A 115,343-nucleotide genomic window follows, 5' to 3' on the forward strand; every position below is an offset into this window, starting at 1 on the left:
TCGTTTACAAAGTTAAAGAGACATAGTTTACACTTTTTAGGTTGTAATTTGAGAAATAAAATCAAATTATTATGCCTTGGAAAGAAACAACAACTATGGAACAAAAAATTGAATTTATTTGTGAATGGAGAACTGGAAAATATACCATCACAGAATTATGTAAAAACTTTGAAATCTCAAGACCCACCGCCTATAAGTTAATAAATAGGTTTGAAAAACAAGGTTTTGAAGGCTTAAAAGAGCAATCAAGAACTCCAAAGGAACATCCAAATGCGACAAAGGAAAATATTGTTGATGGGATACTTAAATTAAAGAAAAAACACCCACGCTGGGGAGCTAAAAAAATCAATAAACTATTGTTTAACGATTTTACAGAAAATGAGATCCCCTCGGTGGTTACTGTTCACAACATACTCAAAAGACACGGTTTAGTATGCCCTCAAAAAAGGTTAAGAAGAGTCAAACCTGTATATCCTATTTTTGATCCAAAAGTGTGTAATGAAGTATGGAGTGCAGATTACAAAGGAAAGTTTTTAATGGGTAATAAAGTGTATTGTCACCCACTGACCATTGCTGATTCTAAAAGTAGATTTTTATTCACAGCTAAAGGACATTATAAAGAAACTTTAAAGTACGCAAAGGCTGAATTTACAAAGGTTTTTAGGAAATATGGAATCCCTAAACAACTCCACACAGACAACGGAAGTCCCTTTGGGTCTGTTCGTGCTATTCAACGATTTACACAACTCTCCTATTGGTTTATTGAACTTGGAATTATACCCGTTTTTTCTGACCCAGCACACCCAGAACAAAACGGAAGACACGAACGTATGCATCGCGATTTAAAAGCGGCTTGTGCCAAACCTTCAGCCTATGACTTAAAAGCACAACAAAGACGTTTAAATCACTTTGTAAAAGAATATAATCACATAAGACCTCACGAAGCCTTAGGGATGGAAACACCTGCTTCAATGCATAACTTTTCCACCAGACCTTTTCCTGAAAAAATACCTAACTTTGACTATAATTCAAATCTCAAAATTTTAAAAGTAACTCAAAATGGAGCAATCAGATGGAAGTCGTATTATTGGGTATATTTAACAGCAGCTTTAAAAGGAAAATACGTAGGTATTGAAGATTTAGGTAATGGAATTTGGAAAGTCTTTTATAGAGACGTATTTTTAGGTTTCTTTAATGAAACACAATTAAGAAATAAAGAAAAGTCAATAAGGTTAGAAACTAATTTAGTGTAAAGTCTAATCTTTAACTTGTGTAAACTATGTATCTTAACGAACATTAAATGAAAATGAAAAAGTTATTAATATTTCTAACTCTTGGAATTGGAATACAAAGTTATTCTCAAATTATATCAGGAAGATTATTTATTATCAATTCTTCAAATGAAAGGGAAATTAATAAGACTAATTTCGAAAATACCGTTATTTATATTGAAAATAAAGTGTCTGAAAAAGAATCGGAATCATTTGAAATTATTCAAGTCAATAGCAATGGAACATTTAGCTTTGATACTTCTAAACTAAGACGTGAAAATTTAAACCTAATTTTTATTGATAAATCATGTTTTGCTACAGTTCTAAAAAATATTCCAAAATCGAAAGTTAACGACTTTTTGAAAGTTGTTCCCATAGCCAATGAGTTCGTCGATAAAGAATTTCTATACGCAACTATCTATGAAAATGTAATTGAATACAAACGAAAAAAATACAAACGAATAAAAAAGAAAAATGAACCGTTATTAAATTTAATCAATACGGAATTTTATTATGAATATGAATATCGAATCAACTAAGTGCAACACTGGGTATAATTCATTGCTACCGATGAACATTTTACGACAAAAATTAACTATATTTAAAATCGATTTCTCTACCGACAAATCCTGCGGATTTATCGCAACGAAATCATAACCCAAACCCGTTGCCAAATATGGCGGATTATGCTCGGATTTTATAAAAGTTCTTTAAAATAAAAATTTAGAAAGCCGACAAATTTCAGATTATTTTTCTAAAGTAATGATTAGAGAAATGAAACGGTCTGATTGATTTTCAGAACGCACAGATTTGAGAAATGAAACGCAAAACTGTTGAATTGCACAGATTTTAGAAATGAATAGCACAAAATGAGAAATGACACAAACAGAGAAATGAATCCGATTTTATGTTCATTGCGGAGAAAACTATGATTGAAAAATGGTAACTAAACCGATAAAATTGTTGGACTTCACTCCTATTTCGCACAAACGGAGAAAAAAATTGACAAAAAAGTATAGAATATAAATAGAAACATATTGATATGATTAAAAACCACATTAGGCAACAAATCATAAAATTTATGCTTAAATTTGGATTTAGTACGAAATGACAAACATTTTAACAAACCGATTTGCTACAACCGAAAAATCTCCGATTTCTCAGTCGCACAAATCTTATAAAAGCCGTTGTAAGCTATATAAAAAAAGAAATGAAACGATTGATTATACTATTTATTGGAATTCAATTGACTTCTTGTGGAATGAGTAAAATCTCGACTTCTAAAAGAGTTGATTTGATAAATATTGAATCAAATATTGAGATTGAAAATTTTTTAGAATATTCAGCAAATGAGATTTATGAAATTGAGGATTTATCAAACTACAAAAAGACAAACCCTATAAAAACTCAACATTGTTCGAGTATTCAAACATTTAAGAAAAATGGTATTGATTTTGTATTGGTGCCTAAAATAGCATTTCGTGAAGATATAAAACGAGAAAAAAGTAATAGTCTCATAATTTTAGAATATAGAGGTTTTCTTAATTTTTCAAACGGAGGTGATGATGTTTTAGATTATTACTTGAATAATTCAAATAATCAAATAAATATCTCGAATACTTTTGACAAAACAGAAACAATATTTACAATTGACAAATTTGGAAAAATTGAAATAGTCGATAAAAAAGTTAAAAAGATAAATGATAGTACTTTTGAGAAAATACATATTCTTGACAATATTAAAGTTGGAGAAAATGGAGATTCGATAAAGTTCATTGAAACATTTAAGATAAATTTAAAAAAAAATATAAAGGTAAAAAGAACTGTAAAGGAAAAATGGATTTGTGACTAATACAGCTTACAACAACACCTAAAAATTATTACGGTTTTTAGGCTTAATTCAAGGGTAAGTGCCTATTTATAAAATAATTGAATGGCGGAAAAATGGTTTTGTGTTTAATCCGTAACAATTCTTAGCCAAAACGTTGTGGTTTATATTTAATCCGAACTCCAACTGAAAAAAATGTAATAAAAATAGAGTGAAATTTCAAGCTTGATAATAATGAGGTTTTACCTTTTCAATTTTACGGTTTTCCCGTAACAAATGGTGAAATATAATTTGTAAACTTGAAAACATAAATATTAATCATTAAATTTAAACACTATGAAAAAAATGAAAAATTATTTTAAAATTGGAATTCTATTATTTGGAATTCTATTTGTTTTGACTAATTGTGAAAAAGAAGATTTATCTGACTCTTCAACTCTTCAGCAAGTAAATCAAAAGCAAAACCCTTTAATTATTTCTTTTAAAAAGAATTTCTATCACGACAATTTTAAAGATAATTTTATGGTAAAAAATTTAGAAGTTGATTGGAATTCGTATTCTATGATTTCTAATAATGATTTATCACAAACATTTGAATTTAAAACAAATATTAATTCAACAATAAGTTCTAATAATAAAAATAGGATTTTTTCCAAATTTAATCTTATAGCTATAAAAGACAATAAAAATAGGATTTCTATTGAATTGATTAAATACTTGTCAAATGATAAAAATTCTTTAAAAAAATAAATTTAAATTATTTAGATAATTTTAATGGCATTCTTACATACTTCAAAACAGATGGTAATTTAATAAGGATTTGCGCTTATGAAAATGGCGTGTTAGTTAAAGAAATTACAGGAAGTCAAATTACTAATAATATTTCGGCAAAAGAAGCTCCTATTGGGCAGGTATTAATACCAATTTTTGTTGAACATTATACAGATTGGTATCAAAATTTAAATGGTGGCAATACATATTTCTATTTGGTATCTACGAAATATAGTGGCACAACGGTAGAATATGTCTATGTAAACACTGGATTTCAACTATATGGTACTTATCATGAACATTTTGATGACCCTCACGGTCCTCCTAATCATCCTGATAATCACCCTGATGAAATTATTTTGGATCCTAGTTCAATTACAGTTGTTGAAACTTTAAAACCAATATTGGACTTAAATGATTTTCTAAAATGTATTAATAAAAATATCGGAGCTACAATAACTATTTATGTTGACCAACCATTTGCAAACTCAGATGTAATAGCTTCACCTCTCGATAAAGCAGGTCATTCATTTATTTCTATAAATCAAAATGGGAATGTTAGTACTTTTGGATTTTACCCTAATGGTCATGCGACACCTTATTCACCAACACAATCTTCTGCTATAGGTGATGATAGCGGTCATTCATATGATGTAAGTATTTCTTTTAATGTTGCCCCTTCCGTTTTACAGAATATTATGGAATATTCTTATAATTATAATCCTATATATGACCTAAACAGTTATAACTGTACTGATTTTGCTATTGAAATTGGTAATATGGCTGGATTAAGTCTTCCTGACTGTTATCAACCATGGATAAATGATGGTGGAGGTTCAAATCCCGCAACTTTTGGGCAATATATAAGAAATAATCTAAATAATAATTCTATAGTAAAAAACATTACTGGTGGTACTTCCCCTATAAATATTAAAAATTGTTTATAATGAAAAATTTAATTAGCTATAGTTCTAGTGTAATAATCATTTTTATAATATTAACATCTTGTAAATCTCTTAATAGAAAGGCTACTATAAATGGGTTTGTAAATAACTATTTTGTAGTTAAAAATGAAGAAATAAAAATTGAGGATTTGCAAAAATACATAAATTATGATAAATTAACTTTCAACAGTCTTACCATATATGAGAGAAAAAAATTAAACGAGTACTTTAATTTTATGATAGATATTGGATATAAAAATCTGAAAATGAATGATTTCCAATTTAAAATTTATTCATCTTATGAAATCAATCCAAATTTAATTTTACACTATAATATATTATATCATGATAAAAAGAGTATATATTATATGGTTTCAAGAGATAAATTATTTTGTTTTTTTATACTTGACAAGAATAATAAAATTATCTCTTTTTTTTCAAGAGATTTTATGTCACAAGGGAAAGATATAGAACCATTTATTTTAACTTCTAAAAACAATTTAGAATCTCTTTTAAAAAATTAGAAAATACAAACCACAACACCTCATAAAATTTATGCTTAAATTTGAACTAGTACAAAACGACAAACATTTTAACAAACCGATTTGCTACAACCGAAAAATCTAACGATTTTTATGTCGCACAAATCTTATAAAAACTCGTTGGCTGTAATACGATAAAAACAAAAAAATGACTATAAAAGAGGCTATTTTACAAAGTTTAAGCGATATAAAAGGATTGACAAATTCAAATGAAGTTTGCAAACACATAATTGAGAATAACTACTATGATTTTGGAGATGCTAAAACTCCGCCAGCAACCGTATCTGCATTATTAGGTGATTTTATAAGAAACGGTGACTCAAGAGTAAAAAGAGTAAAAGGAAAAAGTGGAACATATTCTTATTATTTAGCGAAAAACGAACCTGAAATCGGAGTTGAAATTCTTATACAGACTGAACCTGAAACAAAAAGAAAAAACAATCATAAAACCTACTTAGAAAGAGATTTACATCAATTACTTAGCTCCTATTTGAAAAATGATGATGTTTATTCAAAAACTATATTTCACGAACAATCGAAAAATAGCAAAGACAATTATCAAAAATGGGTTCACCCTGATATGGTTGGAATTAACTTTTTGAATTTACAGACAAAAGCAAGTCAAACATTTTTAAAGGCAGTGAATAGAGCTGACACTTTTAAAATAACCTCATATGAGGTGAAAAAGGAAATAAACACTGATTATGAATTAAAAAAATGTTTTTTTCAAGCAGTTTCAAATTCAAGTTGGGCTAATTATGGATATTTAGTAGCTTTTGAAATATCGGATAGTTTAGAGGAAGAAATGGAAAGATTAAATCAATCATTTGGAATTGGAATTATTGAATTAAAGCCAAACCCTTATGAAAGTAAAATACTTTATCCTTCTAAACTTAAAGAATTAGATTTTAAGACAATTGACAAACTCTGCAAAATAAATCCAGATTTTGAGAAATTTATTGAACAAACTGAGAAATTGCTAACTGTCAGTGAGAAATATTTTAAGTCCACAGAAAAAGAACTCAACGGATTTTGTGATGATTATTTTAAGAACGATTCGGAAATAGAAAAATATTGCACAGATAAGAACATTCCGAATGAATAAAAAACTACAGCCAACACCTCATAAAATTTATGCTTAAATTTGGATTTAGTACGAAATGACAAACATTTTAACAAACCGATTTGCTACAACCGAAAAATCTAACGATTTTTATGTCGCACAAATCTTATAAAAACACGTTGGCAATAATTAAAGAAAAAATGATAATTGAATGAAAATAACAAAAGAAGATCTCATAAACAATTTTGCTAATTCTTTAGTTCAAGATCAAGAATTAAAAACGACAATATCAAAAAAAAGAAAACTCAATATAGAGAAATCAATTCAACAAGAATTAAAAGAAAAATATTTTGATGAGGGTTGGGAATTGATTAGAGATAATAAATCAACTTCAAGAATTAAAAAACCTAAATCTCATAATGTCTTATTTGAAGATAAAGTTTGGGTAGTTTTAGCGAAAATGGGGTTTAAGCAAATGAATGCTGATGCAAATCTTAAACTCCCATATTCAAAAGATTTCAGTATTCCTGGTAGACAAATTGATGTATTTGCAGCAGATGAAGAAACTATATTAATTGTAGAATGTAAAAGTTCGAACGAATTGCAAAAAAAATCTCTTCAAACAATTATAAATGACTTTGCTACAATTCAAAGAGGAAGCATTCCTTTTCTTAAGGAGTTTTATAATGAGCAAAGAAAAGTTAAATTTATTCTTGCAACTAATAATATCATCCTAAATGACAATGACCGTAAAAGATTAAATGACCTAAAAATCATTCACTTTAATCAAGATGATATATCTTATTATGAACAATTAACATCTTATTTGGGTCACGCAGCAAAATATCAATTATTAGGCAGATTATTTAAAACACAAGAAATTCCAGAGTTAAAGAACAAAGTTCCTGCAATAAAAGGGAAGATGGGTTCGCATACATATTATTCATTTTCAATCGAACCTGATACTCTTCTAAAACTTTCTTATATCTTACATAGTACTATAACCACAGAGGATTCAGAAGGAGCTTACCAAAGAATGGTGTCAAAGAGTAGATTAAATGAAATTGATAAATTTTTGTCTAATGGTGGTTATTTCCCTAATTCAATAATAATTAATATAAACACTCCTAAAGAAAAGCCATTATATTCAGATAATATTCAAGGAAATCACGATAGTTCAATTTCTGATTTATGCGTTTTACACCTACCTAAAAGTTATCAATCAGCATTTATTATTGATGGTCAGCACAGATTATATGGTTATGCAAATAATGAATGGAAATATAAAAACAGTATTCCCGTTGTTGCCTTTGAAAATCTCCCAATAGAAGAACAAGTAAAAATGTTTGTTGATATCAATCATAAGCAAAAAAGTGTTTCCAAGAATCTTTTAACCACTATTATTGCTGATCTAAAATGGGAATCTCCTATTTATAAAGATGCAATTTTTGCAATGCAATCTAAATTACTACAACGTTTAGGTGAAAGAGATGATAGTCCTTTATATAGACGTATTATAGTTGGAGAAAATAAAAAAAGCGAAACTACTTGTATTACATTAGATTACCCAATTTCGTATGGCTTTAATAAAACAAATTTATTTGCTAGAATAGTTAAAAATAAATTAATTAGTACTGGACCTTTATGGGTTGATAATTATTCTGAAATGCTTGATAAGAATTTCATCTATTTCCAAGCGGTTTACAGTTTTATAAAAGAAGAAACATTAACGAGTTGGAAAAGAGGTAGTGCAGAAGGAGGCTTTATTGCAATGAATATTGGAATTTTGTCAATTATTAGACTATGTGATAGTATTCTAACTCATTTAATTGAAAATGAACATTTAGAACCTCAATTAACAAATGGTAAAGATCTTGCTGATCTGACAATAAAATATTTAAATCCTGTAACTGATTACATTAACAAACTAACCAGTCAAAAAACAAAAGATTTTAGAAGTGCTGGTACTGGTGGTCAAGGACGAGAAAATGTTATAAGAGAATTTCAAAGAGTAATAAGAGAAAGGTTTAAAGATTTCGAACCAAATGGTTTAGAGAAATGGATAAAAGATAATTCAGGAAAGTACAACACTCAATCAAAAGATATTGTTGATCAAATTCAACTGGCTATAAGAGAAAACTTATTTAATTCACTAAAGGAAGAATTTGATGATAGGTGGTGGTTTGATGGAGTACCTAAAGAGACACAAAAAAGAGCAGCAGCAGAAGCAATTGAAAGAGGAAGTAATGAGCCACACTGGAATTTTGTTTTCTTATTGGATTATTTGAAAATAATAAATACTAATTGGGCATTATTTAAAGACAATTATTCTGATCCAGATAAAGATGCTTATCAAGGTAAAGGTAGCCAAAAAGAAAAAGCAACTAAATGGTTTTCAAAATTAAATGACATAAGAATCAAAGTCAGCCATCCTGAACGGGCATCTGTTACTGAAAGTGAATTTAAGTTTTTAACTCGATTACAAGATTGGTTGTTACCTAATATTTTTATAGATGAAATAAATAATACAGAAACAGAAATTGAAGAATAACTATTGCCAACAAAGTATAAAAATAATAGCCTAAATAGTAGTAAATATGAACATTGTAGTCCGCATAAAATTTAGTAGTAAATTGAAAAATTCTACTTCCGCAATCGGCTACTATTCTTATACTAAACGTTGCAATTAATTGGGAAATTTCGTTTTTTAGGATATAAAGTTCATTAAAATTATAATATTAACTATCGGAAAAATCTCTGATTAAGGAATGAATTGTTCAGATTGATTTTCTAAGTGAACAGATTGATTTTCAGAACGCACAGATTTGAGAAATGAAACGTAAAAAACTGTTGAATTGCACAGATTTTAGAAATGAATCGCACAAAATGAGAAATGACACGAATAGAGAAATGAATCCGATTTTATGTTCATTTCGGAGAAAAATATGATTGAAAAATGGTAACTAAACCGATAAAATAGCAAGATTTTATTCTCATTTCGCACAAACGGAGAAAGATAAAATTAAATAAAATACAAAAAATCAGATAATACCGAAATTGAAAAATGATTGAAAACAACTAATTGCAACAAATCATAAAATTTATGCTTAAATTTGGATTTAGTACGAAATGACAAACATTTTAACAAACCGATTTGCTACAACCGAAAAATCTCCGATTTCTCAGTCGCACAAATCTTATAAAAGCCGTTGCAATTAATTGGGAAATTTCGTTTTTTAGGATATAAAGTTCATTAAAATTATAATATTAACTATCGGAAAAATCTCTGATTAAGGAATGAATTGTTCAGATTGATTTTCTAAGTGAACAGATTGATTTTCAGAACGCACAGATTTGAGAAATGAAACGTAAAAAACTGTTGAATTGCACAGATTTTAGAAATGAATCGCACAAAATGAGAAATGACACGAATAGAGAAATGAATCCGATTTTATGTTCATTTCGGAGAAAAATATGATTGAAAAATGGTAACTAAACCGATAAAATAGCAAGATTTTATTCTCATTTCGCACAAACGGAGAAAGATAAAATTAAATAAAATACAAAAAATCAGATAATACCGAAATTGAAAAATGATTGAAAACAACTAATTGCAACAAATCATAAAATTTATGCTTAAATTTGGATTTAGTACGAAATGACAAACATTTTAACAAACCGATTTGCTACAACCGAAAAATCTCCGATTTCTCAGTCGCACAAATCTTATAAAAGCCGTTGCCAAATATGGCGGATTATGCTCAGATTTTATAAAAGTTCTTTAAAATAAAAATTTAGAAAGCCGACAATTTTCAGATTATTTTTCTAAAGTAATAATATGAGAAATGAAACGGTCAGATTGATTTTCAGAACGCACAGATTTGAGAATTGAAACGTAAAACTGTTGAATTGAACAGATTTTAGAAATGAATAGCACAAAATGAGAAATGAATCCGATTTTATGTTCTTTGCGGAGAAAACTATGATTGAAAAATGGTAACTAAACCGATAAAATTGTTGGACTTCACTCCTATTTCGCACAAACGGAGAAAAAAATTGACAAAAAAGTATAGAATATAAATAGAGACATATTGATATGATTAAAAACCACATTAGGCAACAAATCATAAAATTTATGCTTAAATTTGAACTAGTACAAAACGACAAACATTTTAACAAACCGATTTGCTACAACCGAAAAATCTCCGATTTCTCAGTCGCACAAATCTTATAAAAGCCGTTGGCATACATTAGGAATGAAGTACAAATTTAGAACAATATCAATTTTTTATTTTATTATAATATTCGGAATATGTTTAATTACAATTGGATATTTAGGAATTAGAATATTTGGAATAATGAATTCATTTATGGCTATCTTATTTTCCATTTTTGCATTTATTATCTCATATTTAATTTCATACAAATTGACTTTAGGAAAAGTACAAGTTACATTGACTACTAAAAAAATCGATTATTTATGGATACAAAAACCACTTTTTACATTCCAAAATAATGAATCTATTGATATTGAAAGTATTAAAAGTTGGAAATATCAAACTGAATTCCAATACAGTTTTTTTAAAATTTATAACCCTGCTGATATTATTACTATTATGAGACTTCCTAATTGGAGTCCCGAAAAAGATGATTTTGATAATTTTTTATTTGCATTTAAAAAGAGAATTGAAAGAATTAATAACAAAAGAGATATTAAGACTAATAAGAACAATATTAATCAGAACAAAAAAAATAAAATAAATGATAAAGAGGTCGATTTTTACAAATCAAAAGGAGCAAAATTATTATTGTATATATATTTCTTGACAATAATAATGGCTTTGTTTTACGTATATCAAAACTGGAATAATAATGAGTCAAATACCATATTTATGATTTATGGAATATCAGGCTGTATATTTCTTATCCAAAAACATTTTAGATTTATAAAAGATAAATAACGTATGCCAACACCTCATAAAATTTATGCTTACATTTAAACTAAATATTAACGACAAAAATTCTAACAAACCGATTTGCTACAACCGAAAAATCTCCGATTTTCCAGTCGCACAAATCTTATAAAAACTCGGTTAGCATAAATGGCTCGACTGATTTTTTCGCCCGACAAATTACAGTAGAAAAAGTAATTTAAAATACTAAGATTTTGAGTATTAAAAATGAGTAAATAAGACAAATTAAACTAGTCCGATAAATTTTAAATGGAAAATGAGTAAATAAGACAATTTGAACAATTATGACAAATTTTAGATTATCCTCTACTCTACCGAATTGAGAATTGAAACGTAAAAACTTATCGAATAGCGCAGATTTAAGAGCTGAAACGAAAAATAAGCAGAACCAATACAAGTAAAATTAAAAATTGTAACAAAACCGATTAAAAACAATAGATTTCGCTAAATGAATGTAATAATTGAAATGCTGGATTTAAAAGTTGTTATGGATAATACTACAACAGACAAAACTCAGATAATAGAAAAATTCAATTATTCCCATAACGTTTCGCCAAATATGCTAACAACTCATAAAATTTATGCTTAAATTTGGATTTAGTACGAAATGACAAACATTTTAACAAACCGATTTGCTACAACCGAAAAATCTCCGATTTCTCAGTCGCACAAATCTTATAAAAGCCGTTAGCACACATAAGATGAAAAAGATTATTCTGCTAATATTGATAATAATTTCGAGTCTAACTTACGGACAAGAAGTTGGAGTTCAAAATCTATCTGATGCTGCAATAGAACTTACAAGACAAAAAGTAACTTACGACCCAAGTTATTTCTCAATCAATTACCCAAACGGAGATATTCCGAGTGATAAAGGAGTTTGTACAGATGTCATAATAAGAGCTTTCCGAAAAACTGGAATTGATTTGCAAAAAGAAGTTCACGAGGATATGAAATCTAACTTTAATCTCTATCCGAAAAATTGGGGATTAAAAACAACTGATAAAAATATTGACCATCGGAGAGTTCCTAATTTGATGAAATTCTTTGAGAGAAAAGGAACTGTAAAAGTTAAATCGACAAACCCGAGTGATTATAAACCGGGAGATATAATTTGTTGGAATTTATCGGGAGGAATTACTCACATTGGAATTGTTGTAAAAAGAAAATCATCAGATAATAAAAGATATTTGATTGTTCACAATATCGGAGCAGGACAAGTTTTAGAGGACTGTATGTTTGATTTTAGGATTATTGGACATTATAGATACGATTGATAAAACGTGTGCTAACACCTCATAAAATTTATGCTTACATTTAAACAAAATAACGAACAGACAAACATTCAACTAACGATTTGCTACAACCGAAAAATCTCCGATTTTCCAGTCGCACAAATCTTATAAAAGCCGTTGTAATTAACGGCGGATTTCAGGTCTGAAATCCTTATTGAGCATTATAAGTTTGAATTGTAAGATTGTCTAGCTCACGAGCCGAAAAAATAGTATTGAAACGTAAAAAAAATGATTTTAAAAACGGATTTGATTATTGAAACGTAAAAAAAATGAGAATTGAAACGCACAGATTTGAGAATTGAAATGGTCAGATAAAAAAAGGATTTGAGAGTTGAAACGTAAAAACTTATTGAAACGGTCAGATTTGAATATCACACCGAAAATAACGAAAAAAGTAAAACAGAAAAATTGTAACTAAAATGAAAATATACTCGATTTTTATAATCACAACCGATTTGAGAATTGACTCGTAAAACTAATTGACACGTATGAAATTTGAACAAAATAGAATAATTCGAACTAAAGCCGCTAAATTACAACACCGCATATAGCAAATTGCTTAATTGTAATAAAATAAATAGGAAAATTTTAGTACTTTTAAACAAATTAACAAACAGTGGAAAAGTACGGTTTCAAACCCGCAACTAGCCATATTCAAACCCGTTGCCAACAATTAAAAAATTCTGTTCTAGATGAATAATAGGATAATAAAAGATATTCGATATTTTGAGACTAAACCTGATAACTATCACGGAAAATTTGACGGAATTATTGGGAATATTTATCAGAATTCACCTGACACAAATTACATCGGACAAAGAATTGCAAGAAAGTTAAACGAATTTGGATTTATATCTGGAGAATTTGACCACATTTATATAAATCTTTCCCCTAAACTCAATGACAACGAAATTAAAGAAAGCAGTGTTTTTTTGGATAAACAAATAAGGTATTTTGATTACGGCTTTACAATTAATGTATTCAATAACCTAACTGAACACGAAAAAGATACAAAAATCAAAGAGATAACATTTAAGGTTTTAAATTGGATTTATAAAAAAGATAATTTAAAAACACAATTAATTAGTGACGTTCAAAACTTGATGGATAAGTACAACAAGAGTTTAACAATTAATTATAAAACTAAAGAGACCAATCATTATCGGATTGACCTAAATTTCCAAATACGACCAGATAATGCTACGTCTAAATTGATTATAGAGTTCACAGATAAAAAGGAAAATAAAACTCAATACGCAATTTCGGACATACTAGATTATGAAGATTTATATTCATTAATTGACAAGGTAACATTGAAAGATGGATTTGTAGTTTTTCAACCAAAGAAAAGTTATCACGCTGAACTTGTAGCTGGAAAATATAAAAAGCCACTTTTGAGTATTGATATAAAAAGTATGACAGAAAATAAATAACTGTTGGCAACACCGTATAAAATTAATTGCTAATGCAAGCCTACTTACGAAAATCCTTGCGGATTTTCTATTCGGTTTGTATTTGCTAAATTAGGTGCTTAATCAACGCAACTAATCTTATACCAAACGTTGTGGTTTATATTGGTATGATAAAGGGACATCGTTTACAAAGTTAAAGAGACATAGTTTACACTTTTTAGGTTGTAATTTGAGAAATAAAATCAAATTATTATGCCTTGGAAAGAAACAACAACTATGGAACAAAAAATTGAATTTATTTGTGAATGGAGAACTGGAAAATATACCATCACAGAATTATGTAAAAACTTTGAAATCTCAAGACCCACCGCCTATAAGTTAATAAATAGGTTTGAAAAACAAGGTTTTGAAGGCTTAAAAGAGCAATCAAGAACTCCAAAGGAACATCCAAATGCGACAAAGGAAAATATTGTTGATGGGATACTTAAATTAAAGAAAAAACACCCACGCTGGGGAGCTAAAAAATCAATAAACTATTGTTTAACGATTTTACAGAAAATGAGATCCCCTCGGTGGTTACTGTTCACAACATACTCAAAAGACACGGTTTAGTATGCCCTCAAAAAAGGTTAAGAAGAGTCAAACCTGTATATCCTATTTTTGATCCAAAAGTGTGTAATGAAGTATGGAGTGCAGATTACAAAGGAAAGTTTTTAATGGGTAATAAAGTGTATTGTCACCCACTGACCATTGCTGATTCCAAAAGTAGATTTTTATTCACAGCTAAAGGACATTATAAAGAAACTTTAAAGTACGCAAAGGCTGAATTTACAAAGGTTTTTAGGAAATATGGAATCCCTAAACAACTCCACACAGACAACGGAAGTCCCTTTGGGTCTGTTCGTGCTATTCAACGATTTACACAACTCTCCTATTGGTTTATTGAACTTGGAATTACACCCGTTTTTTCTGACCCAGCACACCCAGAACAAAACGGAAGACACGAACGTATGCATCGCGATTTAAAAGCGGCTTGTGCCAAACCTTCAGCCTATGACTTAAAAGCACAACAAAGACGTTTAAATCACTTTGTAAAAGAATATAATCACATAAGACCTCACGAAGCTTTAGGGATGGAAACACCTGCTTCAATGCATAACTTTTCCACCAGACCTTTTCCTGAAAAAATACCTAACTTTGACTATAATTCAAATCTCAAAATTTTAAAAGTAACTCAAAATGGAGCAATCAGATGGAAGTCGTATTATTGGGTATATTTAACAGCAGCTTTAAAAGGAAAATACGTAGGTATTGAAGATTTAGGTAATGGAATTTGGAAAGTCTTTTATAGAGACGTATTTTTAGGTTTCTTTAATGAAACACAATTAAGAAATAAAGAAAAGTCAATAAGGTTAGAAACTAATTTAGTGTAAAGTCTAATCTTTAACTTGTGTAAACTATGTATCTTAACGAACATATTACAACAGAAACAAAAACAGAAAAATTGCATTGCAACACAAAGAAATTAATACTGACAAATAGTAAGTATTTACCTTACTTATTTTACGGTTTTACCTTACAACTAAATGAAATATTCTCAGTATTCTTGAAAAGAAAAAATTAATACTTAAATTTAAACATTATGAAAAAGAAACAAATCAAAACTTACTTAAAAAATGGGATTCTATTACTTGGAATTTCATTATTGCTATGGAATTGTGAAAAATCTGATTTAACCGTAACTGTTGATTCTGAAGTTACTAAAAGTTTATTAACTCAAAAATCTGTTAAACTTTCTGACATACCTGATGTTAAAGATTTTTTAAACTTAAAAGTAAAAAATAAACTTTCTTCTAAAACAGGTACACTAAATGATGCTATTTTTGATATAGATAATATTTTAGAAGTTATTGATACACTAGGTAATATAAACTATACTTTTCGATTTACTTTACCAAATTCTTCTTTAGATACGTTTTACAATTTAGTGGTTGGTAAAACGCCTCCAGGAGAACTAAAAACTCCTTTTGTCTTAAAGTACACTTGTGATGAAACATCGCTTGACTTATACATTGACAACAATTATAATTTTAGTTTTTTCAAAGGAACAATCTCCTTACATAAATATACAGATTTTTTTGAACAAGGCTACTTCTCTAAAACAGAAGCAACAAATTGCCCTCCAGAGTTAGACCAAAATGGAGACCCAATACCTTGTGAAATACAACCTATTGATGGAAGTGGAAGTAGCTCAGGAGAAGGAGTTGATGGAACAGGTGATAATACCACATCCGGTGGTAGTGGGCCTATTACTTCTGGAGGTAGCAGCTGTCAGTATGTTGGTGTTTATGTTATGGGATGTGGAGGAACTAATTCTCATAGATTACACACATTAGGTTCCTGTGGTGGTGATAAATCCATTGCTAGTTACTTTTCTGTGTGGAATTGTGCCATGCAAAAAGCAAGTAAAACCCAAGTTGATTGCCCTCCTTGCTCTAATTTAATTGAAGGAGGGGTAGGTATTAATACTATATCTCTTAAATCCATGAGGACAACACTTAAAAATAAACTTACTCTTAATTCATCACAAATTAATTGGGTTAATAACTCTAAAAATGATAAGGAAGTAACTAATATTTACAACTTTTTACAAACTCAAAATATTGATGGAAATTATGCTGCTGGAGTAACTAACTTTTCGAAACTTGCTATTGACACTTATATTGATAAAAGTGATTTTGATTTAAATACTTTCAATAATTTTAACCAGTTTATTCCAGACTATAAAGCACGGATGACTCAACAAGAGTTATCAATCTTTAATTCAATGTCAATAAAACTCCAAACAAGGTATTTATATAATGCTAATGAAGCTCAAAACAAAGCCTTTGAATTATTCCCAGGGGTTCAAAGAAATACAAAAGCTGATGCATTTAGGCATTCATATTTTCACAGTCTAAACACATATTTCATTGGTGAAAATTTATCAATACAACTAGGAGATGCACATGAAAACGAGACACCTAATTCATTAATTCTAGAAAAAGTGATGGATTTGTTTAATAATCAAGTCGGTCGTGAAAAATCTAAAACACCAGCAATATATTTTAATGCTTACGGTACTATAGTTGTTAGAATCTATAATGCAATCCAAAATGGTGAATTAAAATATTTAAATCCATTAAATAGTGATGGAACAATAAATTCTACAACCCAATTAATTCCTACAAATCAATAATTTATGAAAAATTTAATTTCAATAATTGTATTAGCTTCTTTAATTGGTTGTATAAGAGACAACCCAAAAATTAAAATTCAAAATAAAAGTTCTGTAAAATTGGATAGTGTAATTGTATATGCTACGTCTCAGGATAAAACGGTATTTAAAAACATTGAAATTCGCGAAAAAAAACAAGGTATAATTTCATTTAAAAATGTACCAAAAACAGATGGTGGGTATTTAATTCAAGTTTTCAAAGATGGAAATTTGATAAAAGAAAATGGTTTTGGTTATTACACAAATGGAGGGAGTTTAAATTATGGATTTAATATAATGATTAAAAATGACACAATATTAATTGATTATAAATAATACAAACCACAACAATGGCTATAGCAAATGTGAGGTTTTAAGATGAAAATAAATTTTAAAGTTAAATACAACTTTGTATTAACTGAAAAATTCAATAATAAATCTCACACTTGTCATAGCCTAAACGTTTTGGCATTAATAGTTCCGATGAAAATTTTAGTTTTACTGAAAACGACTCACAAGCCATTTAATTTCGATTTTTAAAGATACATTTAGTTGAAATTCCTTTTTGGGGATTTAAACGCGTCGAAAACTGTCTTGTACTTTTAACTTAGGATTGATTTGCCCGAAAAATGGTGGTCTATTTGGAAACAGAATGATAAACCTCAACGGAATGTTTTTAATCTACCAAGTTCTGATTCATCTTGTACTTATAACTTGGTCTTGTAAGCGTTCTGATTCAATCTATTTCCCAAAAAGGTGTAAGTGTAAAATAATTATTTTTTTGCCATCTAAACGCAAGAAAATGTGCTGTTTATTTACAAATTGATTTGCTGTTTAATTGTTAAGTGATTATTTATAAACACCTGCGCTGGCGTTCTGATTCGATTGGCAAAAAAACACGTAGGGTGATTTTTTTTATGGTGTTTTAATAGCCAAATGTTTAATGTGTCTCTACTAAAGCCAACAATGTATAACCAAAATTGCTTAATTCTAACTAAATTGAAAATTATTACAAATAAAAAACTATATTTATAAATCCGAAAATTGCGCTTTCAAAATAGCAACTTTCGTTATACTAAACCGTTAGCATAAATGGCTCGACTGATTTTTTCGCCCGACAAATTACAGTAGAAAAAGTAATTTAAAATACTAAGATTTTGAGTATTAAAAATGAGTAAATAAGACAAATTAAACTAGTCCGATAAATTTTAAATGGAAAATGAGTAAATAAGACAATTTGAACAATTATGACAAATTTTAGATTATCCTCTACTCTACCGAATTGAGAATTGAAACGTAAAAACTTATCGAATAGCGCAGATTTAAGAGCTGAAACGAAAAATAAGCAGAACCAATACAAGTAAAATTAAAAATTGTAACAAAACCGATTAAAAACAATAGATTTCGCTAAATGAATGTAATAATTGAAATGCTGGATTTAAAAGTTGTTATGGATAATACTACAACAGACAAAACTCAGATAATAGAAAAATTCAATTATTCCCATAACGTTTCGCCAAATATGCTAACAACTCATAAAATTTATGCTTAAATTTGGATTTAGTACGAAATGACAAACATTTTAACAAACCGATTTGCTACAACCGAAAAATCTCCGATTTCTCAGTCGCACAAATCTTATAAAAGCCGTTAGCAACAATAACCACGAAAATCAAAATATGAGTAATAACAGAATAATATTAGATGGTTGTATATCAATTTTCAAAGATAATAACGAGTTAGATAATAATGATAGTGAAATTTTTGAACTTTTTTCATTAACTCAAATTCATAAAGATAAAAGTTTAACCTACGAAAACATCGAAAGTTCTATTGTTGACGGTGGAAATGATGGTGGAATTGATGCTTTGATGGTATTAATTGATGAAGAGTATGTTGAAAACATTGATGATCTTGAGAATTTCAAGTTTAGTAATACAACGAAAAGTCGTTTTATAATTTCACAATGTAAAAAAGAAAAATCTTTTAAAGAAAGTGCAATTGATAAATTAATTACTACCATTCCAGTATTATTTGATCTTGAAAAATCTGAAAGAAATCTTTTAACAAGATTTAATTCAGATTTAGTCAACCAAGTTTTATTACTTGTTGATGTTTGGAAAAAAACTATAATAGGTGGTGGTTCAATTTTTATAGAATATATTTACGCAACAAATGCCACTGAAATAGAAGTTAATGATGTGTTTAATCAAAAAGTAAGTCAACTTATTGAACAAACAAAAAATATTTTTTCAACCGATCAAATATTTTTTAATAAATATAGTAGTGCTGAATTATTAAGCCTATACCAAAAACAAAAATCAAACAGACTTGCTTTAGAATTTAAAGATAGACCGCTATCAACTGACTATGATGAAAATGGTATTGGCTACATTGGAACAGTAAAACTTGCAAATTATAAAGAATTTTTAACTTCTGAAACAGGCGATATTAGAGATGATTTATTTGAAAGCAATATTCGTCACTTTCAAGGTTTGGTAGATGTAAACAAAAAGATAAAAAAAACTATTGAAAATGCGTCAAATGAAGATTTTTGGTGGTTAAATAATGGAATTACAATAATTGCTGAAGATCCAAAAGAAGTTGGTAAAAAATTAACAATTGAAAATATACAAATTGTTAATGGCCTTCAAACTTCTTACTCAATATTTAACACTCATAATGGTTCACAAGATGATAATAGGTCTGTATTAGTAAAGGTCATTATCAATAATAATAAAGAAACTACAGATAATATTATTGCTTCAACAAATAGTCAAAATCCAGTTTCTGCAACATTATTAAGAGCAACCGAACCAATTCAACGTAATTTAGAACTCTTTTTTCTTAATGAAGGTTATTATTATGACAGACGTAAAAATTACTATAAAAATCAAGGAAAACCTTCTACTAAAATTTTTAGTATACAATATACTGCTCAGACAATTCAATCCATCGTTTTTGATGATCCACATACTGCCAGAGCGAGACCTACATCATTATTAAAATCACAAACAACTTATAATAATATATTTGATGATAATAAAAACTTTAAAGGTTATCTTAATTGTTGTTTAATAAACAAAAAAACTCATAATTTTTGGCTAAAACATAATGCATTAGATATTAAATTAAAAACTTCTAATTTTAAATTACATTTAAGTTGTGTTGTTATTAAAGAACTTTTTAATAAAAAATCGGTTTCATTTGATGAAATAGTAGAAGTTGATTTGGAAAGTATTGATCAAAATTTATTTGATCGTTCAATAAACTTATTGAATGAAAAAATTGATGCTTATTTAGCAGAAAATGAAAATAGAAATCTAATAAATATCGCAAAATCGAAAGAATTCACAAATTATGTGTTTGATAAATATGAATAATAAAGTTGCTAACAAAGTATATAAATCATTGGGCAATAAGTGATTAAACCAAAGTTAGTGCATATAAATAAAAATAGTAATAAGCCGAAAATGAAGTGCTTTTAAACGCCCAACGCTTCATATACAAATCGTTGGCAAATATGGGGTATGATAAAGGGACATCGTTTACAAAGTTAAAGAGACATAGTTTACACTTTTTAGGTTGTAATTTGAGAAATAAAATCAAATTATTATGCCTTGGAAAGAAACAACAACTATGGAACAAAAAATTGAATTTATTTGTGAATGGAGAACTGGAAAATATACCATCACAGAATTATGTAAAAACTTTGAAATCTCAAGACCCACCGCCTATAAGTTAATAAATAGGTTTGAAAAACAAGGTTTTGAAGGCTTAAAAGAGCAATCAAGAACTCCAAAGGAACATCCAAATGCGACAAAGGAAAATATTGTTGATGGGATACTTAAATTAAAGAAAAAACACCCACGCTGGGGAGCTAAAAAAATCAATAAACTATTGTTTAACGATTTTACAGAAAATGAGATCCCCTCGGTGGTTACTGTTCACAACATACTCAAAAGACACGGTTTAGTATGCCCTCAAAAAAGGTTAAGAAGAGTCAAACCTGTATATCCTATTTTTGATCCAAAAGTGTGTAATGAAGTATGGAGTGCAGATTACAAAGGAAAGTTTTTAATGGGTAATAAAGTGTATTGTCACCCACTGACCATTGCTGATTCCAAAAGTAGATTTTTATTCACAGCTAAAGGACATTATAAAGAAACTTTAAAGTACGCAAAGGCTGAATTTACAAAGGTTTTTAGGAAATATGGAATCCCTAAACAACTCCACACAGACAACGGAAGTCCCTTTGGGTCTGTTCGTGCTATTCAACGATTTACACAACTCTCCTATTGGTTTATTGAACTTGGAATTACACCCGTTTTTTCTGACCCAGCACACCCAGAACAAAACGGAAGACACGAACGTATGCATCGCGATTTAAAAGCGGCTTGTGCCAAACCTTCAGCCTATGACTTAAAAGCACAACAAAGACGTTTAAATCACTTTGTAAAAGAATATAATCACATAAGACCTCACGAAGCCTTAGGGATGGAAACACCTGCTTCAATGCATAACTTTTCCACCAGACCTTTTCCTGAAAAAATACCTAACTTTGACTATAATTCAAATCTCAAAATTTTAAAAGTAACTCAAAATGGAGCAATCAGATGGAAGTCGTATTATTGGGTATATTTAACAGCAGCTTTAAAAGGAAAATACGTAGGTATTGAAGATTTAGGTAATGGAATTTGGAAAGTCTTTTATAGAGACGTATTTTTAGGTTTCTTTAATGAAACACAATTAAGAAATAAAGAAAAGTCAATAAGGTTAGAAACTAATTTAGTGTAAAGTCTAATCTTTAACTTGTGTAAACTATGTCTCTTAACGAACATGGTGAAACCAAGTTCATACGAGAAAAGTTCTTTAAAATAAAAATTTAGAAAACCGACAAGTTACAGATTGATTCCTACTCGATTCCGATAAAAATTGAAATGAATAGATTTTGAGAAATGAAACGGTCAGATTTAGTAATGAAACGTAAAAATTTATGAATCGCACAGATTTTATTATAATTATGGATTTGAGAAATGAAACGGTCAGATTTGAGAATTGAAACGTAAAATTTATGAATCGCACAGGTTTTGAGTAATAAACAGAACGAAAAACTAAATAAGAAAAATTACAACAAACCGAAAAATATTTCCGACTTTTATAATCATTAACGATTTGAGAAATGAAATGAAAAATTATTGAAATGTAAAAAACCACATTAGCCAACAATGTATAAAATTTATGCTTTCATTTAAACTAAAAACTAAACGACAAACATCTAACAAACGATTTGCTACAACCGAAAAATCTCCGATTTTCCAATCGCACAAATCTTAAATACTAAACCGTTACCACCAATTAGAACAAACTATGAACATAGATATTATTGGAGCAGGAATAGGAGGATTAACTACTGCAATTGCACTTGAACAAAAAGGAATTAAAACAAGAATATTTGAACAAGCTGAACGAATAAAATCAGTTGGGGCAGGAATTATTTTAGCTAATAATGCAATGCAAGTTTATGAAAAGTTAGGCTTACGAAAAGTAATTGAGGAGAATGGAAACCCAATATCTTCAATGAATATTACTAAACCCAACCTAAATCCACTTTCCAAAATTGACTTGACATATTTTGAACAAAAACATAATATCAAAAACATTGCAATTCATAGAGGAACATTACAACAGATATTACTTGATAAATTAAACTCAACCGAAATTAAACTTAACCATAAACTTACTTCAATTGTTGAAAACACAAATGGATATTATTTGGAATTTGAAAACGGAGAACAAATTCAATCCTCAACTGTTTTGGGAGCTGATGGACTAAACTCTATTGTTCGACAAAATATATTCCCGAATAATAGTATAAGAAATGCAAATCAAATATGCTGGAGAGGAATTACGGAATTCGAATTACCGATAAAATTTAAAAACGAATTAAACGAAGCTTGGGGAAAATCTGAACGATTTGGCTTTGTTCAAATTGCTGAAAATAAAGTTTATTGGTATGCTTTAAAATCGTTCAAAAAAAATAAGAATGAATTCTCTATCAACGATTTAGAGCAATATTTTAGCGATTATAATTCAGTAATTAAAGACATTATAAAATCAACTAAGAAGGAGCAAATAAATGCTGCCGAAATTTCAGATTTAAAACCAACAAACATTTGGTTTAAAGATAATGTATGTTTAATCGGAGATTCTGCACACGCAACAACCCCAAATATGGGTCAAGGTGCTTGTCAAGCTATCGAAGATGCTTTTGTGCTTTCAGAATGTTTATATAAATATGGGATTACTAAAGCATTTTTGGAATATCAAAAATTACGATTACCAAAAGCACATCAAGTAGTTAAAGCAAGTTGGCTCGTTGGGAAAATGGCACATCTTAAAAATCCAATATTAATTGGTTTACGCAATCAAATGTTAAGATTAATGCCTTCTTCAATTAATAGAAAACAGAATGAACAAATTTTTCAATTGGCAGAAATATGATGACAACAATATTATCTATTAGCTTATTAGCCATTTTTACGTTACTAGGATTTATACATTTTTATTGGCTTTTTGGTGGGAAATGGGGCATTGAACAAGCTTTACCTACAAAAGAAATTGGAAAAAAAGTAATTGAACCACCAAAGATTGCTACTGCAATTGTTGGTATTGGTTTAATTTCATTTGGTTTATTTTATTTGATAAAAACAGGTTTAATTAATTTTCAAGTTCCGAATTGGATAATTACCTATGGTAGTTGGATAATACCAAGTATTTTCATTATTAGGGCAATAGGAGATTTTAAATATGTTGGTTTTTTCAAGAAAATAAAGAATACTGAATTTGCAAAAGCTGATTCAAAATGGTTTGCACCTTTATGTTTGACAATTGGAATATTTGGAATACTGATACAACTTATGAATAAATAACTGGTGGTAACAATGTATATAAAAAATAGGCTAAATAGCAATAAAATCAAGGGTTTGGGTTCGTATCAAACTTTGTGCTTAACCGAAAGTTTAGTGCTTCGAAATCGCCTACTTTTCATATACTAAGCGTTGGCAACAAGCAAAAAAACGAAGTGAGAAACATTGAACATTTACTAAAAGAATTAATTCCACCATCTGATTATCAACATCGGAATGGATTTAGTAATGAGCATATTGTTTTAAGTTTGAGTGAAAATGAAAAAACTGAAGTCGAGCGGAATTTAATCGAAATGCTCGAAAAAAAGGAAGATGATTTAATCGGAGAAACATTAACGATAATGAAATCGACTGACTCTTTGCCGACCTTGAGAAAAAGATTGGATTTATCCCAAAGTCCAACTATGAAAATTATTTGGGCGAGTTACATAAACGAAATAAAAAGCGGAGATGGAGAAATGAAAAAAATCGCTTTGAATGAATTCTACAAAGTATCGGAAAAATATTCTCAAATCGGAATTTTTCATCATTTGGCTAAATTCTGCGATTCTCGAATAAATGATGAAATTCGGAATTATATAAATGACAAAGATTATTTAACTGCATATAATGCGAGAACATCTTTAGGTATTGACACAACGGAAATTATAAACCGAGAACAAATAAAAAATGGAATCGGAACAAAAAAATGGTGGGAAATATGGAAATAAAGCCAGTTGCCAACACCGTATAAAATTAATGCTTAAGGTCGGTGTTTAACCTAAATTTTGGCATATTTACAAAGTCCGCAAAATTTTTCAAATTTTGCATTCAGCGGAAAAATAGATAAAATTTAAAAAATTTCGCTAAGTGCTAAACTCGAAAATTATTGTATTTTTAACCAGCACTAATCTTATACCAAACGTTGCAAGTAATAGCTCGGATGAATCCAAGAATTACAACAAAAAAGAAAAAGATTAGATCAAAATGACAAATAAAGATTTTTTTAAAAGAGAACATTGGAGTTTGAAAATTTTATATATTCTCGGAATAATTGCATTCATAATTCATTTATCTGATATGGGATTGGGAAATAAAGATTATAAAATATTACCAGTGATAGCTTACAGTTCAATGACAATTTTTTTCTTCAGATTAGCTTTGGCACAAAGAAGAGAAAAATCAAAATAATTTAATGACACATTAAATTAAAATGATAAATTTGAGTTCACTTCTACTCTACCGATTTTGAGAGTTGAAATGCAAAAAACTCAATGAAACGGAGAAATTTAAAATTAGAACGTATTTGAGCATTGAAACGGAGAAAAATTGCAGAACGTAAAAACAAGAAAAAAGATAAATTAAAACAAAAAAAACGATTTAAATAAGATTTATAAGAATGACAAATCTCGGAAAGTACTAAATTCAATTATCAGCATAGCGTGTCGCTAAAACTTGCAACAACTCATAAAATTTATGCTTAAATTTGGATTTAGTACGAAATGACAAACATTTTAACAAACCGATTTGCTACAACCGAAAAATCTAACGATTTTTATGTCGCACAAATCTTATAAAAGCCGTTGTAAAATATTAGATGAATAAAAAAGTAATCATAGGAAAATGGATTTTTAAAGAGAATAAAATGATTGCTGATTCAAATTGTGGAATTATAGAATCAATGATTAAAAATGAGTTTGTTAAACTTAAATCAAGTGAAGATGGTTGGACAACTAGATATAAAAGAAACGATGGTGAAATTTGGGAATTGAGTTATCCCGAGAATCATTTACAAGGAGGTGGTCCACCAAAACTTATTCAAATCAAATAAAAATATTGCTAGAAAAGATGAAACTCGAATCAAAATGCAAAAATTGTGGAAAATATATTGAGTTCACTGAAAATGTTTCTGACCGAGCAGAATTGAGTCTTGAAAAAGGAGAAAATATAGAATTATTCTGTAAAAAATGTTCAACTAAAAGTTGTCATCATCCGAATGATATAAATGCAAAGAAAAATAGAGTTATCTCGATAATTGGATTTTTAATTTTCGTAATTGGAACAATTCTGATTTATCATTTTATTGGAGAATTTTACTTGGAACATAAAGAACAATTTGAAGTAAAAAGAACTTTTCTAGTTTTGGAAAATTACTCGGAGCATTTGCAATTCCATTTATAATTTTTCAATTAATAGAAAACATACAAATGAGAAAAGTTAGACGATTTAATTCGTACAAGATTAAAGATTAGAATTAAAAAACATTTTACAACACCTCATAAAATTTATGCTTACATTTAAACTAAATAACAAACCGACAAACATTCAACTAACGATTTGCTACAACCGAAAAATCTCCGATTTCTCAGTCGCACAAATCTTATAAAAGCCGTTGCCACACATTTAAGAAAAAACCATCGTAAATGATTGAAAAATACCGAAATCGATTAAAAGAAATTATTAAAATGTCATTTCGGACATTGGAAATGAAACTAGCGAATGGTGGAATAATCTCAAAGAACGAGGCTTCTTTTCAACTTGAATTAGGTTACATACTCAAAGTTTTTGGTCAACTTTACGAATTTCATCCCAACGAGAAATTCAATCTCGAAATGGAAAATTATGTTAAGCTAAAAACGAATAGCATCAAAAGCAAAAGTAAAAATGCAAGAGTAGATATTCTTATGAATTTCGGAACGGAACACGAATTTGCAACAGGCGCAATCGAATTAAAGTTCTTTAAAAAGAAAAATCACAGAGAGCCAAACAACAGATATGACATTTTTAAAGATATATCAAATTTGGAGCAGTACAAAGAAAATGGAATTGACTTAAATTACCTTTTCCTTTCAACTGACCACAGCCATTATGTAAATCAATCGAGTTATTCAGCCGACACAAAGGATTTTGATATACGGAAAGGTTCAAGGTATATGTCAGGGCAGATTTTGGAATATAGGACAGTAAAACCTTATGGACCACCAATAATTTTGAAAGGAAATTATGAATTTGATTGGAGCGAACCGACTGATAATATTTATTTTACAAAAATTGAGATTTAACTTATGGACGAACTTATAAAACAAGCTCTAAATGAATATTTTTCAGATTATAAAAAGTATCATTTAATAATTCTCATCTCTTTTGTAATTATAATTGCATTAATACAAATTATCCAATCAGTTTGGGTTTCGAATAAAATTGAAAGGTTCAAAACTGACTTGAAAAAGTCAGAGATTAAATTCTCACGATACAATGAACTTCAAATCAATTCATTGAGAGAGATTTACCATAAACTTGTAGCTTTTCAACTTGCCAACAATCTGATTTTTAAGTCCAAACCTAAAAGTGTCGGACATTCGAAGTATAAAAATAGAATTAACGAGTGGATTAAAAGTTATATTGAATGCGCAAACGAATTTGCTCGTGAAAAAATACTGCTGACGGACGAATTAAAATCTTTATTTACAAGAACTCTAAAAGATTTCGAAGAAGTCAAGGATATCTTAATGACGGAAAAGGAAAATCTCGATTATTGGGAAATGGTTAACGCTGGAAACTGGAACGCTATGTATGACTTTGAGGACAATGAACTTGATACAATTTCAAGTCAAATCGAGAAGTTAAAAGATAAGTCATCGATTAAAAATTCAGAAAAGCATATTCGTGAATTAAGAAATAAAATAGAAATAGAATTTACAAGAATGGCGGACTAAAAACGTGTGGCAACAAAGTATATAATTTATTGCTATTTCTAGCCTACTTACGAAAATCCTCGCGGATTTTCTATTCGGTTTTTATTTGCTAAATTAGGTGCTTAACCACGCAACAAACCATATACCAAACGTTGCCATTCATTGGGTATGATAAAGGGACATCGTTTACAAAGTTAAAGAGACATAGTTTACACTTTTTAGGTTGTAATTTGAGAAATAAAATCAAATTATTATGCCTTGGAAAGAAACAACAACTATGGAACAAAAAATTGAATTTATTTGTGAATGGAGAACTGGAAAATATACCATCACAGAATTATGTAAAAACTTTGAAATCTCAAGACCCACCGCCTATAAGTTAATAAATAGGTTTGAAAAACAAGGTTTTGAAGGCTTAAAAGAGCAATCAAGAACTCCAAAGGAACATCCAAATGCGACAAAGGAAAATATTGTTGATGGGATACTTAAATTAAAGAAAAAACACCCACGCTGGGGAGCTAAAAAAATCAATAAACTATTGTTTAACGATTTTACAGAAAATGAGATCCCCTCGGTGGTTACTGTTCACAACATACTCAAAAGACACGGTTTAGTATGCCCTCAAAAAAGGTTAAGAAGAGTCAAACCTGTATATCCTATTTTTGATCCAAAAGTGTGTAATGAAGTATGGAGTGCAGATTACAAAGGAAAGTTTTTAATGGGTAATAAAGTGTATTGTCACCCACTGACCATTGCTGATTCCAAAAGTAGATTTTTATTCACAGCTAAAGGACATTATAAAGAAACTTTAAAGTACGCAAAGGCTGAATTTACAAAGGTTTTTAGGAAATATGGAATCCCTAAACAACTCCACACAGACAACGGAAGTCCCTTTGGGTCTGTTCGTGCTATTCAACGATTTACACAACTCTCCTATTGGTTTATTGAACTTGGAATTATACCCGTTTTTTCTGACCCAGCACACCCAGAACAAAACGGAAGACACGAACGTATGCATCGCGATTTAAAAGCGGCTTGTGCCAAACCTTCAGCCTATGACTTAAAAGCACAACAAAGACGTTTAAATCACTTTGTAAAAGAATATAATCACATAAGACCTCACGAAGCCTTAGGGATGGAAACACCTGCTTCAATGCATAACTTTTCCACCAGACCTTTTCCTGAAAAAATACCTAACTTTGACTATAATTCAAATCTCAAAATTTTAAAAGTAACTCAAAATGGAGCAATCAGATGGAAGTCGTATTATTGGGTATATTTAACAGCAGCTTTAAAAGGAAAATACGTAGGTATTGAAGATTTAGGTAATGGAATTTGGAAAGTCTTTTATAGAGACGTATTTTTAGGTTTCTTTAATGAAACACAATTAAGAAATAAAGAAAAGTCAATAAGGTTAGAAACTAATTTAGTGTAAAGTCTAATCTTTAACTTGTGTAAACTATGTATCTTAACGAACATTGCGGAAGGAACTTAAAACAACATTTAAAGAATATGAAAAAACGAACATTTGATATAATTTTTATAATTATTTCGACCATAATTCTAATAGCACTATCTGAATATGGACTGTTAGAAAAGTATATGGCATTTTCATTAATACCAATTTTGATTGCTTATCAACTTGGACAATATTCTGAACGAAAATTTAAAAAATAAAGCCATAACCAAAAACAGGAGCAATTATGACTAAAATTAACAGCGGAATTTTTCTCACTCAAACGGAATAGATCAACTTTATGAAAACTGAAATAAACGCAGAAAAGGAAATTACAAAATTTATAACTCAAATCCTGAATGGAAAGCACATCGGAATTTGAGCAATATTGAGGAAATAAAACTGAACGAAAAAAAACAAGAATATGAAAAATATTTTTATTTATTATTTGACAATTATAGCACCAATTGGAATAATTGTATGGCTGAATAAAACTGACTCGTTAAACTCGACACAATTTGTTGGACTATTATTTTTCTATCTTTTAATATTCAGAACTTACGTTGACGGAAAAAGACTTTACGACAAAAATATAATTCCAAAAAAAATATTTGGAAAATGATAGTTCCAGGAAAACACTTTAAATTTTTTAAGGAATTATATCTGAAATAAATGATTCGTAAACGGAAAACAGCAGCGGAATAAAACAACGAAATGGCAACAACGTGTATAATTAATGGCTAGTTCTCGTTTACTTACGAAAATCCTCGCGGATTTTCTATTCGGTTTTTATTTGCTAAATTAGGTGCTTAAACACGCCACTAATCATACACAAAACGTTGGCATTAATACTGAACGAATTTTGATAACTGAAATAAAAGTAATAACTTTGTAGCCACACAGAAAAAAGAAAATTATGGAAATTTCTATTATTAAAATCGGAAATTCAAGAGGACTGCGTTTAAGTAAGACTATTTTGGAAAAATACAACATCAAAGAAAAAGTTGAGTTGATTCTTGAAAAAGGGCAAATTATTTTAAGACCAATTGAAAAACCAAGAAAAAATTGGGAAAATGAATTCAAAAAAATGAGATTAAATCAGGATGACAAATTGTTAATGAACGATGTGTTTGACGATGAAAATCTTGAGGAATGGAATTAAAACAGTATTCTATAATTTTGGTCAATCTTGATCCAACTATTGGAAGTGAGATAAAAAAGACAAGACCTTGTGTGATTATTTCACCTGACGAAATGAACAAACATCTGAACACGATAATTGTCGCCCCAATGACAACGAATATGAGAAAATATCCGACTAGAGTACCTGTAGCTCATAACGGGAAAAAAGGAATGATTACAATTGACCAAATAAGAACTATTGACAAAACGAGAATTATCAAAATATTTGACAAATTATCAAGTTCGGAAATAATAAAATGTAAAGAAATAATCAAAGAAACGTTTGTTGATTAAAAGTACTAAATGCCAACAACTCATAAAATTTATGCTTACATTTAAACTAAATAACGAAACGACAAACATTTTAACAAACCGATTTGCTACAACCAAAAAATCTAACGATTTTTATGTCGCACAAATCTTATAAAAACTCGTTGTAAAACATTTCGACAGAATATTATATGAAAACAATAGCATTTTTACTTTTGAGTTTATTTTACTTAAACTGTCTTGTTGCCCAAGAAAAAGGCATTAAGATTTTTAACGAACAAACAGGAAAAGGAATAATAATTAAAGAGAATAAAAGAGTTAAAATTAAGACTTTTGACGGAGTTAAAATTTCTGGTAGACTAAAAATATTTGATAATGAAACCATTATCGTAAAGAATGAAACTATCAAATTGAGTCAAATTGAAAAAATTAAAAGGAATCCTTTGATTATATCTATAATTACAAATGGAATGCTTTATTATTACGGAGCTGCACTAATTGGTGCAAGTATTGTTATATATGCTTTTACAGGAAATGCTACATCATTTTTACTTACAATTCCTGCAGCAGCATTTATATACGGAGGAATTAAATCCCCAAATATTCTAAAAGGATATAAAGCGACAAGTAATTGGAAATATAGTATAATTAAAATTTCTGAATAAAAAACGTTTTACAACAACTCATAAAATTTATGCTTAAATTTGAACTAGTACAAAACGACAAACATTTTAACAAACCGATTTGCTACAACCGAAAAATCTCCGATTTTTCAATCGCACAAATCTTATAAAAGCCGTTAGCTGTAATATGAAAAAAATCGAAGGAGAATTATACAGTCATCATCAAAAGGATGTATATTTTCCTGAAGGAAGTTTTTTAGAAAAAGGATTTAAAATAAGTAAACGAAAAGAATGGAATAAATTTGGAGGAACAGTTAATAAAGTTCGAGCTAGTGATGGATATCCTATTCAAAATTTCAGAAACTTAATTGACGAAGTTGCTTTAGTTACATTAAATAATCGAAGTTTCGAAATGTTTTACAGAGGTCAATCAACAGATTATCTGAACAATCAAGGTAAATATTTTAGTGACCGAAAGAAAAAGTCTAAAATTCATCCTTCTATCTGTAGACCTAATAAAAAGGAAGATGGAACTTTAAAATATTCTATTAGACAAACTGAAATACAAGAAAGATATAACCGATTATATGGACTAATTGATTTTATCAATCAAAAGAAGAGAGGGAAGTTTCCTAATGAATATTATATGTCACTTTTTCAACATTACGACATATTACCAACACCATTAATTGATATTACCCAATCTTTGAGAGTTGCCGCTTCTTTTGCTCTTAAAAAAAATCAAATTGGTTATATATATGTTTTTGGTTTACCTTATCCAAATCAAAGTATATCATATTTCACAGACTTGGGAATTGTTCTCTTGAAACTTCAAAACATTGTATCAGTTAAAGCTATACGACCAAGATATCAAGAAGGATATTTAGTTGGAAAATTCCCATTTTCAGAATCAAAAACTATTGGAGACGATTTATCAAACAGAATGATTGCTAAATTTAAAATTGATAACAGAAGTGAGAATTTTTGGGATAAAGATTTTATGCCAATGCCAGAAAAAATTCTATATCCTAAAGATGATGAAATTGAAAAAGAACTTAAAGAATATAAAACTGAATTTGATAAAAAATACTACAGCTAACAACGTGTATAAAACATAGCTAATAAAGGCTTTTCGAGAGGTTCGCTCCTATTTGCAAAGTTCCGCCAAATTTTTAAATTTGGCTTTTAAGATTGATAAGTTAAAACAAAATATAAAAATTCGGCTCAGTGTTTATCCGAAAAGTTAGCGTCTTTTTACACGCTACGTTTCATACACAAGACCGTTGCAATTAATTGGGAAATTTCGTTTTTTAGGATATAAAGTTCATTAAAATTATAATATTAACTATCGGAAAAATCTCTGATTAAGGAATGAATTGTTCAGATTGATTTTCTAAGTGAACAGATTGATTTTCAGAACGCACAGATTTGAGAAATGAAACGTGAAAAACTGTTGAATTGCACAGATTTTAGAAATGAATCGCACAAAATGAGAAATGACACGAATAGAGAAATGAATCCGATTTTATGTTCATTTCGGAGAAAAATATGATTGAAAAATGGTAACTAAACCGATAAAATAGCAAGATTTTATTCTCATTTCGCACAAACGGAGAAAGATAAAATTAAATAAAATACAAAAAATCAGATAATACCGAAATTGAAAAATGATTGAAAACAACTAATTGCAACAAATCATAAAATTTATGCTTAAATTTGGATTTAGTACGAAATGACAAACATTTTAACAAACCGATTTGCTACAACCGAAAAATCTCCGATTTCTCAGTCGCACAAATCTTATAAAAGCCGTTGGCAATAATTATACGACTGACTCGAAGGCAACAATCGAAATTAAGCTTAAAACAATAATTTAAATTTTGTAACTTTGCTTTTAAATGGAAATAGTAACTGATATAAATAAAATACGAAGTTTATCACAAATCATTTCACCAGCTAATTTTAAAAAGATTGTGCGAGAAGATGACTGTTATTCAACATTTTACAAAATAAAAAAATATACAACAGTAACAGATTCTACAACCAACCTTGATGCAATAAATGTTATATACAATTCGCTATTAAAAAATTATAAGAATGAGTATGTTTATAAAAATATACTTACAAACAAATTACTTCTAAAAAAGTATAGTTTAAAAAACACAATAGCATTAAACGAATTCAATATTGGAAAGTCAATTGCAGACTTTGTTTTATTGAACGGAGAAGCAAGAGTTTACGAAATAAAAACAGAGCTTGATAATCTTGAAAAATTAGATAAGCAAGTATTGGATTACTGTAAATTTGGAGACAAAGTTTACATAGTAACTAGTTCAAAACACGTAAATAAATTAATTGAACTTTATGATAATTCTACAATTGGAATTATTGAATTAACATCAAGAAACGCTTTAAAGACAATAAAAGAAGCTACAAGTAATGAGGCTACTTTTAGTTGCGAAATACTGTTTAAAACCTTGAGGAAACAGGAATATTTAGATATAATTGAGGAATACTTCAACTTTGTACCAGAAGTTTCTAATACAAGAATTTTCAAAGAGTGTTTAGCACTTGCCAAAAAAATTGAAATTTCATTGTTTCAAAAATTAGTAGTTAACAAACTCAAATACAGAAATATTTCTAATCCTAAAAAAATTCAAGAAAAAGCAATTCCAGAGAGTTTAAAACATATTTGTTATTCATTAGATTTTTCAAAAAATGAGTATGAAAAATTAGACTCATTTCTTAATCAAAAAAGCAAAATATGTATTTCCCATATTTAAGAGGCAAACAATTTGAATTAATTGCCTTAAGAGAATTGTGTTCTCTTTTTCCGCAGGAATTAAATAAAATTTCCCCAGTTATTGAACCTGTTAAAGCTTCAAGCACTTTAAAATCTACTCTAGCTGAATTTGTAAATCGAAACGCAAATTTTAACCTAATAATAAATCCGAGAGTTGGAGATTTAGAAGGACAATACGAAAGAATTATTGAAATGATTACTTCTTCAATTCCAGCAGAGTATAACAACTACCAACTAGCTGTTATAATTGACTCTAAAACTGAAAGAAGCATTGGAACATTAATTGAGTTTATAAATGCACTAGATTTAAATTATAACGGAATTACATTAATACACGAAACAGAAATAAACAGTCAAAGTATTGAGTTATTAAATAACGAATTGAACATAGTTTATAATGTCATTTATTTTCAAAAAACTAGTCGTAGGTATTATCGTGAATTTGAAGCCAACACCCTTGTCAGTCTAGATGATTATTTTATAGAGCAATCGAAGAATGCTGACTATTTGAACCAAGAAAGTGATTTTTCAAAAGAATATAGATTTTATATCCAAGATGGTTTTGTTGGATTTTCTGATTTCTTAACAATTGGTGATAATTATTCAGAATCAGGGTTTTTACCAAGAGCAGTAGCAATTCATTTGAGTTATTTGGAAAATGAACAAATTAGGGTAAAACATTTCGTTTCTGACTCTAATGAGGATGTGGCAGATATTGGTGGTAAATTTTCAGAGGCAATTAATAAATTAGTTATTTGGTGTGACCAAAATAATTTAAACACTGCTGCTATAAACGTATTTCGAGATTTACAACAAAGAGGTCATTTTCCAGGTTTAGGGACTTTGAAAAAACTATCTATAATGAATCATATAGAATTAGTAATTAACAATATTTAATTATGAACTGTTGCGTTAATTGCTTTACTAGTTCATATCTAATTAGTATTATTAATGGTGACGATAGAACAGGAACTTGCGATTTTTGCAGTACTATAAACACTTCTATTTATTCGGCAAGAGAACTACCCGATTTTTTTAGAAACATACTTTCTCTTTACGTTCCAGACGAAAATTCCGCTTCACAAATTTCTGAATCATTAAAAAAAGACTTTAATGTATTAAGTGAGATTGTTGAAAGTCCTATTGAATTATTTCAAGCTATATTTGCAGATGAAATTGAAGATTTTGAATCAATTTTCAATAGCAATGTTTCCTTAAAACGCAGACCTTTTCTTGAAACTCAAGCAGATAACGTTCATAATGTATGGAATGAATTTAAAAAAGAAATAAAATTTGTTAATCGTTACCATATTCAGAACACAATTGACCTAAAAAAATTAGAAACGTTTTTTCTACACGAGAGTTTTTATAGAAACATTAAAAAAGGGAGGATTTTTTTTAGATGCAGAGTTTCGGATAAAAATGGTTTTCCTTGCAAAAAAATGGGAAATCCACCAATTGAATTAGCTTCAAGTGGTAGAGCAAACCCAAAAGGAATTTCTTATTTATATGTTGCTGACAGTCTTGAAACGTCAATGTATGAGACTAGAGCTTCGCTTTTTGATTATGTGACTGTTGGAGAATTTAAGCTAAAAGAAGATATTAAAATATTGAACCTTCGAAATCCGAAAGACGACCCAATTTACTGGTCTGAAATAGAAGAAATAGAAAATTATTTAATCTATATTCCTTTCATACAAACACTACAAAAAGAATTGTCTTTGCCTATTAGAAAGAGAGACCAAATTCTAGATTATATTCCTACTCAATACATATCGGAATTTATTAAGTCTTTGGGATTTGATGGTGTGGAATATCAAAGTTCACTGAATTCAGAAGGTTATAATATTGCAATTTTTAATCCTGAAAAATTGGAATGTTTTAAAACCAATGTTTACGAAATTAATGATATCAAATTAACACACGGAAAAATAAAATAACTATTGCCAACAACGTGTATAAATCATTGGTCTATAAGTAGTTAAATGATAATTATAGATATAAATAAACATTACGGTAAACTAAAATGAAGTGCTTCGAAATGCCCAACGCTTCATACACAAACCGTTGTGCTTAATACGGTATGATAAAGGGACATCGTTTACAAAGTTAAAGAGACATAGTTTACACTTTTTAGGTTGTAATTTGAGAAATAAAATCAAATTATTATGCCTTGGAAAGAAACAACAACTATGGAACAAAAAATTGAATTTATTTGTGAATGGAGAACTGGAAAATATACCATCACAGAATTATGTAAAAACTTTGAAATCTCAAGACCCACCGCCTATAAGTTAATAAATAGGTTTGAAAAACAAGGTTTTGAAGGCTTAAAAGAGCAATCAAGAACTCCAAAGGAACATCCAAATGCGACAAAGGAAAATATTGTTGATGGGATACTTAAATTAAAGAAAAAACACCCACGCTGGGGAGCTAAAAAAATCAATAAACTATTGTTTAACGATTTTACAGAAAATGAGATCCCCTCGGTGGTTACTGTTCACAACATACTCAAAAGACACGGTTTAGTATGCCCTCAAAAAAGGTTAAGAAGAGTCAAACCTGTATATCCTATTTTTGATCCAAAAGTGTGTAATGAAGTATGGAGTGCAGATTACAAAGGAAAGTTTTTAATGGGTAATAAAGTGTATTGTCACCCACTGACCATTGCTGATTCCAAAAGTAGATTTTTATTCACAGCTAAAGGACATTATAAAGAAACTTTAAAGTACGCAAAGGCTGAATTTACAAAGGTTTTTAGGAAATATGGAATCCCTAAACAACTCCACACAGACAACGGAAGTCCCTTTGGGTCTGTTCGTGCTATTCAACGATTTACACAACTCTCCTATTGGTTTATTGAACTTGGAATTACACCCGTTTTTTCTGACCCAGCACACCCAGAACAAAACGGAAGACACGAACGTATGCATCGCGATTTAAAAGCGGCTTGTGCCAAACCTTCAGCCTATGACTTAAAAGCACAACAAAGACGTTTAAATCACTTTGTAAAAGAATATAATCACATAAGACCTCACGAAGCCTTAGGGATGGAAACACCTGCTTCAATGCATAACTTTTCCACCAGACCTTTTCCTGAAAAAATACCTAACTTTGACTATAATTCAAATCTCAAAATTTTAAAAGTAACTCAAAATGGAGCAATCAGATGGAAGTCGTATTATTGGGTATATTTAACAGCAGCTTTAAAAGGAAAATACGTAGGTATTGAAGATTTAGGTAATGGAATTTGGAAAGTCTTTTATAGAGACGTATTTTTAGGTTTCTTTAATGAAACACAATTAAGAAATAAAGAAAAGTCAATAAGGTTAGAAACTAATTTAGTGTAAAGTCTAATCTTTAACTTGTGTAAACTATGTCTCTTAACGAACATACGATGACAGAATTAATTTACGAAGTTGATACTTTTGATAAAGTTTATAATTTGATTTCAAATTCACTTGATATTCAATTAGATAAGTACGACTTCCAATTATGTAGGTTTTGTGGAGAAAATAATCCAGATAAGTTTAAAAGTGTAGCTCATATAATACCAGAACTTACTGGAAATAAAGAATTAAAATATTTCAACGAGTGTGATAATTGTAATAATAAATTCAGTAAATATGAAAATGATTTACAATTATTTGGAGGAATAAAAAATATTCTTGCAGGAATAAAAGGAAAAAAATATCCGAAACATAAGGACTATAAGCATTATTTTCAAGCTTATAATTCAAAAAATGGAGTAATATTTAAATCACTTAAAGAAACTGGAGCATTAGATTTTTCAGATGAAAAAATTAGTATTAAAAGTGAGACCCAAAAGTTCAAACCAAGATATATACAAAAAGCATTTGTGAAAATTGCTCTTTCACTTCTACCAAAAAATGAATTGAAAAAATTGACTAAAACAATTGAATGGTTAAATAATCCGAATGACGATTTCACACCATCAAATCATCCTATGTTTTTATTAATTGAGAGAGAAAATAATATTCCTTTACGAAAACCTCTAGCTCTAGTTTATAAAAGGATTAATGATTCTAACTCACCTGAATTTACTTTAGTTTTTCATTATAGTTTTTTTTCTTATCAGTTATTTATCCCATTCAACGAGAATGATGAGAATTTAGACTATTCTAAACTAATTCTTCCATTAAATCCAGGCGTTATTACAGATAATAAAAATTTTAAAGAGGTTGCTTTCAATCATTATTATATGACAACTTTGAAAAAGTCAAGATTAACCGATTACTTTGATAGATTGACAAAATAACTTGTGCCAACAATGCACATAAAAAATTGCTTAATTCAGTGAAATAGAATGTTTATAAAACAAAAAAATATTAAATTTAAACATTGGAAAATTGCGTTTTCAAAACCGCAACTTTTCATGTCCTAAACCGTTGTGGTTTATATTACGACAGAAAAATACAAGAAAAAATTGCATTACAATACAAAAAAATTGACACTGACTAATATTACGATTTACCATATTTATTTTACGGTTTTACCATAAAACTAAATTAAATATTTTCAGTACTATTGAAAATCAAATATTAACACTTAAATTTAAACTTTATGAAAAAGAAACAAATCAAAACTTATTTAAAAACTGGAATTCTACTACTAGGAATTTCATTATTGCTATGGAATTGTGAAAAATCTGATTTAACCGAAACTATTGATACTAATATTACTAAAAGTTTATTAGCTCAAAAATCTGTTAAACTTTCTGACATACCCGATGTTAAAGATTTTTTAAACTTAAAAGTAAAAAATAACCTTTCTTCTAAAACAGGTACATTAAATGATGCTATTTTTGACATAGATAATATTTTAGAAGTTATAGATACACTTGGTAATATTAACTACACTTTTCGATTTACTTTACCAAATTCTTCTTTAGATACGTTTTACAATTTAGTGGTTGGTAAAACGCCTACAGGAGAACTAAAAACTCCTTTTGTCTTAAAGTACACTTGTGATGAAACATCGCTTGACTTATACATTGACAACAAGTATAATTTTAGTTTTTTTAAAGGAACAATCTCCTTACATAAATATACAGATTTTTTTGAACAAGGTTACTTTTCTAAAACAGAAGCAACAAATTGCCCTCCAGAGTTAGACCAAAATGGAGACCCAATACCTTGTGAAATACAACCTATTGATGGAAGTTCCACAGGCGGGTCTGGAGTTGATGTTGGTGGAACGGGAAATGTAAGCAATGATGACGGAAGTACAGACGGTTCGTCTGATTCTAATTCAGGTGGTGGCACTACCTCTAATTGTGATTGGTATATTGAGAATGTTCCTACTTATCCTTGTCCTTATGCTAATTTTGAAACAGGTTGTCTATATCCTACATTAATAATTGATTGCACAACTCAAAGTCAAAAAACAGAAACTGATGAAAATTGCCCTCCATGTGACACTAATGTTGATGGGGGAATTGGTGTGAACACATTAACCATTGAATCTATTAGAACTACCCTTAAAAATGAACTTACTCTTAATTCATCTCAAATTAGTTGGATTGGTAATTCAGAAAATGATAAGGAAGTTACTGATATTTATAACTTTTTACAAAATAATAATATTGATGGTATCTATACCTCTGGAGCTATTAGCTTTGCTGAATCTGTTATTGCTGCTAGTGCAGAAGGTTCGTTAATATCATCTTTTCCATTTTTCAAATACCCACCTAACAGTAACTTTACTATTCAATACCCAAAACTAACAGAATATTTAAAAAATAAGTTACCAAATGTGGCTGATATACCTTTAATTGTGAACACCATAAATGATATTACGGGTGTTTCAACTACTCAAATTAAATTTGACCTTCAATGGAATCAAGGGCCTACTATTCAGATAACTCAACTAGATAACTATGCAGATAATACCGATACTAATACTGTAGGGGCATTTGATAAAGGCTTACCTAATACTTTATTATTAGACATCGATTACGTTAATGGATTAGAAAACAATATAAATGAACAGTTTCAAGAAGACGGTTTACTTTTTTATTTGGGTGTCGTTTTACTGCATGAATATGTTCATTATGCAGATAATTCTGATGGAATAGACTATCCAGGAGAGGAAGGTGAAATTTTTGAATTTAGAGTTTATGGAGAAAATATTAACACTTCTACTGCACAATGGTTAATCCTTAATAAATATTACTAAAATGAAAAACTTACTTATTCTAATTTGTTTTATCCTATCAAACTATAGTTGTCAAACAGAAAAAAAAGATACTCATTCTTGTTTTTCAAAAATAGAAAAAGAAATATTTATAACTCAACTATTAAGTAATGATAGAGTTAGTAATTATCTTCATCTTGATATTATTGAACGAATTCCATTAAAACTAAAAGAAAGTAAATTAATAACTAAAAATTTAAATATTTTCATTAAAAATGAAAAAATAATAGTTATTAATAATGATTCAATAACAGACTTGATTACATTAAAATTTTCAAAGATAGATTGTAAAAAAAGTGAACTTAAATTTTCAATATTTTTTAAAATTGAAAATGCTCTTATTGAGGGGAAAGCTAGAAAAATGAATAAAAACAAATGGCTAATTGAAATGACTAAAGAAATTGAATATTAATAAATACAAACCACAACAATGGCTATAGCAAATGCAAGGTTTTAAATATTAAATAAATTTTAACATTAAAGCAACTTTAATTTACTTGGAAAATTCTACAATAAATCTTGCACTTGCCATAGCCTAACCCGTTGGGCGTCATTAAGGTATGATAAAGGGACATCGTTTACAAAGTTAAAGAGACATAGTTTACACTTTTTAGGTTGTAATTTGAGAAATAAAATCAAATTATTATGCCTTGGAAAGAAACAACAACTATGGAACAAAAAATTGAATTTATTTGTGAATGGAGAACTGGAAAATATACCATCACAGAATTATGTAAAAACTTTGAAATCTCAAGACCCACCGCCTATAAGTTAATAAATAGGTTTGAAAAACAAGGTTTTGAAGGCTTAAAAGAGCAATCAAGAACTCCAAAGGAACATCCAAATGCGACAAAGGAAAATATTGTTGATGGGATACTTAAATTAAAGAAAAAACACCCACGCTGGGGAGCTAAAAAAATCAATAAACTATTGTTTAACGATTTTACAGAAAATGAGATCCCCTCGGTGGTTACTGTTCACAACATACTCAAAAGACACGGTTTAGTATGCCCTCAAAAAAGGTTAAGAAGAGTCAAACCTGTATATCCTATTTTTGATCCAAAAGTGTGTAATGAAGTATGGAGTGCAGATTACAAAGGAAAGTTTTTAATGGGTAATAAAGTGTATTGTCACCCACTGACCATTGCTGATTCCAAAAGTAGATTTTTATTCACAGCTAAAGGACATTATAAAGAAACTTTAAAGTACGCAAAGGCTGAATTTACAAAGGTTTTTAGGAAATATGGAATCCCTAAACAACTCCACACAGACAACGGAAGTCCCTTTGGGTCTGTTCGTGCTATTCAACGATTTACACAACTCTCCTATTGGTTTATTGAACTTGGAATTACACCCGTTTTTTCTGACCCAGCACACCCAGAACAAAACGGAAGACACGAACGTATGCATCGCGATTTAAAAGCGGCTTGTGCCAAACCTTCAGCCTATGACTTAAAAGCACAACAAAGACGTTTAAATCACTTTGTAAAAGAATATAATCACATAAGACCTCACGAAGCTTTAGGGATGGAAACACCTGCTTCAATGCATAACTTTTCCACCAGACCTTTTCCTGAAAAAATACCTAACTTTGACTATAATTCAAATCTCAAAATTTTAAAAGTAACTCAAAATGGAGCAATCAGATGGAAGTCGTATTATTGGGTATATTTAACAGCAGCTTTAAAAGGAAAATACGTAGGTATTGAAGATTTAGGTAATGGAATTTGGAAAGTCTTTTATAGAGACGTATTTTTAGGTTTCTTTAATGAAACACAATTAAGAAATAAAGAAAAGTCAATAAGGTTAGAAACTAATTTAGTGTAAAGTCTAATCTTTAACTTGTGTAAACTATGTCTCTTAACGAACATTGGAAATTTCGTTTTTTAGGATAAAAAGTTCATTAAAATTATAATATTAACTATCGGAAAAATCTCTGATTAAGGAATGAATCGTTCAGATTGATTTTCTAAGTGAACAGATTGATTTTCAGAACGCACAGATTTGAGAAATGAAACGTAAAAAACTGTTGAATTGCACAGATTTTAGAAATGAATCGCACAAAATGAGAAATGACACGAATAGAGAAATGAATCCGATTTTATGTTCATTTCGGAGAAAAATATGATTGAAAAATGGTAACTAAACCGATAAAATAGCAAGATTTTATTCTCATTTCGCACAAACGGAGAAAGATTAAATAAAATACAAAAAATCAGATAATACCGAAATTGAAAAATGATTGAAAACAACTAATTGCAACAAATCATAAAATTTATGCTTAAATATGGATTTAGTACGAAATGACAAACATTTTAACAAACCGATTTGCTACAACCGAAAAATCTCCGATTTCTCAGTCGCACAAATCTTATAAAAGCCGTTGGGCTTCATACGGACAAAAATATTCACTGATTAAAAATGTAATTTATATTTTTTGTAACTTTGACTAAAATATGATAAAAATGAATGTTCAAACTTCTAAAATAGAGTTACTAAAAATGATTCTCAACATTGAGAATGACAAATTCATTGAGAAAATAACAGAATTTATTCAAAAAGAAAAAGTAGATTTTTGGAGTGAGTTGAGTTTATCTGAACAAAAAGAAATTCAAAAAGGGATTAAAGAGTTGAATAAAGGAAAAAGAGTTGAGTATTCTGAGTTTTTGAAAAAGATTTCTTAATGAAAGTATTTTTATCAGAATTAGCTGAAACTAAACTTCTAAAACTGAGCAATTTTTTATTAGAAAATTGGAATTTAAAAGTTAGGAATGATTTTATTAAAAAACTGACTTCTAAAATTGACCAAATTTCTGAACAACCTGAAAGCTGTCCACAATCATCTGAATTTAACGGACTTTTTAAATGTGTTGTTACAAAACAGACAACTTTCTACTACAGAATAAACCCTGACAGAAATGAAATTGAGATTATTACTGTTTTTGACACAAGACAAAATCCAAATAAATTAGAAAAAGATATAAAGTAAGTACGAAAGCCCAACACCTCATAAAATTTATGCTTACATTTAAACTAAATAACAAACCGACAAACATTCAACTAACGATTTGCTACAACCGAAAAATCTCCGATTTTTATGTCGCACAAATCTTATAAAACCCGTTGTAACCAATTACTAAATTCAACTCAAAAATGACAAAGAGAGTTGAAATTTAACAAAAAAAGAGCTGAATGAAATATTTATATTTTACAATTCATAATTTTTATACAAAAAAAATTAAGATACAACGATTAAATGATTCGCCTGATTTCTATTGCGAAATGGGAATTTCTATCCTTGAAACAATGTTTCTTTTCTCGTTGATTGACTACTATTTAATTCTTAATTTTAGTGGTGAGTATATTGACTATTCCAAATGGATTCCTTTAATGACAATTGCTGCTCTTTATGGAATAAATCATTATTATTTCAAAAACAGAAAAGAAAAATTACTGGAAAAAATATTAAAAAAACCAAATTCTACAAAAAGAGTAATTAACTCTATTTCATCATTGATTATTTTATTAACGGTTTTCTTGTTTTTTTATACTGGATATCTGATTAGAACCAATAATGGATTTTAAAAAACTGGTTACAACACCTCATAAAATTTATGCTTACATTTAAACAAAATAACAAACCGACAAACATTCAACAAACGATTTGCTACAACCGAAAAATCTCCGATTTTCCAGTCGCACAAATCTTATAAAAGCCCGTTGTGCGGCATACGAAAAAAGAGCCAACGCACAAATAGCACATTTGGTTTTTGCCGACACGAAAGCCAACGCAGAAAAAACCAAAAGAGCTATTTTTTTGCCAACGCTCGAATAAAATAGGAATAGAAATGCTTGAAATAAGAAAAGGAACAGCAGCAAAAAATTACGAAAACACCTTTTTTAGAGAGTTTGCTGAAAATTTGAGCAATCTTTTTGACAAGTACTCACGGGAAGGACTTTTGATAGCAAATTCGGAATGTGAATTAGAAAAACGTTTGCAAATTGATGCATTACTTATTACTACAAATGCTGTCTGTATCATTGACTTCAAAAACTTCGGGGGAAAAATCACTTTACCCAAAAACGCTAAATCAGAATTTGATTTTGGTAGATGGACAAATGAAAAAGGAGATATTATCAAAGGTGGAAGTTCAATAAATCCATTTATTCAACTCAAAAACCAAAAAGACAGATTTATTAAGGTTGTTGAAAAGCAAATTCAAAAGAAACTTTCTAAATCTGATTGTTTTAATCCTTATCACACAGTAAGAACTGTTTGTTTTCAGAAAACCATCGAACTGATTGGCTCAATACCATCCAAAGAGGAATTGAATTTCTTTATAATTGACAAGAGTAATTACCTTGAAAAAATCAGAGATATTATTGATATTACTGATAAAGAAGTCTCTCTTTCGAAAAGTTCATTTGACCTTTTCAAAACCGTATTTCTAGCAGATAAATTTGACATATCAGAACAATATGAGCAAACAACTGACTTTGCAAAATATCAAACAGAATTAGACTTTGAAAACCTTTATCCTGACCAAAAATCTGCTCTTAATGAAATAGAAAGTTTTATCAATTCTGATAAGGATCGATTTTTTGTACTGCAAGGAACTTCATTGAGCGGAAAAACCCACTTAATACCATTTATTCAAGATGTTGCTTTTAATAATGGAATATCTGAAGTAAAGCTTTTTGCATCATCTGGGCGTGTAGCTCACAATTTACTAAAAGACAGTAATTTGGAATTCAATAGTATGTATTCGTACATCTATGGTGGCAACACACAAAATGAAGAGCGAGAAGAAACAGAAGATACAAAGACTGATGAAACGCTGAACTTAGAAATCGTTCCCTTAAAAAAATCAGACGATACAGAAGAAGCTATTTTTATAGTTGACGAATCCCATTTGGTTTCAGACAATTATCACCAGTCAATTGATTTAAGGTTTGGTTCGGGTAAATTACTTGAGGACTTTATCGGATTTACAGACCTTAAAGAATCAAAGCGAAAAATTATTTTTGTTGGTGATAGCTTTCAGCTTTCTATCGGTAAAAAAGAAGAAAGTGCTTTAAACCCTGATTACTTATCGGAAAAATATGAGCAGAAATCAAAAGCATTTCAACTAATTGACAAAGAAAACAAATCTCCTATTGTTGAACAAGCTTTAATAGCTGTTGACTGTATAAGAAATCAATCTTTCAACACCCTTTCATTTAGCTTTAGTGAAACCTTAAAAGAGATAACCAAAGACAAACTTTTACGTCAAATCGAAAAATCGCTTAAATCTAATCGTTCTTCGCATATTCTATGTTTTTCAAACTATGATGCCCAAAAAGTAAACTTTTGGATAAAGAAATCCATTATTAAAAATGGAAGTGATTTACAACCAAAAGATTTAATTCTTTTTGGTAACAATATTCGCGTGGAAGATGAAAATGACCCTTTTGCAGAACCTAAGAAAATATACAACGGACAGTTCGGCAATATAATTAGTGTTTCAAAACCGATTACGAAAAAAAACAAGCTTCTAACACCTTTGACATTTCGGGAAGTTTCAATTCAGCTACACGAAACAAATCACATATTAAAGTTTTTGAGTTTTGAAAATTTCCGATTGAGTGATAAAGGCGAACTTTCAAAGGAAGAAATTATATCATATAAAATTCTATTGAACCAACTCGCTGAAATAGAATTGGAAAACTTCAAAAATGGTAAATATCACGCAGATGAAGAATTGAAAGAATTACTTGTAAAACTAAAAGACGGAAAAAGAGTAAAAACTAAAGTCCTTTCAAGAATACAGCGACTTTTAAGCAATATGCCATCAACCGATTATTATCAATTCAAAAATTCGGCACAGTTGCGATTTGGTTGGGCATTGACCGTACATAAAGCAATGTCTTATAAGTGGGATGAAGTCTTTTTTAATACAGAAACTGGTGGAGGAAAAACAAATGAGACTTATTTTAAGTGGGTCTATACCGCTTTAATTAGAGCAACACAAAAAGTAAGTTTAATTAACTATGAGCCAATTTCACCATTTTATAAAATTGACATCAAATCCTCAGCAACTCTACAAACAAGCGGAAAGGAACTGTTCTTTGTAGCGGATATATTAGTTGACTTATCAAACACTAACAAAGAAATTTCTGATAAATTCAAATTCCCTGATGTTGAGAATAAATCTGCACTTCTTCAACTTTATCAGTTCATTTATCATAAAATTGAAAATCAAAAGCTAAAAGTAAAATCAATCAATCATCCTGATTATCAAGAATTATACGAAATTAAAGGTAGTAATGGAGAGTTAGCAACACTATCAATATATTATAACAAAAAGGGGCAATTCAAGTTACCCACTCTAATGAAATCTCAACCAAAAGAGTTTGGAGCGGAGATTTTGGAAATACTGAAATCCAACAATAAAATATCTGACTTTGGTTTTATTAAGGATACTTGGAGAGTATCAGTTTATGAAAAGCTAAATGGCAAATTAACTTCCTTTGACATAGGAATAGGATATATAATTCAAGCACCATATAAGGACACTATTCAATTTATAAAAGGTAAGAATGTACTAATTGTCGATATGTATTATGATGGTGATGGTTTTTTCTCAACTGTTTCAGCTTCTTCTTGTACAGAAAGTAGTTTGTGGGATGAATTCCAATCAATTATTAATGAGCTAAAAGGTAAATAATGGCATCATTATATGATTTTAGCAGACATATAGCCGATTTGAAAAGAGAAAAGAAATATGCTGATGCACTTTCTTTTTTCAAGGAGAATAAAGCTGATTTCTCAAATGAGCAGATTGCTAATAATGAGTACCTCATTTCCGATATTATTTCCTGTTTGAGATACACGAATTATTTTGATGCTGGATTCCAGTTTTTAAAAATCTATAATATTCAAATCAATAGTGATACTAAAGAAAGAATTCTGAATGCTTACGGTTGGCTATTATGGTCAAAGTACAAATCTGAGAACTCAACCGTGTCAGACATTGAAGAAGAACATCATTTTTTTGAGGATGATGAAGAAGTAAATCAAGAAGATAATTTCCATTACGATAAAAGCGAACTAATTGAGCGAATAGAAACTCTAATCCCGTTGCTTTTAGAACTAAATAATGATTTCTCTAAAACCCTTATTTCTAATCTCTTTTCAATCGTTTTAAAAAGCGAAAAAAAGAAACCAGCTCCCAATTGGAAGTTAGTTAACGATTTTTGTAATCATATTAACCCTGAAGTTCTCTCACGCGAATGTTCAACCATACAAATTGAAAGGAAAGGTCAAATGAGAGATATGGAATTAGCATCTGACATTGAGAATTGGTACGCATACAAAACCAAAGCCCTTATGAAATTAGGGGAATGGCAAGAATGTTTTGAGAAATCTAAAGAGGCTCTTGTTATATTGGAAAGCTTCCATTATTCAAATGATGTTTGGTTTTCAAGGCGGATTGCCCTTTCAAAAAAAAATTTGGGAAATACAAAAGATACTATTGAAGAACTAAAACACATACTTCGTAAGAAAAAGGAGTGGTTTATTCAAAAGGAATTAGCAGAATTATATTTTGATGAGAATGATTTAGAAAATGCTTTTAAGTATGCTATTCAAGCAATTACTAATTTTGGACATTTGGAGTTTAAAGTTGATTTACTATTTCTATTAGGCAAAATTTTAAACAAGAAAGACGAAACAGATTTAGCCTTTAAGCACTTTTCTTTATCTAAACTCATAAGACAAGTTGAAGAATGGAAAATACCTCAAAAAGTATTTGATGAATTACGAAACTTTGAAAGTGTAGAAATCAATATCAATGATATAGGTAAGTTAAAATTAGAACTTAAAAAATATTGGAATGGTTTTTCTCAAGAGAAGAAGAAGTCATTTTCTAATACAAAAGGGACTCAAAAAGGAGAAATTATAAGAATAATAAATGATAATGAAAGAGGAAAAGATGGCTTTTTGAAAAGTAATAACAAAGACTTCTATTTTTCGTTATCATCAAAATTTTATTTAACGGGAAAAGTTGAAATAGGTACAATAGTTGAATTTATTGTAATACCTTCAAAAGATGGAAAAAAGGAACAAACAAGAATAAAAAAGATTATAAAATGAAACCCTACGCTAAAAGCCATACACATTTGCAATTCGCACCAGCCAACGCTACAACCAAAAATTGCAAAAGAGTATGTCTTTGCCAACGCTAACAGACAGACGAAAAAAAAGTACGACCGCACAACAAGGTGTATAAATCATTGGGCGATAAGTAGTTAAATGATAATTATAAATATAAACTAACATAACGGTAAACTGAAAATGAAGTGCTACGAAATGCCCAACGCTTCATACACAAACCGTTAGCACACATAAGGTATGATAAAGGGACATCGTTTACAAAGTTAAAGAGACATAGTTTACACTTTTTAGGTTGTAATTTGAGAAATAAAATCAAATTATTATGCCTTGGAAAGAAACAACAACTATGGAACAAAAAATTGAATTTATTTGTGAATGGAGAACTGGAAAATATACCATCACAGAATTATGTAAAAACTTTGAAATCTCAAGACCCACCGCCTATAAGTTAATAAATAGGTTTGAAAAACAAGGTTTTGAAGGCTTAAAAGAGCAATCAAGAACTCCAAAGGAACATCCAAATGCGACAAAGGAAAATATTGTTGATGGGATACTTAAATTAAAGAAAAAACACCCACGCTGGGGAGCTAAAAAAATCAATAAACTATTGTTTAACGATTTTACAGAAAATGAGATCCCCTCGGTGGTTACTGTTCACAACATACTCAAAAGACACGGTTTAGTATGCCCTCAAAAAAGGTTAAGAAGAGTCAAACCTGTATATCCTATTTTTGATCCAAAAGTGTGTAATGAAGTATGGAGTGCAGATTACAAAGGAAAGTTTTTAATGGGTAATAAAGTGTATTGTCACCCACTGACCATTGCTGATTCCAAAAGTAGATTTTTATTCACAGCTAAAGGACATTATAAAGAAACTTTAAAGTACGCAAAGGCTGAATTTACAAAGGTTTTTAGGAAATATGGAATCCCTAAACAACTCCACACAGACAACGGAAGTCCCTTTGGGTCTGTTCGTGCTATTCAACGATTTACACAACTCTCCTATTGGTTTATTGAACTTGGAATTATACCCGTTTTTTCTGACCCAGCACACCCAGAACAAAACGGAAGACACGAACGTATGCATCGCGATTTAAAAGCGGCTTGTGCCAAACCTTCAGCCTATGACTTAAAAGCACAACAAAGACGTTTAAATCACTTTGTAAAAGAATATAATCACATAAGACCTCACGAAGCCTTAGGGATGGAAACACCTGCTTCAATGCATAACTTTTCCTCCAGACCTTTTCCTGAAAAAATACCTAACTTTGACTATAATTCAAATCTCAAAATTTTAAAAGTAACTCAAAATGGAGCAATCAGATGGAAGTCGTATTATTGGGTATATTTAACAGCAGCTTTAAAAGGAAAATACGTAGGTATTGAAGATTTAGGTAATGGAATTTGGAAAGTCTTTTATAGAGACGTATTTTTAGGTTTCTTTAATGAAACACAATTAAGAAATAAAGAAAAGTCAATAAGGTTAGAAACTAATTTAGTGTAAAGTCTAATCTTTAACTTGTGTAAACTATGTATCTTAACGAACATAAGATGAAAAAGATTATTCTGATAATATTGATAATAATTTCGAGTCTAACTTACGGACAAGAAGTTGGAGTTCAAAATCTATCTGATGCTGCAATAGAACTTACAAGACAAAAAGTAACTTACGACCCAAGTTATTTCTCAATCAATTACCCAAACGGAGATATTCCGAGTGATAAAGGAGTTTGTACAGATGTCATAATAAGAGCTTTCCGAAAAACTGGAATTGATTTGCAAAAAGAAGTTCACGAGGATATGAAATCTAACTTTAATCTCTATCCGAAAAATTGGGGATTAAAAACAACTGATAAAAATATTGACCATCGGAGAGTTCCTAATTTGATGAAATTCTTTGAGAGAAAAGGAACTGTAAAAGTTAAATCGACAAACCCGAGTGATTATAAACCGGGAGATATAATTTGTTGGAATTTATCGGGAGGAATTACTCACATTGGAATTGTTGTAAAAAGAAAATCATCAGATAATAAAAGATATTTGATTGTTCACAATATCGGAGCAGGACAAGTTTTAGAGGACTGTATGTTTGATTTTAGGATTATTGGACATTATAGATACGATTGATAAAACGTGTGCTAACACCTCATAAAATTTATGCTTACATTTAAACAAAATAACGAACAGACAAACATTCAACTAACGATTTGCTACAACCGAAAAATCTCCGATTTTCCAGTCGCACAAATCTTATAAAAACTCGTTGGCTTTAATTTGACTAAATAACCAAATGACAGAATCTATTAAACATTTTTTTAATTTATTATTTGATAATTCAAAATCTTGGACATTCAGAACTGCTGCTGGAATTTCAATAATTGGATTTTTAATACTTACTGACATAACTTTAAGTTTTACTTATAATATTTACATTAATAACAAAATTGACCAATTAGAAAAAATACAAACTCTCAAAAAAGATTATAAATATGACTCTTTGAAACTCAAAAAAATTGTATTTCTTGAAAATAAAATACTTAACAAAGAGCATTACACAGAATTTTTATCTCGTAATTTATCAAATATATCTTTCAAATCAAGTATTAAAGACCAAAACGTAAACCAAAGTACAACCGATACTATAACGACTACGAAACCCATACAATCATTATTTTGGATGGTTTTTTCATCAAATTATTTATTAGTCTTAATTTCACCTTTTTTAATTCTTTTGCCAGTTTATAATAGAGAAAGTAGAACTGGGGCTGGAATTTTAGGATGGTTTGCATCATTAGTAATGATTGTAGCAATCGTAACTTTGATAACTTGGATTTCATACCAAATACCATTAATTTGGCATAATCCGATTTGGAATTATATTCTGAATTTTTTAATACACACTTTACTTTTGATTTTAATTGTAAAACTGAATAAAAAAAACTAAAGCCAACAATGCGTAAAAAAAATTGCTTAATTCTATTAAATACTTTATTTTTCATTTCTAATTATTTTTTAATTATTAATCGGAAAATAACGGTTTTAAATCCGCAACTTTCCTTACTCTAACCGTTGGCTGTAATAACACGAAAAAGATAAAAATGACACCGAAACAAGTAGAAAGAATAAAAAATAAAATCACGAAAATTAAACGTGCGCTTTCTGCTGACAAAAAACGTTGGGGAGGATATTATGATGACAGCCGAGGACTTCGATATTTACCACCAGAATTATATTTAAAAATAAACGATTATTCAGGAGCTTTAAGATATTATAACTGGTTTGATAAAAATTTCCCTGAGGACTCAGGATATCCAATATTTCTTTTTGAATGGACTATTACCCTTTTTAAAACTAAACGGATTAAACAGGCTGAGAAAAAGGTTATGGAAACATTTTACTCTAACACGTATTTGATTGACAAATTTTTAAACAAAGAATTACTTGACTTTGGCAAATTAGAGAATTCAAATTGGGAATATTCGAGTTTAGTTGAACAATTAATTTATTCAAAAGACCAAAACGAGTTAATTGATTTTGCTGACTGGTTAGAGAATTTTATTACTACTGAAAAATTTAAAGCTTTTGCCAATAAATTCATCGAAATTGAAAGTGTTTTAAAAACAGAGCCGATTGGAGAGAAAAGAACAAAACTTGTTAAAGAAAAATATAAACTGATAGATAATATTAACGATTAAAAACTACAGCCAACACCTCATAAAATTTATGCTTACATTTAAACTAAATAACGAACCGACAAACATTCAACTAACGATTTGCTTCAACCGAAAAATCTCCGATTTTCCAATCGCACAAATCTTATAAAAACTCGTTACCACACATAAAAACTGAAATAAATTTTGAATAACAATATTTTGTACTTAATTTTGTACATAATTAAAATTATTGAATTATGATTACAACGACAATATCAGATTTCAGAAAAGATATAAAGGATTACTTTAATAGAGTTACAGAAAACTTTGAGACACTAATTATTAACCGAGGTAAAAACACGGGAGTTGTAGTGATTTCTTTAGAAGAATACAATTCTCTTATTACAACTCAACACGAAATGTCTTCAGAAAAAAATAGAGCAAGGTTAGATTCTGCAATTGAGAAATTTAAAAAAGGAGATTCTTTTAACAAAAATCTTCTTGAGTAATGAAATATGTATTTGTAGATGAATCTTGGGATGATTATCTGTATTGGCAGAAAATTGATAAAAGAATACTAAAAAGAATAAATTTACTTCTAAAAGATATTTCCAGACAGCCTTATGATGGAATAGGAAAACCTGAGCCATTGAAACATAATTATCGAGGGTTTTGGTCGAGAAGAATTGATGGAGAGCATAGATTAATTTATCAAGTTAGAGATGATGAAATTAGAATAATAAAATGTAGATTTCATTATGATTAAAAACGTGTGGTAACACCTCATAAAATTTATGCTTAAATTTGAACTAGTACGAAATGACAAACATTTTAACAAACCGATTTGCTACAACCGAAAAATCTCCGATTTTCCAGTCGCACAAATCTTATAAAAGCCCGTTGGCAAATATGGCGGATTATGCTCAGATTTTATAAAAGTTATTTAAAATGGAAATTTAGAAAGCCGACAAATTTCAGATTATTTTTCTAAAGTAATGATATGAGAAATGAAACGGTCAGATTGATTTTCAGAACGCACAGATTTGAGAAATGAAACGTGAAAAACTGTTGAATTGCACAGATTTTAGAAATGAATCGCACAAAATGAGAAATGACACGAACAGAGAAATGAATCCGATTTTATGTTCATAGCGGAGAAAACTATGATTGAAAAATTGTAACTAAACCGATAAAAATAGCAGGATTTTATTCTCATTACGCACAAACGGAGAAAAAATTGACAAAAAAATATAGAATATAAATAGGGACATATTGATATGATTAAAAACCACATTAGCCAACAAATCATAAAATTTATGCTTAAATATGGATTTAGTACGAAATGACAAACATTTTAACAAACCGATTTGCTACAACCGAAAAATCTCCGATTTTTATGTCGCACAAATCTTATAAAAGCCGTTGCCAAATATGGCGGATTATGCTCAGATTTTATAAAAGTTCTTTAAAATAAAAATTTAGAAAGCCGACAATTTTCAGATTATTTTTCTAAAGTAATAATATGAGAAATGAAACGGTCAGATTGATTTTCAGAACGCACAGATTTGAGAATTGAAACGTAAAACTGTTGAATTGAACAGATTTTAGAAATGAATAGCACAAAATGAGAAATGAATCCGATTTTATGTTCATTGCGGAGAAAACTATGATTGAAAAATGGTAACTAAACCGATAAAATTGTTGGACTTCACTCCTATTTCGCACAAACGGAGAAAAAAATTGACAAAAAAGTATAGAATATAAATAGAAACATCTTGATATGATTAAAAACCACATTAGGCAACAAATCATAAAATTTATGCTTAAATTTGAACTAGTACGAAACGACAAACATTTTAACAAACCGATTTGCTACAACCGAAAAATCTCCGATTTCTCAGTCGCACAAATCTTATAAAAGCCGTTGGCAAACATAACCGATGAAATACACACCATTTGACAAATTTATAATTGAAACGAAAAATGGAGAGCCAGAATTGACTACTCGACTTTCTGAACAAATAGAACCAAAAAAATATTTTAGGACAAATCAATATTCCTCTAATAAAGAATTAAAACCTTACGAAGGAATAATTGAGAATAATTCATTTAGAATAAATCGGATTATTAAATATCAAAATCCATTCTTACCGAGAATAACTGGAGAGTTTAAAACTCAATATGGTGGAGGCTCGAAAATTCTTATTAAAATGAGAATTAAATATTCAATAATGATTTTTGCAGTTATTTGGTCATTTGCACCTACTCTATTTTTTTTAAGTTTCTCATCAAATTCAACTGAAGATAAAAATATTATTCCACAAATTTTGATTAGTTTTATTTGGATTAGTATAGGTTATTTATCAACTTATCTTCCTTTTAATTATGAGAAAAAAAAATCAAAGAAATTCTTGATTGATTTATTTAAAAATAGTTAAGATTAATGTAAAACGATTTGCCAACAATGTATAAAATTTATGCTAAAATTTAAACTAAATACAAACCGACAAACATTCAACAAACGATTTACTACGTCCGAAAAATCTCCGATTTTTAAGTCGCACAAATCTTAATACTAAACCGTTAGGCACAAGCAAAATAAACATTCGTAAATAAATGAACTTACAGCAATTAAAAGAAAAAACTGAACTAATTATTTCGGATTTAAAAGACAATGGTCGTTTTCCAAAAGAAAATAATGGAATTGATTATAAGTTGAAACTTAATATTGCAAAAACAAAAACGCCTTTAGAAAACTTCTTACTAAATTTCACAAAAGATATATTGTCTTTTTCAAATTCAGATGGCGGAATATTACTTTTAGGAATAAATGAAGATTCTGCTTCAGGAGTTCACACAGAAACGGGTTTAGAAAAAGATAATCTTGATTTGCTAAATCAAATTGACCTAAATGATATAACCCAAAAATTTGAAAAGATAGTGAAAATAGGTATTTCTATAGATTTACAGATATTTCAAATCGGAACAAAAAAATTCTATTATTTAATCATTGAGAAAAGTAGTCAGGTTCTAATTCCTGTAAACGATTTTCCTGAATATAAAATTACAAAAGGGTCGATATATTATCGTGCTTCAAGTAAAAATGAGCACGCAAACAAATCAACAACTGATTTCAATAGGTTTTTGCAAATAAAAGCCAATGAAAAAAGTAAAGAATTTATGGAGATTTGGTCAAAACTTCTTCCTGAAATGGTTGATATAAATCCAAGAGAAATTTTGATTATAAATCCTGCACAACATAAGGTATATGGATTTAATAGTAAAGATAAAATTCTTTCAGGAAGTGATATTGAAATTGATGAAACTCAAAATGGAGTATTTAATATAATTTTAAATGCTATTTCAGCAGGAGAAATTGGAAAAATAACAACAGACGAAGGAAAACCAATTTATAAAATTGTTGGAGAATTTCAAACTGACAGAGAACATATAATTCTAAATAGTCTTGAACAAGAAGTCAAAAAGAAGTCAAAATTTAAATTTACTAATGTTCAACTGAAAGTAGCAATACATCATTTGGGTTGGGTTAGTAATCCTAATTTTAAAGTCGTTAATCCACCAGAAGGTACGGTTATACCATCAAAAAGAAAATATATTTGGACTGAAACAATGGACCAAGTTTCTAATCGATCAAAAGTATATTTCTCATCAGATGCAATAGAGAAATTAGCAGAATTAATTGATGACGAAACGAAACATACAGAATTATTTAATAAGAAATTGAGTAAGAAAGCCAGTGCCTAACAAAGTGTAAAAATAATAAGGGTTTTAGTGCTTAACCCAAAGTGAAGTACATTTTACAAAGTCCGCAAAATTTACAATTTTGCGTGTCTATTAAATAAAGAAAAAATTGTAAATTTGGCTAAGTGATAAACCGAAAGTTCAGCCCTTCGAAATCCCTTACTATTCTTACACAGAACGTTATAAACTAGTTCGATGAAAAAATTACTCTTAATATTTACTGCAATTGGAATTATTTCTTGTAAAGAAAAAAATGTTGTCGGAGTTTGGATGTCATATAACGATAGAGTTATTGATTATAATAAATCGTTTGTTGGAGGACAAAGTGGTTATGTAATTGATTTTGATAACAACAATTGGAGTCATATGCTTTCAGATTCAGTAAAAAGAGTGAATTTTGATTTTAAAAGAAAATTCTTTCAAATATTTCCAGACACAACTAGTTATGATTTCAAAATTTATAAGAAAGACTCAATAGAAATTGAATTATTCGAAAATACAATGTCTGTATTTCGACCTTTAAATCTTAATTATAAAATAAATAGAACAAAAAAACAGATTTTTGATTTTTTAACCCAAAATAAATTTGAAAATATTAGAGATTCAACTAGTATTGAGTTTTCAGAATCTTTTCACAGGTTTGATAAAAATAAAGAGTTAAGATTACTAAAAGGAAATTCATTCAATAGTCCAATAATTGGATATTGGTATTTAGGAGAAATTCATCAGAATTATTTTTTATTTTTCACAATAGATGATTGTCTTGAACATAATATTTATCAGATTAAATCATTAGAAAATGACAGATTACTATTAAAGAAAATTCAGGAGAATGATTTGATATTCGGATTGAATGAATTAAAAACCAGTTTATAACAACTCATAAAATTTATGCTTAAATTTGAACTAGTACGAAATGACAAACATTTTAACAAACCGATTTGCTACAACCGAAAAATCTAACGATTTCTCAGTCGCACAAATCTTATAAAAGCCGTTGCCAGTAATACGATTAAAATTGCAAAAAAAATGAGAAATACTGATTTAATCAAAGTCTTAAAATTTATTGAAGAAAATATAAGAATAACTGATCAAACTTCAATTGAATATTTAGACCCTAAAGGTCACATTGAAAGACTTGATAGTAAACAAAATCAAATAATTTTTGGACGAAGAGGCTCTGGAAAATCTCTACTTCTAAAATCTTTAAAAGAAACTAAACCTGAAATTCTTTGCTTAACAATAAACCTCGAGGATTTTAAAGATATTAGTTTTCCTAATTCAATTACACAAGTTTTAAGAAGTCTAATTAAACAACTAAAAAAGGAAGTTGAAGGAGAGTTTAGTTTTTTTAAATCCAATAAAAAATGGAGAGCTAGAAGAAAAATAACTAAACAATTTGATAAAATTCTAAAAAAACTTGAACAAAGATTAAAACAGCCTGATTCATTTGACGAATCAATAAGAGAAAAAAAAGGAGCAAAAGTTTCTGCTGAAGCTAAAGGTTCATATACAACAACTTCAACAGCAGTAAGAGCAGAACAATCTAAGGAAATTGAAACTTCAAAAAGCTTCAAAATTGACAAATTAAACATTTTAAAAAATGAGTTACCCGATTTAAAAGAACTTATAAATGAAACTTGTTCCCTTTTAGATAAAAGTATATTTTTAGTATTAGATGATTTCTATTTTATCCGTAAGTCTGACCAACCATATTTTGCAGATTTTTTTCACCGTTTATGCAAAAATACAGGTGTATATTTAAAAGTTGCAACAATAAAACATCGAACTTCATTATACATTCAAGGAGAAACTTATGTTGGTATGGAAATCGGACACGATGCACAAGCTCTTAATCTTGATTATAGTTTAGAAAATTTCAATTCTTTAGTTCGATTTATGAGAGATTTATTAAAACACGTTAATGAAAAGGTAGGTGTTAATATTAATTATAATAATATTTTAACTGAGAATGCATTTAAATTTTTGTGTTTAGCCTCTGGAGGAGTTCCAAGAGATTTTTTCACGCTTTTTATTTCTCTTGGCAACAAAATGATTGACGGAAACAAATCTATAAGCAAACCGAATGTTATTGATTGTAGTATTGAAAATTTACCAAATAAACTTGAAGCATTCAAGACAGATACAGCAGATGAAAAAGAAGTTTTAGAACATTATTTACAATATATTAGAGAAGAAATTATCTCCAATAAAAAACATAATGCCTTTCTCATTCCTAATGCTGAAATATTAAAATATTCTCAAATTAACCAAGCTATCAAAGAACTTGTAGATTTAAGATTAATTCATCTTGTCAATTCAAATACAAGTTCTGCTCCAAGTGATGGATTAAGATATTCAGCTTATATGGTTGATATTGGCTTATTCCCTAATGCAAATCCAAGAGATTTTAAACAGGTACAACCAGGCGAAAAAGATGACAGAGGAAGAGATGATAAAATAAGATCTGCACCAAAGGTTCATTTGAATAAGTATCAAGAATTTATTAATGAACTGAATTTGAATAAAACATTAACTTTAACTGATTAAACTACTGGCAACAATGCATATAAAAAATTGCTAAATTCAATAAAATATAATGTTTCTAAAATTAAAAAAACTTAAATTTAAACATCGGAAAATTGCGTTTTAAAACCCGCAACTTTTCATATTCTAACCCGTTGGCAACAAGCGGATTTCAAATCATAAGATAAATTTAACTCTGAATTTAAAATAGATTTTGTATTTTTGATTAAAAGTAATTGATGTATGAATTTAGAAACTAGAAAATTATCATTTATTCAAGAAATTCTTAGAATACAAAGTGAGAAAACCATTTCTCGACTTGAAACTATTTTGAGAAAAGAAAAAACTGTAATTGAATTTGAGAATATTCAGCCAATGACTATGAAAAAATTTAATCAACGAATTGATAAATCTTTGGAAAACTCTAAAAAAGGAAAATTGACAGAGGTAAATGACTTAATTTCGGAGATTGACAAATGGAGCTAAAAATTTACTGGACTGATTTTTCTAAAAAAGAACTTCAAAACATTTTCGAATACTACAAAGAAAATGCAACTTTAAAAGTTGCTAAGAGTTTGACTATAGGAATTGCAAAAGAAACTTTAAAGCTAAAAAAACAACCTGAGATTGGTCAGATTGAGGAATTGCTAATTGATAGGCCAAATGAATTCAGATATTTAGTTTATAAAAATTACAAAATAATTTATTGGATAAATAAAAGTAAAAAACGAATTGAAATTAATGATGTTTTTGATTCTCGACAAAACCCTATAAAGATTGATAGAATTGAATAAGAGCCAGTTGCCAACAACTCATAAAATTTATGCTTAAATTTGGATTTAGTACGAAATGACAAACATTTTAACAAACCGATTTGCTACAACCGAAAAATCTCCGATTTTCCAGTCGCACAAATCTTATAAAAGCCGTTATATGCGATTTTAAGAAACACCCCTGAATTCAAGAACTTAACGCAACAAATCATAATCTTAGATTTGTTGTATGAAAGCAAATAAATATAAGCGACTAACATTAAAAGAACGTGTTGTAATAGAAACCTTATTACAAGAAAACAAGACCAAAAGCTATATCGCAAAAAGACTAAATCGGTCACGTTCTACCATCACCAGAGAAGTCAATAAATGGGGTGGAGATTACAATGCAACTCTTGCAAATTGGTCTGCAAAAGACGATTATTTAAACAAAAGAAATAAGGATAAAATAAACACCTATAATAGACTAAAAATATTCGTTTATCGAGGACTATTAAGCGGTTGGTCACCCGAACAAATTTCAGGTAGAATAAAGCTAAAATATCCAAATGACCCTGTAATGTCTATCTCTTATGAAGCCATTTATATGCATATTTACGCACATCGCCAAGCGCGTTTAAATCGTAAATTGATAGCATTATTACCCTATCAAAAAAGCCAAAGAAGAAGAGCAAATGCTAAGAGTAAAAGAGGTGTAAAAATAAAAGATCAAACCAGTATTGATGATAGACCAAAGCACATCGAAAACAGAGAAGAAATTGGACACTGGGAAGGAGATTTAGTTATCGGAAAAGGACAGCAAAGTGCCATAGGTACTCTAGTTGAGCGAAAAGCACGATATACATTTATTGTAAAACTTAAAAGCAGAAAATCAGCAACCGTTAGAAAAGGTTTTGCTAAAGAGTTTAATCAAATAGCCCCCCTTTTTACAAAGTCTCTAACCTACGATAATGGAATGGAAATGGCAGAGCACAAACAGTTCACAAATCACACATCAATGCCAGTATATTTTGCACATCCATATTCCTCGTGGGAGCGAGGAACCAACGAAAATACAAATGGACTCATTAGACGCTTTTTCCCAAAGGGAACTGACTTTAGTAAGGTAACCGAAAAAGAACTAAAGATAGTGCAGGAAAAGCTAAATAATAGACCAAGAAAAGTACTCGGATATAGAACTCCAAAGGAAGTTTTTTATTCTGAAATAGTAAACCATAAAATTAAAAATATGATGCTAATGTAACGGCTTGTTGAACTGGAAATAACTCGACCGTAGGAAGAGTTATTCTATTTCAACAATGCACCGTTTTAAAATAAAAATTAAACTCGTATATTTGAGTAATGTTTAACCAAAATTAATAACGTTTTGTTGCGTTAGAACCTTGAATCCAAGACCCAACAGAATGAAGATATCACTGACAATATTCGCATTATTTCAATTTTGTTTTGTTTTCGGACAGACATTTAACGTGACGACTAAAAATATTGACCTTGAAATTAAAGACTTAATTATACCAGTGACAAAAGTTGAACTGACTCACGCAGTAAAACACAAAGACATATTTTATTGCTTCTTCAATGAAGTTAAGAAAGATAATTACAGACGAGACATTAAGTTCTTTTTTACCTTTTCAGAAAAAGGTGATAATCTTAGAAAAATTGAAGTTCCTAAGGAAATTCAGAATACTGTTTACTTTGACTTGTTTTTAAGAAATGACACCATTTTCGCAAAAACATATATGAACAGCAAAACATTTTATTTCGACAGAGACAAGCAAAAATGGGAAAACAATTCAGAAGTTGACGATATGATTTTTGAAGATGACAGATTTTACTTCACATACATAGACTTTGGAGAATGGGGTTCTACTACTTGGATTAAAGACAAACAGACTGAAGTGGAATATGAACTTGCATCATCGGGAGAAATAGTTAATAGAATTGATAGCACCTATTACATTACTTCTGGATTAAGAATTTTGAAAATTGATAATACTGAAAAAATGAAAGCATCTAACAGCAATTATCTCTATGAAGTTATAAAAAAGAAAGACTACGCAGAAGGAACAAATTCATTACAAGGTGCTGAAATCATTTTTAAAGACACAACTTTTTCTGAATGGAATTGGATAAATAAAGAACCTAAACTTCGTATTGTAACATCTTTTGTACGAGAAAATAAACTTTATCATTTATGTGTTGACAGCACAAAAACTTTTATTGCAGAACTTAAAGATGGACAAATGAAACTAATTCAACAGATTGACAGAAAACTTTCTTTTTTTGATTGGTATTATTCACATCGCAGTAAGATACAAAAAGACGGTAGTCAACTATTGAAATTTAAGAAAAACAACAAGTTTGGAATTATGGAAATCAACCGACAGGTCATCAATATTTATAGTTTAACCTTAAAATGACAGAAAGAAAAACCGCATATAACAAAGTGTATAAATCATTGGGCAATAAGTGGTTAAATGAAAATTATAGATACAAATAAAAATTACGGTAAACTGAAAATGAAGTGCTTTGAAATGCCCAACGCTTCATACACAAACCGTTAGCCAAAATACGGTATGATAAAGGGACATCGTTTACAAAGTTAAAGAGACATAGTTTACACTTTTTAGGTTGTAATTTGAGAAATAAAATCAAATTATTATGCCTTGGAAAGAAACAACAACTATGGAACAAAAAATTGAATTTATTTGTGAATGGAGAACTGGAAAATACACCATCACAGAATTATGTAAAAACTTTGAAATCTCAAGACCCACCGCCTATAAGTTAATAAATAGGTTTGAAAAACAAGGTTTTGAAGGCTTAAAAGAGCAATCAAGAACTCCCAAGGAACATCCAAATGCGACAAAGGAAAATATTGTTGATGGGATACTTAAATTAAAGAAAAAACACCCACGATGGGGAGCTAAAAAAATCAATAAACTATTGTTTAACGATTTTACAGAAAATGAGATTCCCTCGGTGGTTACTGTTCACAACATACTCAAAAGACACGGTTTAGTATGCCCTCAAAAAAGGTTAAGAAGAGTCAAACCTGTATATCCTATTTTTGATCCAAAAGTGTGTAATGAAGTATGGAGTGCAGATTACAAAGGAAAGTTTTTAATGGGTAATAAAGTGTATTGTCACCCACTGACCATTGCTGATTCTAAAAGTAGATTTTTATTCACAGCTAAAGGACATTATAAAGAAACTTTAAAGTACGCAAAGGCTGAATTTACAAAGGTTTTTAGGAAATATGGAATCCCTAAACAACTCCACACAGACAACGGAAGTCCCTTTGGGTCTGTTCGTGCTATTCAACGATTTACACAACTCTCCTATTGGTTTATTGAACTTGGAATTACACCCGTTTTTTCTGACCCAGCACACCCAGAACAAAACGGAAGACACGAACGTATGCATCGCGATTTAAAAGCGGCTTGTGCCAAACCTTCAGCCTATGACTTAAAAGCACAACAAAGACGTTTAAATCACTTTGTAAAAGAATATAATCACATAAGACCTCACGAAGCCTTAGGGATGGAAACACCTGCTTCAATGCATAACTTTTCCACCAGACCTTTTCCTGAAAAAATACCTAACTTTGACTATAATTCAAATCTCAAAATTTTAAAAGTAACTCAAAATGGAGCAATCAGATGGAAGTCGTATTATTGGGTATATTTAACAGCAGCTTTAAAAGGAAAATACGTAGGTATTGAAGATTTAGGTAATGGAATTTGGAAAGTCTTTTATAGAGACGTATTTTTAGGTTTCTTTAATGAAACACAATTAAGAAATAAAGAAAAGTCAATAAGGTTAGAAACTAATTTAGTGTAAAGTCTAATCTTTAACTTGTGTAAACTATGTATCTTAACGAACATACGATCGCTGAAAAAAGACAATGATAAATAAATCAAAATATTTTATCATTTAACAAAGTTATGATAAGAAAATACAATTATTTTATCATAATGAATTATATTTGTAAAGAAAATTAACATTTCTATACATAATGGAATCTGAAAAACTAAAAAAATTACCTCTTATACAAGATATTGAAACTAAAAAAGTTCTTAAGAAATTAGCTTCAGCTCACAGAGCATTAGCCGAGTTAAAAGGAATTGTTTCAAGCATTCCGAATGAAAATATTTTAATCAATACTTTAGGTCTTCAAGAGGCTAAAGACAGTTCTGCAATTGAAAATATTATAACAACTCACGATGACATATTTAAAGCTGAATTAAATCTTGAAGGTTTCAAATCATTAAATGCCAAAGAAGTTCAAAATTATATCTCCGCACTAAAAAAAGGGTTTGGATTAATTACAAAAAATAAAATTTTAACTAATAATGATATTATTGTAATACAATCTGAATTAGAGAAAAATAATGCTGGATTTAGAAAAGTTCCTGGGACAGCTTTGAAAAATGCAACAACCGGAGAAATTGTATACACACCGCCACAAGATTATGAGACAATTCTAGATTTAATGACAAATTTAGAGCAATACATCAATGATGAAAGTATGTCTAAATTTGACACATTAGTTAAAATGACTATAATTCATTACCAATTTGAGAGTATTCACCCTTTTTATGATGGAAATGGAAGAACTGGACGAATTATTAATGTATTATATTTAGTAATGAACGATTTACTAAATTTACCTATTCTATATTTAAGTCGCTACATTATTGAGCACAAAGCAGACTATTATAAACTTTTACAGGAAGTTAGAGAAACTGATAATTGGGAAAATTGGGTGTTATATATGTTAGATAGCATTGAGCAAATCTCAAATGAGACAATTATACTTATTGGAAAAATAAGAGATTTGATATACGAATATAAAAACTTGTTGAGAAATAATTATAAATTTTATAGTCAAGACTTATTAAACAATTTATTCAAACATCCATATACAAAAATTGAATTTATTGAGAACGATTTAGGGGTTTCGAGAATTACAGCTTCAAAATATCTTAATAGATTAGCAAAAGACAAAGTGCTTAAAAAACAAAAATTAGGAACAGGAAATTATTACATTAATGAGAAATTAATTAAAATTCTAACTCTTAAAAAATAAGTACTTTGGCTAACACCTCATAAAATTTATGCTTACATTTAAACTAAATAACGAACCGACAAACATTCAACTAACGATTTGCTACAACCGAAAAATCTCCGATTTCTCAGTCGCACAAATCTTATAAAAGCCGTTGTAACCAATTACGACAAAACAACTAAAATGAAAAATATTTTTATCTTATTGACTGTTATAATTCTTTTCAATTCTTGTAAAAAGACAAACGGAAAGATTAATATCAATGGAAAATGGAATACATTATCAAATGGTTTTGGATATATGGAATTTGATATTGATAGCGACAAAATTGGAATATTTTCTCATTTAGATGGAGACTTAGGATTAATTGAATATAAATTACTAAATGACTCATTATTTATTGGTTCAAATACTTCATTTAAAATAGAAAAAATATCAGATTCCTTGATTATTTTAAAAAATATTTCTCAAAATGACACATTGAGAAAGATGAATAAAACAATAATGACTTATCATGAAATAGATTCTAAAAATGATTCACTATTAGATATATTCTATGAAAAATTTGAAAAAAGAATATATAAAAAATGGATTAAAAGTGGATATGTAACTGAAGATGAATTGAAAAATTCCTTTCTTGATTCGATTGAATTAAAATTCATTGACTCCATTGAAAAATCAGCATTTTAGAGAGGTAAATAAAATATTAACTGGTTACAACACCTCATAAAATTTATGCTTACATTTAAACTAAATAACGAACCGACAAACATTCAACTAACGATTTGCTACAACCGAAAAATCTCCGATTTTTATGTCGCACAAATCTTATAAAAACTCGTTGCCAGTAATTTAGGAAAACGACCAGAATTCAATTACAATATAAAAAAATTAATCTTTAAATGAAATCACATTAAATGAAAAAAACTATTTTTCTAATTCTACTTTTAGCTTCATTAAAATGTATCGGACAAAAATCGAAATTAAACATAACAATTGACGAAAGGATAGAGACCATCTATACAATAGCATTTTTAGACAATTACTTTTTAGTCAATAACCACGACAATCTTTACAAATCAAAGCTGAACAGTAAATTTAAAGCACTTAAAAACCATAAGGCAGTAGCTTTGTTTGATACATTATCTAAAAAACACGATTTTAATTTTAATAACGTTACCGATTGGGTGCTACAGTTCGGGGAATTTCCCGAATTGAATAAAGTAAGAGAAGTTGTAAATCCTAACTCTTTTGATGAAAGTAAAGGAGACTATTTAATTAGAAAATTCAAAAAAGAACTTATTTCCTTTAATCAAGATTCATTATTTCAAGCCTATTTAATTGAAGTAAAAGAATTAAATGAGAAAGTAATTAAACAAGTTAAACAATCTAAATCTATTCAATATCTTCCTGCTTATTTAGAAAAATATTACGGAAGTGAATTGGGTTCCTACAATTTAATTCTCTCACCATTAGTTCATTCAGGAGGTTTTAATTCAAAATTCATAGCAGATGGAAAAATTGAAGTTTATGCTATAATTGGACCAAATGGAGAAATTGAACATATCCCATATTTTGAGAAAGGATATCTTGAAATGGATATGATTTTACACGAATTTGGACATTCCTTCGTAAATCCTCTAACGGAAAAATTTCAAGATGAGATAGCAACGATTAAAGAAAAATATTACACCGAAAGTTTAAAAAAAGATGGAAAAACCCAAGCTTATGGAGAATGGAAATATCTATTTAACGAACTCGTAATAAGAGCAATAACAATAAGAATAGCAAATAAATACTTTGGAACAGAAAAGGCTAAAGAACTTTTAAACTACGAAAAATCTATTGGGTTTTCATTAGTAGAAAATATTGTAGAAATTTTAAAAGAATATGAAAATAACAGAGAAAAATATTCGGAATTTAGTGCGTTTTACCCAATTTTAATTGAACGAATGAAATAAAAAAACTCCTGGCAACAAAGTATAAAAATAATAGCCGAAATAGTAGTAAATATGAACATTGTAGTCCGCAATAAAATTAGTAGTAAATTGAAAAATTCTACTTCCGAAATCGGCTACTATTCTTATACAAACCGTTAGCACCAATTAGGTATGATAAACCTGAATTCAAGAACTTAACGCAACAAATCATAATCTTAGATTTGTTGTATGAAAGCAAATAAATATAAGCGACTAACATTAAAAGAACGTGTTGTAATAGAAACCTTATTACAAGAAAACAAGACCAAAAGCTATATCGCAAAAAGACTAAATCGGTCACGTTCTACCATCACCAGAGAAGTCAATAAATGGGGTGGAGATTACAATGCAACTCTTGCAAATTGGTCTGCAAAAGACGATTATTTAAACAAAAGAAATAAGGATAAAATAAACACCTATAATAGACTAAAAATATTCGTTTATCGAGGACTATTAAGCGGTTGGTCACCCGAACAAATTTCAGGTAGAATAAAGCTAAAATATCCAAATGACCCTGTAATGTCTATCTCTTATGAAGCCATTTATATGCATATTTACGCACATCGCCAAGCGCGTTTAAATCGTAAATTGATAGCATTATTACCCTATCAAAAAAGCCAAAGAAGAAGAGCAAATGCTAAGAGTAAAAGAGGTGTAAAAATAAAAGATCAAACCAGTATTGATGATAGACCAAAGCACATCGAAAACAGAGAAGAAATTGGACACTGGGAAGGAGATTTAGTTATCGGAAAAGGACAGCAAAGTGCCATAGGTACTCTAGTTGAGCGAAAAGCACGATATACATTTATTGTAAAACTTAAAAGCAGAAAATCAGCAACCGTTAGAAAAGGTTTTGCTAAAGAGTTTAATCAAATAGCCCCCCTTTTTACAAAGTCTCTAACCTACGATAATGGAATGGAAATGGCAGAGCACAAACAGTTCACAAATCACACATCAATGCCAGTATATTTTGCACATCCATATTCCTCGTGGGAGCGAGGAACCAACGAAAATACAAATGGACTCATTAGACGCTTTTTCCCAAAGGGAACTGACTTTAGTAAGGTAACCGAAAAAGAACTAAAGATAGTGCAGGAAAAGCTAAATAATAGACCAAGAAAAGTACTCGGATATAGAACTCCAAAGGAAGTTTTTTATTCTGAAATAGTAAACCATAAAATTAAAAATATGATGCTAATGTAACGGCTTGTTGAACTGGAAATAACTCGACCGTAGGAAGAGTTATTCTATTTCAACAATGCACCGTTTTAAAATAAAAATTAAACTCGTATATTTGAGTAATGTTTAACCAAAATTAATAACGTTTTGTTGCGTTAGAACCTTGAATCCAAGAAAGGGACATCGTTTACAAAGTTAAAGAGACATAGTTTACACTTTTTAGGTTGTAATTTGAGAAATAAAATCAAATTATTATGCCTTGGAAAGAAACAACAACTATGGAACAAAAAATTGAATTTATTTGTGAATGGAGAACTGGAAAATATACCATCACAGAATTATGTAAAAACTTTGAAATCTCAAGACCCACCGCCTATAAGTTAATAAATAGGTTTGAAAAACAAGGTTTTGAAGGCTTAAAAGAGCAATCAAGAACTCCAAAGGAACATCCAAATGCGACAAAGGAAAATATTGTTGATGGGATACTTAAATTAAAGAAAAAACACCCACGCTGGGGAGCTAAAAAAATCAATAAACTATTGTTTAACGATTTTACAGAAAATGAGATCCCCTCGGTGGTTACTGTTCACAACATACTCAAAAGACACGGTTTAGTATGCCCTCAAAAAAGGTTAAGAAGAGTCAAACCTGTATATCCTATTTTTGATCCAAAAGTGTGTAATGAAGTATGGAGTGCAGATTACAAAGGAAAGTTTTTAATGGGTAATAAAGTGTATTGTCACCCACTGACCATTGCTGATTCCAAAAGTAGATTTTTATTCACAGCTAAAGGACATTATAAAGAAACTTTAAAGTACGCAAAGGCTGAATTTACAAAGGTTTTTAGGAAATATGGAATCCCTAAACAACTCCACACAGACAACGGAAGTCCCTTTGGGTCTGTTCGTGCTATTCAACGATTTACACAACTCTCCTATTGGTTTATTGAACTTGGAATTACACCCGTTTTTTCTGACCCAGCACACCCAGAACAAAACGGAAGACACGAACGTATGCATCGCGATTTAAAAGCGGCTTGTGCCAAACCTTCAGCCTATGACTTAAAAGCACAACAAAGACGTTTAAATCACTTTGTAAAAGAATATAATCACATAAGACCTCACGAAGCTTTAGGGATGGAAACACCTGCTTCAATGCATAACTTTTCCACCAGACCTTTTCCTGAAAAAATACCTAACTTTGACTATAATTCAAATCTCAAAATTTTAAAAGTAACTCAAAATGGAGCAATCAGATGGAAGTCGTATTATTGGGTATATTTAACAGCAGCTTTAAAAGGAAAATACGTAGGTATTGAAGATTTAGGTAATGGAATTTGGAAAGTCTTTTATAGAGACGTATTTTTAGGTTTCTTTAATGAAACACAATTAAGAAATAAAGAAAAGTCAATAAGGTTAGAAACTAATTTAGTGTAAAGTCTAATCTTTAACTTGTGTAAACTATGTATCTTAACGAACATACAAAATATTTGTAAGATTATAATCAGATCAAAATTTATAATATCTTTGTTGCTAGAAAGAAGTTCTTTTATATAATTTTATCGTACGAAGAGGTTTTACTTAATTGTAGATTAATAGGGAATCTGGTGTAAATCCAGAGCTGTCGCGCAACTGTAAGTAACATTCAAAAGATTTTTATCCTAGTGTTCCACTGTTTTTAATGAAAATGGGAAGGACGATAAAAACTGTTATAAGTCAGGAGACCTGCCCTTTTCGATATGACTTTGCTTTCGCGATTTGGAGTGATTGGTCAATTTTGGTGCTATTTTTAAACAACGGGAATCTAACTTTTAGATATCCTATGTGTTTTTTTGCGCATGTCTTTTAACTCCCAATTTTATTTCTCGAAAAGCAAAAGAAGTTTTTAATAGAACTTTTAAGTAATTATTTATTCATTATTTAAAAGTAAAAAAATGAAAACACACATTTTAGGCTATCCGCGAATTGGTAGCAAAAGAGAATTAAAGAAAGCCTGCGAACAGTATTGGTCAGGTAAAATTTCAACAGATGAACTAAAAAAAGTAGGAGCTGATATTAAAAACTACAATTGGAACCTTCAAAAAGAAGCAGGTATTGACTTAGTTACTACAAACGATTTTTCGTATTACGATCAAGTTTTAGACATGACACTCACCGTTAATGCTATACCTGAAAAGTATAAAAATCTTGATTTCAAATCGGAACTAGATTTATATTTTGCTATGGCTAGAGGACACCAAAAAAACAACATAGATGTTCCTGCAATGGAAATGACAAAGTGGTTTGATACCAACTATCATTATATTGTTCCTGAATTTAAAAAAGAGCAAAAATTTAATCTATTTTCAACAAAAGTAATCGATGAATTTCAAGAAGCTAAAAAACAAGGAATTATTACAAAACCCGTTCTTATTGGATCTGTTTCTTATTTACTATTAGGAAAAGAAAAAGAAGAAGGTTTTCATAGAATTGATTTAATAACGAATCTGTTACCAGTTTATTTTGAAATTTTAAACCAGTTAGAAAAAGCAGGTGCTGAGTGGATTCAATTTGATGAACCTTTTTTAGCTCTAGATTTAACCGATAAAGAAAAAACCGTAATAGCTGAAACTTATACGGCTATTCAAGAAAAATTTCCAAAACTTAAAATTATCGTTGCCACCTATTTTGAAGGCTTACAAGATAACTTGAAGTTAGCAATTAACCTTCCTGTAAACACATTACATATTGACTTAGTGAGATACCCAAATCAATTACAAGAAGTGTTAGAAAATGCACCCAAAAACCTATCAATATCATTAGGTATTGTGGATGGTAGAAATGTATGGAAAAATGATTATCAGCAATCATTATCTACAATACAAAAAGCCGTAGATATGTTAGGAAAGGATAGAGTGTTAATAAGCACAAGTTGCTCTTCACTTCATGTTCCTTGTGATTTGGAAAATGAAAATAATGAAGACATATTAACTTCAGAAATAAAAAATTGGCTTGCCTTTGCAAAACAAAAGGTAAATGAAGTTGTTACTTTAAAGCAATTATTTTTAGATGATAATACGGAAAATAATAAAAAAGTAGTCGCAGAAAATCGTGAAGCTATCGAAAGCAAAAAAACATCTAGCTTAATAAATAATCCAGAAGTTAAATATAGAGTTACTACCATTTCTGATGATGATGCAAAACGAAAAAGTCCATTTTCATCTCGTAAAATCATACAAAATAAAGCATTAAATCTCCCATTGTATCCTACTACAACTATTGGTTCTTTTCCGCAAACAAAAGAGGTCCGTTCTTGGAGAAGTAAATTTAAAAAAGAAGAAATTAGCCAAAAAGAATATGAAGACTTACTAAAAAAAGAAACGGAAAAAGCCATTCGTTGGCAAGAAGAAATTGACATTGATGTACTTGTTCACGGAGAGTTTGAACGTAATGACATGGTGGAATATTTTGGTGAAAAACTAAATGGATTTGTCTTTACAAAATTTGGTTGGGTACAAAGTTATGGTAGTAGATGTGTAAAACCCCCTATCATTTTTGGAGATATTTCACGTCCAAATCCGATGACCGTAAAATGGACAAGTTATGCACAAAGTTTAACCCCTAAATTAGTAAAAGGGATGCTCACCGGTCCTGTAACTATTTTACAGTGGAGTTTTGTAAGAAATGACCAAGAGCGTTCTGTTACTTGTAATCAAATTGCATTAGCCATAAGAGATGAAGTGAAAGACCTAGAAAATGTTGGAATTAAAATCATTCAAATTGATGAGCCCGCTATTAGAGAAGGTTTGCCATTGCGAAAATCCGATTGGCAACGCTATCTAAAATGGGCAATCAATGCTTTTAAAATATCATCTTCAGGAATTAATGATGAAACTCAAATACACACACACATGTGTTATTCTGAGTTTAATGATATCATCCAAAATATTGCAGATATGGATGCTGATGTGATAACCATTGAATGTTCTCGTTCGCAAATGGAATTATTAGATGCTTTTGCTGATTTTAATTACCCGAATGAAATTGGACCTGGAGTTTATGACATACACTCTCCAAGAGTTCCTAATAAAGATGAAATGGTTTTATTGCTCAACAAAGCAAAAAAAGTTATTCCTAAAGAACTACTTTGGGTAAATCCTGATTGTGGTTTAAAAACAAGAGGTTGGGATGAAACCAAAAAAGCCTTAACCGAAATGGTAACTGCAGCTAAAACTTTAAGAGAGAAAACAGTTTCAAATACCATTTAATTAAATGAACCCACTTTACGAATTTTAAAATTTCAGTAAAGTGGGTTATCATTATTAATTCAAATAGAAATGACAATACAAGAAAGAATAGAAAAGTCTGAAACAAGGTTATTTAAAGCTGTTTTTCCAAATACCACAAATCATTATGATACACTTTTTGGAGGAACTTCTTTATACCTAATGGATGAAGTTGCTTTCATTACAGCAACAAGATTTAGTAGGCAAAAAATGGTCACAGTAAGTAGTAACAAAATAGACTTTACCAAGCCCATACCTGCTGGCACAATAATAGAACTTGTTGGTAAAGTATCGCATATCGGAAATACAAGCCTAAGAGTAGAAGTTAATATTTACATAGAACAAATGTATAGTTACAAAAAAGAACACGCTATTTGTGGAGAGTTTACTTTTGTGGCTATTAATGATAAAAAAGAACCTATGAAAATTATGAGATAATGTACACTGCCCCAACAATGTATAAAATTTATGCTCACATTTAAACTAAATAACGAACCGACAAACATTTTAACAAACCGATTTGCTACAACCGAAAAATCTCCGATTTTCCAGTCGCACAAATCTTATAAAAACTCGTTGTGGTTTATATTTCGACAGAAACAAAAACAGAAAAATTGCATTGAAACACAAAGAAATTAATACTGACAAATAGTAAGCATTTACCTTACTTATTTTACGGATTTACCTTACAACTAAATGAAATATTTTTAGTATTCTTGAAAATCAAATATTAACACTTAAATTAAAATTATTATGAAAAAAATTAAAAATTCTATGAAAATCAAAATTCTTTTATTATTTGTTTTGATAACATTAACCAATTGTGAAAAAGATAATTATTTAGACTCTTCAGACTTAGAATTAATAAGTCAAAGACAGAATATTTTATTTAATTCTTTTAAAAAGGATTTTACATTAAAAAATTTTAAGAATAATTTCATTAAAAACAATCTCCAAGTTAATTAGAATTTATATACAAATATTACCAATTCCGACTCATTAAAAATGTACGAATTTGAAACAAATCTTAAATCTGAAATAAATTCAAAAAAAATTAAGAATAATATAAATAAATTGTATATTAAATATAATATTTTAGTTACATTATATAATAAAAATATGGCAACAATTGAGCTTGTTAAATATTTATCTAGAACTAAAAAATCACTAAAAAAAATAAATTTAAATACTTTAGACGATTTTAATGGTATAATAACCTATTACGAAACAAACGGCACAATAAAAAAAATAACTTCTTATGAAAATGGAATTCAAGTTAATGAATTTAATCAAAAACAAATTTCTAAAAATTTATCAGCTAAAGTACCTTCTATTGGTACTACATTAATCCCTGTTTTTATAGACCATTGGAGAGATATTTATCAGAATTTAGGGGGTGGGTCTACATATTTCTATTATATAAATTCTCATTATGAAGGTACTACAGTGGAATATGTTTATGTTAATACAGGATTTACAAGTTATGGTACTTACCATGGGCATTTTGATGACCCACACGGTCCACCAAATCACCCTGATAATCACCCTGATGAAATTCTTATAAATCCAAACTTTGAGAATACAAAAGCAGAATGCATTTATAACAAATTAAATGAATTAAGTACCAGTTTTAAGGAAGCTATAAAAAAATTTGATGGTGATTTCCCTGTTAGTCATTTAAGGTTAACAATAAACAATAATTTAGGATTAAACACTTATGGTGAGACACAACCTCCCCAAAATTATATTACTGAAATTCAGTTTAATGAAAATAGATTCGGAAATTTGTCAGATTTAGGTAAGGCTATAGTTTTTGCTCACGAAATAATACACGCTGAAATATTCAGAAAAATGCTATCAGCAGCACAGCAAGGTGATTTAAATCTTAATCTTTATTCAACTCAAGAAAGAATTAATTATATAAACTCACTTAAGGATAATTTTCCTGGAATTTATGATTATTATGTGGAAAGATACAAACCTACTTGGAATCATGAAATGATGGCAAGTCACTATAGAAACACTATTGCTGATATGCTACAAGAATTCGATAATAATAGACTATCTCGTTTAACATATGAAAATTTGGCTTGGGTAGGATTAGGTAAACTTGAAAACAACCAAAGCACTATTGCTTGGGATAATTTAACCATAGATGAAAAACAAACAATTGAACAATTAATTAATCAGTATTTCTTCAATGGTCCATCAAATTGTAATTAATCATGAAAAAAATAGTCTTCATTATCTTTATACTTAGTACTAATTTATTCTTTTCACAAGAAAAAAACAATAACTATTTCAGCCTTTACAAGGATGGAAAAAGTTATTTAAAGCCTATTAAATATATTTTATTTTTACCTGAAAGAGATAGAGAAAAAGATTATAAGTCAGATATATTCTTCTACATACAAGGTGAAAGGTTCGTGTTTTCTAAAAATATACACAGCATAGATACTTGCTCCAATATTTTTTTTAAAAAACTAAAATTTGAAGATGTTAGTGGGCTTAAAGAAAAAGAATATTTATTTTTTAAACAAAAGGTAAATGAAAATAATTTGAATAAAAAACTATTTAGCTCTATGCCTTTAACTAAAACACATTTATTTTTCAAAGTTTTTATAATTAAGAAAGTTGAAAATGATAAATATATAAAATATGAAGTTGACTGGGAGTATTCACATTCTTATTAAATAAAAACATATAAAATACAAACCACAACACCTCATAAAATTTATGCTTACATTTGAACTAAATAACGAAACGACAAACATTGGACTACCTAGTAAATTTGGTACAATTTGAGTTCTAAAATAGAATAAAGTTGCCAGAATATTATGCAGTTGGAGTTTAAAGCTAAAACGCAGAAAGATTGATAATTAAATAAAAAAGAAATGAAAAAAAGAAACTTAATGATTATTGGAATAATATTAGCATCATTAATTATTTCAACATTTGTATATTCTTTTGGTAAAAAGATTGGAAAATCATTACACCATTATCAAAATGATTTTGAGAAAGTTCAAGTAGAATAAATTCCCTACACAATTTTGAGCATTAAATCAGTTTAATTTTATCAAAATAACGGAGAAATAAGATATACGAAATGAATAATTGTAACAAAGCTGAGAATATTTCTGAGTTTTTCTATCATAACGGATAGAAATCGAAACCGATATATTTTTAGCAATTTAAATAGAGAAATTAAAAACCGATAAATAACAGATACTATCATGGCAAAAGGTAAAGATTCAAGGAAAAACGTGAAAAAAGAAGCTGCTAAAACTCCTAAAGAAAAAAAAGCAGAAAAAAAACTGAAAAAAGCTAGAAAAGATTAATTATAACTTAACTGAAAACATTTTCGAATTTTCCTATCATAATGGATAGAAAATAGAAAACGGATAGATTTTTAGAATATGGATAGAAAGCCACTAAATTGCAGCAATGCGTATAAAAATAGCTCATCTCTAACTAAATATGATATTTAATACAAATAAAAAACTTATTTTTAAACTGGACTACCTAGTAAATTTTGCACAATTTTATCAGGTAGTCCAGTTGCAGATTCTACAGATGCGTACTTATTTAAAATTTCCATTAGGACAACTTTTGATTCAGAACTTAGTGTAAGTAATATTAAATGATGAAATAAAAAAACACATTGTTATGTGATTGCATACGTTAAAAAACACTTGTATTTTTATATTATAATAATATAAAAAAAAATGAGACCTATACATTTAGCCATCATAGAAGACGACTTAATTATTCAAGAAAGTTTGGTAGAATATTTTGGACTACAGGATGCTATTGAAGTTGTTTTAGTGGCAAGTAGTGTAGAAGAATTTTTAAAAAAAATTATGACTAGCGAAAAGCAACCTAGTATTTTATTGTTAGATATCAATCTCCCAGGTATATCTGGTTTGGAAGGGCTTCCCTTAATTAAAAATAAATTACCCGAGTTGGATGTGATGATGCTAACCACTTTTGATGAAACCGATAAGATTTTTAAAGCTCTTTCTTGTGGAGCCTGCTCGTATATGTCTAAACGTATTTCACTTCAAAAAATATTGGAAGCAGTGCTTATTGTAAATGAAGGAGGATCCTATATGTCTCCTGCCATAGCTAGAAAAATAGCCAATTATTATGCACCCAAAAAGAAACAACTCCTCACTGAAAGACAATTAGAAATTGTTGAAGGCATTGTTGCGGGTCAAAGCTATAAAATGATTGCAGCAGATTTATTTGTGTCTATAGATACGGTACGAAGCCATATAAAAAACATTTACAAAACCCTCGAAATAAATTGCAAAGCCGAGCTTATACGAAAATCATTTGATAAAGAAATATAATTAATTTTGTTTTAATTTATTAATTTCTACTAAGATTTGAAATTTTCGCTTCTCCATCTATACTTTTCCAAGCTCTGTATTAAAACTTTCATTGTAGTTTTTTAACAAAAATTATCTTAAAGACAAACAAGTATCAATTAGTTTAAATAAAATATGGTATAAACTAGATTTTTAATGTATATATTGTAAATACGTTCTTCTAAACAAAGTGTTCTAATGGTTGGTTGTGTTAAGGAACATATATTTTGCAACGTGTGTGTTTTCCGTCTTTTTTATTGCCAATTTTTGTTTGCTATTAATTTAAATTAGGGTTTTCTAATATTGTTTGTGATTTTTCGGTTTTACGAGACTCTTTATACTCATTAAATTATATTCATTAAACTTTTTAATTCTTGAATTTTGTAGATGTTCTATAGATGTCTTTGATTCATCATAATGGTAAAATCTTAAATCATGTTCTTTTTGCCGTTCGGAACTAAAATTTGAAACACGTTTTAAATAGCCAATCACTCTTGTTCCATAATCTATATTTTTAGAATTACATTGACTACATTTTTGAAGTGTTCTTTTATCAATATTTCCACACTCGTTACAAATGGTTATTTTTATGTTAAAACAAAAGTAATTACACCCTGCTAAAGCGGTAGCGTTAATTAATTTTAAAAAACCTTCTTTATTGGGTGATTCTTCTAAATTTAGGTGAAGAGCAGAACCTCCGTCTAAATACTGTATAATTTCATTTCCATGAAGCATTATTTTGTCTAAAGAATTTATTGAAGAGTCTTCTACAGGGTAGAAATAAGAATTGTAACAATCACGAGGAACAAATAAACCATCTTCTCTATCCCATTTTGCATTTTTTACCCCTAAATTTTCTGCTGGAACAAACTCGGTATTAAACATATATCCATATTGTTTTTTTGCTTCTTTATTAGCATCATAGATAACTTTTAGTTGTTTGGTTATGAAATCTTTATAAATTATGCTATTTTTAGCTATAATTCCTTTGCTCTCAGCAGCCTCAACCATTCCATTTATTCCAATAGTTAAAAATTGTTTGTCTAATGAAATAAACCCTGCATCATAAACAGGTAACATTCCTGCTTCTTTATATTCTTCAATCAATTTTCTATAAGCAACTTGATACTTATGAATTTTATTTATTTCAGTTTTGAGGTTTTTATCTTTTTGTATTAACCGGTTCATATTTAATGTAATTACATTAATTGACCCGGTTGAAACTCCTCCAGCACCAAGAGAGTAACTAAATGTATTATCGCTAATTTCATTTCTTAATCTGCAGCAAGATGCTAAACTGTCTGCACTTTCTGATTGATAAATAAAGAACGAATTTCCCTCGCTTAATTCTGTTGCACACATATCTGCAAATTCAGAATCAACGGGCTTCCCATTCTTAACCAGCATTGCAGCGGTAACAACAGGAAATGTTAATACTGCTTTTTCTCTTTCTTTATTAAACCATTTCATAAAAAACTGTTGCATTTTTTTTAGGCTATCCCATTTAGGCTTACTCATATCAGGAAACACAAAATCATCAAACATGCTATTGAAATACAATTCATCATACAAGGATATATTCCAAAAAACGGATTGATAACCACGAGCTGCAGCTGGTTGATTAATAGCGTAAACGGCATGTTGAAGATGGTTGAAAACTGACTTCTTATTTGTATTTAAATAATCATCACCAAAATCCTTTTTTGCAAAATAATCAAAATACAACAAAAATTCAACTGTTGCCAAAGCACCTGCAAACTGTGAACTAACAGCAAAAACTAGATTTACAAACTCTCCACAAAAACTTTCCAAATGTTGCGGAGCTTTACTTTCGCCTCCAAGTTTGGTTAATCCATCAAATAAAAAGGGATACATACTAATTGATACACAATATGGTTTTAATGATGTTTCGTCATGAACATATATTTCATGAGATTCTATTTGTCTAACATATTCATTGGCTAAGTCTTTGTCAAATAATTGAGCAATCTTGTTTTTTACTAATTGTCTATTTACTTGTACATTAATGTCTTTGTTAAGTTCTGCTTCCATGGTGGCAATATTTTTTGAAGAAACATTAGCATTGGCATCTATTTTTGAACCATCAGCAGCATTGTTTGCATTAATATAGTTATTAATAAAATTAATTTTTTTATTTATCTGTTCTTGTGATAGTCTAATCATAGCTTAATAGTTTTTAAGAATAAATGATTTAATTTTTTATTTGTTTGTACTTCCAAAAATTTCTGATTCGTTGTAAGGCTTTCTAAACCTCCTTTTTCAGATATCCATTTTCCAGTTTTAATCCATGTAAGATGATTTAAAATGGATTTTTCAATTTTATCTTCACCAGAATAAAGACATGTTTTGTAGCCTTTTTTTTGAGCATATTTTAAATGGGAAATAAGTTCTTGTTTATTCCATTCTCCACCCATAAACAAAACGCAACTGGCAAATCCGCTGTATTTTATTAATGTATTTTGGAAAATAGTAGAAGTAAGTTTTTGCCCATTATTTTCTTTCCACAAAATAGGAGAATGACAACCTTCACAGTGAACTTTACAACCGCAAATGCTAAAACATATACTAACTTCTCCAGGTACTTCTTGTAGTACAATTTGAATGGTAGAATAATTCATTTTTTCTAAATTTTATTAGTAAAAAAGTCATTAATAATTCTGTCAAAAAAGGTACGGTTATTCTAAAATTGAATATATCGTGCCAATAACTTTTTGCCCGAAAGTTTGACATTCTTTTGAAAGAGGCAGGTCTTCTGACTTACTCCAGTTTTTACGTCTTCCCATCTGCCATCAGGCAAACAGTGACAAAGAATGTAAAAACCATAAAGAGTTTACAGCTGCGGGAACAGTTCAGGATTTACACCTAATTCCCTTTTAATCCAATACAATTGCCTATTGTAATAGAACCAAATTCATATCAAATGTAAAGGGATTTTTCTTAAAATTTGTACAACTTAAAATAAATTATTAAAAAACTTATTAACAGAAAAAGATTATTTTTTTGATAGCATGTTTCAAAATATGGTTATAGGCTAAAATGAATATTCGGTTAGTTAAACAGGGTGTTTTTGTGTTATTTTACTTAATTCTACAATTTGCTATTTACAGAGTTATCCAAAGTATTTATTTAGCTGGAGCTAATTTAGACACTCACCTAAAACGCATAAAATAAGTTATTTATATTTTATTTTAAACCTTCTATTTTATTGTTCGTATTTGTTATTGTCTATTTTATTAAATAATATTGATTTAAAATCTTATTGAAAGACCACCTCCTGTACCAAATCGGTTATCATAACTTGCCATCAAAGAAAAATTTCTTGAAAGCATATACTCTGCTCCTACGCTCCAAACGGTTTCAGATTCATAATTAATTCCGGTTGAAAAATTATTTACTAGCCCAAAATCTAATTGATATTCATAATAACCAAAAACAGAAAATTTTGGGAATAGCATTATGCTTCTTCCTATTGAAACTCGAGGTCTTAATTCACTATCAATTCGAGCATCTATACTGAATAAATAAGGTGATAAATATCGAATTCCTGCCACAGCTACGGTATTGAATTCATCTAAATTATCTGCAATTTTATTTTCAATATTTACACCTCCAAATACTCTAAAGTAATCGTGTAAATAATATTCATAAGTTACTTCTGCTTCTAAATTCTCATTCCATCCATATTCAAAGGATATATTAAATTGATTTCGAATATTAGATGTTGAGGCATTTAATGAAATTGCATTTGAAGCTATATCTAACAATCCCCAAGAGTAATATCTGTCTGTTTCAGCCACTCCTGTTTTAATAGGAAATCCTTTCATCCTTATATCTCTTGGCGTATCATAACTTATTACACGAGCCATTCCGCCCATTAAATGGTATAATATATGGCAATGAAAAAACCAATCACCATATTCATTTCCGTAAAATTCTATGGTAACTGATTCCATTGGAGGAACATTTACCGTGTGTTTTAATGGAGAATATTCTCCGTTTTTGTTAAGTACCCTAAAAAAATGCCCGTGTAAATGCATTGGGTGATGCATCATAGTAAGGTTGTTTAATGTAATTCGAGTTACTTGATTTCCTTTTATTTTTATTTTATCAGCTTCGGATAATGGCACACCATTCATACTCCAAATATAACGTTGCATATTTCCGGTAAGATTCAGTAATATTTCTTTTACAGGAATCTCTTTATCTAAATTTGTTTTTTTAGGTGATTTTAAATAATCATAGGTATAAGGTGATGTTTTTTCTTTTGGGGTTTTTATTACTGTTTTTTCTGACATTTTCATTTGATCTGAATCTTCCTTTTTCATACCCGTCATTTTCTCATCGCTCATTTGCATTCCGTATTCTTTCTTCATTTCATAACGTTCGTCTTTTTTAGGTCTATATTTTAAAGCATGTGCACCCATTTCCATGTCCATTTTTGCCATTTTCATCATCATCCCAATTTTATCGGGACGTGGAATATCTGGTGCTTTAAGTATTTCTCCTTTTCCTAAAAAGGCTGATGCAGTACCTGATCCATCTTGTGCTGTGATTTTAAATTCAATTTTTTTGTTTTTGGGAATGGTTATTATGTAATCATAAGCTTCAGCAATAGCGATAAACGTTTTATTTTTTTAACGGGAACAATATCCAATCCATCAGCAGATACCAAAATGGGGTCTCCACCTCCAAATGTTATCCAAAATGAAGTAGAAGCACCGCCATCAATAATTCGCAATCGCACTTTTTCTCCAGGTTTAAAATTGGGATATTCTATTGATTCTTCCCCATTAATTAAAAATGCTTCATAGTATATGTCTGCAATGTCTGCGCCTTCCATACGCTGTTTCCAGAAATTCATTTGTGCACCAAAAGCACCTCTTTTTATTACTTGATTTAAGGGAGTTGAAGTTCCTTTTCGGTAATTATACCATTCGTTGCCACGTTTGAGGTTTCGTAAAACACTCATTGGTTTTTCGTTGGTCCAATCTGAAAGCATTAAAACCAATTCTTTATCATAGTTTAAGGTTTCTTTTTTAGGATGAATTACAATCGATCCAAATACACCTACTTGTTCTTGTAACATTGTATGTCCGTGATACCAATACGTACCAGATTGTTTAATGGCAAACTCGTATTTTAATGTATGTCCAGGTTCTATGGGTGGTGTTGTTAAATATGGAACACCATCATAAAAATTAGGTAATAACAAGCCATGCCAATGAATAGAAGTTTCTACATTCATTTCATTTTTAACATAAATTACAGCATATTCACCCTCGGTAAATTCAAGTGTTGGGCCAGGAATACTTCCATTAATGGTCATTCCCATAACTTCTTTTCCTGCTTTAGTTACTTTTTCTTGTTTAAGTGTTAATGTATATTCTCTTACAGGAATATTATTTATGTTACCTTCAATAGATTTTTCAATTTGAGCTTGTAAAAGTATTGGTATAAAGAGTATTGCAAGAATAGTATAATGTTTTATGTTCATAGTTCTTGGTTTGAAATTATGTAGCCTATATTTAGAATGAGTAGATTAGTTGTTCATTTAAACACCTAAATTTAAGCATTTTTTAACAGAACTATTTCTTCCTGATTTTTGGTAAATACACAAATGTTAATCTATAATTACATTTATACACTGAAACCTGCTGTATTATTGAATATATTTATTAATATTCAGCCTTTTTACTACTCCTGCTCCTAATTTAGGTACTCTAAACCAATGACATAATTGACGTTTGATAATTTCGTCTTTTTTTATTCCCTTCAACACCATTAATAGGTCTATTTTTGATAGGAATAGAAATAACTTAAAAATTAATATTCTCTATATACACAACGGATTAAATTATAATTTATCAATATTATCTTTGATAATTTCTTCAATATTTATGTTAGATTTTGGGTCTTTTAAAATTAAATCATATCTAATTTTTCCACAAAGTTTGGCTAGACTTGATGATAATTCATCAGATTCTAAATGTGTAATTTTAGAATCTTTAGCAGTGTTTTTAATTACTTTGATAAAGTTAGAGTAGCCTTTTAATACTTCGGGGCTTGCAATAATTGATATTTTATGTGTCAAAAACTCTAACGCAACTAAGTCTTTTTCAGTTATTTCACCTTTTAAAATAATTTTTTCTATAAACTCAATTAGTTTAAAATATAAGTTAGATTTCAAATCAAATATTTTTACGCGCTGTTCTTTTTCTATTTCAACTTCACTTTGCTTGTTTAAAAGAGCGGCAGTAATGGCAATAGTAGCAATGGTTCCTAATACAATTAATATTATTTCTTGTGCAAACGGGATATTTTCAGCATTTATATATGCAAATCGTAAAAATAGATAACCCACAATAAATGTGATTAACGAGATTAATAAATACTTTGAGCTTTTGTTCATTTTGTTATAGTTATAAAAATTAAGTTTGTATGCTTGTTCTTGTAAATTTTCTATTATATTTAATTTATGCTGTTTTGAATAACTATTTGTTAGAGATTGATTTTAGTTAATAATTTATATCCAACATTAAGTGTTTTAAAGTCTAAAGATAAGGGTAATCTTATTTGGTTATATAATTTAATTGTATTTTTTAAGCGTATTGTTAGCTTTTTATACTTTTTTTCTCTCATTATTTAGTTATAAATATTGAATTTTATCCCTATTTTGTTTTAATCATTGAATCATTTCAGTACGATAAGATTGGTAAACGCTCAATATATCCGAAATTTTAGAGTATTTTTGCAAAAGGATTACATGCCTTTTATATCAATTGTTCACTATCATTTTTGTTGATGGGCTTTTAAAGCTATCTATCACGAAGTTAGCAGACTTCATACTTATAGTTGAATTAACAGTAACCACTCCAATCATCAGAGTACTAAAAATTAGTACGCCTAAATGCTTTTAAACAAGTGTTTTTTGTTTTTTTTGATGACACGAATAAATTAAGTATGAATACTAATTTAGAAAATGATTATGATGAAAATCGTATTACTACAGCATTACTTCTTGCCGCAGGAACTGGTAGCCGTCTTTTCCCTTTAACCAAAAATGCACCAAAATGCCTTACTCTTGTAAATGAAAAATCTATTCTTGAAAGGCTTGTAAAGAATTTAAAGAAACAAGGATTTAAGCGCCTTGTAATTGTTACCGGCCATAAAAAAGAATGTATTATGGATTTTCTTGGTAGCAAATCAAAAGGTTTAACTATTGAGTATATTTACAGCCCTCTTTATCAAACAACAAATAATATTTATTCATTGTGGATGGCTCGTAATATTATAAAAGAACCTTTCGTTCTATTTGAAAGTGATTTGGTTTTAAAAACATCGTTACTAAACAAAATGGTTTTTCCTGATAGAATGGCTGTAGCAAAAATGCAACCTTGGCTGAATGGAACCACTGTTTCTATTAATAAAATGAATCAGGTTACTCAATTTCAAAGAGGAACAACAGAAACGTATGCCAATATTCGTTTTAAAACAGTTAACATTTACAGTTTTTCGCTTCCATCTTGGCAAGCTATAGTTAAAAAGTTACACCAATACATTTCAGAAGGAAGAGTTAATTGTTATTATGAAACTGTTTTATCTGAAATGGTTGATGCTAAAATCCTAACATTTGAAACTGTTTCATTTGACCATAAACCTTGGTATGAAATTGATACAATTTATGATTTATCTGAAGCTGAAAAACTGTTTCCAATAAAATTAAAAAAACAAATAAAGCTTGAAGTAGCAAAAGTTTAATGCATTTAAATCTAAGATATATTGCAACATAAATATAGAACACAAACCGAAAAATACACATACGTATCCAAACAGCATGGGGGTTATTACCGACATAATTTTGCTGACCATGCTTATTTATATAATCTTTATTTCCCTCCAAAAGCTGTTTTTACACACCTCAAAGAGAATATTGAAGATTTAGTATTGAACTATCCTATGGCGCAAGATGCACTTGCCGAATTGATTGGGAATATTATTAATCAGCCTTCAGAAAGAATTGTTGTAGGCAATGGAGCTGCTGAAATTATTAAAATACTTTCTGGTTCTTTAGCAAAAAAAATAATTGTTCCAGTACCCTCATTTAATGAATATGTAAATGCAGCACCGGAAGGTTGTGTGGTAGAATTCCCATTGGAATTTCCATCATTTCAGCTTAATGTGGATAAGTTTGCAGCTGAAGCAATTAAAGTTGGAGCAGATATAGCCGTTGTGGTTACTCCCAATAATCCAACTTCTCTATTAGTACCTAAAACCGATTTAATTCGTTTGGCAAAAAAGCTCGAAAAACACAATTGTATGCTTATTGTTGATGAATCGTTTCTCGATTTTACGGATAATAAAGAGCAGATAAGCTTAGAACAAAACATTGCTGAATATCCAAACATCGCTATTCTTAAAAGTATGAGTAAAGCTTATGGAATTTGCGGACTGAGAATTGGCTATCTATTGACCGCAAACGTAGAATTTGCTGAGGCAGTTCGAAAAGGAATTCATATTTGGAATATTAATGGGTTTGCAGAAGAATTTCTACGAATTCTGCCTAAGTATAATCAAGAATTTAAAGACAGTTGCGAAAAGGTAAAAACGGATAGGGATGCTTTTTATAAAATGCTTTGTACTATTGAGGGGATGACGGTTTTTAAACCCGATGCTAACTATGTTTTTTGTCGCTTACCTGATAATGCATTAAGTGGACCAGAAGTAACAAAACGCCTATTTATTAAATACAATATTTATATAAAGGATAGTGTAGGAAAAACACAACCCGATGCAGACCGTTATATTCGAATTGCCAGTCGTACCAATGATGAAAACAATAAGCTTATTGAAAGTTTGATTGATGTAATGTATTAAAAAAAATGAATAGTTATGAGTATTAAAAAACAAGTTAGTATGCTTGGTTTTGCCAAGGATTTACCAAATATTTGTTCTCTATTAGGTTTATTAAGTGCTTTATTTGGAATATATTTTGCGATAACAGGGAATTTTTTAGCTTCAATTATAGGTGTGTTATGGGCAGTACTATTCGATTGGTTCGATGGAATTATTGCACGAAAGATGAAGGGTAGAACAAAAGAACAGGGTAAATTCGGAAGTCAGCTCGACTCTATGATTGATATTGTAAGTTTTGGTATTCTGCCTGCTATTTTGCTGTTGAGCTACGGAAATTATAGTTTATGGTTTATGCCTGGTGCATTTATTATTGTAGCTACCGCAGCTATTCGTTTAAGTTATTTTAATATTTACGGTCTTATTGATAGTAAAACATATAAAGGTCTTGCTCTTGATAATAATGTGCTCATCCTGGCTTTTGTCTTTTTATTCGAAAGCTTTTTTATGCACTCCACTTTTTCAATACTTATTTATGCAATTTTAATAATTCTGTCTGTGTTTAATCTATCCTCAATTAAAACTCCAAAATTTGGAGAGAAGTGGGTTTATGTACTGATTATATATGTTCTAATACTGACATTAGTTTTTGGATGGATTTTGTGTAAAGAAGTTTAATGCTATAAAACGAAAAGGCTAATTCTAATTACTACAATTGTTTTATTAACTATCACAACAATTAAAGCTCAAAAGAAAAATATTTTGATGCTAATGGTAAGTAGTTCAGAGTTTTGAGGAATAATAGGTCTACTGGAATGTCTACTATTGTTAAAACTAATTAATTGAGTTAATAAAAGAGGCTACTAATAAAAGCAGCCTCTTTATTTTTCTAATTGATATTGATGAAATCTTATTGAAAAATTAGGTTATCAATAGAGCTTTCCAACTAATCATACTTTAATAATATGATAGTTTCATAGCACCTTATTTATAAATTAATTCAAACCTATCAAGATTCATTACTTTTGTCCAAGCCGAGATAAAATCTTTTACAAACTGCTCTTTAGAATCGTCACTTGCATAAAATTCTGCTAATGCTCTAAGTTCAGAATTTGAGCCAAATATTAAATCTGCTCTAGTTGCTGTCCATTTTTTTTCTCCAGTTTTTCTGTCTTTCCCTACAAACTCTTCTTTAGAATCTGAAGCAGCTTCCCACTCTGTATTCATCTCCAATAATTTAACAAAAAAATCGTTGGTTAATTTGTCCTTATTTGTTGTGAAAATTCCATTTTTGCTTCCATCAAAATTAGTATTCAATGCTCGCATTCCTCCAACTAAAACCGTCATTTCGGGTGCTGTAAGTGTTAGTAACTGCGCCTTATCAACCAATAATTCTTCAGTAGAAATGGTGTATTTTGTTTTTAAGTAATTACGGAAACCATCAGCCATTGGTTCCAAAAGATTAAATGAATTGATGTCTGTTTGTTCTTGAATAGCATCTGTACGTCCTGGGGTAAATGGTACTTTATAATTATAACCTGCATTACTTGCTGCTTTTTCTACTCCAGCAGTACCTGCCAACACTATTAAATCTGCTATTGATACTTTTTTTGTTACTGATTTAGCATTGAACTTTTTTTGAATTTGTTCTAAAACAGTCAATACTTTTTTCAATTGTTTAGGGTTGTTTACTTCCCAGTTTACCTGAGGTTCTAAGCGTATTCTTGCTCCATTTGCACCACCTCTTCTATCTGAATTACGATACGTTGAAGCTGAAGCCCAAGCAGTAGATACCATTTCGCTAATTGTTAAACTTGAGTTTAGAATTTGTTTCTTTAAATTTTCAACATCATTTTTAGTAATTGTCTTATAGTTAACAACTGGAATTGGATCTTGCCAAATTAAATCTTCTGTTGGTGCTTCTGGCCCTAAATAGGTAGATTTTGGCCCCATATCTCTATGCGTTAATTTGAACCAAGCTCTAGCAAAAGCCTCATCAAAAGTATCTGGATTTTTATAAAACTTCCTTGCAATTTTTTCATAAATGGGATCAAAACGCAAAGCTAAATCTGTGGTGAACATTCCCGGTTTAACCATTTTATCAGGGTCATAAGCATCAGGAACCATCATTTTTGGGTTTTTAGGTTCCCATTGATGCGCACCTGCTGGGCTTTTTGTTAATTCCCATTCATTTTCAAATAAATTAAAAAAGAATAAGTGACTCCATTTTGTAGGAGTAGAGGTCCAAACTACTTCTAAACCTGATGTAATGGCATCTGCACCTTTACCAGATTTATAATCACTTTTCCAACCAAAACCCTGAGCTTCTATGGGTGAGGCTTCTGGATCTGGTCCTACGTGAGAGGCGCTAGCAGCTCCGTGTGCTTTACCAAGTGTATGACCACCAGCTATTAACGCTACGGTTTCTTCATCATTCATTCCCATTCTTCCAAATGTTTCGCGAATGTCCTTCGCTGCCAAAAGTGGGTCTGGATTACCGTTTGGTCCTTCTGGATTTACATAAATTAGTCCCATTTGAACTGCCGCCAAAGGATTTTCGAGTTTCCTTTCTCCTTTATATCTCTTGCTATCATCTAACCATTTTTCTTCAGCTCCCCAGTAAACATCATCATTTGGTTCCCAAACATCAGTTCTTCCACCAGCAAAACCAAAGGTTTTAAATCCAGTAGATTCTAACGCTACATTCCCCGTGAGAATCATTAAATCTGCCCAAGAAATTTTATTACCGTATTTTTTCTTTATTGGCCAAAGCAATCTTCTTGCTTTATCTAAATTTGCATTATCAGGCCAACTATTTTGTGGTGCAAATCGTTGTTGTGCAGATCTAGAACCACCACGTCCATCACCTGAACGATACGTACCGGCATTGTGCCAAGCCATTCTAATAAATAAACCTGCATAGCTTCCATAATCTGCAGGCCACCAATCTTGAGAGTCTGACAATAATGCACGGATATCTTTTTTTAAGGCTACATAGTCCAAACTTTTAAACTCTTTTACATAATCAAATTCCTTATCCATGGGATTTGTTAATTCAGAGTGCTTGCGTAGTAAATCTAAATTTAATCGATTAGGCCACCAGTCGCTATTACTGGCAGATCTTTTGTTTAGGTTGCTTTTTTTGGTATTGGTTGCCCCTGTCATTCCGTCTGCTACGTTGTTATTGTTGTTATTCTGACAAGAAATAAACAATATCATCACAATAATAATAAAAGTTAATTTTTTCATTTCTTCTAATTTAATGTTAAATATACTGCAAATATATCTTCTACACTAGTATTAGTCAAATTAATAATTTATATATTTGTATATATAAAATCTATATTGATGACCATACAACAACTCGAATATGTAATTGCCTTAAATATTTATAGGCATTTTGTAACTGCTGCTAAAAAATGTTTTGTAACTCAACCTACAATAACTATTCAGGTTAAAAAGTTAGAGAAAGAGATAGGTTTTTCAATCTTTGATAAGAGTACGTCTCCTTTTAAACCAACCAATTTAGGGCTAATGTTTATAAAAAAAGCCGAAATAATTTTACGTGAAGTAAGTGATTTAAAAAATATGGTAAGTGAAGAATTAGATAATATAGATGGTAGTTTTAAAATTGGCGTAATTCCAACAATATCTCCATATCTAATTCCATTAATTTCAGGTTCTTTTTCTAAGAAATATCCAAACACTATTCTAAAAATTGATGAAATGCAGACATCTAATATTATTTCAGCATTACAAAAGAAAGAAATAGACGTTGGTATATTGGTTACTCCATTAAATGAATCATTTATTAGAGAGATAAAACTGTATAATGAACCATTTGTGTTTTATGGACAAAAAAAAGATTTTATTGAAAATAAGAGAACTATTTCAGCAAAGGAAATTGAAAAATTGGACAATGTATGGCTTTTAAAAAGTGGACATTGTTTTAGAAATCAAGTTTTAAATATCTGTAATAATTCAAATAGTAATAAAAACATTAAATTTCAAAGTGGCTCCATTGAGGCTTTAAAAAAAATGGTTGATAATTATGGCGGTTTTACATTGGTGCCTGAAATGGCAATTGATGATAGCGATAAAGGTTGTAATATCCATTTTACAGAGCCCAAACCAATTAGAGAAGTAAGTATTGTTATTCACCATTCCTTTTGTAAAGATGCTTTGGTAGATGCTTTAAGGTTAGAAATTCTTAAGAAAATACCGAAGGAGTTTGTGAAAAATAAACACTTTATTAAAATTAATTGGCGGTAGATGAGAAATAAGAACTGCTTGTTTTTCAATTTGGTATAAAGTACAATATTTTACTACTTATTTAAACTTTGTGCTACGGTTACCATTGTTGGCAATAGATTACTTAATACTTTTTACTATTTTTTTAACAGTAATTTTATTTTTAGCGTCTATTATTTTAATAAAATAAATGCCTTCTATCAAATTTTGAATATAAACTTCAATTTTATTTGAATTTACATTTAAAATTGTTTGAAGTTGCTGTCCAATTGTATTATATATTCTAATTTCAGTTATTAATTCATTATTTTCTATATAGACTCGATTATTGGCAGGATTTGGAGAAACTATAAGATTCATATTTTTAAAGTCATTAATAGCTAATGAGTTTGCTTTTTTAGCTTCAAAACTAAAAACTTCTAACGTGTTTGCTACATTTCCAAAATCAGATTTAAACATTAATTTATCGCCATTGGGTGAAGGTACAGGCATTGGAGATTTATTGTAAGTTCTGGAACTACTGTAATGATGCCCAAAATGTTCAACCAACCCAGAATTGTCTAATTTAATAGCAATAAGTTGCCCAGAATGTACTTCTTCATCTTGACTAACATAAGCCCAACCAGGTCGATTTAAATTTCTACATGAAACATGCCCTTCTCCAGTAAAATCTGAATGATTTGATAATTCAATTCTTTCCATTCTATTTAAATAATACATATTTAAACTACCCGTTGGCCCCCAAAATTGCACAAAAACTTCATCTCCATCAACAGCATAACCAAAATCGCCATGATTACCATAATCTGCAATTCGTCTTAAAAATTGCATATTGGAAGTACTATAAATCTCTACACCATAATGGCCATTAAAAGGGTTATTTATTGAAGTTGTGTTATGGTTCCACATAATTCCTACATAATTGCCAGATTGTGAAACTGAAATCCAATCGATATAATCTGGAACATTATTCCCATTTCCCCAAGCTCCAGTAAAAGTTTCTGTATTTACTATTTGATTGGTTTGTAAATTAAAAACAATAACATCTAAATTTATACCATTTTTACCTACCAAAGCTACATAGTGGTCATTGTTATCAATATTTCCTTCCCCAGGTCCTAACTTAACTACCTCATACCCTTGTAATTGACATAACGTTTGAAAGCTGTTATTTGAAATAGAGTACGTTTTAATTTCGCCATCTTCTCTAAAACTATACATTATATCTGCATTTGTATTTGACCAATAACTAGGATATAAGTTATTAGGAAGTGTACGAATCATTTGATGTGTGTTTGCATCATAAATAACTACAGAAGAAAATTTATAGATACTTGCATCAGCATTCCAAGGTTGTATTTTTGAGTAATCATGAATGGGGTACCAATCCCAATTTACGTTGTATTCAGTTATTCTTGTTATTGTGATTGGGTCTGGTACTGTGTTATCTATAACGGTATCCAAAAGAGGGGGAAGTGCTGGTGGACTTCCAGTTGGTATTGTTTGATAAGAAGTGTTAATTGGAAATTGCGCCACTGCTATTTTTGAAATAAAAAATAATATTACAAAAATAAATAGTTGTTTTTTTCTTCTTATAAAGAAATGATTTAATAGGTTTTCCTCTTTCATATGTTAAATTGATTAATTTTTAGTTCATCTATTTTTAAAATATCCGATGTTCAATTTATATCAAACAATTTACTATTGCTGTTAGATATTGTTCGCATCACTTTAATTATATCTCCTGAACTTACAGCAGCAGGAGTAATGCTTTGGTAATCAAGTTGTGCTTTTGAAAAAGAATGTGTACCAGAGTAGGATGCATTTGTAGTTTCATTAATTATTTCAATAATATAATTACCCGACCAAGTGCTTGGGTTTTGATAACCGACACTACAAATTTCACCATTTGCATTTATTTTTATTTGGTATTGGTGTGTTTTTAAATCCATCAATTCTAGTAAGTCATCATATCCGTTTGCTCTTGAAAAAGTATTTGTAATAGCAGTGCTTACATAGTTATCATCACATACACTGCTTGTTTATCATTGTCATTATCGCAGGATGTGATTGCAAATAAACTAAATTCGAATAGAAATACAACTTCTTTTAATCTTTTGTTGTTCATTGTTTTTGTTTTTTAATTTTAGTTAAAAGTAGTATTTTATTCAATTGTTATTAGTATTGGAAAATGGTCAGATAAATACATATTATTTGTTCTTCTATCATCAATATTTGCATATTTAAGAATCTTAATATTGTTGGTTAAAATGTAATCAATTCTCTTTTCTGTTATAATTTCCAAATCAAACCCATTAAAAGTTCCAATTGGTCCATAAGGTTTTAATTTACTTTCTTTAAATGAGTCTTTCAACTTTGTTTGAAGAATTTTAATAGGTTCGCTTTCAGGAATATTATTGAAGTCTCCCATAACAATAATTTTATTGCTTTCTATTTTTTTATCTTCAATGATTTGAAGTATTAATTCTGCAGATTTCTTCTGTGATATCTTTCCTATGTGATCAAAATGGCAATTAAATATTTCTAGTCTTTCTTGGGATGCGATGTCTAAAAATTCACCAAATGTTACAATCCTGTTCATAGAGGCATCCCATCCTATTGAAACTGAGTCTGGATTTTCAGAAAGCCAGTATGTTTTGGTTGAAATAAGTTTAATTTTTTCCTTTCTGTAAAAAATAGCAGTATATTCTCCTTTGGATTTTCCATCATCTCTACCTACACCAACATAATCATAATCAACTAATACAGAATCTAGATATTTTACTTGATTTCCCAACCCTTCCTGAATACCTAATACTTCGGGTGAATAATAATTTATCATATCAGTAATTTCCTTTTTTCTATATTTCCACGAATTTTGATTGTCATTGGGATTGTCATATCTTATATTGAATGACATGATAGAAGTTTGCCCTGTAACAATAAATGTTATTATGAACCCAATGAGACTGAAAAAATAAGTGTGTTTTTTTATTTTCATGTTCGTTTAAGATAGGTGGTTTACAAAAGTTAAAGATTAGACTTTATACTAAATTAGTTTCTAACCTTTATTTATTTATTTTTATTTATTTCTTAAATTCGTATTCGTTAAAAAGCCCTAAAAATACGTTTCTATAATACACTTTCCAAATTCCACTACCTAAATTGTTCGTTTAAAGGTAGATTTACTCCTTGGTGTGGACTATCGTGACTAATATACAATTTGGTGTCATGGATTTTACCATTTAACTCCATATGGCGTAACGGCTTACTAAACCACCCATACTCATAGCCAAAATCACATTTTTTTCAGTACTACCAGCAGCAGCTTTTAGGATATTTACCCAACGTATTACTTCTTCTTCCATGTAAGCATTACATTGTATATACTCTGTACCGTCATAACGAACTTGATAATTTGAAGTAATATACTCTATCCATATTCCTCGTGGAAACGAGGAACCAACGAAAATACCAATAGACTCATTAGGTACTTTTTTTCAAAGGAAACTGACTTTAGCAAGGTAACCGAAAAAGAACTAAAGATAGTGTAGGAAAAACTAAATAATCACCAAAGAAAGATACTAAGATATAGAACACCAAATAAAGTTTTTAAAGTAGAATTAATAAAAATTTAAAAAAAGATGGTGATGTAAAGGCGCTGGACTGAAAATAACTCGATAGAGTAGGAAGGGTTACTCTATTTCAATATTGCCGCGTATTAAAACCAAAAATAAACTTGTATATTTGAGTAATGAATAACTAAAATTAATAACGCCTTGTTGCGTTAGAACCTTAAATCCAAGAAACCAAATTAATGAAAGAGTTACTAGAATATCTAAATAGTATTCAACAATTGACTGATAAATCCCAAAAAGCACTTTCTTTAATTTGTACAGAATTAACTGTTAAAAAAAATTCAGACCTTCATCCAATCGGACATACGTGTAGGAATATTTATTTTATTAAAAAAGGGTTACTGTGCATCTATTATTTTAAAGAGGACATTGAAATAATAGAAAGTTTTGAATTTGAAAACTCAATTGTTGCTAGAGCAGACAGTTTATTCAAAACAAAACCTTCTCGTAAAGGAATTAAGGCTATTGAAAATTCAGAATTAATTGCTATTAACTCTTCCAAACTATTCGAATTGTATGATAGATATCCTGAAATTGATAGATTGTTTAGAAAAATATATGAAAATGCTTATGTAGAATTAGTTAACAGAGTTGAAAGTATTCAATTTCATTCAGCAGAAGAAAGGTATCACAATTTATTAAATCAATCTAAACAAACAATTCAAAGAGTACCTTTAAAATTAATAGCTTCTTATTTGGGAATTACTCAGGTGAGTTTGAGTAGAATTAGAGCAAAAAAGTAATTATTTAACATTTGTAAAGTATTTTCTTTTTATTCTTTCAGACCTTTGTAAAAAATCAAAGAATATGAATAATATAACGTTAGGATTGAAAGAAAACTGGAAACAATTTACATTACTGGTTATTGTAAATGCGTTTGTTGGAGGTATGGTTGGTTTGGAACGTTCTATTCTTCCAGAAATAGCCGAGAAAGAATTTGGATTGGTTGTAAAAACAGCAATTCTTTCATTCATTATTGTTTTTGGTATTACCAAAGCAATAACTAATTATTTTACAGGAGCTTTAGCAAATAAATACGGTAGAAAAAACCTATTAATTCTAGGTTGGGTAATTGGAATACCAATTCCTTTTATATTAATGTTTGCTCCAAACTGGAACTGGATAATTGTTGCCAATATTCTATTAGGAATTAATCAAGGTTTAGCTTGGAGTAGCACAGTTGTAATGAAAATTGATTTAGTTGGAGAAAAACAACGTGGCTTTGCAATGGGGCTAAATGAATTTGCAGGTTATTTATCGGTAGCAATTGTAGCCTTTTTAACAGGTTGGATTGCTAGTGAATATGGTTTAAGGCCTTATCCTTTCTATATCGGAATTATTCTAGTTTTATTAGGTTTGATCTTTAGCATATTTTTTATCAAAGACACTAGACATCACGTTGCAAAAGAATCAAAATCCAATACCGTGCCTTTACTAAACAATATTTTTATTGATACAACCTGGAAAAACAAAAACTTAGGTTCTGTTTCTCAAGCGGGACTAATTAATAATCTAAATGATGGAATGGTTTGGGGTATTTTTCCCTTGTTATTAGCCAGTAAAAGTTTTTCAATAGAGCAAATAGGAATAATTACAGCAATATATCCAGCTGTATGGGGAATTGGTCAATTATTCACAGGTAAAATGGCAGATAAATATCCTAAAAAAGAAATGCTGTTTTGGGGAATGCTTCTGCAAGCCATTACACTTTTATTATTTGTTTTTGCGAATAATATGTTGGAATATATAATTCTATCTTCAATTTTAGGTTGGGGAACAGCAATGGTTTACCCTACTTTTTTAGCATCAATAGCCGAAAATACAAACCCGATTGATAGAGCAAAAAGTATTGGCATTTTTAGATTGTGGAGAGATTTAGGCTATGCAATTGGAGCAATAATAACAGGTATAATAGCTGATTTATATAATATAAACAGTTCTATTATATTTATAGGTGTACTTACGTTACTATCTGCAATTATTATCAAAGCTAGAATGCAAACCAACACAAGTTGCATTTCAAAACAAGATGTGCAAAAAAAGAAAAATTATATTATCATTGATGTCAGAACTAAAGAAGAACGAGAAACTGAGCATATACCTAATTCTATTCATATTCCAATCAATGAACTTGAAAACAGAATTAATGAACTACCTAAAGATAAAGTTTATATAACTGCTTGTGGAAAAGGAGGCGGAAGGTCAATTAAAGCATCTGAAATATTGAAACTACATAAATATAATGCACTATGGCTTTGTAAAGGAACATTAGGCTGGATAGAAGAAAAAGCTGTTCGTACTGTATAAAAATAATAAGTATTTATTCTATTCCGAAATTTATTGGATTTCCGAAACCGTAACCAATACTTGAATTCCAATATCCATAGAACCATAAGGTTCCTGTAGATTGTACTGTGTAAACCCCATTGCTTTTCCAAGAATAGAATTCTTCATTTCCTATTTCAGAGTTTCTGTAAAATCTAATTTCAAAATGTAAATGTGCTCCTCCCATAGTTCCTGAATATAAATTTTCAGAAACAAGGTCTCCCTTATTAACATATAATCCATTAAGTTGTATCAATTGGCTTTCGTCTAAATCTAAATCAATATGTGCATAAAGAGTAACTAACTTTCCTATATTGTTATTGTCAGAGTCCTTAATTTCTTTAGTAATTGTTAAATAATGTCTATATTTTGGGCTGTTCCTATAGGTATTAACTATTCCTTCATGAACAGCATAAAGAGTAACATCTAATGGATTGGTTGGATGCAAATCTATTGCTGGATGATGTTGTGATGTGCCTCCTAGACCAATTCCTGTTCCAAACGCTCTGTTTGTTGAATAAGTTATTATGTCTCCATTAGAATTTTGAAAAGGATGTTGGTATTCGTTAAGTCTTGAAAAGTGAATGAATTTATTAATTTCATTTCTCAAATCATTTTTATTAGTATCGTAATAGTCAGGTGTTAAAAAGTCTTGATATATTCCATTTTCATTAATTTCATAAGATATTTGCTCTACAAGGTCAGTTGTGTCCTCTTTTTTACAACTTGATAAAAATATTAATATTATTAAGATTAGATAGAAGGTTATTTGATTCATAATTCTCAGTTTTTTATTTAGACATAAAAATTAATGAATAGTTTAATTACATAGAATAATTTGAATTACCAGTGGCTGTTCCATATTTATGCTAACACCCACAAAAACACAAGTCAACCTAAATTATGAAGGTGAAAATATAAGAAACAAGCTACAAGTCAATCACATAACAATGTGTGTATTTTTAAAAAGCAAAAGGGAGTTTTATAAGAATTGTAAAGCCATTAATAGTATAAAAATTAATTTCAGCATTTATTTTTTCGGCACGCATTTTCATATTTTCTAATCCCATTCCTGTTTTGGAGTCTTTCTTACTTTCGGTACCATTATCTTTAATTTTTAAATAACCCAATCCGCTATTATTTTTAAAACTCACCAAAACTTTGGTCGCATTAGAATGTCGTAAAACATTGGTAATCGCTTCCTTATAAATAAAATACAACTGTTGTTTTACAGCAATAGGTAGTTTTTTATGGTGATTTAAATTTCCTTTATTAATTTTACAAACTATTTCTTTGGGGAGTAACATCTCGTCTGCCAACTCTTCCATACGTTCTATTAAATCTAATATACGTTCCCTCCTATTATCAATACTCCAAACCAAATCACGCATTTTTACGATGGCATCACGACTAATCTTCGAGATTCTTTTTAATTTGAGTCTGTCTTTTTCGTTGGCATTCATTTCTAGCATTTCGGTTTGCATTGCCAAGCCCGAAAGTAAGGAGCCTACATCGTCGTGCAGATCGCTAGAAATTTTGGTTCGTAATTGATTCATTGCTTTTAATTGTTGCAATCGGTAGTTAAAAACGGAATAAATAAATCCAATAATCGCTATAAAAACCAAACCTAAAAACCACCAGGTTTTGTAAAATATTTGGTGAACAGTAAGAGGAAGTGAGAGTACGTTACTACTTTTATTTCCGTTGGAATCAGCACCTCTCACCTTTAAAGTATACTCTCCTGACGGAAGTTTATTGTATCTAATTGATGAAGAATTTCCCTGAAAATACCAACGATCTTCAAAGCCTTCTAACTTGGTGTAATATTGGTTTTTTGAAATATTAAAAAAATTGGGCATTGTCCAACTTACCGTAAAATACTGATCGTAGGGTGAAATATCAATCACTGAAACTTTCTGCTTTTCTAGTTCGTACTTAAAAATCTCGTTGGTTTTACTACTATATTTTGAATAATTAGTAAAACGCATTGCAGGCATAGTTACTTTTTTTAGAATGGGTTTGGGGTTGAACTTTGTAATTCCATTCATTCCTCCAAAATAATAAATACCTTTACTATCCTTAAAAAAAGAAGTATAATTAAACTCATTATGTGTTAAACCATCTTCTACATAAAAATTCTGAAAACTTGTTGCTTTGGTATCAAAAAGCGATAAACCATCATAGGTACTAATCCATAAAAAATCTTCCTGATAAGGTAAAATTCCCACCACGTTATTATCTGACAGTCCTTGTTCTTTATTGAAATTAATTATTCTGTTTTCTGAAGGAATAAAACAATCTAAACCACCTCCATAGGTTCCTATCCATAATTTATTATCATCTTCAAACAGTACTAATATGGTGTTATTGGACAATGCAGGAACCGACTTCGTATTGTATATTGCTTCAATAGTACCCTTTAAATTTATTTTTAAGAGCCCTTTATTTTGTGTGCCAACCCAAACTATATTTTCTTCTTTAGAGGCAAGAAAAAAACGTAATTCTGAAATATTATCTTCCATTTTTAAATTTGGAAAAACCAAACGACTTTCATTACTCTCAGGATTGAAAACAGTAAGTTTTGATAAAGAGTAACCAAATAATAAACTACCATCTTTCAAAGCTATTAAAGGGTTTCCGCTTGTAATATTTAGTCTTGAATTAAATTCAGGAAACATTGTTATTAAGCCATTGTCAAGATTAATTTTTATTAAATTATCATTCACAGAATAGACAGCCGTTGAATCTTTAGTTAAGGTAAAAGATCGTGAAGCTGCTATAGGAGTTGCAGAATTGTTGATAGCAGAGTGCAAAGGGACTTCAAATTCTTTTCCAAGGGCATCCATTCCTACGAGTTTATACTGACTTTCGCACATGGCGATAATGCTACCCTCCTTTGTTTCAAAAATGCCTCTAAAAGTATTTCCCCAGCCTTCTTTTTCGGTTTTAAACAACTGACTGAACAATTGCTTTTTAATTCTAATTTTAAACAAACCATTATCGGTAGCTACCCAAAGCAACTTATTGGAATCTTGAAAAAGTGCATTAATTTTTGAATAATCTAAATGTTTTTTTAGATCTTTAGTAAAATCTTGAACATTACCTTCTGTATCAACTCTATACAAGTATTCCTCAGCTGCAAACCAAAAACTACCTTGATGATCTTCAAGAGCATGGTAAATAGGTAATGGAACATCTAAAAAGTCTTCAAATTTGTTAGTAGTTTTATTAAGTTTTAAAACACCATTTATCTTTTTCCCTTTCGGAAAATAATATTGATTATTTGCTTTATCGAAATAAAATTGTGCATAAAACATCTCCTCTCCGTACCAAATAAAACTAACGAGTTTTCTTTCGCTCAGTTGTTTTCCATCCTCATTATACTTAATAACCCCTTTTAAAATGGTGCCCCAATACATATTATTATTGTTGTCTGAAATAATATGAGTAAATTCTCTGCTCCCTCTTTTTTCTTCTGCAAAAACGGTAAATGCATCTTTCCCATCAAATTTCTGAATGTATTGCTTTGCTTTTCCAGAAGAAGCTTTCCAATAATCATCAGTAACAATCCAAATTTGTTCCTTAACATCTTTATATAAAAAAAGCACACTCCCTTTTACTCCGTTTTTTTCAGAATAAGAAGAAATACTGTCGGTTTCTATATTTAACTTAAAAATTTGCTCACTTGCTACATACCATAGTTCATTTTTGCTTGCTTCAATTTTTATTTGAGCTGTTATTTTATCTTCTTCAATAAAATGAGGGTTGTCTTTATTGCTATTATAGACTTTAAAGTTATAACCATCATACTGGTTTAAACCTTGTTGTGTACCAAACCACATAAATCCCATGGTGTCTTGAGCTATGGAACGTACATCTCTAAAGGTAAGACCATGTTCTGTTGTTAAAGTTTCAATTTGAGGTACATTTTGTGAACTTACCGAAGTATACTTCAGAAGTAAAAACAATACACATAACAAGTATAACGTACAAGAAAATCGTTTCAAAAATGTTGGCTTTTAAGTTGTTGAACGCAATTATTCCAAAGGTACAAAAATCTAAATAGTAGAAATACCACATTAATATGTGGTTGACAAGCCCTTAATTTCCTTCTATTTTAGCTTAAAATTATTTTATCTGAAATGGCAATGTAAAAAATAATAACCCTATTTATAGTTTATCAGACGAAGCTTAATACTCCCCAATTTTTTTTAATAGAATTAACCTTCATTACAAAAAGGTTGTAATGATTCATTTATAAATTGAGTATTAATTAATTAAATTTTTATGAAAAAAATAGGCATTATAGGAGGCTCCGGATTTATAGGAAGCCACATCACAAAAAAGTTTTTGAAAGAAGGACATCAAGTAAAAGTATCTTCTACCAATATTAACAAAGAAGAAAAATACCAGCATTTATGGAAGTTTCCTAACACAGATAAACTTCAAATACAACAACTAGATGTTGCCAACAAAGAACAGCTAACCGATTTTGTTAGTGATTGCGAAATCGTTATTCACGGAGGCACTCCTTTTATATTAGATTTTAAAGACCCACAAACCGAATTATTTGATCCCACCATCAAAGGAACCGAGAATTTTTTGGAAGTGATTAGCGAAACTCCTAATGTAAAAAAGGTGGTTTTTATAGCTTCGGTTGCTGCGTATAACACAAATTTTCCAATGCCCGCAGGAGGTAAATATCCTAACAATCAGTTTGACGAAAACGATACACCTTTTATGAGTAAAGAAAGTCATCCCTATGCACAAGCAAAATTTATTGCCAATCAAACGGTTTCAAAATTTATTGACGACAATCCAAATACTCATTTCGAGATTACTTCTGTTTCGCCCGTAGCGGTGATGGGAAAATCACTTTCCAATCGAGAGGATTCTACCTCAACAGGTTTGCAGTTTTTGTTTAAAAATAAGATAGCACCCAATCCTTTTGTGCAAATGCTGTATGATACCAATGCCGAATTTGCCATGGTCGATGTAAAAGATGTTGCCTTGGGAATTTACAAATTGGCAACCATAACTGGACTTCACGGAAAAAATTATTTACTAACAAGTGAGACCTATCCAGTTTCAGATATTTCATTAATGCTGAACCATAAAAACCCAATTAACAAAGCGAAAATTATTTATCAAAATCAATTGGCTAAACAAGAATTGGGAATGGAATTTCAAACAATTCAGAGTTCTTTAAATGAATATTAAAAAGGAATTAAAAATATATTTAAACAACTAATAAAACCAAAAACCATGAAAAAATTAACATTAGTATTTAGTATCGCAATTGCAATCATATTCAGCTCTTGCGCAGACCAACAAACTAAAAAAGACATCGAATTATACACCCATACTTGGGATGAAATTTTTAATAACAGAAATCTAGAATATTATAATGAAGACAATTTCGATAAAAATATAACACTCATTATGGAACCTGAAAATGTAGTGGGCATTGAAGCCGTTAAAGAGTATTACAACAACTTTCTTGATGGATTTTCTGACATAGAATTTACAATGAAAAAAGTATTTGGACAAAACAATAACCTTGTAAAACACTGGAATTTTAAGGGAACGCATACGGGTGATTTCTTTGGAATTCCTGCCACCGGAAACAAAGTAGATTTAGATGGTACAACGATTATAAAAATGAAAAACGGAAAGATTGCTCAAGAACAAGATTTCTTTGACAATATGGCGTTTATGTCACAACTTGGTTTGGTTTCAGACCCTAATAATTTAGCTGTAATACAAGAACTTTATAATAATTTTGGGAAAGGTGATGTTCCTGCGGTATTGGCTGTTTTAGATGCCAATGTAGTTTGGAACGAAGCTGAAGGCAATGCTTGGGCAGATGGAAATCCGTACAAAGGTCCAGAAGCTGTACTCAATGGTGTTTTTGCACGTGTTGGTGCTGAATACGACTATTTTAAAACTGTAGATCTTCAACTACATGAAATGTCTAACAATCAAATATTAGCCACTTTACGTTACCAAGCTAAATTAAAGAAAAATGGAGCGATGCTCGATGCACAAGCTGCTCACTTTTGGACGCTTAAAGATGGAAAAGTAATTGCATTTCAACAATATGTGGATACGAAGCAACTAAATGATGCTAGCAATAAATAAACACACCAACTATGGAACTTAAAAAAACACTAATCGCTACTATTATTTTAAGTATTATAGCAATTACCACTTGGGAATTATATTGGCGTTCGCAAGGATTACACCCAACTCTAAGCGACGAAAAAGCCTTATGGGCAAAAGAAAGAGCTAAACTTGAAAATGCTACTAAAAACGATATTGTTTTAATTGGCGCCTCTAGAACCTATTTTGATATTCAGAAAAAAGTATGGGAAAAAGAAACAGGAATCAAAGCAATTCAATTATCCTCAACAGGTTCTACTCCACTTCCTGCTTTTCGTGATATTGTTGAAAACACCAACTATAACGGAACACTAATCGTTGGAATAACTCCTGCTGTGTTTTTTTCAACCACCTATCCAAAAGCACCGCCTTGGCATAGAATACAATCGAAAGTAGATTATTATTTTGATATGACGTATGCACAAAAGGCAAATTACTTTTTATCAGTTCCGCTTCAAGAAAATTTAGTATTGATGTCTGCTGATGAAGAAGAATGGGCAGACGACATTGATTTAAAATCACTTTTAAGACGTGTTGATTTAGGAAAAAGAACTGAAAAAATAAAAATGCCTCCATTCTACAATTTTGGAGATGTTTCTTTAGATAGAAATATAGCGATGTCTAAAAGAGCGGCGACAGATACCGCTTTTGCTAATTCTATAATTCGAGTGTGGCATTTCTTCGGAAGAACGTCTCCTCCACCCGATAAAGATACGGCCACCGCCTTTTTTATGAAGGATGTTGAAAAATTTATTGCCCGTGGTGGAAATTTAATTTTAATACGACCTCCTTCTAGCGGAGGAACCAGAATGGCTGAAAACAAGTTTTTTTCAAGAGAACGGTTTTGGGATTCGTTGGTAGGTTTGACAAAAGTTAAGAGTTATCATTTTGAAGATTACACACAACTAAAAAATCTTACTTGCCCAGAAGAATCCCATTTAAGTAAAGAAGATGCGGATTATTTTACCAAAGAATTGGCAGGAATTTTAATGCAAAAAAAGGCAATTACTAATATTAAAACCAATTAATTATGTTATTTAACTCACTAAGTTTTATCGTATTTTTTGTAGTGGTTTTAATTTTCTACTATTCAAATTTTTTAAATTGGAAATCTAAAAAAGGCCTTTTGCTTTTAGCAAGTTATATTTTCTACGGAATGTGGAATCCACCCTTAGTGATACTCCTTTGGATCTCTACGATGATTGACTGGACCGCTGGTAAAAAATTGGCGGTTGAAGAAAACCAACGCAAAAAAAAAATGTGGCTATACCTTAGTATGGCAGTGAATCTTGGATTTTTAGGTTTCTTTAAATATGGAGATTTCTTATTAGAGAATTTCACGCTATTTATGAATTCGGTTGGGGTAGAATACCAAGCAAGACCTATGGATATTATTCTACCAATGGGAATTTCTTTCTATACCTTTCAGACGATGTCCTACACCATCGATATGTACCATAAGAAAATAGAAAGAGCCAGAACCTTTTTAGATTTTGCATTGTATGTAACCTTCTTTCCGCAGTTAGTTGCCGGACCCATTGTAAGAGCAAAAGATTTAATCACTCAGTTTTACGAACCCAAAAAAGCAACCATCAAACAATTTATTTGGGGACTATTCTTACTTACTTTAGGATTATTTCAGAAAGTAGTATTGGCAGACACACTGTTATCCAATACAGCAGATACCGTTTTTAAACCCGGACAAGTTTTAAACTTCTGGGATGCTTGGAGCGGAACTTTAGCGTTTTCGGGGCAAATATTTTTCGACTTCGCAGGCTATTCTACCTGTGCTATTGGTATTGCCTTGATGTTAGGTATTATACTTCCAGACAACTTTAGATATCCCTATGCTTCTTTAGGCTTTTCAGATTTATGGAGTCGTTGGCACATCTCCTTATCCAGTTGGTTGCGTGATTATTTATACATTCCATTAGGAGGCAACCGCCACGGAATTACCAGAATGTATGCTGCCTTAATGATTACGATGTTGTTGGGAGGACTATGGCACGGAGCCGCTTGGACTTTTATGGTTTGGGGAGGATTACACGGAACGTATCTGATTTTAGAAAAACTTCAGAAAAAATATTTACCTTTTAAAATCACCCCTTGGAACGGAATGTTTCTGGCATTTATAACCTTTACCTGCGTTAATTTTACTTGGGTGTTTTTTAGAGCCAGAGAATTTGATACGGCTTGGAATATGATACAATCCATGTTATTTCTTAACCCTGAAGGAATCAAAGTACTAGAATCTTTCGACATTATTAAAGTAATGGTATTAATAGGTATTATGTTTGTTACCCATTGGATGATGCGAAACACTTCTGTAAAAGAAGTGGCAACAAAAGTATCTCCTTGGGTTTTAGGAGTTGTTTGGACAATGCTATTTTTCTTAATTGTAATATCTCAAGGTAATGGAGAGCAATTTATTTATTTTCAGTTTTAAATCCCCTTAACAATAGGAATCTCATAAACAAAACCTTAAAGAGAATAGCATTTTTAAGTGCTATTCTCTTTACATACGAAACTTCAATTTACTATAATCAACTTCTTCAGAAAAAGAGAAAATCTCTCGCAGACGAGAACAAAGCCTTAAAATATGCCCGTTATGCTTTTGGTGAAATTGTATTGGTGATTATTGGTATTTAAATTCCTTTCAGTATTATTAATTGGAATGAAAAAAATAAAATTGATACTCATCTAATTAAATAATATATTATCATACAATTAACAGAAAAATAGCACTGACTTCAAGCAACAATTAATGGTTCTAAATACTATTACATAAATTCATTATATTTACCTTACACTAGGTAATTAATATTTAGTACTATGTTAGGTACAACTTAATCTCAACAATGAATATTGATAATAAATTAAAAAATTTACCTTTAACCAAATCTAATCCAAAAACATTGGAGGTCCTATTTGGAAAAACTGACCTTATTCCCATGTGGGTTGCAGATATGGAATTTGAAATTGCAAAGCCAATTCAAGAAGCATTAATAAAAAGGATTACAAATTCAAGTTTTGGTTATGAGTATAAGCCTACCTCCTATTTTAAAGCTCAAAAAAAGTGGTATTTTAACAATTATAAAATTGAACTAAATAAGAATCACATAGTTTATAGTCCAAGTATTACAACTACAATTACTATTTTAATTGAAAATTTCACATCAGCAAGTGATGGAATAATAATTCAACCTCCTGTTTTTATGGAATTTAGAGATGTAATTAGAAAAACAAATCGTAGAATAACAAAAAACCCTTTAAAATTAATTAACAACCGATATCAAATTGATTTTCAAGATTTAAAAAACAAAGCAAAATTAGAAAAGAATAAAGTTTTAATCATTTGTAACCCTCACAATCCAGTTGGTCGAGTTTGGACTAAAGAAGAACTAAAGCAAATAATTGAAATTTGCAAAGAAAATAACTTACTCCTTATTTCAGATGAAATACATAAAGATATTATCCTTTTCAACAATCAATTTACTTCGACTTTACAATTTATTAATAATTATGAAAAAATTGTTGTTTGCACCTCTGAGGCAAAGACTTTTAATCTTTGTGGAATAGCAGACTCTATAGCAATTATTTCAAATGATAGAATACGAAATATTGTTTCTTCTACATTCAAAAAATATAATTTAGGGAGAACTAATGCACTTACAAGAGTTGCATTAGAAGCTGCTTATAATAATGGTGAATATTGGTTGAAAGAGGTTATAAACACCATTGAAAAAAATATTAAAAGTATAGAAAGAGAATTAGAAACTTCTAAAATTGAGCTTATAAAACCTGAAGGAACTTATCAAGTTTGGTTAGACTTTAGAAAGGTTTATAAAGACACTAAAGAAATGTTCAGCCATTTAACAGAAAACTCTGGAATTGGACTTAATGCAGGTCATTGGTTTGGACGTGAAGGTACATTATTTATGAGAATGAATATAGCAACCAGCAATAAAAAAGTTACTGATGCAATAGAAAAAATAAAAAAAGCTGTGGCTAATAACAAATTGAAATAAAAGAATTTAAATTTAATTTATTAATCAGTAAAATAAGATCCTATAAATGATACAATTGCTATCCTTTTTCTTTTTCACCTTCTTAGTAGCTTTTATAGCTTATTTAGCCACACGCAAAACAAAAGAAAACACTTCTGATGGTTATTTTTTAGGAGGCCGAAGTTTGACAGGTGTTGTAATTGCAGGCTCATTATTGCTTACAAATTTATCAACCGAACAAATCGTAGGCCTAAATGGAGCTGCCTATAAAGAAGGTATTTTAGTAATGGCTTGGGAAACTCTTGCTGCTATTGCTATAGTAATAACAGCTTTTGTTTTACTACCTAGATACTTAAAAAGTGGTATTACAACTGTTCCTCAATTTTTAGAAAGCCGATATGATAAAACAACCAAAACAATTACTTCTATTTTGTTTCTAAGTGGCTATATGATTGTTTTACTACCTATTGTACTGTATTCTGGTGCTCTTGCTATAAATACAATGTTTGACGTACCCGCACTACTAGGTGTTTCAGATGTTACTGCTTTATGGATTAGCGTTTGGACTATTGGAATAGTTGGCTCTATTTATGCTGTTTTTGGAGGATTAAAAGCTGTAGCTGTATCGGACACAATTAATGCTATTGGTTTATTAACAGGAGGTTTATTAGTACCCTATTTTGGTCTTCTAGCTATTGGAGACGGTAATTTATCTGATGGTTGGAGTAACTTAATTATTACTAACCCTGAAAAATTTAATGCTATTGGAGATAGCAATGCATCAGTACCTTTTGCAACAATATTTACAGGAATGATGTTAGTTCAACTTTTTTATTGGGGAACAAATCAGGCAATTATTCAACGAGGACTAGGAGCAAAAAACTTAAAAGAAGGACAAAAAGGTTTATTGTTAGCAGCATTTATTAAAATTTTAGTTCCATTTATTGTAGTTCTTCCAGGAATTATTGCTTTTCAACTATTTAAAGACCAACCATTAACAAATCCAGACCAAGCTTACCCTTTTTTAGTGAGTAAAGTTTTACCCGTATCTTTACTCGGTTTTTTTGCTGCAGTTCTTTTTGGTGCGGTTTTAAGTTCTTTTAATTCGGCTCTAAATAGCTCATCAACTCTTTTTGGTTTAGATATCTACAAAGCATACATTAATAAGAATGCTAATGAACAACAAACGGTAAAAATGAGTAAATTGTTTGGAATTTTATTAGCCGTTTTTTCAATGCTTATTGCACCTTTCATTGCGTATGCTAATAATGGACTATTTGGCTATTTACAAGAAGTTAATGGATGCTACAGCATACCTATTTTAACTATAATTTTGGTAGGATACACTACAAAATATGTTCCTGCAATTGCTGCAAAAATTGCTATTATTTCTGGTGTTGTTTTATATAGTATTAGCCAATTTATTTTAAAACCATTTGTCTTTGGCTCTGAAAACTACCCTCATTATCTGCATATTATGGCAATTTTATTTGTAATTAATATTATGGTAATGCTAATAATAGGATATTTTAAACCAAGAAAAGATGCATATAATTTAAAATATAGTCATGATGTAGATATAACACCTTGGAAATACTTATACTTAATGGGTATTTCCATCGTAATTATTGTAATTGGTATTTATTTTTATTTTTCATAGAGAATACTATTTTAACTATTGTGAGTTATCACTATTTTATCATCTATGATAATAAAATTTAGAATGCCAAGAAACTAAAACAATTCTAAAGTATTTAATTTTTATGTTTGTACATTAGTATACAATTTAACCCGTTATGTATTTAAATAATGCTAATTTTCAAATTATTAATATTTCTATCAAAAACAAACTTATTAATAAATTAAACCTCTATTTGGAGAACTATAAAACTCTTCCTTACATATTTTACTGCTATTACTTCAAGATAATTTAACCATCTCTAAAGGCGTACTATCTACAACAAAATAGTTTTCAAATTCATTAAACTTATTTGACAGTTTATTTCTAATAAACGCTATTGCAAAAATAATTTTCGCTTCCTTCTATTATAAACGGGACGTTCAATCTTATTTTTTTAATCAATAAAAATCTACCTAAACAACTAACATTCAATATCAATACTCATATATTCTGCTGTTAAATTTATAGTAATTAATTTTAGATCTCTAAGTCTTGGTTTTCTTTTTGTTTTAAAAATTGTTCTTTTTCTGTAATTGTTTTTAATATTTCTAAAATTTTGTCGTAATTTGATTTAAAGTTGTTCATATATTTAATTGCTTGATATTCAAATAAATATACGTCTTTTTATAGTCGATGAACAACTTTTTTTATGCAATTATTAATGCACAACGGGGTTAAACAATAATATTTTATTTAAAAACTTTAAAATTACAATTTTAAGTTTGCATTTTTTTTTAACTATAAAAAATAATATGAGTATACACAGAAAAAGGAATAAAACCCTTGGATTAGCTGAACTTGTTGCCATTGCTTTAGGGGGTATGGTAGGTGGTGGAATATTTACAATTTTAGGCGTTTCCGTATCATTAATTGGGAATTTAACCCCAATTGCAATTATAATAGGTGGCTTGTTAGCTTCTTTAGCAGCTTATTCATACGTAAAATTAGGACTTTATTATAAAGATGAAGGTGCAACCTATTCATTCTATAAAAAAACATATCCTAATTCTCCTTTTTCTGCTTCTGCAATAGGTTGGTTTGTAATTTTTGGCTACATAAGTACTTTAGCTCTCTATGCGTATACTTTTGCTTCTTATGTGATTAGTAGTACTGATTTTGCTAATAATATTTGGATAAGAAAATCTATAGCTATAGCAGTAATAAGTCTTTTTACACTTATCAATGTTTGGAGTGTTAATGGAATGGGAAAAATAGAAGATTTAATGGTTTATACAAAATTGGTAGTACTAACCATTATTTCAATTGTATTAATGCAACATGGAACAACTAATTTTGGAACTTTTATAGATAATATGGTAATTGATGCTGAAAAATCAAGTATCTTTTCTATTCTTATAGTTGCTTCTATAACTTTTGTTGCTTATGAAGGATTTCAACTAGTTATTAATGCCGTAAGTGAAATGAAAAATCCTGAAAAAAATATTCCAAGAGCAATTTATTTGGCCATTGCACTAGCTGTAGTAATATATGTAGTAATATCTATGGGAGCATTATTTGCAATTCCAACTGACGAAATAATAAAAAACAAAGAATATGCTTTAGCTGCTGGAGCAGGTAAAGTACTTGGTAGTTTAGGAACCAACCTCGTAATTCTTGGAGCTGTTTTAGCAACAAGTAGTGCAATTAGTGGTACTGTATTTGGATCTTCCAGGCAAATGGCCGTAGTTGCAGAAGATGGTTTTTTTCCAAATTGGTTATCTTTTAGAAAAAACAATATTCCTATAAATGCTATTATTTCTATGGCTATAATGTCTTGTGTTTTAATTCTAATTGGTGGTCTTGAATTAATACTAGAGTTTGGAAGTATTACCTTTTTATTAGTATCTTTATTAATGGCAATTGCCAATTATAAAATTAGATTAAAAACAAATTCATCAAAAACTCTAACTTCTTTATCAATTTTTGGACTGAGCATTGGAGGTATACTAATTTTATATTACGAGTTTACACACAAATGGGAACAAATGCTCATTATAATTTCACTCTATATTCTACTAGCTCTTGGAGCTTGGCTCTTTTCAAAAAAGCGCAGTAAAAAACTAGAATAAAATTATAACAACATCTTTTACCATGCCAAAATAAAACATTAACCTTCTGAATTTCAAATAATTAAACTTTTATTAATTGCAACTCAATAAGAACTTAGAAATCATGAATATTGTTAAATATTTCATAATATTATGAATTTTAAATATAAAACACTATATTTGCATTTAATATAAATATTTAATAATAATAATAATGAGTAAAGGAACAGTAAAATTCTTCAATGAAACAAAAGGATTTGGATTTATCAGCGAAGAAGGTTCAAACAAAGAACATTTTGTACACATTTCTGGTTTAATCGACGAAATTCGTGAAGGTGATGATGTTGAGTTCGAATTAACAGAAGGTAGAAAAGGCTTAAACGCAGTTAATGTAAAAGTAATTTAATATATACTTATTACCTTTTTTCAAACTAGAAGCCTATCAAATTTGATAGGCTTTTTTTATGTCATAAACCTTTTTATCTTTTTTAGTTATAAATTTACAAATCAAAATATGTTTAAGCACCTCTATAAAACAACATTTATACTGCTTATTATAATTTTATTAACTTCTTGTGGTACAACACATAAAATTAAACGTAATTTTAAAAAAGACAATAAGGTAACTTCTTTTTTTAAAGGTTTTGTGTTGTATAATCCTAAAACTAAAAAAGAGATTATAAATTATAATGGAGCAAAATATTTTACACCTGCATCAAACATAAAATTATTCACTTTTTATACAGCTTACAAAACACTTAAAGATTCTGTTTCAAGTTTAGCTTATTACAAAACACAAGATTCATTAATTATAAAAGGAACAGCAGATCCTTCATTATTATATGGATTTGATAGTTCAAAAATAATTAATTTTTTTAAAAATGAAACTGATAGCATTTATTTATTAGATGAATACATTGATGAAGCACCTTATGGAAGTGGATGGGCCTGGGACGATTTCCAATATTATTATATGCCCGAGAAAAATTTATTTCCTATTTATGGAAATATTGTAACGTTTTCTTTGGCAGACAGTTTACAAGTAAATCCTTCTTTTTTTAAACAACAAATAAAAGTACTAGATTCTACCAATAGTATTAGGGAACTTTCAAAAAATATTTTTTATGTAGAAAAAGGAAATACACAGGAAAACGAAGTTCCTTTTATTACATCAAATCAATTGACCGCTAAATTATTAGGTGAATTTATTCAAAAAAATATTACTGTAATTCCAACTTCTGAAAAATATAAATTTGAAATTTTAAAAGGAGTTAGTTCTAACGACTTATACAAACAAATGCTTGTTGTAAGTGATAATTTTATTGCCGAGCAATTAATGCTCAAAGTTGCAAAGCAGGTTGCTAATTCTTACAATGTTAAATTAGCCATTGAATATTCTTTAGCTAACTACTTACAAAATTTACCTCAAAAACCGCGTTGGGTAGATGGCTCTGGGCTGTCTCGCTATAATTTATTTACACCCAACGACTTTGTTTTTTTATTAGAAAAAATGCTGAATGAAATTCCTAAACAACAGTTATTAAATTACTTTCCTGTTGGTGGAGAATCAGGCACTTTAAAAAATTGGTATGGAAATAAAAAACCTTTTGTATACGCAAAATCGGGTTCCTTGTCTAACAATTATAATTTAAGTGGCTATTTAATAACAAAAAAAGGTACACTTCTTATTTTTAGCTATATGAATAACCATTACCAAATTGAAACTTCAAAAGTTAAAAGTGATATGGAAAGAACCTTAAAAATAATATATAACAACTATTAGATTTACCTGAAAATTATTGAAAATCCTTTTCATGGCATTTACTTGGTTTATTATTATACAGATAGAACCTTATCGCATAGTGAAGAACTTTTTATTCCAGCACCAACAAATATCAATTTAAAAGAATTAATAGCAACTTTAAAAGAATTAAACACGAAATAAATCACTTTATTTTTAAGTTTTTAAGTAATTTTACACCTATAAATTACTTTTAACTTCTCATCAAAAAATATGATATTAATTGATAAACCCTATGTTTCAGATTTTTTAATTGAAACCATAAAAAAAAATAACTTTAAAATTGTTGCAACTTCAGAAGCAACAAAAATAATTTTAGACAAATCGTTAAATTGGATTTCCGAAAAAGAAGCTATTCATTTAATCAAAAACAATCCGACTACACCTATCTACTCTAATTCAGAAAATATTATTAGTTGGGTTGAGCAAAATTTAGAATTTTCAAAATTACCAAATCAAATTCAGCTTTTTAAAAATAAAATAACATTTAGAGAATTAGTACAAGATATTTTTCCAAAATACTTTTTTAAAGGTGTTAAATTTGAAGATTTAGACAGTATTTCTATTGATAATTTACCTTTTCCATTTATTATAAAACCAGCAATTGGTTTTTTTAGTTTAGGAGTTCATAAAGTTGATAAGCCCCAAGAATGGAAAGAAGTTTTAGTAAAAATAAAACAAGAAATAACTCAAATCAAAGGGTTCTACCCTAGTGAAGTTTTAAATACCACCAATTTTATTATTGAAGAATGTATTGAGGGTGAAGAATATGCTATTGATTGTTATTTTAATAATAAAGGAGAACCAATTGTTTTAAATATTTTACATCATATTTTTTCATCAGGAAAAGATGTTAGCGATAGAATTTACACCACTTCAAAAGAAATCATTGAAAATAATATTGACAAAATAGAAAAGTTTTTACAAATAATAGGCGAAAAAGCGAGTTTAATAAATTTCCCTGTACATGTTGAAGTTAGAATAGCTAAAAAAGGAGAAATAATACCCATTGAAGTAAATCCGCTACGTTTTGGAGGTTGGTGTACAACCGGTGATTTATCTTGGTATGCGTATGGTATAAATTCTTATGAATACTTTTTGAAAGGTAAAAAACCTCAATGGGAAGAAATTCTAGAAACTAGAAAAGATAAAAAATATAGTATTATTTTGTTAGATAACAACTCTGGAATTGATAAAAATAATATCTCACATTTTAATTATGAACAAGTTCTTAAAGATTTTGAAAACCCTTTAAGCTTAAGAAAAGTTAATTTTAATGAATACCCTATTTTTGGTATTTTATTTGTTGAAACTTCGCTTGGAAATGAACAAGAACTTGATAAAATTCTAACTTCCAAATTAAAAAAGTACATTGTACTAAAATAATAACTTATTTTTAATATGAAAACAATAGGGCTAATTGGAGGTATGAGCTGGGAATCTTCTGCGGTTTATTATGAATATATAAATAAAAAGGTTAGAACATTAAAAGGTGGTTTTCACTCATGTAAAAACATTATGATTTCTGTTGATTTTGCTGAAATTGAAAAACTACAGCATGAAAACAATTGGAAAACTCTCAATAAATTAATGGTTAATGCTGCCAAACAACTAGAACTAGCTGGAGCTGATATTGTGGTTCTTTGTACAAATACAATGCATTTATGTAGTAGTGAAATTATAAAAAATATTTCAATTCCTTTTTTCCATATAGCAGAAGCAACTGGGAAAGAAATTGCGCAAAAAGGTATTAAAAAAGTAGCTTTGATAGGCACAAAATTTACTATGGAAAAAGATTTTTATAAAGGATTTTTGACAAATCATTTTAAAATTGAAGTTATAATACCTACTGTAAAAGAAAGACAATTAATTCATGATATTATTTACAATGAATTGGTAGTAGGGAAAATAAAAAATAAATCAAGAGATATTTATAAAACAATCATTTATAATTTAGAAAAACGGGGTGCAGAAGGTGTTATACTCGGTTGTACCGAAATACCATTACTTATCTCAAACACTGATGTAAACATCCCAACATTTAACACCACCAAAATTCATGCAGAAAAAGCAGTTGAGTGGGCTTTAATAAATGATTAAATTAAGTTATATCTAACACTAATTCATCATACGCTAAAAACACATTTTTAGGTAATGTTTTCTCCACATCTGCATGAAATCCTAAATAATGACTTATATGTGTCAAATAAGCCTTCTTCGGTTTTAGTTCTTCAATTAAATTTAATGCTTCTTCCAAATTTAAATGAGAGCGATGTGGTTTGTAACGTATAGCATTAATAATTAAAACTTCTAAGTTTTTAAGTTTAGTCTTTTCCTTCGTTGTTATGGTTTTAACATCTGTTAAGTAAGCTACATTTCCAAATCTGAACCCAAAAATTAGCAATTCACCATGTGCTACTTCAATTGGAATTATTTTTAAATTTTTTAATTGAAATGGAGTGTTTTTTATTTCATTTTGTACAACACTTGGGGCTCCTGGATATTTATTTTTATCTTCAAAAATATAATCAAATCTCTGAGCTAAATTTTCTAGTACTCTTTTTTGAGCATAAATTGGCACAGCTCCTAATTGAAAACTAAATGGACGTAAATCGTCTAAACCCGCCGTATGATCCGCATGTTCATGTGTAAACAAAACACCATCAATTTTAGTAACATTTGCTCTCAACATTTGATACCTAAAATCTGGCCCACAATCCACTACATAAGAAAAATCATCCCATTCAACCAAAATTGAGACTCTTAAACGTTTATCTCTTTTGTCTTTTGATAAACAAACAGGATGTGTACAGTTAATAACTGGAATTCCTTGCGATGTACCTGTGCCTAAAAAAGTAATTTTAATACCCATTATTTTATAAAAGAATTACAAGTATACTTCAAAAAATTGTAAATGTAAATTTATTTTGTATTTTTTATTTTTAAAATAAAATGATTAGAAATATCGTTCTATTTCATTTTTTAATGTAATACTTATTACATAAATTACATTAAACTCAAAATAATTACATTCTAAAAAAAAATGTGATTTTTATCAACTTTTTACGTTAAATATTTGTATATTTTTACACATTCTTTAAAAGAACAAGATTTGTAATATGAAAAATAAATCAATAATAATTACTTTTTTCAATACTAGTCTAATTGTTATTGTTTATAACATACTTCTGAGTAAAACTTTATTTAAAATTGAAACTAGTTTTTTAGCTAGTTTTCTTTTTTTGATTTCATTATTAAAATTTTCTCAAATTTACAATTTGAAATATTTATATAAATTTACACATACCAAAACTTTACGTATATGAAAATAGGTGTATTAAAAGAAACAAAAGTAGGCGAAAAAAGAGTAGCCATTTCACCCAGTATAGCCAAAAAGCTTATTGACAAAGGGTTTGAAGTTTTAATTGAAGAAGATGCAGGTTCAGCCTCCTCCTTTAAAAATTCAGACTATGAAGCAATTGGTGCTTCAGTAGAAAAAAGAGGAGTAGTTTTTAAAAATGCAACCATACTTATAAAAATTAACCCATTTGATGAAGAAGATTTAAAATTAGTGGATAAAGGGCACATTTTAATGAGCCAACTATACCACAAATCAAATCCTAAACTCATTGAATCAATTGCCGCAACAGGTGCTACTGCATTTTCAATGGATGCTATGCCTCGTATTTCAAGGGCACAAGATATGGATGTTTTAAGTTCACAAAGTAATTTAGCTGGTTATAAAGCTGTTATTTTAGGCGCCTATGAAATGACAAAAATATTTCCATTAATGATGACAGCAGCAGGTACAATTACCCCTTCAAAAGTTTTAATCTATGGTGTTGGCGTTGCTGGTTTACAAGCAATTGCAACGGCTAAAAGGTTGGGAGCTGTTGTTATGGCTACTGATATTAGAATGGAAACAAAAGAACAAGCTGAATCACTGGGAGCTAAATTCATATCAGTTGATAATACGGGTGAAGAATCTGAAGGCGGTTATGCTAAAGAAGCTTCTGAAGATTACGCACGCAGACAAAAAGAAGCTGTTAATAAATCGTTATTTGATGCAGATTTGGTAATTACTACGGCTATGATACCAGGACGTAAATCTCCTGTATTAATTACTGAAGAACAAGTTAAACAAATGAAAAATGGTGCTGTTATTATTGATTTAGCTGCCGCACAAGGAGGTAACTGTGAAATTAGTGAAATGAATAAAACAGTTACCAAGCATGGTGTAAAAATTATTGGAACCACTATTTCTCCAGAAAGCGTTTCAACTAATGCAAGTGATTTATACGCAAAAAACATATATAACT

At 29.5% G+C, this 115,343-nt stretch carries 99 protein-coding genes, 3 pseudogenes and 2 riboswitches (1 of these 104 only partly in view); of the genes and pseudogenes, 89 read left to right on the forward strand and 13 right to left on the reverse strand.

The genetic code is table 11. The features are described 5' to 3' along the window. Positions 1–71 precede the first annotated feature (71 nt). The 70 genes from Lupro_RS02775 (at position 72) to Lupro_RS03120 (ending at position 76,222) form a co-directional block, all read left to right on the forward strand. Positions 72–1,253 (forward strand): integrase core domain-containing protein, encoded by a 1,182-nt coding sequence (locus Lupro_RS02775; RefSeq protein ID WP_068206071.1) that lies wholly within the window; start codon positions 72–74, stop codon positions 1,251–1,253. Between the two features lie 53 nt (positions 1,254–1,306). After that, entirely contained in the window at positions 1,307–1,810 is a 504-nt protein-coding gene (locus Lupro_RS02780) for a hypothetical protein (protein ID WP_144439097.1), read from the forward strand. A gap of 671 nt (positions 1,811–2,481) precedes the next feature. Then, the gene (locus Lupro_RS02785) at positions 2,482–3,123 is read left to right on the forward strand and encodes a hypothetical protein (RefSeq protein WP_068206084.1); all 642 of its coding nucleotides are present in this window, start codon (positions 2,482–2,484) and stop codon (positions 3,121–3,123) included. A gap of 312 nt (positions 3,124–3,435) precedes the next feature. After that, complete coding sequence (locus Lupro_RS02790) at positions 3,436–3,849, forward strand: hypothetical protein (RefSeq protein WP_068206085.1); 414 nt, start codon at positions 3,436–3,438, stop codon at positions 3,847–3,849. An 89-nt stretch (positions 3,850–3,938) separates the two neighbouring features. Continuing rightward, the gene (locus Lupro_RS02795) at positions 3,939–4,817 is read left to right on the forward strand and encodes a hypothetical protein (RefSeq protein WP_068206086.1); all 879 of its coding nucleotides are present in this window, start codon (positions 3,939–3,941) and stop codon (positions 4,815–4,817) included. Then, positions 4,817–5,338, forward strand: coding sequence for a hypothetical protein (locus tag Lupro_RS02800; RefSeq protein ID WP_068206088.1), 522 nt, complete (start codon positions 4,817–4,819; stop codon positions 5,336–5,338). Before Lupro_RS02795 ends, Lupro_RS02800 begins: the two co-directional genes overlap by 1 nt. 166 nt (positions 5,339–5,504) lie before the next feature. After that, positions 5,505–6,461: a COG2958 family protein gene (locus Lupro_RS02805; RefSeq protein ID WP_068206089.1), complete on the forward strand. Its 957-nt coding sequence runs from the start codon at positions 5,505–5,507 to the stop codon at positions 6,459–6,461. A 169-nt stretch (positions 6,462–6,630) separates the two neighbouring features. Next, entirely contained in the window at positions 6,631–8,970 is a 2,340-nt protein-coding gene (locus Lupro_RS02810; RefSeq protein ID WP_068206091.1) for a DGQHR domain-containing protein, read from the forward strand. A gap of 1,807 nt (positions 8,971–10,777) precedes the next feature. Continuing rightward, the gene (locus Lupro_RS02815; RefSeq protein WP_144439098.1) at positions 10,778–11,380 is read left to right on the forward strand and encodes a hypothetical protein; all 603 of its coding nucleotides are present in this window, start codon (positions 10,778–10,780) and stop codon (positions 11,378–11,380) included. Between the two features lie 713 nt (positions 11,381–12,093). Then, the gene (locus tag Lupro_RS02820; RefSeq protein WP_068206094.1) at positions 12,094–12,669 is read left to right on the forward strand and encodes a DUF1287 domain-containing protein; all 576 of its coding nucleotides are present in this window, start codon (positions 12,094–12,096) and stop codon (positions 12,667–12,669) included. Positions 12,670–13,379: 710 nt separating this feature from the next. Further along, a complete protein-coding gene (locus Lupro_RS02825; protein WP_068206095.1) occupies positions 13,380–14,120 on the forward strand; it encodes a hypothetical protein in 741 nt (246 codons plus the stop codon). A 231-nt stretch (positions 14,121–14,351) separates the two neighbouring features. Next, positions 14,352–14,711: a helix-turn-helix domain-containing protein gene (locus Lupro_RS02830; protein WP_068206096.1), complete on the forward strand. Its 360-nt coding sequence runs from the start codon at positions 14,352–14,354 to the stop codon at positions 14,709–14,711. Next, positions 14,636–15,532 carry an integrase core domain-containing protein gene (locus tag Lupro_RS02835; RefSeq protein ID WP_144439099.1) on the forward strand — a complete coding sequence of 299 codons (897 nt, stop codon included), beginning with the start codon at positions 14,636–14,638 and terminating at the stop codon, positions 15,530–15,532. Before Lupro_RS02830 ends, Lupro_RS02835 begins: the two co-directional genes overlap by 76 nt. 209 nt (positions 15,533–15,741) lie before the next feature. Continuing rightward, positions 15,742–17,337: a DUF6973 domain-containing protein gene (locus Lupro_RS02840; RefSeq protein ID WP_068206098.1), complete on the forward strand. Its 1,596-nt coding sequence runs from the start codon at positions 15,742–15,744 to the stop codon at positions 17,335–17,337. A 3-nt stretch (positions 17,338–17,340) separates the two neighbouring features. Continuing rightward, entirely contained in the window at positions 17,341–17,691 is a 351-nt protein-coding gene (locus Lupro_RS02845; protein ID WP_068206099.1) for a hypothetical protein, read from the forward strand. Between the two features lie 1,343 nt (positions 17,692–19,034). Further along, the gene (locus Lupro_RS02850; protein WP_068206100.1) at positions 19,035–20,738 is read left to right on the forward strand and encodes an AIPR family protein; all 1,704 of its coding nucleotides are present in this window, start codon (positions 19,035–19,037) and stop codon (positions 20,736–20,738) included. A 232-nt stretch (positions 20,739–20,970) separates the two neighbouring features. Beyond that, a complete protein-coding gene (locus Lupro_RS02855; RefSeq protein ID WP_068206102.1) occupies positions 20,971–22,152 on the forward strand; it encodes an integrase core domain-containing protein in 1,182 nt (393 codons plus the stop codon). Between the two features lie 573 nt (positions 22,153–22,725). Further along, on the forward strand, positions 22,726–23,859 hold the full coding sequence (locus tag Lupro_RS02860; protein WP_068206103.1) for an FAD-dependent monooxygenase: 1,134 nt from the start codon (positions 22,726–22,728) through the stop codon (positions 23,857–23,859). Continuing rightward, complete coding sequence (locus Lupro_RS02865) at positions 23,856–24,287, forward strand: DUF3995 domain-containing protein (RefSeq protein ID WP_227807470.1); 432 nt, start codon at positions 23,856–23,858, stop codon at positions 24,285–24,287. Before Lupro_RS02860 ends, Lupro_RS02865 begins: the two co-directional genes overlap by 4 nt. Positions 24,288–24,439: 152 nt before the next feature. Beyond that, on the forward strand, positions 24,440–24,994 hold the full coding sequence (locus Lupro_RS02870) for a hypothetical protein (RefSeq protein ID WP_144439100.1): 555 nt from the start codon (positions 24,440–24,442) through the stop codon (positions 24,992–24,994). Positions 24,995–25,250: 256 nt separating this feature from the next. Further along, on the forward strand, positions 25,251–25,454 hold the full coding sequence (locus Lupro_RS02875) for a hypothetical protein (RefSeq protein ID WP_068206106.1): 204 nt from the start codon (positions 25,251–25,253) through the stop codon (positions 25,452–25,454). Positions 25,455–25,860: 406 nt separating this feature from the next. Beyond that, a complete protein-coding gene (locus Lupro_RS02880) occupies positions 25,861–26,094 on the forward strand; it encodes an Imm27 family immunity protein (protein WP_068206108.1) in 234 nt (77 codons plus the stop codon). Between the two features lie 17 nt (positions 26,095–26,111). Continuing rightward, the gene (locus tag Lupro_RS02885) at positions 26,112–26,444 is read left to right on the forward strand and encodes a hypothetical protein (protein WP_068206109.1); all 333 of its coding nucleotides are present in this window, start codon (positions 26,112–26,114) and stop codon (positions 26,442–26,444) included. Between the two features lie 284 nt (positions 26,445–26,728). After that, entirely contained in the window at positions 26,729–27,325 is a 597-nt protein-coding gene (locus tag Lupro_RS02890) for a hypothetical protein (protein WP_227807471.1), read from the forward strand. Between the two features lie 3 nt (positions 27,326–27,328). After that, positions 27,329–27,979 carry a hypothetical protein gene (locus Lupro_RS02895; RefSeq protein ID WP_068206114.1) on the forward strand — a complete coding sequence of 217 codons (651 nt, stop codon included), beginning with the start codon at positions 27,329–27,331 and terminating at the stop codon, positions 27,977–27,979. A 232-nt stretch (positions 27,980–28,211) separates the two neighbouring features. Beyond that, positions 28,212–29,393, forward strand: coding sequence for an integrase core domain-containing protein (locus tag Lupro_RS02900; RefSeq protein WP_068206071.1), 1,182 nt, complete (start codon positions 28,212–28,214; stop codon positions 29,391–29,393). A gap of 77 nt (positions 29,394–29,470) precedes the next feature. After that, complete coding sequence (locus Lupro_RS13515) at positions 29,471–29,635, forward strand: hypothetical protein (protein ID WP_158499548.1); 165 nt, start codon at positions 29,471–29,473, stop codon at positions 29,633–29,635. 695 nt (positions 29,636–30,330) lie between these two features. Then, on the forward strand, positions 30,331–30,576 hold the full coding sequence (locus Lupro_RS02910) for an AbrB/MazE/SpoVT family DNA-binding domain-containing protein (RefSeq protein WP_068206118.1): 246 nt from the start codon (positions 30,331–30,333) through the stop codon (positions 30,574–30,576). Then, positions 30,567–30,890: a type II toxin-antitoxin system PemK/MazF family toxin gene (locus Lupro_RS02915; RefSeq protein WP_068206119.1), complete on the forward strand. Its 324-nt coding sequence runs from the start codon at positions 30,567–30,569 to the stop codon at positions 30,888–30,890. The genes Lupro_RS02910 and Lupro_RS02915 overlap by 10 nt, the downstream gene beginning before the upstream one ends. Before the next feature lie 167 nt (positions 30,891–31,057). Further along, positions 31,058–31,531 carry a hypothetical protein gene (locus Lupro_RS02920; protein WP_068206121.1) on the forward strand — a complete coding sequence of 158 codons (474 nt, stop codon included), beginning with the start codon at positions 31,058–31,060 and terminating at the stop codon, positions 31,529–31,531. A 145-nt stretch (positions 31,532–31,676) separates the two neighbouring features. Next, positions 31,677–32,588, forward strand: coding sequence for an FRG domain-containing protein (locus Lupro_RS02925; RefSeq protein WP_068206122.1), 912 nt, complete (start codon positions 31,677–31,679; stop codon positions 32,586–32,588). Positions 32,589–33,387: 799 nt separating this feature from the next. Further along, positions 33,388–34,272 carry a sce7726 family protein gene (locus tag Lupro_RS02930; protein WP_068206124.1) on the forward strand — a complete coding sequence of 295 codons (885 nt, stop codon included), beginning with the start codon at positions 33,388–33,390 and terminating at the stop codon, positions 34,270–34,272. Next, positions 34,254–35,189: a sce7725 family protein gene (locus Lupro_RS02935; protein ID WP_068206126.1), complete on the forward strand. Its 936-nt coding sequence runs from the start codon at positions 34,254–34,256 to the stop codon at positions 35,187–35,189. The genes Lupro_RS02930 and Lupro_RS02935 overlap by 19 nt, the downstream gene beginning before the upstream one ends. A 2-nt stretch (positions 35,190–35,191) precedes the next feature. Next, positions 35,192–36,232 carry an RES family NAD+ phosphorylase gene (locus Lupro_RS02940; protein WP_068206127.1) on the forward strand — a complete coding sequence of 347 codons (1,041 nt, stop codon included), beginning with the start codon at positions 35,192–35,194 and terminating at the stop codon, positions 36,230–36,232. A gap of 228 nt (positions 36,233–36,460) precedes the next feature. Beyond that, positions 36,461–37,642, forward strand: a complete 1,182-nt coding sequence (locus Lupro_RS02945; RefSeq protein WP_068206102.1) for an integrase core domain-containing protein — start codon at positions 36,461–36,463, stop codon at positions 37,640–37,642. A gap of 26 nt (positions 37,643–37,668) precedes the next feature. After that, the gene (locus tag Lupro_RS02950) at positions 37,669–38,571 is read left to right on the forward strand and encodes an HNH endonuclease (RefSeq protein ID WP_144439101.1); all 903 of its coding nucleotides are present in this window, start codon (positions 37,669–37,671) and stop codon (positions 38,569–38,571) included. A 305-nt stretch (positions 38,572–38,876) separates the two neighbouring features. Continuing rightward, positions 38,877–40,490 carry a hypothetical protein gene (locus tag Lupro_RS02955; RefSeq protein ID WP_068206131.1) on the forward strand — a complete coding sequence of 538 codons (1,614 nt, stop codon included), beginning with the start codon at positions 38,877–38,879 and terminating at the stop codon, positions 40,488–40,490. Between the two features lies 1 nt (position 40,491). After that, positions 40,492–40,920: a hypothetical protein gene (locus tag Lupro_RS02960; RefSeq protein ID WP_068206133.1), complete on the forward strand. Its 429-nt coding sequence runs from the start codon at positions 40,492–40,494 to the stop codon at positions 40,918–40,920. Between the two features lie 233 nt (positions 40,921–41,153). Next, a complete protein-coding gene (locus Lupro_RS02965; protein WP_068206102.1) occupies positions 41,154–42,335 on the forward strand; it encodes an integrase core domain-containing protein in 1,182 nt (393 codons plus the stop codon). Between the two features lie 638 nt (positions 42,336–42,973). Beyond that, a complete protein-coding gene (locus Lupro_RS02970; protein ID WP_068211379.1) occupies positions 42,974–43,192 on the forward strand; it encodes a hypothetical protein in 219 nt (72 codons plus the stop codon). Continuing rightward, on the forward strand, positions 43,192–43,497 hold the full coding sequence (locus Lupro_RS02975; RefSeq protein WP_068206064.1) for a type II toxin-antitoxin system RelE/ParE family toxin: 306 nt from the start codon (positions 43,192–43,194) through the stop codon (positions 43,495–43,497). The genes Lupro_RS02970 and Lupro_RS02975 overlap by 1 nt, the downstream gene beginning before the upstream one ends. A gap of 203 nt (positions 43,498–43,700) precedes the next feature. Beyond that, positions 43,701–44,093 carry a hypothetical protein gene (locus tag Lupro_RS02980; RefSeq protein ID WP_068206134.1) on the forward strand — a complete coding sequence of 131 codons (393 nt, stop codon included), beginning with the start codon at positions 43,701–43,703 and terminating at the stop codon, positions 44,091–44,093. Positions 44,094–44,356: 263 nt separating this feature from the next. Then, positions 44,357–47,215, forward strand: a complete 2,859-nt coding sequence (locus Lupro_RS02985) for an NERD domain-containing protein/DEAD/DEAH box helicase (protein WP_068206135.1) — start codon at positions 44,357–44,359, stop codon at positions 47,213–47,215. Next, the gene (locus Lupro_RS02990) at positions 47,215–48,642 is read left to right on the forward strand and encodes a tetratricopeptide repeat protein (RefSeq protein WP_068206137.1); all 1,428 of its coding nucleotides are present in this window, start codon (positions 47,215–47,217) and stop codon (positions 48,640–48,642) included. The genes Lupro_RS02985 and Lupro_RS02990 overlap by 1 nt, the downstream gene beginning before the upstream one ends. A gap of 343 nt (positions 48,643–48,985) precedes the next feature. After that, on the forward strand, positions 48,986–50,167 hold the full coding sequence (locus Lupro_RS02995) for an integrase core domain-containing protein (RefSeq protein WP_068206140.1): 1,182 nt from the start codon (positions 48,986–48,988) through the stop codon (positions 50,165–50,167). Between the two features lie 47 nt (positions 50,168–50,214). Beyond that, a complete protein-coding gene (locus Lupro_RS03000; RefSeq protein WP_068211380.1) occupies positions 50,215–50,790 on the forward strand; it encodes a DUF1287 domain-containing protein in 576 nt (191 codons plus the stop codon). 163 nt (positions 50,791–50,953) lie between these two features. After that, complete coding sequence (locus Lupro_RS03005; RefSeq protein ID WP_068206141.1) at positions 50,954–51,607, forward strand: hypothetical protein; 654 nt, start codon at positions 50,954–50,956, stop codon at positions 51,605–51,607. 154 nt (positions 51,608–51,761) lie between these two features. Then, complete coding sequence (locus Lupro_RS03010; RefSeq protein ID WP_068206143.1) at positions 51,762–52,358, forward strand: hypothetical protein; 597 nt, start codon at positions 51,762–51,764, stop codon at positions 52,356–52,358. A gap of 215 nt (positions 52,359–52,573) precedes the next feature. Further along, positions 52,574–52,825 (forward strand): type II toxin-antitoxin system Phd/YefM family antitoxin, encoded by a 252-nt coding sequence (locus tag Lupro_RS03015; RefSeq protein WP_068206145.1) that lies wholly within the window; start codon positions 52,574–52,576, stop codon positions 52,823–52,825. Then, on the forward strand, positions 52,825–53,082 hold the full coding sequence (locus tag Lupro_RS03020) for a Txe/YoeB family addiction module toxin (RefSeq protein WP_068206147.1): 258 nt from the start codon (positions 52,825–52,827) through the stop codon (positions 53,080–53,082). The genes Lupro_RS03015 and Lupro_RS03020 overlap by 1 nt, the downstream gene beginning before the upstream one ends. 1,174 nt (positions 53,083–54,256) lie before the next feature. Next, positions 54,257–54,754, forward strand: a complete 498-nt coding sequence (locus Lupro_RS03025; protein ID WP_068206149.1) for a hypothetical protein — start codon at positions 54,257–54,259, stop codon at positions 54,752–54,754. 178 nt (positions 54,755–54,932) lie between these two features. Beyond that, positions 54,933–56,081 carry an ATP-binding protein gene (locus Lupro_RS03030; protein ID WP_068206152.1) on the forward strand — a complete coding sequence of 383 codons (1,149 nt, stop codon included), beginning with the start codon at positions 54,933–54,935 and terminating at the stop codon, positions 56,079–56,081. Positions 56,082–56,273: 192 nt separating this feature from the next. Continuing rightward, positions 56,274–56,954, forward strand: coding sequence for a hypothetical protein (locus tag Lupro_RS03035; protein ID WP_068206154.1), 681 nt, complete (start codon positions 56,274–56,276; stop codon positions 56,952–56,954). Positions 56,955–57,107: 153 nt separating this feature from the next. Then, positions 57,108–58,628: a hypothetical protein gene (locus tag Lupro_RS03040; RefSeq protein WP_068206155.1), complete on the forward strand. Its 1,521-nt coding sequence runs from the start codon at positions 57,108–57,110 to the stop codon at positions 58,626–58,628. A gap of 219 nt (positions 58,629–58,847) precedes the next feature. Beyond that, positions 58,848–59,090, forward strand: a complete 243-nt coding sequence (locus tag Lupro_RS03045) for a hypothetical protein (RefSeq protein ID WP_068206156.1) — start codon at positions 58,848–58,850, stop codon at positions 59,088–59,090. Further along, a complete protein-coding gene (locus Lupro_RS03050; RefSeq protein ID WP_068206158.1) occupies positions 59,081–59,398 on the forward strand; it encodes a type II toxin-antitoxin system RelE/ParE family toxin in 318 nt (105 codons plus the stop codon). Before Lupro_RS03045 ends, Lupro_RS03050 begins: the two co-directional genes overlap by 10 nt. A gap of 208 nt (positions 59,399–59,606) precedes the next feature. Beyond that, the gene (locus Lupro_RS03055; protein WP_068206062.1) at positions 59,607–60,620 is read left to right on the forward strand and encodes an IS30 family transposase; all 1,014 of its coding nucleotides are present in this window, start codon (positions 59,607–59,609) and stop codon (positions 60,618–60,620) included. A gap of 226 nt (positions 60,621–60,846) precedes the next feature. Continuing rightward, positions 60,847–61,797: a hypothetical protein gene (locus tag Lupro_RS03060; RefSeq protein ID WP_144439102.1), complete on the forward strand. Its 951-nt coding sequence runs from the start codon at positions 60,847–60,849 to the stop codon at positions 61,795–61,797. 241 nt (positions 61,798–62,038) lie between these two features. After that, the gene (locus tag Lupro_RS03065) at positions 62,039–63,220 is read left to right on the forward strand and encodes an integrase core domain-containing protein (RefSeq protein WP_068206102.1); all 1,182 of its coding nucleotides are present in this window, start codon (positions 62,039–62,041) and stop codon (positions 63,218–63,220) included. Between the two features lie 175 nt (positions 63,221–63,395). Further along, entirely contained in the window at positions 63,396–64,469 is a 1,074-nt protein-coding gene (locus Lupro_RS03070; protein WP_068206161.1) for a Fic family protein, read from the forward strand. A gap of 162 nt (positions 64,470–64,631) precedes the next feature. Next, positions 64,632–65,138 carry a hypothetical protein gene (locus Lupro_RS03075; RefSeq protein WP_068206162.1) on the forward strand — a complete coding sequence of 169 codons (507 nt, stop codon included), beginning with the start codon at positions 64,632–64,634 and terminating at the stop codon, positions 65,136–65,138. Between the two features lie 227 nt (positions 65,139–65,365). Continuing rightward, the gene (locus Lupro_RS03080) at positions 65,366–66,409 is read left to right on the forward strand and encodes a DUF4932 domain-containing protein (protein WP_068206164.1); all 1,044 of its coding nucleotides are present in this window, start codon (positions 65,366–65,368) and stop codon (positions 66,407–66,409) included. 207 nt (positions 66,410–66,616) lie between these two features. Next, entirely contained in the window at positions 66,617–67,630 is a 1,014-nt protein-coding gene (locus tag Lupro_RS03085; protein ID WP_068206062.1) for an IS30 family transposase, read from the forward strand. Positions 67,631–67,860: 230 nt separating this feature from the next. After that, positions 67,861–69,042 (forward strand): integrase core domain-containing protein, encoded by a 1,182-nt coding sequence (locus Lupro_RS03090; protein ID WP_068206102.1) that lies wholly within the window; start codon positions 67,861–67,863, stop codon positions 69,040–69,042. 118 nt (positions 69,043–69,160) lie between these two features. Continuing rightward, positions 69,161–69,352: riboswitch (cobalamin riboswitch) on the forward strand. Positions 69,353–69,539: 187 nt separating this feature from the next. Then, positions 69,540–71,852: a 5-methyltetrahydropteroyltriglutamate--homocysteine S-methyltransferase gene (metE, locus tag Lupro_RS03095; protein ID WP_068206167.1), complete on the forward strand. Its 2,313-nt coding sequence runs from the start codon at positions 69,540–69,542 to the stop codon at positions 71,850–71,852. Between the two features lie 69 nt (positions 71,853–71,921). Next, entirely contained in the window at positions 71,922–72,308 is a 387-nt protein-coding gene (locus Lupro_RS03100; RefSeq protein ID WP_068206169.1) for an acyl-CoA thioesterase, read from the forward strand. Between the two features lie 681 nt (positions 72,309–72,989). Next, on the forward strand, positions 72,990–74,093 hold the full coding sequence (locus Lupro_RS03110) for a hypothetical protein (RefSeq protein ID WP_144439103.1): 1,104 nt from the start codon (positions 72,990–72,992) through the stop codon (positions 74,091–74,093). A gap of 2 nt (positions 74,094–74,095) precedes the next feature. After that, positions 74,096–74,563, forward strand: a complete 468-nt coding sequence (locus Lupro_RS03115) for a hypothetical protein (protein ID WP_068206174.1) — start codon at positions 74,096–74,098, stop codon at positions 74,561–74,563. A gap of 201 nt (positions 74,564–74,764) precedes the next feature. After that, positions 74,765–74,905 (forward strand): hypothetical protein, encoded by a 141-nt coding sequence (locus tag Lupro_RS13520; protein ID WP_158499549.1) that lies wholly within the window; start codon positions 74,765–74,767, stop codon positions 74,903–74,905. Between the two features lie 690 nt (positions 74,906–75,595). Continuing rightward, positions 75,596–76,222 carry a response regulator transcription factor gene (locus tag Lupro_RS03120; protein ID WP_068206176.1) on the forward strand — a complete coding sequence of 209 codons (627 nt, stop codon included), beginning with the start codon at positions 75,596–75,598 and terminating at the stop codon, positions 76,220–76,222. A 315-nt stretch (positions 76,223–76,537) separates the two neighbouring features. Here the strand turns inward: Lupro_RS03120 and nrdD are convergent, their stop codons facing one another. The 4 genes and pseudogenes from nrdD to Lupro_RS03140 form a co-directional block, all read right to left on the reverse strand. Continuing rightward, positions 76,538–78,424: an anaerobic ribonucleoside-triphosphate reductase gene (gene nrdD, locus Lupro_RS03125; RefSeq protein WP_082703846.1), complete on the reverse strand. Its 1,887-nt coding sequence runs from the start codon at positions 78,422–78,424 to the stop codon at positions 76,538–76,540. Further along, entirely contained in the window at positions 78,421–78,879 is a 459-nt protein-coding gene (gene nrdG / locus Lupro_RS03130) for an anaerobic ribonucleoside-triphosphate reductase activating protein (protein WP_068206177.1), read from the reverse strand. Before nrdG ends, nrdD begins: the two co-directional genes overlap by 4 nt. A gap of 107 nt (positions 78,880–78,986) precedes the next feature. After that, positions 78,987–79,186, reverse strand: a riboswitch (cobalamin riboswitch). A 323-nt stretch (positions 79,187–79,509) separates the two neighbouring features. After that, positions 79,510–81,755 (reverse strand): annotated as a pseudogene (locus Lupro_RS03135) (multicopper oxidase domain-containing protein). A 360-nt stretch (positions 81,756–82,115) separates the two neighbouring features. After that, positions 82,116–82,670: a hypothetical protein gene (locus Lupro_RS03140; RefSeq protein WP_068206179.1), complete on the reverse strand. Its 555-nt coding sequence runs from the start codon at positions 82,668–82,670 to the stop codon at positions 82,116–82,118. A gap of 551 nt (positions 82,671–83,221) precedes the next feature. On the opposite strand from Lupro_RS03140, the gene Lupro_RS03145 reads away from it, so the two are divergent. From Lupro_RS03145 to Lupro_RS03155, 3 genes are read left to right on the forward strand one after another with little or no spacing between them, the layout of a single operon-like run. Then, on the forward strand, positions 83,222–84,019 hold the full coding sequence (locus Lupro_RS03145) for a phosphocholine cytidylyltransferase family protein (protein WP_068206182.1): 798 nt from the start codon (positions 83,222–83,224) through the stop codon (positions 84,017–84,019). A 21-nt stretch (positions 84,020–84,040) separates the two neighbouring features. Further along, a complete protein-coding gene (locus Lupro_RS03150) occupies positions 84,041–85,135 on the forward strand; it encodes a pyridoxal phosphate-dependent aminotransferase (protein ID WP_227807472.1) in 1,095 nt (364 codons plus the stop codon). Between the two features lie 15 nt (positions 85,136–85,150). Continuing rightward, complete coding sequence (locus Lupro_RS03155; RefSeq protein WP_068206189.1) at positions 85,151–85,789, forward strand: CDP-alcohol phosphatidyltransferase family protein; 639 nt, start codon at positions 85,151–85,153, stop codon at positions 85,787–85,789. A gap of 306 nt (positions 85,790–86,095) precedes the next feature. Here the strand turns inward: Lupro_RS03155 and katG are convergent, their stop codons facing one another. Then, the gene (katG, locus tag Lupro_RS03160) at positions 86,096–88,276 is read right to left on the reverse strand and encodes a catalase/peroxidase HPI (protein WP_227807491.1); all 2,181 of its coding nucleotides are present in this window, start codon (positions 88,274–88,276) and stop codon (positions 86,096–86,098) included. 183 nt (positions 88,277–88,459) lie between these two features. On the opposite strand from katG, the gene Lupro_RS03165 reads away from it, so the two are divergent. Continuing rightward, positions 88,460–89,383, forward strand: a complete 924-nt coding sequence (locus Lupro_RS03165) for a LysR substrate-binding domain-containing protein (RefSeq protein WP_068206195.1) — start codon at positions 88,460–88,462, stop codon at positions 89,381–89,383. A gap of 99 nt (positions 89,384–89,482) precedes the next feature. Here the strand turns inward: Lupro_RS03165 and Lupro_RS03170 are convergent, their stop codons facing one another. From Lupro_RS03170 to Lupro_RS13825, 4 genes are all read right to left on the reverse strand, one after another. Next, the gene (locus Lupro_RS03170) at positions 89,483–90,991 is read right to left on the reverse strand and encodes a T9SS type A sorting domain-containing protein (protein ID WP_068206196.1); all 1,509 of its coding nucleotides are present in this window, start codon (positions 90,989–90,991) and stop codon (positions 89,483–89,485) included. 50 nt (positions 90,992–91,041) lie between these two features. Beyond that, positions 91,042–91,314, reverse strand: coding sequence for a hypothetical protein (locus tag Lupro_RS03175; protein ID WP_068206197.1), 273 nt, complete (start codon positions 91,312–91,314; stop codon positions 91,042–91,044). A gap of 212 nt (positions 91,315–91,526) precedes the next feature. Beyond that, a complete protein-coding gene (locus Lupro_RS03180; RefSeq protein WP_158499550.1) occupies positions 91,527–92,282 on the reverse strand; it encodes an endonuclease/exonuclease/phosphatase family protein in 756 nt (251 codons plus the stop codon). Between the two features lie 325 nt (positions 92,283–92,607). Then, complete coding sequence (locus Lupro_RS13825) at positions 92,608–92,730, reverse strand: lipase family protein (protein ID WP_257721002.1); 123 nt, start codon at positions 92,728–92,730, stop codon at positions 92,608–92,610. Positions 92,731–92,796: 66 nt separating this feature from the next. Here Lupro_RS13825 and Lupro_RS13965 point away from each other — a divergent pair. The 3 genes and pseudogenes from Lupro_RS13965 to Lupro_RS03190 form a co-directional block, all read left to right on the forward strand. Next, a pseudogene (locus Lupro_RS13965) lies at positions 92,797–93,000 on the forward strand (transposase); the annotation flags it as partial. A gap of 179 nt (positions 93,001–93,179) precedes the next feature. Then, a complete protein-coding gene (locus tag Lupro_RS03185; RefSeq protein ID WP_068206201.1) occupies positions 93,180–93,743 on the forward strand; it encodes a Crp/Fnr family transcriptional regulator in 564 nt (187 codons plus the stop codon). Between the two features lie 64 nt (positions 93,744–93,807). Beyond that, positions 93,808–95,307, forward strand: coding sequence for an MFS transporter (locus Lupro_RS03190; RefSeq protein ID WP_158499551.1), 1,500 nt, complete (start codon positions 93,808–93,810; stop codon positions 95,305–95,307). A gap of 13 nt (positions 95,308–95,320) precedes the next feature. Here the strand turns inward: Lupro_RS03190 and Lupro_RS03195 are convergent, their stop codons facing one another. Both Lupro_RS03195 and Lupro_RS03200 read right to left on the reverse strand, forming a co-directional pair. Next, a complete protein-coding gene (locus Lupro_RS03195) occupies positions 95,321–96,103 on the reverse strand; it encodes a M23 family metallopeptidase (RefSeq protein ID WP_068206202.1) in 783 nt (260 codons plus the stop codon). Between the two features lie 184 nt (positions 96,104–96,287). Next, a complete protein-coding gene (locus Lupro_RS03200) occupies positions 96,288–99,332 on the reverse strand; it encodes a ligand-binding sensor domain-containing protein (RefSeq protein WP_144439104.1) in 3,045 nt (1,014 codons plus the stop codon). A gap of 280 nt (positions 99,333–99,612) precedes the next feature. Here Lupro_RS03200 and Lupro_RS03205 point away from each other — a divergent pair, with 280 nt between their 5' ends. The 6 genes from Lupro_RS03205 (at position 99,613) to Lupro_RS03230 (ending at position 107,154) form a co-directional block, all read left to right on the forward strand. Then, positions 99,613–100,545, forward strand: a complete 933-nt coding sequence (locus Lupro_RS03205; protein ID WP_068206206.1) for an NAD-dependent epimerase/dehydratase family protein — start codon at positions 99,613–99,615, stop codon at positions 100,543–100,545. Positions 100,546–100,590: 45 nt separating this feature from the next. Then, a complete protein-coding gene (locus Lupro_RS13100) occupies positions 100,591–101,466 on the forward strand; it encodes an ester cyclase (RefSeq protein WP_082703847.1) in 876 nt (291 codons plus the stop codon). An 11-nt stretch (positions 101,467–101,477) separates the two neighbouring features. Beyond that, entirely contained in the window at positions 101,478–102,515 is a 1,038-nt protein-coding gene (locus Lupro_RS03215; protein WP_068206208.1) for a hypothetical protein, read from the forward strand. Between the two features lie 98 nt (positions 102,516–102,613). Beyond that, positions 102,614–103,933 (forward strand): MBOAT family O-acyltransferase, encoded by a 1,320-nt coding sequence (locus tag Lupro_RS03220; protein ID WP_227807473.1) that lies wholly within the window; start codon positions 102,614–102,616, stop codon positions 103,931–103,933. Positions 103,934–104,345: 412 nt separating this feature from the next. Further along, a complete protein-coding gene (locus Lupro_RS03225) occupies positions 104,346–105,515 on the forward strand; it encodes a MalY/PatB family protein (protein WP_068206213.1) in 1,170 nt (389 codons plus the stop codon). 46 nt (positions 105,516–105,561) lie between these two features. Further along, the gene (locus Lupro_RS03230; protein ID WP_227807474.1) at positions 105,562–107,154 is read left to right on the forward strand and encodes a solute:sodium symporter family transporter; all 1,593 of its coding nucleotides are present in this window, start codon (positions 105,562–105,564) and stop codon (positions 107,152–107,154) included. A 263-nt stretch (positions 107,155–107,417) separates the two neighbouring features. Here Lupro_RS03230 and Lupro_RS13970 read toward each other — a convergent pair. Continuing rightward, positions 107,418–107,760 (reverse strand): annotated as a pseudogene (locus Lupro_RS13970) (IS982 family transposase); the annotation flags it as partial. A gap of 167 nt (positions 107,761–107,927) precedes the next feature. Here Lupro_RS13970 and Lupro_RS03235 point away from each other — a divergent pair. From Lupro_RS03235 to Lupro_RS03255, 5 genes are all read left to right on the forward strand, one after another. Further along, entirely contained in the window at positions 107,928–109,244 is a 1,317-nt protein-coding gene (locus Lupro_RS03235) for an APC family permease (RefSeq protein WP_068206215.1), read from the forward strand. Between the two features lie 193 nt (positions 109,245–109,437). After that, positions 109,438–109,629 carry a cold-shock protein gene (locus Lupro_RS03240; RefSeq protein WP_068206217.1) on the forward strand — a complete coding sequence of 64 codons (192 nt, stop codon included), beginning with the start codon at positions 109,438–109,440 and terminating at the stop codon, positions 109,627–109,629. 108 nt (positions 109,630–109,737) lie between these two features. Then, positions 109,738–111,006: a D-alanyl-D-alanine carboxypeptidase gene (locus Lupro_RS03245; protein ID WP_068206219.1), complete on the forward strand. Its 1,269-nt coding sequence runs from the start codon at positions 109,738–109,740 to the stop codon at positions 111,004–111,006. Between the two features lie 231 nt (positions 111,007–111,237). After that, positions 111,238–112,410 (forward strand): ATP-grasp domain-containing protein, encoded by a 1,173-nt coding sequence (locus Lupro_RS03250; RefSeq protein WP_068206222.1) that lies wholly within the window; start codon positions 111,238–111,240, stop codon positions 112,408–112,410. A gap of 15 nt (positions 112,411–112,425) precedes the next feature. Continuing rightward, positions 112,426–113,124 (forward strand): aspartate/glutamate racemase family protein, encoded by a 699-nt coding sequence (locus tag Lupro_RS03255; protein WP_068206224.1) that lies wholly within the window; start codon positions 112,426–112,428, stop codon positions 113,122–113,124. A gap of 1 nt (position 113,125) precedes the next feature. Here Lupro_RS03255 and Lupro_RS03260 read toward each other — a convergent pair whose 3' ends face one another. Continuing rightward, positions 113,126–113,890: an MBL fold metallo-hydrolase gene (locus Lupro_RS03260; protein WP_068211390.1), complete on the reverse strand. Its 765-nt coding sequence runs from the start codon at positions 113,888–113,890 to the stop codon at positions 113,126–113,128. Between the two features lie 456 nt (positions 113,891–114,346). Here Lupro_RS03260 and Lupro_RS03270 point away from each other — a divergent pair, with 456 nt between their 5' ends. Continuing rightward, positions 114,347–115,343 carry the 5' portion of a Re/Si-specific NAD(P)(+) transhydrogenase subunit alpha gene (locus Lupro_RS03270; protein ID WP_068206226.1) on the forward strand. The gene runs 104 nt beyond the window's last position, so only the first 997 of its 1,101 coding nucleotides appear in the window; its start codon is at positions 114,347–114,349; its stop codon lies off the right edge, out of view.

The sequence above is a fragment of the Lutibacter profundi genome, assembly GCF_001543325.1.
Classification (GTDB): Bacteria; Bacteroidota; Bacteroidia; order Flavobacteriales; family Flavobacteriaceae; genus Lutibacter; species Lutibacter profundi.

Bases quoted from the DNA above. Each gene is read 5' to 3' on its own strand.
- Lupro_RS03175 (WP_068206197.1), bottom strand. From the start codon at position 91,314: ATGGATTTAAAAACACACCAATACCAAATAAAAATAAATGCAAATGGT.
- Lupro_RS02825 (WP_068206095.1), top strand. From the start codon at position 13,380: ATGAATAATAGGATAATAAAAGATATTCGATATTTTGAGACTAAACCT.
- Lupro_RS02880 (WP_068206108.1), top strand. From the start codon at position 25,861: ATGAATAAAAAAGTAATCATAGGAAAATGGATTTTTAAAGAGAATAAA.
- Lupro_RS02845 (WP_068206099.1), top strand. From the start codon at position 17,341: ATGAAAAATTTAATTTCAATAATTGTATTAGCTTCTTTAATTGGTTGT.
- Lupro_RS02780 (WP_144439097.1), top strand. From the start codon at position 1,307: ATGAAAAAGTTATTAATATTTCTAACTCTTGGAATTGGAATACAAAGT.
- Lupro_RS02875 (WP_068206106.1), top strand. From the start codon at position 25,251: ATGACAAATAAAGATTTTTTTAAAAGAGAACATTGGAGTTTGAAAATT.
- Lupro_RS03045 (WP_068206156.1), top strand. From the start codon at position 58,848: ATGAATTTAGAAACTAGAAAATTATCATTTATTCAAGAAATTCTTAGA.
- Lupro_RS03065 (WP_068206102.1), top strand. From the start codon at position 62,039: ATGCCTTGGAAAGAAACAACAACTATGGAACAAAAAATTGAATTTATT.
- Lupro_RS02790 (WP_068206085.1), top strand. From the start codon at position 3,436: ATGAAAAAAATGAAAAATTATTTTAAAATTGGAATTCTATTATTTGGA.
- Lupro_RS03215 (WP_068206208.1), top strand. From the start codon at position 101,478: ATGGAACTTAAAAAAACACTAATCGCTACTATTATTTTAAGTATTATA.
- Lupro_RS13100 (WP_082703847.1), top strand. From the start codon at position 100,591: ATGAAAAAATTAACATTAGTATTTAGTATCGCAATTGCAATCATATTC.
- Lupro_RS02860 (WP_068206103.1), top strand. From the start codon at position 22,726: ATGAACATAGATATTATTGGAGCAGGAATAGGAGGATTAACTACTGCA.
- Lupro_RS02940 (WP_068206127.1), top strand. From the start codon at position 35,192: ATGAACTGTTGCGTTAATTGCTTTACTAGTTCATATCTAATTAGTATT.
- Lupro_RS03240 (WP_068206217.1), top strand. From the start codon at position 109,438: ATGAGTAAAGGAACAGTAAAATTCTTCAATGAAACAAAAGGATTTGGA.
- Lupro_RS03225 (WP_068206213.1), top strand. From the start codon at position 104,346: ATGAATATTGATAATAAATTAAAAAATTTACCTTTAACCAAATCTAAT.
- Lupro_RS03075 (WP_068206162.1), top strand. From the start codon at position 64,632: ATGAAAAATATTTTTATCTTATTGACTGTTATAATTCTTTTCAATTCT.
- Lupro_RS03140 (WP_068206179.1), bottom strand. From the start codon at position 82,670: ATGAACAAAAGCTCAAAGTATTTATTAATCTCGTTAATCACATTTATT.
- Lupro_RS02960 (WP_068206133.1), top strand. From the start codon at position 40,492: ATGAAAAACTTACTTATTCTAATTTGTTTTATCCTATCAAACTATAGT.
- Lupro_RS03055 (WP_068206062.1), top strand. From the start codon at position 59,607: ATGAAAGCAAATAAATATAAGCGACTAACATTAAAAGAACGTGTTGTA.
- Lupro_RS03230 (WP_227807474.1), top strand. From the start codon at position 105,562: ATGATACAATTGCTATCCTTTTTCTTTTTCACCTTCTTAGTAGCTTTT.
- Lupro_RS03145 (WP_068206182.1), top strand. From the start codon at position 83,222: ATGAATACTAATTTAGAAAATGATTATGATGAAAATCGTATTACTACA.
- Lupro_RS02830 (WP_068206096.1), top strand. From the start codon at position 14,352: ATGCCTTGGAAAGAAACAACAACTATGGAACAAAAAATTGAATTTATT.
- Lupro_RS03170 (WP_068206196.1), bottom strand. From the start codon at position 90,991: ATGAAAGAGGAAAACCTATTAAATCATTTCTTTATAAGAAGAAAAAAA.
- Lupro_RS02975 (WP_068206064.1), top strand. From the start codon at position 43,192: ATGAAAGTATTTTTATCAGAATTAGCTGAAACTAAACTTCTAAAACTG.
- Lupro_RS03010 (WP_068206143.1), top strand. From the start codon at position 51,762: ATGACACCGAAACAAGTAGAAAGAATAAAAAATAAAATCACGAAAATT.
- Lupro_RS03120 (WP_068206176.1), top strand. From the start codon at position 75,596: ATGAGACCTATACATTTAGCCATCATAGAAGACGACTTAATTATTCAA.
- Lupro_RS03005 (WP_068206141.1), top strand. From the start codon at position 50,954: ATGACAGAATCTATTAAACATTTTTTTAATTTATTATTTGATAATTCA.
- Lupro_RS02985 (WP_068206135.1), top strand. From the start codon at position 44,357: ATGCTTGAAATAAGAAAAGGAACAGCAGCAAAAAATTACGAAAACACC.
- Lupro_RS02800 (WP_068206088.1), top strand. From the start codon at position 4,817: ATGAAAAATTTAATTAGCTATAGTTCTAGTGTAATAATCATTTTTATA.
- Lupro_RS03035 (WP_068206154.1), top strand. From the start codon at position 56,274: ATGAAAAAATTACTCTTAATATTTACTGCAATTGGAATTATTTCTTGT.
- Lupro_RS02995 (WP_068206140.1), top strand. From the start codon at position 48,986: ATGCCTTGGAAAGAAACAACAACTATGGAACAAAAAATTGAATTTATT.
- Lupro_RS03245 (WP_068206219.1), top strand. From the start codon at position 109,738: ATGTTTAAGCACCTCTATAAAACAACATTTATACTGCTTATTATAATT.
- metE (WP_068206167.1), top strand. From the start codon at position 69,540: ATGAAAACACACATTTTAGGCTATCCGCGAATTGGTAGCAAAAGAGAA.
- Lupro_RS02915 (WP_068206119.1), top strand. From the start codon at position 30,567: ATGGAATTAAAACAGTATTCTATAATTTTGGTCAATCTTGATCCAACT.
- Lupro_RS13520 (WP_158499549.1), top strand. From the start codon at position 74,765: ATGAAAAAAAGAAACTTAATGATTATTGGAATAATATTAGCATCATTA.
- katG (WP_227807491.1), bottom strand. From the start codon at position 88,276: ATGACAGGGGCAACCAATACCAAAAAAAGCAACCTAAACAAAAGATCT.
- Lupro_RS13825 (WP_257721002.1), bottom strand. From the start codon at position 92,730: ATGGAAGAAGAAGTAATACGTTGGGTAAATATCCTAAAAGCTGCTGCT.
- Lupro_RS03015 (WP_068206145.1), top strand. From the start codon at position 52,574: ATGATTACAACGACAATATCAGATTTCAGAAAAGATATAAAGGATTAC.
- Lupro_RS03115 (WP_068206174.1), top strand. From the start codon at position 74,096: ATGAAAAAAATAGTCTTCATTATCTTTATACTTAGTACTAATTTATTC.
- nrdD (WP_082703846.1), bottom strand. From the start codon at position 78,424: ATGATTAGACTATCACAAGAACAGATAAATAAAAAAATTAATTTTATT.
- Lupro_RS03250 (WP_068206222.1), top strand. From the start codon at position 111,238: ATGATATTAATTGATAAACCCTATGTTTCAGATTTTTTAATTGAAACC.
- Lupro_RS02885 (WP_068206109.1), top strand. From the start codon at position 26,112: ATGAAACTCGAATCAAAATGCAAAAATTGTGGAAAATATATTGAGTTC.
- Lupro_RS02965 (WP_068206102.1), top strand. From the start codon at position 41,154: ATGCCTTGGAAAGAAACAACAACTATGGAACAAAAAATTGAATTTATT.
- nrdG (WP_068206177.1), bottom strand. From the start codon at position 78,879: ATGAATTATTCTACCATTCAAATTGTACTACAAGAAGTACCTGGAGAA.
- Lupro_RS03155 (WP_068206189.1), top strand. From the start codon at position 85,151: ATGAGTATTAAAAAACAAGTTAGTATGCTTGGTTTTGCCAAGGATTTA.
- Lupro_RS02815 (WP_144439098.1), top strand. From the start codon at position 10,778: ATGAATTCATTTATGGCTATCTTATTTTCCATTTTTGCATTTATTATC.
- Lupro_RS02920 (WP_068206121.1), top strand. From the start codon at position 31,058: ATGAAAACAATAGCATTTTTACTTTTGAGTTTATTTTACTTAAACTGT.
- Lupro_RS03000 (WP_068211380.1), top strand. From the start codon at position 50,215: ATGAAAAAGATTATTCTGATAATATTGATAATAATTTCGAGTCTAACT.
- Lupro_RS03205 (WP_068206206.1), top strand. From the start codon at position 99,613: ATGAAAAAAATAGGCATTATAGGAGGCTCCGGATTTATAGGAAGCCAC.
- Lupro_RS02945 (WP_068206102.1), top strand. From the start codon at position 36,461: ATGCCTTGGAAAGAAACAACAACTATGGAACAAAAAATTGAATTTATT.
- Lupro_RS03025 (WP_068206149.1), top strand. From the start codon at position 54,257: ATGAAATACACACCATTTGACAAATTTATAATTGAAACGAAAAATGGA.
- Lupro_RS03070 (WP_068206161.1), top strand. From the start codon at position 63,396: ATGGAATCTGAAAAACTAAAAAAATTACCTCTTATACAAGATATTGAA.
- Lupro_RS03080 (WP_068206164.1), top strand. From the start codon at position 65,366: ATGAAAAAAACTATTTTTCTAATTCTACTTTTAGCTTCATTAAAATGT.
- Lupro_RS03235 (WP_068206215.1), top strand. From the start codon at position 107,928: ATGAGTATACACAGAAAAAGGAATAAAACCCTTGGATTAGCTGAACTT.
- Lupro_RS03100 (WP_068206169.1), top strand. From the start codon at position 71,922: ATGACAATACAAGAAAGAATAGAAAAGTCTGAAACAAGGTTATTTAAA.
- Lupro_RS02785 (WP_068206084.1), top strand. From the start codon at position 2,482: ATGAAACGATTGATTATACTATTTATTGGAATTCAATTGACTTCTTGT.
- Lupro_RS02895 (WP_068206114.1), top strand. From the start codon at position 27,329: ATGGACGAACTTATAAAACAAGCTCTAAATGAATATTTTTCAGATTAT.
- Lupro_RS02865 (WP_227807470.1), top strand. From the start codon at position 23,856: ATGATGACAACAATATTATCTATTAGCTTATTAGCCATTTTTACGTTA.
- Lupro_RS02955 (WP_068206131.1), top strand. From the start codon at position 38,877: ATGAAAAAGAAACAAATCAAAACTTATTTAAAAACTGGAATTCTACTA.
- Lupro_RS02925 (WP_068206122.1), top strand. From the start codon at position 31,677: ATGAAAAAAATCGAAGGAGAATTATACAGTCATCATCAAAAGGATGTA.
- Lupro_RS02910 (WP_068206118.1), top strand. From the start codon at position 30,331: ATGGAAATTTCTATTATTAAAATCGGAAATTCAAGAGGACTGCGTTTA.
- Lupro_RS02775 (WP_068206071.1), top strand. From the start codon at position 72: ATGCCTTGGAAAGAAACAACAACTATGGAACAAAAAATTGAATTTATT.
- Lupro_RS03090 (WP_068206102.1), top strand. From the start codon at position 67,861: ATGCCTTGGAAAGAAACAACAACTATGGAACAAAAAATTGAATTTATT.
- Lupro_RS02900 (WP_068206071.1), top strand. From the start codon at position 28,212: ATGCCTTGGAAAGAAACAACAACTATGGAACAAAAAATTGAATTTATT.
- Lupro_RS03050 (WP_068206158.1), top strand. From the start codon at position 59,081: ATGGAGCTAAAAATTTACTGGACTGATTTTTCTAAAAAAGAACTTCAA.
- Lupro_RS03030 (WP_068206152.1), top strand. From the start codon at position 54,933: ATGAACTTACAGCAATTAAAAGAAAAAACTGAACTAATTATTTCGGAT.
- Lupro_RS02820 (WP_068206094.1), top strand. From the start codon at position 12,094: ATGAAAAAGATTATTCTGCTAATATTGATAATAATTTCGAGTCTAACT.
- Lupro_RS03255 (WP_068206224.1), top strand. From the start codon at position 112,426: ATGAAAACAATAGGGCTAATTGGAGGTATGAGCTGGGAATCTTCTGCG.
- Lupro_RS02840 (WP_068206098.1), top strand. From the start codon at position 15,742: ATGAAAAAGAAACAAATCAAAACTTACTTAAAAAATGGGATTCTATTA.
- Lupro_RS02890 (WP_227807471.1), top strand. From the start codon at position 26,729: ATGTCATTTCGGACATTGGAAATGAAACTAGCGAATGGTGGAATAATC.
- Lupro_RS03165 (WP_068206195.1), top strand. From the start codon at position 88,460: ATGACCATACAACAACTCGAATATGTAATTGCCTTAAATATTTATAGG.
- Lupro_RS03110 (WP_144439103.1), top strand. From the start codon at position 72,990: ATGGCAACAATTGAGCTTGTTAAATATTTATCTAGAACTAAAAAATCA.
- Lupro_RS03180 (WP_158499550.1), bottom strand. From the start codon at position 92,282: ATGTCATTCAATATAAGATATGACAATCCCAATGACAATCAAAATTCG.
- Lupro_RS02850 (WP_068206100.1), top strand. From the start codon at position 19,035: ATGAGTAATAACAGAATAATATTAGATGGTTGTATATCAATTTTCAAA.
- Lupro_RS03195 (WP_068206202.1), bottom strand. From the start codon at position 96,103: ATGAATCAAATAACCTTCTATCTAATCTTAATAATATTAATATTTTTA.
- Lupro_RS03085 (WP_068206062.1), top strand. From the start codon at position 66,617: ATGAAAGCAAATAAATATAAGCGACTAACATTAAAAGAACGTGTTGTA.
- Lupro_RS02970 (WP_068211379.1), top strand. From the start codon at position 42,974: ATGAATGTTCAAACTTCTAAAATAGAGTTACTAAAAATGATTCTCAAC.
- Lupro_RS02930 (WP_068206124.1), top strand. From the start codon at position 33,388: ATGGAAATAGTAACTGATATAAATAAAATACGAAGTTTATCACAAATC.
- Lupro_RS03185 (WP_068206201.1), top strand. From the start codon at position 93,180: ATGAAAGAGTTACTAGAATATCTAAATAGTATTCAACAATTGACTGAT.
- Lupro_RS02980 (WP_068206134.1), top strand. From the start codon at position 43,701: ATGAAATATTTATATTTTACAATTCATAATTTTTATACAAAAAAAATT.
- Lupro_RS02855 (WP_068206102.1), top strand. From the start codon at position 20,971: ATGCCTTGGAAAGAAACAACAACTATGGAACAAAAAATTGAATTTATT.
- Lupro_RS03040 (WP_068206155.1), top strand. From the start codon at position 57,108: ATGAGAAATACTGATTTAATCAAAGTCTTAAAATTTATTGAAGAAAAT.
- Lupro_RS03190 (WP_158499551.1), top strand. From the start codon at position 93,808: ATGAATAATATAACGTTAGGATTGAAAGAAAACTGGAAACAATTTACA.
- Lupro_RS02810 (WP_068206091.1), top strand. From the start codon at position 6,631: ATGAAAATAACAAAAGAAGATCTCATAAACAATTTTGCTAATTCTTTA.
- Lupro_RS02805 (WP_068206089.1), top strand. From the start codon at position 5,505: ATGACTATAAAAGAGGCTATTTTACAAAGTTTAAGCGATATAAAAGGA.
- Lupro_RS02950 (WP_144439101.1), top strand. From the start codon at position 37,669: ATGTCTCTTAACGAACATACGATGACAGAATTAATTTACGAAGTTGAT.
- Lupro_RS03020 (WP_068206147.1), top strand. From the start codon at position 52,825: ATGAAATATGTATTTGTAGATGAATCTTGGGATGATTATCTGTATTGG.
- Lupro_RS02935 (WP_068206126.1), top strand. From the start codon at position 34,254: ATGTATTTCCCATATTTAAGAGGCAAACAATTTGAATTAATTGCCTTA.
- Lupro_RS02990 (WP_068206137.1), top strand. From the start codon at position 47,215: ATGGCATCATTATATGATTTTAGCAGACATATAGCCGATTTGAAAAGA.
- Lupro_RS13515 (WP_158499548.1), top strand. From the start codon at position 29,471: ATGAAAAAACGAACATTTGATATAATTTTTATAATTATTTCGACCATA.